This is a genomic window from Wolbachia endosymbiont (group B) of Villa cingulata, from assembly GCF_964028285.1.
GTDB lineage: Bacteria > Pseudomonadota > Alphaproteobacteria > Rickettsiales > Anaplasmataceae > Wolbachia.
Map to the genome: position 1 here is coordinate 1 of NZ_OZ034766.1, position 115343 is coordinate 115343.

Sequence of the window (115343 nt, forward strand, 5' to 3'; positions counted from 1 at the left end):
TGAAAAGAAGTAAAGCAAAAATAGCAAGAATCATCAGCCAGAACGAGTCAGATGAAAAAGTTCCTATTTGGTTAATGCGTCAGGCTGGTAGGTCTCTTCCTGAGTATCGGAAGGCAGTGGAAAACATGAATAATTTCATGGGGATATGTTATAGCACAGATTTGGTAACAGAGTTAACGTTACAACCAATAAGAAGGTTCGACATGGATGCAGCGATAATTTTTTCTGATATCTTGATAATAGCTGACATTTTAGGCTGTAATGTAAATTTTATTCGAGGTGTGGGTCCAATAATAAGACCTATAGAAAGTGCTAAAGAATTGAAGAGTCCACAAGGAATTGAATCTAACACATTACCAATCCTAAATGCTATAAAAGAAGTAAGAAGCCAGTTGCCAGAAGAAAAATCGCTTATAGGCTTTGCTGGAGGGCCGTGGACGGTAGGTTCGTACATCATAGAGGGCGGTGGTAGTAAAACTTTTTCCAAGGTGCTAAATTTCTGTCCATTGGCACTAGAGGAAATAATAAAAAAAATAACGAAAGCGACAATTATTTATCTGATCAAACAGATAGAGTTTGGAGCAGATGTTATTCAGTTATTTGACAGCAATGCTGGCGTATTGAAGGAAAAACTGTTTGAAAGATACATCATCAAGCCAACAAAGGAAATTGTTTCGGCAATAAAGAGTAGATTTCCCAATTTTCCAATAATAGGTTTTCCGCGCTCTGCTGAAAATCTTTATACAGATTACTGCGAACAAACAGGCGTATCTGCAGTAAGTATAGATTATAATGTTCCAATAGAATGGGCGAAAGAAAATCTAAAAATTCCTCTGCAAGGGAACCTTAATCCTAGTCTTTTGGCCTACAATAAGTCAGAAGCAATTGAAGAAGCAAAGCGTATAATAGATTGTTTTAGAGGGTTACCTTTTATATTTAATCTTGGACATGGAGTGCTTCCTGATACTCCGGTTGAAAATATTGCTGCATTAGTGGACCTAGTAAGAAACTACTAAAACTCTTGTATGAAAAGCCTTTATGAGGGTGGAATGAAAACCTTACTTGACAAACCTCATTCTCTTCCTTACTATAACGATAAGAGTATTCATCCTTGTTTTTGGGCTCAACGACAAAATTCAGTAAAAAAACTTAAATATTTATTGGCAAATTACAAAAAATTATAGCGGCCGCATGTCTTTTTTATTTTTTCTACATCCAGCTAAATCGCGCTTGTTAGCGCATTATCAATTTACATTATTAAAACTCGCTATACAGGGATTTATTTGCCTTTTTCAATTTATTAAGCTTTTTGTGTGCCGTAGAGACACAAGGAATGTTCAGGAAAGAGCAAACTAAGTGCGAAAGCTGTACAATAGATGAGGGTGGACCCCTCGGAGCCGGTTTACAAGAGCAGGCTTCAAACAACCATAAGCTGCTTTGGTAAAGAGCCAAGGTAGTGAGCGTTATGGAAAAGGCGTAATTATGCGTCATGTGTGAAATAGAGAGGTTTACGTACAGTTCTGCGAGAGACTGGTGGGGAAGCTCCGCCGGTCTACTCTCCAATATATATTTAAGAATACAAAAATACCAACCTTTATGTAAAATAATAAAACTTCTAGCTTTTTTGTTGTGTAGAGTTTATCATTTTTATTTAACTTTAGTGAGATTATGCCAGACCTTGCAAAGAGGATGTCTCTGATAAAACCGTCGCCTACAATTGCTGTGACCGATAAGGCAAACAGATTAAAAAGCGAAGGAAAGAAAATTTGCGTTTTAGCTGCGGGAGAGCCGGATTTTGACACTCCAGATCATATAAAAAAGGCAGCTATTCAATCGATAAATGAAGGCAAAACTAAATATACTGCTGTTGATGGAACTCATGAGCTTAAAGAGGCGATAATCAATAAGTTAAAAAGGGATAACAATCTAGAATATACACTGAACCAAATTTGTGTCGGCGCAGGCGCTAAGCAGGTATTATTCAACTTATTTATGGCAACAATTGACCCTGGAGATGAGGCTATAATACCAGCTCCTTATTGGGTTTCGTATGTTGATATGGTAAATCTTTTTGGCGGACTGCCAGTTATTGTAGAGTGCAAACAAAACTTTAAGCTTACACCGGAGTTACTGGAAAGCAATATAACTGAGAAAACTAAATGGTTAATTCTTAATTCACCGAACAATCCAGCAGGAATTGTCTATACATATGATGAATTGAAAAGCATAGCGAGAGTATTGCTTAAACATCCACATGTGAATGTTGTGACAGATGATATTTATGAGCACATAATATACGACGAAAAGTTTTTTACCATTGCTAAGATTGAGCCAAAACTTTATGACAGAGTTTTTGTGGTCAATGGAGTATCAAAAGCCTATGCAATGACTGGCTGGAGAATAGGTTATATTGCAGGTAGGAGTGATATAGTAAAAGCTATTTCTACACTGCAGTCTCAAAGTACTTCTAACCCAAATTCAATAGCACAAGCAGCAGCAGTTGAAGCGTTAAACGGTGATCATAGTTTTTTGAAAGAAAGAACAAAAATCTTTAGGGACCGTAGAGATTTTGTAGTAAAAAAGCTAAATTCTGCTTCAGGCTTGTCAGCATCTATTCCACAAGGTGCATTCTATTTGTTTGTCTCATGTGAAAGTTTATTGGGTAAGAGTACGAAAAGTGGTAAAGTAATAAATAGTGATCTTGATTTTGCCGAATATTTATTAGAAGATCATTTAGTTGCTGTTGTTCCAGGAATTGCATTTGGTCTGAAAAATTTTATCAGAATTTCTTATGCAACCTCTCAGGAACAATTAGAAATTGGATGTGATAGTATTACTAAAGCATGCGAAATGCTAAGTTAACTTTTTAATATTCCTATATATAATATTTCAGTAAGATAGAGTTGATTTATGGCTTGGGTGTATTTGCTATTAGCTGGTTTGGTTGAAATAATATGGACCACAGCACTGAAATATAGCAATGGCTTTACTCGTGTTATACCTGTAGTAATTATTTTAGTTAGCGGTTCTGTGAGTCTTTACTGGCTATCGTTAGCAATGAAGTCTATTCCTCTTGGAACATCTTATGCAGTTTGGACTGGTATAGGCTCTATAGGTGCAGCGATAATAGGAATAATGTTTTTTAATGACCCAGTAAATTTTGGGCGTTTATTTTCCCTTGCTTTGGTAGTGCTGGGTATCATAGGATTAAAAGTATTTTCCAATTAGGAAAAGTTAAGTACGTCTATTTTACCATCTCAGGACTTTCTACTAAAGTTGCTTTGGATTTTTCAGTTCTCGAAGAGGGCATTCCTATTGATTTAGAAAGTACCTTTCTAATGTTCAATATTTCATTTTTCTCATTTTGTTGAGTTAAGTTAATGTCGTTTATTTTATTCACTAAATCTTTTCCTTCCTTTAAAATTTTTAAATCGCTTTCGTTGATATGATGTTCATTTTTAAATTCTGCAACGATTTCTTTCTTCTTTGGATGAGTATTCAGAAATTCTAATATCTGGTGTTTAGCAACAGCTTGAATAAATTTCTTATCGTGAAATATTGAATTGTTATGTAGTTCTTCTAGGCTTTTATCATATTGTTTTGCTTCGTTTACAGTAAGTTTTATTATTTCTTCTGCGCTACTTAAAAGTTCCCTGTATAACTTGTCGTATCTATTGCCTGTGTGTGCGGCAAATGTTTGTTCAATGTATTTTGTTATGTAGTTTTGTAGCGTATTGTCTATTGTACCTATGTTCATTCACTCACCTTGCTTTTATGTTATATTTTACACGCGAAAAGGTTAATATTAAGTTAACTTAGACGTCTCTAAAGCCAAGTTTTACTAAAAATTATATTATTTAAAATATAATTGTTATCACGAAATAAAAGCGTAAGTAAAATGAATTTTGTAACAAAACTAAAACTTATAGTAAAAAAAATAAAGCTTAAGATGAACAAGGGTAAAATTATAAAAATCCTTATCATCTGTGGTATAATTTTTTTCATATACCTTATCCATGAACCAGTTATAGATATGCTAAAAGGTCTCTTTTAAGAAAGATACTCGGATTAGAGTAGCTATTTACAAAAGTGTTGCTCCTTGCTGATAAAATACCTATAATCCTCTTTTTTAGGTAATATTAGCATTGCAGAGAAACTTTTTCATATGGTTGCTAGCATCACTATTCTATGCATACCAGTATATATTGCGCGTAATTCCAAATATAATCGCGCCTGAATTAATAACAAAATTTAACATAAGTATTACAGATGTTGGTCAATTTGGTGGGCTGTATTATATAGGTTATACGCTTGCTCATATACCTGTTGGTCTTGCCCTTGATAGATTTGGGCCAAAGTTTGTTTTGCCTGCATGTATTGTCTTAACGTTTGCTGGGACATTACCACTAATATGCTTTGATGAGTGGTATTACTCAATACTTGGTAGAATGATTGTTGGAGTTGGCTCATCTGCTTCGGCAATTGGGCTCTTTAAAGTTGCAAGTATGTATTTCTTACAAGAAAAATCAGCAAGGATGGCTAGTTTATCTATAATAATAGGGTTACTGGGAGCTATTTATGGTGGATTACCTCTAGACTTTTTGCTCAATAAATTTGGTTGGAATTATGTTATATATACTTTCTCAGCGTTTGGTTGTTTGCTTGCTCTGTTGTTGCTTTTAATAACGCCAAAAAGTAACATAGAGGAGAGTAGAAATGACAACATACTTCAAGATTTAAAGACTGTACTTTTCAATAAACATATCATTCTAATCAGCTTTTTTGGTGGCTTAATGGTTGGACCATTAGAAGGTTTTGCTGATGGTTGGGCAAAAGCGTTCTTATGTGAAGCATATCAAATGACCGGTGATCTGGCATCTTCGCTTTCTTCCCTTATGTTTATAGGTATGGGAGCTGGATCATTCTTTTTAGCTTATTTACTGGAAAAATACCCAGACAAACATTACGAGGCAATTATTGCCTGTTCTTTTGCAATGATTGCTAGCTTTATCTTGCTTTTTATACAAGCTGGAGGTTTATATATTGCACTACCTGCACTTCTTGTTATCGGCTTTGCGTCTGGTTATCAGGTAATTACTATTTACAAAGCAATAAGTTATGTGAACAATAACTTGGTAGGCTTGGCCACAGCCATATCAAACATGATAGTTATGGTTTTTGGCTATTTTTTTCATACAGGAATTGCAAAAATAATAGATTTATGTTGGAATGGAATGGTAGTACAAGGAAATCCTGTGTATGGTACTGAGTTACTAGTAAAAGCAATATCAATTATTCCTATATGTTTGCTTTTAGCTGTTTTTGGATTTATGTGGTTAAAGAAAAGTTCTTATGACAAGTGTTTCAGAAAGAATTTGTGACTCTAAAAGTAGTCTGAAGTCTTTTGATGATGAAGTTTATCAATCTATAGAGAAAGAACTGCGGCGACAAAAATCACAGTTGCAACTGATTGCATCAGAAAATTTTGCGAGTAAAGCAGTGATGGAAGCACAAGGTTCTTTTCTGACTAATAAATATGCAGAAGGTTATCCTGGTAAGAGATATTATTGTGGTTGTGAGTATGTGGATGAAATTGAAAGTCTAGCTATGGAGAGGCTCTGTAAGCTGTTTGGTGTTAAATTTGCAAATGTTCAACCTCATTCTGGTTCTCAGGCAAATCAAGCAGTGTTTGCTTCGCTGCTTACTCCGGGCGATACTATACTTGGATTGTCACTGAATTGTGGTGGACATTTAACTCATGGTGCAGCACCAAACCTTTCTGGTAAGTGGTTTAAGTCGATTCAGTATACAGTTAATAGAGATACTTATCTACTCGATATGGACGAGGTAGAAAAGCTAGCGCTGGAGCATAAACCGAAGCTAATCATTGCTGGTGCTTCTGCTTATCCAAGAGAAATAGATTTCGAGCGCTTTCGCAAAATTGCGAATAAAGTTGGTGCATATCTGCTTGCAGATATTGCTCACTATTCAGGACTTATTGCTGCAGGTTGTTACCCATCACCTGCTGAATATGCGCATGTTATGACTTCTACAACTCACAAAACTCTACGTGGTCCTCGTGGCGGAGTGGTAATGACAAATGATGAAGCATTACATAAAAAAATTAGGTCTGCGGTTTTTCCAGGGTTGCAAGGTGGGCCGCTTATGCATGTGATAGCTGCAAAAGCTGTTGCATTTAAGGAGGCATTAACGCCAGAGTTTAAAACTTATAGTAAAAAAGTTGTAGAAAATGCAAAAGTGTTAGCTCAAGCGCTGCAAGAACATGGAATAAACATTATAACTGGTGGCACTGACTCTCATATTGTACTAGTTGATTTAAGATCACAGAAGTTGACGGGAAAAGACGTTGTAAATAGCCTTGAGAGAGCTGGCATTACCTGCAATAAAAACTCTGTGCCATTTGACACGGAAAAGCCAACCATTACTTCAGGGCTACGTTTTGGTACCGCTGCTGAGACAACGCGTGGACTTGAGAGAGAAGATTTTAAAGAGATAGCTGATCTAATAAATGAAATAATTCAGGGATTGATCAATGGAAATAGTCCTGATATTGAAAGAGCAGTAAAAAATAAAGTTGAAAAGATTTGTAGTAATTTTCCTATTTATTAATTTATTTAGCATTCAAATTTCCTTTCTTTACTTTGGATTAAACTATTGTATAGTGATTTTATAGCTCTTTAATTTTATGATAAATGTACTTAGCATAGAGAGTTGTGATTTTCACAATAAAAATGTTCTGCTCAGGGTTGACTTCAATGTTCCTATAAAAAATGAAAGAATTTGTGATGCCACTCGTATTTTAAGAGCGCTACCTACCATTCAGTATTTGGCAAATGCGGGTGCAAAAGTTATTATTATCTCACATTTTGGGCGTCCAAAAGCCAAAGACAGTAACTTATCGCTAAAAAACGTAGCTGAAGCTTTATCGCAGCTGCTAAGCAAAGAAGTGAAATTTATTGATGATTGTATTGGTGAGAGAGTACAAAGAGTAATAAATGCGATGAGTGGAGGAGATGTAATATTGCTAGAGAATCTGAGGTTTTATAAAGAAGAAGAGCAGAATGACTCAAATTTTGCTAAACAATTAGCATCTCTAGCAGATATATATGTAAATGATGCATTTTCTTGCTCTCATAGAGCTCACACTTCTATTTCACGTATTACGGAATTTTTACCTTCTTATTCAGGATTTTGCTTGCAAGATGAGCTAAAATATCTTGAGCAAGCCATATCGTTTGATGCTAAACCTATTACTGCGATAGTTGGTGGAGCTAAAATATCCACTAAAATAAAAATGCTTATAAAACTAGCAGAAAAGGTTGATTACCTTATTCTGGGCGGCGCAATTGCTAATAATTTTTTGTTATTTAATAAAGTTAATATAGGCAAGTCTTTTTTTCAAAATGGCGTTGATGATCTTCTGCACGATATTGTTAAGACGGCAAATAAAAACAATTGCAAAATAGTTGCGCCAGAAGATGTTTTGGTTGCAGTAAATTCTGATTATAGCACTGGCGTTTTAAGAAAAACTGAATCCATTTTGGACGGTGATATAATTTTAGATATCGGACCTCAAACTTTAAGCACAATAAGCGGTATAATAGCAAGCAGTAAAACTCTTCTGTGGAACGGACCTATTGGTGTTTTTGAACGTTCAGCTTTTGCAAATGGTACAGTAGAGGTGATGAGAGTAGTAAGTAATTTGACACACGAAGGAAAATTAACCAGTGTAATAGGAGGAGGAGATAGCCTATCTGCAGTAAATGCTGCAGGTCTTACTGATAAAGATTTTACATATATTTCAACTGGTGGGGGAGCGTTTTTAAGTTGGCTAAGTGGTGATGAGATGCCAGGACTGCGGTCGACATTAGATTAAAACTTTTTTAAGTTGTTACTTATACCCTAGCTTTTTTATGAATGTGATTATGTCGAAAATAGCTAAGTTAATCTTGTGCTTGATAATACCAGCAATCGGATTTGTTTTTTACATTAAGGAGCATTATCTCAACGATACAAATTCACAAATTAGCTTTGAGCCGTTTTTCAAAACAGATTCTTCAGGTCCAGACTACGCTCCACCACTTCCAGAGTTGACTGATTTTGATAGAGGAGTGTTAAGGGTTTGTGGAGATTGGGGAACACAGCCTGATGAAGAAGATTTCAGAATTTTGCTTGATTGTCCGCAGCATCAAGAAGTGGTGAAAAAGATATACGATAAGCTTGATCATCAGGTGATTACACCTAGTGCAGACTTGGAGTTATTTAAAGATGAATTGACTAAGATTTGGTTTACAAATAGTGGAGTTGAAAAAGGAACCGTAGGATTTGGGCATATTTTCTGTGGTGAACCAGATAGATTGGGGCTTGGTGGTATGCATTTTGTAGGTAGATATGTTGAGGCTCAAGAAAATAAGTGGGCGGGTGCGATTTGGGATAATGAATCTCTGTGCAATAAATTAGATATTAAGCCACCTGTTTACACATTTGGAATGAAATATCTAGGTAAGGATGGAGAAGTGAAAGTTAAGTGCCCAAATGGGTACGCGTATAACCTTCATGCTGATGATAGTGCGCCGTAGAAACACGGAAAGTGTTGAAGCTGTGCAGTAGATGAGGGAGGGCCCCTCGGAGCCGGTTTGCAAGAGCAGGCTTCAAACAGCCATAAGCTGCTTTGGTAAAGAGCTAAGGTAGTGAGCGTTATGGAAAAGGCACAATTATGTGTCATGTATGAAATAGAGAGACGAACGCAAGTGAACCACTGATGAAGTGTCGAAAGCGTAGAGACGACGTCAAAACCAGGGGGTAGTCGTTAACCTGGGATGAATCTACTGGGAGCTTGTGACCTTACCCAGAAAAAGTAGACAGAAAGTTAAGACGTTTTTGCTATGAGAATGATGAATCAAAAAGCTCAGGAATGCAATAGTTAATAGTAGAATGTCTACGCTGTTTATTATAAAAAATTTCTATATATTCAAATATTGCGGTTTTAGCTTGTTGTGCAGAGTGTTGTGAAGTATCAATGAGTAACTCTCTCTTAAGTGAACTAAAAAAGCTCTCTGAAACAGCATTATCATAACAACAACCTTTGTGACTCATACTAGAAGTAATATTTTTTGTACTTAGTAAAAATTGATAATTTTTAGAGGTGTATTGCGATCCTTGATCGCTATGAAATAGTAGATTTTTAGCAGATTTGCGCCTACCAATAGCCATGAATAACGCATCTATAACTAATTGCCTATTTACTGCATTACTCATTGACCAGCCAATCACCATGCGTGAATATAAATCTATTATTGCTGCCAAATATAACCATCCTTCATTAGTTTTTATGTACGTAATATCAGTTACCCATATCTTGTTAGGTTGATCAGCGATGAAATTCTGATTTAATATGTTAGGAGTTATAACTCTATTGTCTATTTGTGGTTTTTTACTTTTAAACTTTCGTCTAAGCTTAGCTTGAATGCCATTTTTCTGCATAACATTTTGCACTGTTTTGATGTTATAATTTTTACCTAAAGCCTTTAATTCAGCGTGAATTTTAGGAGCTCCGTATCTGCATTGTGATGCTCGATATACCTTCTGAATATCTTGTATGAGCTCTTCTCTTATTGATTTTTTGTTGTTTTTTTCCTTAGTAATCCATTTATAATAACCACAAGCAGATACGTTCAAAAATCTGCATGATTCCCGTATTTTATAGCATTTTTTATGTTCTTTTATAAAAGAATATTTTACTCTTTTTGGTTTGCAAAATATCCCAGGGCTTTTTTTAAAATGTCTCTTTCCCTCGTTACTCTTGCCAGCTCTTTCTTTAAATCAAACTTTTCTTTGTCACAATGAGCTACTTTCCCTTTTCCTGGAAACGCATCTACTCCAGACATTCTATCATTGTATGTTTTTACCCATCTGCTTAATGAATCACCGCTAATACCCAAATCTCTTGCTATTTTTGCTGATGATTGACCTGTTTCTTTTACTAGTCTTATAGCTTCAATTTTGAATTCTGCTGTATATTCTTTTCTTTTTGTCATACCACACCTCTTTGAAAAAACGTTTTATTTTACTTCAAAAACGTCTTAACTTTCTGTCTACTTTTTCTGGGTAAGGTCAGGGGCTAAGTTATTTAGTTTTAATTATTTATCAACCGAAAGGGAGGAGTTAATGAATGAAACAAAGTCTTTTGATATACCGAAGCAACTTATTTGGAGAGCTTATAAACAAGTATCGAAAAATAAAGGTGCAGCAGGTGTAGATGAGGTCTCGATAACAAAGTTTGAAGAAAATCTAAAGGATAATCTATACAAATTATGGAATCGGATGTCATCCGGAAGTTATTTTCCAGAGCCGGTAAAAGCTGTTGCGATACCAAAAGATACAGGAGGGCAAAGAATTTTATGTGTGCCTTCAGTATTCGACAGGATAGCGCAAACAGCAGCTACAATGTATCTTGAGCCGTTAGTAGAACCGAAATTTCACGAAGATTCATATGGTTATAGACCAAATAAGTCTGCGCTGGATGCGGTATACACAGCACGGAAGAGATGTTGGAAAAATGATTGGACGGTAGATCTTGATATATCTGGGTTTTTCGACAATCTGGACCACGATTTAGCACTGCAGGCTATCAAGAAACACACAGACTGCAAATGGGTCATACTGTATGTTGAGAGGTGGATGAAAGCCCCCATTCAGCAAGCAGATGGCAGTAGGGTAACAAGGGATAAAGGAGTTCCGCAAGGAGGTTCAATAAGCCCAATCATTTCAAGCATATTTATGCACCATGCGTTTGATATGTGGATGAAACAAAATTATCCAACAGTACCATTTGAAAGATATGTAGATGATGCGATAGTGCACTGCAGAACTAAAAGACAGGCAGGATTTATGAAAGTAATGATTGAAGAAAGATTGGCTAAGTGTAAATTGAAGTTACATCCTGAAAAGACACAGATTGTGTACAGTAAGGATGATGATAGAAAAGAACAATTTCCTAAACAAAGCTTTGATTTTCTAGGTTATACTTTTAGACCTAGAGTAGCAAAGAATAAGATGAGGAATTATTTCATCTCATTTCTACCTGCAATTAGTAACAAAGCCAAGAAGAAGATCAAGAAAACCATAAAGTCATGGAGAATACATCGGATTACATGGACCACACTAGAGGAAATATCGAAGAAAATAGATCCAATAGTCAGAGGCTGGTTTCAGTACTATGGCAGGTTTTATAAATCAGAGATGTATCCATCTCTCAGGAATATAGAGAGATACCTCATAAGATGGGTCAGGACAAAATATAAGAAACTTCGTGATCACGGAAGACTAGCAAAGCAATTTTTAGGAAAAGTGAGAAAGAGGTCTCCAAGTATTTTCTATCATTGGACACTTGGGTTAGGATCAAAAGGCTAAATAATGGGAGCTGTATAAGCCGAGAGGTTTCCGTGCAGTTCTGCGAGAGACTGGTGGGGAAGTTCCGCCGGTCTACTCTCCTTATGAAGACCTAGCAGTTTATGACGGTGTCATTCCAGCGCGTGGCGCTGGAATCTGTTCTTATTACCTGAGTCTTCTGGGTCCCAGTACTCAGATGACAAGAAAAGGGAGTATTGGTTTCAGCATTAGCCATGCATCTGGATCCCAGTATCAAGTATAGCACTTCTCGCAATAGTCCGAATAGGATAAGATATGTGCTTATGGCTATGGTAGAGCAGTAGCATATTATGATCTGTTCGGATTATTGTAAAAAGAGCTATACTGGGATGACAAGAGAAAGAGGACACTGGGATGACACTATAGGACTGGAATGACATTATGAAGACCTCTAGCAGTTTATGACGGTGTCATTCCAGTCTGGAATCCATCTTTTTTGTAATTTTATTGAAAATATCGTATAGCTATTTGTTCACAATTAATTCTTCTGGATCCCAGTGCTCGGATGATAAGAAAAGAAACACTGGTTTCAATATTTGCATGCATCTGAATAGATACAGATGGCTAAAATATTGAAGAAAGCATACGCGTCAAGTTAAGAGCAAGTTTTACCCTAGCCTTCTTTGACTTGTCAAGAAAGGTCTTTTTTCCCCAGATCCTATTATCACATGCTGAAATGACATCGAAGGATGCTCTTGCTTCTTCATGTAATTATGCAAAAAGTCCTTTGAATTTTTGCAGCTTGAAAAATCTTTATAAAATTTACTTTCTTTAAATGCTTTAATCTTCTCTTCATTATTTAATGAGCCATATTTAGAAAAATATTCATCTGTAATGTGAATATATAAACTAATCAACTCAGGAAAAGTGTAATCAGTTTTGTTGGAAGACTTTAAACACGTAATTGGCAATTTATGTATATCTTTATCAGCTTTTTTAGAATCAATACATTTATCATTTTTTCTTAATATTATATGCTGCTTAAAAAAGCCTTCATATTCCTCAAAATCTTCAAATATTTCTTTTTTTGATAATCTTTCCTTCTACCGCTTTGATCTATTTTTTCTATTTCTGTTGCAAGTTGCGCTGGCTGTTTTATCGTTTTATCTCCCTCTCGATTAAAGTACATTGTATAAGGAGTAATTGAATTTACGATTTTATATGTCTTCCAGTGGCAGCCAAGAATCTTTAGTACCAATTTGATTATCGGAGCAAGAAAAATTTTTAATTTTGCTATGAATCCAAAATAATAAAGAGAAGCTTGTTTAAGTGAACTTGCAGCATTGCTAACGATGCATCTTAAATGTATATCCTTATACTTAAAATTTTTATGAACCTCTGCAGCCACATGTCCACCTAGGCAGTCTCCAAACAATATGATATCATCTGGCTTTATACCTTTTTCCAATAAGTTAGTTACAACTGCTACACCAGATTTAACTCTATTGCTACGTATCAATGAGTTATTTTTACTTAAACCAAGTCCAGGATAATTAAAGAGATGTACAGTAATTCCTTGCTCTGTAGCCCAATTCCAATTTTGGAAATAATCTTTACCAGGGCTTAACGCTCTATTTCCACCAATAAAGTATATCAGATGTTTTTCACCTCGATTATTGTTTTGATTTTTACCAAGAAGCGTCATTGTCTCTATTGTCATCCCGTTTTGAGTTTTTATAAATTCTCTTTCAGTTTGCTCTCTTATTTCTTTCATATTTTAACTCTCACTATGCTGATTTAATTATACAACAAAATCTTAAAAAAATCAACAAACCTTAATTTATGAACAATATAAACCTTCTCAAATTCATTGAATTATGCTTTCAAACGGTAGTGCCGGGGTGTGAGTATAATGATTATCAATATATAAAAGTCATAGCAGACAGGCTTGAAGCAGCAAGCACTGGTGAAGCAAGAAGAATAATATTCAATATGCCGCCGCGTTCAATGAAGTCCATTTGTGTAAGTGTTGCATGGCCCGCATGGATACTTGGAAATCAGCCAACTGCAAGAATAATAGTTGCAAGTTATTCTCGGTTGCTTAGCGAAAAGCACTCACTCGATACCAGGTGCATAATGCAATCTGATTGGTATAGAAAGCTATTTCCGAAAGTAGAATTATGCAAAGATCAAAACACTAAATATAAATTTCAAACAGTGCAAAGAGGATGTAGGATTGCAACATCAGTTGGGGGAACATTAACCGGTGAAGGTGGAGATTTCATTATCGTGGATGATCCACTAAGTCCCGCACAAGCTTTGAGCGAAACATTTAGAAAGCGTGCTTCAAACTAGTTTGATCAGGCTTTAGTAACCAGGCTCAACGACAGAAAAAAAGGAGTTATCGTTCTTGTGATGCACAGACTCCATTTAGAAGATTTAACTGGTCACCTCCTCTGTAAACCAAGAAACATATGGCATCATGTCTGTTTACCAATAATAGCTGAAGATAAGGAGATTATTTATTCAGTTAATAATCATATTCCAGAGCATGAACAGGAAATATACTCAAGAAAAGAAGGTCAATTGTTGTATTCCCTAACTGAAGGAAAAGAAGAAATTGAGATGATAAAAGCTGAACTTGGGAGTTATGTTTTTGCTGCTCAATACCAACAAAACCCTCTACCACTTTCAAGTGCTATAATTAAACGAGAGTGGTTGAAGCGCTATAAAAATTTTCCTGATAGCCTCTTGCATGTAACACAAAGTTGGGATACTGCAATTTCAACAAACAATACAAGTGACTTTAGTGTCTGCACTACCTGGACAAAAGTAGATAATACATTCTATTTACTCGATGTATATCGCGCAAAACTTGAATATCCAAAACTTAAAGAGAAAGTTCTATCGCTGGCTGCAAGGTGGAAGCCACACGCAATTTTAATCGAAGCAAAAGCAAGCGGTCAGCAATTGGTTCAGGAGCTCGGGAAAAACAGTGATTTACCTATTATTCAAATAGTACCACATGATGACAAATTAACTCGATTTCACCGAATTGTCCCAATTATAGAATCTGAGCGGGTTTTTCTCCCTAACCAAGCAGTATGGCTTAGCGACTTTGAGTATGAGATTTTAATGTTTCCAGAAACCCGTCACGACGATCAAGTAGACAGTACCGTGCAATATCTTCAGTGGGTGAGAAATAATATTGCTAGAGTGGTAGCTATACGTTCATTGTAGCTTGAAAAGGTTCCTCGGAATTGTGTATAATCTTTTTAACTGAGCTTATTTAACTTATCCATTTTCTGAATGATATTTTAGGGTTTATTGAAATAAATACTACACAAAAATTCTATCTCTGGGTGCTTAGATGAATATCTTTATATTAGACGAAAATCCTGTAACTGCAGCACAAATGTTATGCGATAAGCACATAGTAAAAATGCCGCTAGAAACTGCTCAATTGCTTAGCAGTGTTTTTTCAATAGCATTAAAAGAGCCAAATCCTTTAGTCAGCATTACAAACCAGAATATAGAAGTTCCATATAAACTTACTCACAAAAACCATCCTTGTTCTTTATGGGCTAGACAATCAAAAGGAAACTTTGATTGGTTAATAAAACATGGAAAAGAATTGTGTATAGAATATAGCTTGCGATACAAAAGAACGCATAAATCCGCAGAAGTTATAGATTGGTGCGATAATAACAAGGATTTGCTAATATTTCGATCAGCTGATATACAAGCTTTTACACAAGCGTTACCTGATCGATATAAATGTAGTAACCCAATAGAAGCATATAGAGAATATTACCTAAAAGAAAAGATGAGATTTGCTAAGTGGGAAAAAGGTAGAGAAGCACCAGATTGGTTGCTAGACAAAATGCTATAGGTTATAAAATTATCCAAACCGATCATAAAAAAGGTAGAATTGAAGTTGCAAAAGCAATGCTGGCTGATAATGTTGATGTTTATCAAGTTTATTGATCTTTCTATTTGTGAGATTAAAGAATTCAGTAAACTGTTATTCCCAGTATATGGTAGGCTACTTGCACTATAGAGTGTCATGTACACATCTGTACTAACAAGCAGAGGTAAATCTAAGTCAGTTTAGATATAACATTTACTTTAAAAAACTTTATTTTACGCTGATATTCTAGCGCTCTTCTGTGGTATTTTGTTGGGGTATAACTTGCAAAACTATCTTCCTTATAGGTTAAAAAATTACACTGCTTTATATGTAACTCTATCCACTCTGCATAATCCTGATGATCAGTTGCAATAAATATTTCCCCTGTGACAAGTATTTTTTTTGCTAATAAATTTAAAAATTCCGTATTAATTAACCGTCTTTTGTTGTGACTTCTTTTTGGCCATGGATCTGGAAAGAGAATAAAGAATTTTTCAACACTGTGGTCAGGAAAATTAACAATTAATTCTCTTGCATCTTCTGTCCATATTAAAATATTTTTTATGCTGTGTGCTTCTATGCTTTTTAGCAAGGAAGAGACCCCCTTTAAATAAGGCTCACATCCTATAAATAATAGATCAGATTCATTGAATGCCTGATGGAGCATATTTTCACCATTACCGAAACCTATTTCTACCCGTATTCTTTTTTGTAAGTCTACGATCTTTTTTATAGATTCCTTGCTGTTTTTAATAGAATACTTCTCCAAAACATTCAACTTCAACCTAGATCTTCTGGAAAATGACCTAATCCAATTATTATTCCTAGATAACATATCTTACATAACTTAATCTTTTATAGCTTAAACAATTCTCGAAATGAATTAATGAGAATTTACTTGTTACTAATTATTAATATTATATAATATATAAGTTCTAATGAAGTTAAAATTAAAAGGTATGGAAAGTACAGTTGCTATCAAGAAGCTATCATCAAATAGGTTCATAGAAGAGATATTTCAAGATCAATTTGATAATCAAGACAATGACTTTTGTGAAGATTCTTTTGCTAACAAAATCAAAGAAGGAGATGTGGTAGAAGGTATAATCACAAGAAGAAATTCTAATGACATTGTGGTTGATGTTGGTTTAAAGTCAGATGGAAGAATTCTGATTAAGGAGCTCAGTTGTAATGATGATATCACTGTTGGCTCGAAAATTAGAGTTTATGTTGAAAGAATTGAAGATTACCATGGTAATGTTGTTCTTAGTCGTGAGAAAGCAATCAGAGACGAAAAATGGAATAAATTGGAAGAAAGCGCAGTTACAAAAGATGAAGTAACAGGAATCATTAAACGCTCAATTAAATGCGGTTTTATTGTTGATCTTGGTGATGGAATAAGTGCGTTTTTACCGCTGAGTCATGTGGATTTGAAGCAAATAAAAGATGCTAATCACCTTATTGAAACTGAACAAAAATTCATCGTTCTTAAAATGGATAAGAAGCAGGGGAATATTGTAGTATCAAGGAAGCTGGTATTAGAGAAATTGCATGCTGGTGAAAAAATTAAGTTTTTAGAATCTTTAAATGAAGGTGATGTAGTAGAAGGCAAAATAAAAAGCATCACTCACTACGGTGCATTTGTTGGCATTCATGAATCAGATACAGTGGGAGTTATAGATGGACTGCTACATATTACAGATATCTCTTGGAGTAATGTAAGTCATCCATCTGCAATTTTTTCTTGTGGTCAGCATATAAAAACTAAAATTATAAAAATAGATAGAGAAAATGGAAAAATCTCCCTTGGTGTAAAACAATTAGGAGATAATCCTTGGCAAGATCTAGAGTCAAAATGTCCAATTAACAGCGTACACAAAGGATGTGTAACGGGTATAAAAGATTGTGGATTCATTGTTGAGATTAAACCTGGGATTGCGGGTTTGGTACACTCATCAGAAATAACTTGGAGCAAGAGTAATTTACCAATCAGTAGTTTTGTAACAATAGGACAAGAAGTGGATGTAAAAATTCTCGGTATTGACATTATTAAAAATAAGATGAGTTTAAGCACAAAAAGGTGCGTAGAGAATCCTTGGCAAGTATTTATTGATAAATATCCTCTTGGTTCTATTGTTTCTGGTAAAGTTAAAAGCAACAATGGTTCGCAAATATCTGTGACTTTTGATAATTCTGAGATATCTGAGGACGTAGAAGGAACAATTTATATGCAAAATCTAAGTTGGTCGAAAAACAATTCAGATGAGATAAAAAAGTATAATGTAGGTGATGAAATAGAAGCAAAAGTGATAAGGGCTAACGTAGATCGGACAAGAATTTATCTTGGAGTAAAGCAAATAGAGTATGATCCTCTTGAAGAACTGATAGAGAAAGTTAAAGTAGGGGATAAAATTCAGGTTACTGTAAGTAAGAGAGAGGAAAATGGTCTAATCGTTGAGGTTGAGAACAATGTAACCCTTTTAGTAGATCAAGAGCATTTACCAGAAAATAAAAAGTTTTCTATATCAGAAAAAATACAAGTTGAAGTAGTAGGTGTTGAAAAATATAATATAATATTATCTGCCAAATAACTTCTTGTGCTTCATACAAATGGCAACGAAATCTGATATAATAGCAAAAGTAGCAAAAAAACACCTTTTGTTAGATAAGGTCATTATAGCAGACATAGTTGATAGTTTCTTTCGAGTGTTTTCAAACACGTTAAAATATCATAATAGAGTTGAAATCAGGGGGTTTGGTTCTTTTTCAATTAGAAGCTATAACTTGAAAGAAGCAAGTAATTTGACGTCACAGAAGGTTGCAAAACATCAATACTTTAAAACTTATTTTCGTAGCAGTAAAAAGTTATCCCTCTTGATAAATGAATGAAAATCTATATTGTAAATTTGAAAGTTGTACAATATAGCATCATATGCAAGTAGTAGAAATAGTTATACGTAATAACACATATAAAATATCTTGCGAAAGTAAAAAGAAGGACCATTTATTACAACTTGCTAATAGCTTCAACAAGCTAGTTAGCTCCATATCTCAAAGAACTGGAGGTAAGGGCTCAGATGCATTAAATTTCTTACTTGCAGCATTGACTCTCGAAGACAAAATTTTAGAATTAACAAAGCGATTAGACGAAATAAATCAAGAATGCAAAAAGTATAGGGAGGAAAAAAGAGTAGAATATGCTGAAGTATTAGATAGGGTAAACAAGATTATTGGGTGCATAAGTGATTAAAGCAAGCAATCAAATCGACTACCTCACTACTCAAATCAGGGGGGAGAAGTTTCTTACGAGTTATGTAACAATATAATTCGCAATCATCAAGATCAACTATTTTTTCGTATTCAATTAGTTCACTGAAGGAAAATTTATCAAGATATTTCAATGCAAAATGCCCTAAAAGTATATCAGTTTCTTTACAACCCCTATGCCAACTCCTATACATCAGTTTTCTTCTTAATAAGGAGATATCTATCATTGTCATTAAACTTTTTTTTTAATTTAAAGACTAAACTAAATACTTGTCAAGCAAGGCGCATTTTAATATACTCAACGTTTGATTAAGACTTAAAACATAGGTGGAATTAATTTCTCATCAACTTAGCGCTGGAATATATTATTTTTTATCGTTTTCTTTAATAATTTCTATCATAGTATTCGTGCATGAATGTGGGCATTATATTGTCGCTAAAGCATGCAAGGTTAAAGTTGAATCTTTTTCTATAGGCTTTGGTCCTGAAATTTTTGGTTTTAACGACAAGTCTGGAACTAGATGGAAATTAAGTGCCTTTCCATTGGGTGGCTACGTTAAAATGTTAGGGGATACTAATGCAGCAAGCGTTCCTGTTGATCAACAAAAATTAACTGAAGAAGAAAAATTATACTCATTCCATATAAAACCTCGATATCAAAAAGCAGCAATAGTTTTTGCAGGGCCTTTTGCAAACATGATATTTACCGTTATAGCTTTCACAATATTTTTCAGCGTGGCAGGTTATTATCGTACTCCACCAGTAATTGGTAATGTAATTGAAGAAAGTGCAGCAAAGCAAGCTGGCCTATTACCAGGTGACACTATTACACAGATCAATGAGTACAAAATAAAATACTTTGAAGATATTTCACGCGTGATAATGTCCAACCCTGAAACAAGAATAGAAATTAAGTATAGCAGAAATAACGAAGAGTACAGAACTATTCTAACTCCGTTTACAGTTGAGGATAGAGATGTCTTTGGTAACATAATAGAAAGAAAAACTATAGGAATTACCCCAATTAATATGATAGGATTAAAACAGTCATCTTTTCTTGGAGCTGCTAGCCTATCAGTGAATGAAACCTACCACACTATGTGTTTAACAATCAAAGCACTCTTTCAAATTGTTGTTGGTAAAAGGAGTATAAATGAAATAGGTGGGCCAATAAAAATTGCAAAATATTCAGGGCAATCAGCTAAAAAGGGACTTATGATGGTTCTATATTTTATGGCAATTATTTCAGCTAATTTAGCTGCAATTAACTTGCTGCCAATACCACTACTAGATGGTGGGCATTTATTTCATTATATTATAGAAGCAGTTATACGTAGAGATTTGAGTTTGAAATATCAAAAATATGCAGTCACTTTTGGTGCTACCATACTGTTTTTGTTGATGGCAGTTGCAATCACAAATGATATTAGGCATCTTTTTTAAGATACATATGAAAAAGTTATTTCACATACTAATAATAATACTTATTTCTTTTCCCACTCTACTTGTTGCTCTAGAAAATAAAGAAAAAGTACAGATAAAAAATATTAAGTATATTGGCAATGAGCGAGTAAGTGATCAAACAATAAGGTTTTATACAAAATTAGAACCAGGTAGTCATATAAATGATGATGATGTAGATTCAGTTATAAAAGATTTATACAAAACAAAGTTATTTGCTAGTATTAACGCCTATATCGATGATGAAAAAAACTTAGTAGTAAAAATTCATGAGAATCCATTGATTAACAAAGTAATATTGAAAGGCAATAAGTTATTTAACAGTAAAGAGTTGCTAAATAACGTTATCCAGTCAAAATCACTAACTATTTTCACTGAAACAAAATTACAAAACGATTTAATAAATCTAGCTACTCTTTATAGGAACAGTGGTAAAATTGGTGTTAAAATTGCATATGAGCTAGATAAGCTTGGTAGCAATAGGATAAACCTAATTTTTAAGATAAAAGAAGGAAGAACGTCTAAAATTAAGGGTTTACGATTCATAGGTAATAAAAACTTTTCAGCAAATGAGCTAGAGCAAGTTATCAAAAGGCATAGCAATGATATATTTAGTAAGTTATTTAGAGCCATTTTTAAAAGCGGAACTCATTATTCACCTCAATATCTACTGATTAATACAGAACTGCTTGATCGCTTCTATTCATCTAAGGGATATATTCAAAATAATATCCAACCAATTGTTGAGGTTGATAATAACAACCAAATAGAGTTAACTTTTTTGATTGATGAAAAGCAGCAATACTTATTTGGAAATAACGAAGTTGATATTGAAACTGAGATTCAGGATTTAAGTTTAAGGGAAGAAATATTAGAATTTATCAAAGAGGAAAATAATCAAATATTTAATAGAGTTAAAATTAACAATACAGCAGAAAAAATAAGTAAACATTTAAACGAAAAAGGATATATATTTGCAAAAGTTAATCCAGAATATAAACAACGTAACAATATTATAGATGTAACTTATAAATTGCTACCGGGTAAAAAGATTTATATAAACCAAATTACTATTGATGGTAATGACCGCACTTTAGATAAAGTAATTAGAAGAAAACTCAGCATGGCAGAAGGTGACGCATATAACACATCTGAGATTCAAAAATCACGTAGAAAATTGATATACAGTGACTTTTTTGAAACAGTAAAAATAAATAGTTATACAGTGGATGAAAATGCAGTAAATCTTGATTTAAATGTCAAAGAAAAAAGAACTGCCTCGTTATCTTTAACAGGTGGTATGTCTCTTCCTGGTGGAGTATTTGTTAAAACCGATTTCACAGATCGTAATTTATTTGGTAGTGGTAAAGAGGTATCTTTTGCTCTTGAAAAAAGTCAATATGTTCTTTCTACTAGTATAGACGCTGTTGAAAATAATTTTAACGACTCTGATACTTCACTAGGCATGAGTATTTTTTATGAAAAACAAGACAAACCAAACACTACTTTCGATACTTGCAACTGGGGAGGAGTAGCAAAAATATCATATAAAATCTCAGAAAATCTAACCAATTCCTTTCAATATTCTTATAAGTATAATCACATACACATGGACAATAAGGGTGGAAAAGATGAGGATATATCTAATATAATAAGAGATCAAAAAGGTGAGTATCAGATCTCATCAGTGGGATACACGTTAGCGTACAATAAATTGGATAACCTATATACTCCAAAGGAGGGGTACTTGTTGCGCTTAAATCAGGATATTTCAGGATTGGGAGGAAATGTAAATTTCCTAAAATCTGAATTCTTATCTTTTTATACACACCCTATATTAAGCAAAATTGATGATGATATAACACTGCGCTTTAAAGTAGCAGCAGGTCATATTTTCTCTTATACCGATAAAGAGCTAAACATTGGCCAGCACTTTTTTAAAGGTGGTAATGAAATTAGAGGATTTGACCTCTCTGGTATTGGGCCAAGAGCAAAAGATAAAAATGATAGCTCATTGGGAGGCAAAACTTATTTTAATTTAACACAGCAAGTAGATTTTCCATTACCTAAATTATACGACTACACTGGTATCAAAGGCTCACTATTTGTTGACTATGCAACACTTTTTGGTTTAGATGAAAAAAAGGGATATAGTGGAGAATATTACGATAGTAAGCTTATAAGAGTATCACCAGGTTTTGGCTTTTCAATGCCTTCTCCTTTTGGTAGGCTGAGATTAGATTTTGGGTTTCCTTTAGTAAAGGAAGCTTATGACATAATACCATCGACAAACGTTAAAATTTCTATTGAAGCGGGGATTTAAATGAAATATATACAGTTATTTACATCAGTTATTGCCTTAATTATTTCCTTATTTGTGGGGTATAAGTTTGTAGGGTATCAACCTCAGAGCGCGATTAATACAAAGGCTGCCATTATTGATAGTGACAAAGTTATCAATGAATCTCTGGCTCTGCAAAATATACAACAACAAATAAAGGAGCAGAATTCTAGATTACAGCAAGAATTTGAAAATGAGTTAGAAAAATTTAAGCCATCGAAAGAAGAATTTGACCTTTTGTCAGAAGAAGCAAAAAAAGAAAAGACGGAACAATTTAGTAAGCATACTGTAAGCGTTAGGGATAATTACGCCAAGAAAATGTCACATTTAGAAGAAAATTATAGAGAAGCAGTAGAAAGTGTCTTTAACAAGATAAAAGAAGTTGCTAAAAGAACGGCAGAAAAAAACAATATAGATTTAGTACTATTTATTTCAAAAAAGAATCAAGTTTTATACTCCATGGATGAAGTCGATTTATCGGATGTGGTATTAAAAAATGTAAACAAGGAAATACCTGAATTTGCTTTGCAAAGCATTGAGTAGGCTTATGCAATGTAATATCAATGATATTATAAAAATACTACCACATTCTTATCCTTTTCTCTTAGTAGATAGGGTTATAGAATGCGAACCTGGTAAAAGTATAAAAGCAATCAAAAATGTGACTTTCAACGAGCAATTTTTTATTGGTCATTTTCCTGGCCATCCGATAATGCCAGGAGTTTTGATAATTGAGTCTTTAGCTCAGGCATCTGCTATATGTGTTCTCGGTAAAAAAACAGTAGAAAATAAAGTTGTATACTTTATGTCCATTGAAAACGCAAAATTCAGAAAGCCAGTCACTCCAGGAGATACCTTAATTCTTCAATCTAACTTTGAAGGTTTGCGTTTAGGTGTATACAAATTTAAGTGTGTTGCATCTGTTGGAAAAGAAGAGGTTGCAGGAGCAACAATCTTAGCAAAACTGCAAGATAAATAAAATCTTCATCTATAAGAAACAGTATGTACACTGTATAGTATAAAGATGCAACTGAATTTCAAAATCTCATTTTCAAACTTATACACTCGTAGTGAATTAATAAAGTTAGATAAGGCGTTTTTGGATTACACAAAATCGTGCGATGAAAGCTTGTTTTATTCATTAGTTGAAGCAAGAGAAAAAGCAGCTTCTTCTTCGATGTCATCCCAGTGTTCATCCCAGTGCTTGACACTGGGATCCAGAAAACAAGAAGGATGGATTCCAGCTTGGATGAAAGATGGTTGTAATAGCCAGTTAATAATGGATCTCTCACATTTACTTGATGAATTTATTGCAAAATTTTTCAATATTGAAAAAGAAGTAGAAGAGTTAAAGGAAAAACACAATGACTTTGCTGTAATATACAGATGCAAAAGATTATTTGTTCAGCGTTATGCATTGAAGAAATACACTGATGTAGCAAATATTGATTATATCACTAACAAATTAAATAGTTTCATTACTTTACCGACAACAGAAAAAAACTTTTCTGAGCAGGTAATGAGTTGGCTTAAAAATAAAGAGGATCACAAAGAAGAAATAGAACTTGCGGCACAATATGCAGTGTGGAGAGTGAAAAATAAACAGAGTATATTATTCAGTATTCATAAAAAAATCGACCACGAAAACCTCATACCATTTTCTAAAAAAGAAGTAGACAAAGTTGAAGTGCTGTATTCAAATGAAGTAAAAAGACGATACGGGTTTGACTTAACAAACGAGAAGGCTAGTTTAAATAAAGCACTAGATAATGCTCACTACTGCATATTTTGTCATATGCAAAATAAGGACAGTTGTTCAAAGGGGCTAATTAATAACAACAATACCTTTAAACAGTTCCCACTCAAGGTTGAGCTGCACGGTTGCCCACTAGAGCAGAAAATATCAGAAATGAATTTAGCAAAAAGCGAAGGGTACAGCATAGCAAGTCTTGCAATTGTGATGATAGATAACCCATTATGTGCGGCTACTGGACACAGAATATGCAATGACTGCATGAATTCGTGCATATATCAAAAACAAGAACCCGTAAATGTGCCAGCAATTGAAACAAGGATTCTAGATGATGTGCTTAGTTTACCGTATGGATTTGAAATATATTCTCTGCTTAGCCGTTGGAATCCTTTAAATTTTCAGCGTCCATTGCCAAAAGGAAACACTGGAAAAAACGTCCTAGTTGTAGGCCTTGGTCCTGCGGGTTTTAATTTAGCTCATCATTTATTAAACGATGGGCATAACGTTATCGCCATTGATGGACTAAAGATTGAACCTTTGATCGATAATTTACAGCTAATTAAAGATTTTGAACACGAAAAATTGAGTGAACGCACGGCAGATGGGTTTGGTGGAGTGTCAGAATACGGCATTACTTCTAGGTGGGATAAAAATTACTTAAAGATTATTAGATTACTGCTGGAAAGACGTGAGAATTTTGCACTTTATGGAGGCATTCGTTTTGGCAGCACGATAACTGTTGATGACGCATTTAACTTGGGTTTTGATCACATTGCCTTGGCACTTGGCTCTGGTAAGCCACGAATGATCAAAATAAAAAACATACTAGCCCGTGGAGTGCGCATGGCATCTGACTTTCTTATGTCGTTACAACTGACTGGCGCTCTTAAATTTGATTCTATAGCAAATCTGCAAGTTCGTATGCCGATAGTTGTCATAGGTGCAGGACTCACTGCAATTGATACTGCTACTGAAGTTTTAGCTTACTATCCGATTCAAGTAGAAAAATTTCTTCTTCGTTATGAAATATTGGTTGATAAGTATGGAAAGAAATATGTCGAAAAAGATTGGAAAGAAGAGGAATATGAACTTGCAAATGAGCTGATATCGCATGCACAATTGATCCGAAAAGAGCAAGAATCAGCAAAAAAAGAGAATAGAGAAGCAAAAATATTGGAACTAATGCAAAGTCTAGGGGGAGTGAAAATTGTATATAGAAAAGAGCTAAAAGATTCACCAAGTTATCGATTAAATAGCGAAGAGGTGCAAAATGCACTATCAGAAGGGATTTACTTTATTGAAAACTTAGAGCCGATTGAAGTTGTAACAGATAAATATAACCACGCTGAATCAATAAAACTAATAGACACAAAATCTGATGAAATCAAGCATATAAAAGCACGTTCTATTTTTATAGCAGCAGGTACTGAGCCAAATACAGTTATTGCAACAGAAGATAAAAAGCATTTTAAATTAAGTAACGGATATTTTACTCATTTGAATTCATCGGGAAAAGAAATAGATCCTATCTTTTCTCCTAAGATGCGAGATAAAGATAGAATATTAGTATATAAGGAAGGCAATAAAACAATTAGCTTTTTTGGTGATCTTCATCCCTCGTATAGCGGCAGTGTAGTCAAAGCTATGGCAAGCGCTAAGAATGGTTACCCTATCATTTCTCAGCTTTTGAATAGAGTTAATAGCTTCATTTATGTCACTCCGGCTAGAATCTCGGAGTCATATGCACAATTGTATGAATGTTGTAATATAAGAGTAACTTTCACCAAAAAAGATGTCATTCCAGTGCCCAGACACTGGAATCCAGAAAACTTAATTTTGAATGAGTACACCAGATGGTTGTATAGTCAGAACTGGATTCCAGTGTCAGCTATTTGCACGACACCATCTGCTATGCGAATTACCTACAAATTGCAGCATTTGCACGCTAAAGCGTCACGCGCTGGAATAATATCAGAACACCTAGCTAACAAAGAATTTTTCAATAAAATCAAAGAGCAATTCACTGCAAAGGTTATAAAAGTTCAATATTTAACAAACAAAGTTGTGGAAATAGTGATCAAAGCACCACTTGCGGCAAAGAATTTTAAACCTGGACAATTCTTTAGGTTGCAAAATTTTGAAACCAATAGCAGAAAAGCCAATAATACAAACCTTGCTATGGAAGGTATAGCAGTAACCGGCACTGAAGTAGACAAAAAAAAAGGATTTATTTCCACTATTGTGCTTGAAACTGGCGGTTCCACTAATTTATGTAAATGTTTTAAAAAAGGTGAACAAATAATTCTTATGGGTCCAACTGGCAGTCCTACTGAGATTGGTTAAACCTATTTTGTACTAATTATACCATAATGTATATTATTTATTAATAAATCTATACTACAATAATGATTTTTATTAAGGTAGTATTATGACACATCAGTTAATATTCACACTTCCAAAAGAAAGCTACTCTATAGCTATAGGACCATGTTCTGCAAAAAGTAGAAAGTGTAAGGAGTTTATAGCAAAAAACGAAGACGTAGGTATGAAATTTCTTATTTCTACTAAAGATGATACTGGCAAAACAGGAAAAATGTCCCTTTGTAAAGATAATAACGTTCAAGATGAGTGTACAACATCCTACACAGTTCAATTTCCAGTAATTTATAATGATCTTTTTAATGATAGCTTGAGCTACGTAAGTGTTCTTTTGGATCATGATAAAGGACATTTAACTAGGATGCGCAATGAATTCGATAAATATAATATTGATTACACAGTTATGGACAATGATACAACACAGAATGTGTTGTCAGAGGTTTTTATATAATCTAATTTTCATTATACAGCTACTCAGAGCTCTCTTGGTTCCATTATCTCTACTCGAATGCCGTCATTACAGTGCTTGATACAGGGATCTATAGATAAACAATTTAATATTCCACTACGTGTTAGCGGAACCTATCTATATCATTATCCAAAAAACATAAAAAACTAAATTAACGAAGAATTCTTTAATAGAATCAGATATTGCGAAGAGCATAAAAGTCGAATGAGTGCATTAAAAACTGGCAGCTCCATTATATTTATGCAAATACTGAAGAGAAAGCGAGTAAATAACTCTCAACTGACAGACTTAATGAAGTTCTAGATATTAAAGTGATGCCAAACTTTATTTCAAAAAGTAAATAATTTACTAACGCTCGTGCACAAATTAAAAATAAATTATGCACGAGTGTAGCACTGTGAATTAGGAGTGCTATATTAAAGCTTACCTCACTATTAAAGCTATCGGTCAGATTAGATTAAAAACCTAATCTGACCGGTTTCTCTATAACCTTCTAAACCCTGATATAATTATATGGTAATTAGCTTAACTAGTGGTTAATATGCAAATTGATTTTATTTGTATGTTGAGGTAGCATAAACCATACTGTTTTACATCATTGTGCAACTTTATAAATTTTTATTGCTATTTCTATTGACTACATTAATAGTGATAGTCCTAATATTACCTGAAAATTTAGGTACTACACTGAATTGCTCTCATCCAGTTCTAAATTTTGATTTATCTTTTCGTATCGTACTAATATCTTTTTTATCAGTTGCATTTTTAGCTGTTCTACCAGCACAAAATTTGACTTTTTCAGAGATGCTATCTTTTGCTGCTTACACTATTAGTTCACTTTATGCAGTTTTATCTGAACATATGATATTGGTTATAATATTCTGTGAATTAATGACTGTCAGTGCATTTTTTACTATCGCAGCTGGCTGTAGAGATAGTGGACCTGCAATAAGGTACGCTTGTGTACACTTTTTCGTTGGAGTTATATTAATAGCAGGATTGGCACTTCAAAGCACTAACCTGATAATTTTGGGTTTATTGATAAACTGCGCTTGTTTTCCTTTTTCGTTTTGGATTGTTGATGCATATCCTGCTGCATCGCTACATGGCACCACATATCTCTCTTTATTTACCACTAAAGTCTCTTTTTTAGTGATGCTTTTACACACTTATAACCTATGGCAAGATTGTACTGAAATATTAGCGCTTGTAGGCGCCATCACTGCAATTTACAGCATTATATTTGCTTCTCTTGAGCAAAATATTCGCAGATTTTTATGCTATAACGTTGTAGGACAAATGGGCTTGCTGATTATTGCAGGAAGTTTGCTCAGTCCTTCGGAAAAAGCAATACCAATTTTGATACTGCATATAATCTTCTCTCTTGTTTATCAATCATTATTGTTTGTGGTCAGTAATTCGATTATCTTACAAACAAAAACAATTAGTTTTAATGGAGTGGGTAAACTGATGTCAGTGGAAGGCATGTGTGCTATAATCGCAATACTTACAATGGCTGCATTTCCTGGAACCGCTGGATTTATCAGTAAATCATATATCACAGCTGAAATTGAAATGAACACTGTTGCCTTAAAAGGGTATAAAAATTTATATAAGGTTCTAAATTTGCTGCTTTATTTAAGCGTGGGGCTAAAGTTTCTTTATTACTTATTTATTGCAAAAAGTAAGTCAAAACCTTTAGCAGAGAGGGGGGGCAAAACGACTATGATCATTTTAGCATTTATATGCGTAATCACTGGCAATCCTTACTTGCCTATTTACAATAAATCTTCGATTTTCGATTTTGTGTACAACACAAAAAATATTTTGTCGCAATTTAATTTGTTATTATGTACCACTTTATTGTTTATTCCTTTACGCAAGTTATTTTACCCGAGAATAAATTTTAAAATGGATGTTGATTGGACTTTTAGAGCTTTCATACCCTATATTGTCTTGCTGTTCAATCAGTTAGTCTCTAAAACTAGAGAAATGTTTGCCAGCATAGTGCAAAACTTGACTAATTCACTTGCTGGTTTATACTTTAATAATATTACTAAACTTAAAGAAGTGCTGGATTATAACTCAGTGAGTTTTGTTTCAGCTTCTTCTCTCTTTTTAATGAGTATTCTACTAACGCTATTATGTTTAAATCGTTAACTGAAAGTTTAAATTCTGTATTTAGTAAACTGAGAGGAAAGTCAATCATTTCTGAAGGTGATTTTAATCTTGCCATGCGTGAAATACGTATAGCTTTAATTGAAGCTGACGTTTCACTTGAAGTTGCGAAAAAATTCATCAATGACATTAAAGATAAAGTGATTGGGGAAAAAGTCATAAAAAGTGTTTCTCCAGCACAAATGATAATTAAAATTGTGCAGGATAATTTAGTTGCAGTTCTCGGATCAGAGAAAAGTGACTTAAATCTAGCAGTTAAACCCCCTGCTGTGATTATGATGGTGGGCTTACAAGGTGCAGGTAAAACAACTACCTCAGGAAAGCTTGCTTTAAAGCTAAAAAAGCAAAAGAAAAAAGTGATGCTTGCCTCTTTAGACATTTATAGGCCGGCTGCCCAGAAACAACTTGAGGTGGTGGGTAAACAAATAGACGTACAAACTTTATCTATAGTAATAAATGAGGGGCCTATTGCAATTACAAAAAGGGCACTGGCAGCAGCAAAGAACGATAATTGTGATGTATTAATACTAGACACCGCAGGCAGGCTTCATATTGACAATAATATGATGAATGAGTTGAAAGTCGTAAAGGAAATAGCTTCACCTGCAGAAGTTATTTTAGTAGCCGACGCAATGATAGGCCAGGATGCGGTCAACATTGCCAAATCATTCAATGAGGCAATAGGTGTAACCGGCATTATTCTTACCCGTGTTGATGGTGATGCACGTGGTGGTGCTGCTCTTTCTATGAAAATGATCGCCGATTGTCCAATTAAATTTATTGCTTGTGGTGAAAAATTAAGTGACCTCGATGATTTTTACCCCGATAGAATTGCAAAAAGGATACTTAGCATGGGTGATGTTGTATCATTGGTTGAAAAAGCTGCTGAGATTGTTGGTCAGGAAGAAATTGATAAGTTACAAAAGAAAGTAAAAAAGGGTAAATTCGACCTAAACGACCTAGTGGGAATGTTAAAAACTCTAAGTAAAATGGATGGCATTAGCAACATAATGAAATTCATCCCTAGTTCATTCACAAAAAAGCTAAGTAGCAGTGTGCCAGATGACAATAAAGTGAAAAAATATATAGCCATCATAAACTCAATGACCGAAAAAGAAAGGCAAAATCCAGATATTTTAAATGGCAAAAGAAGACTTAGAATTTCTAAGGGGTCCGGAACAAGTGTAACTGACGTTAATCTTCTAATTAAGCAGTATAATCAAATGAGCTCTATGGTGAATAAGTTCAGTAAAGTTGACCATAGTAAACTCAAAGAATCTGATTTGATGGATATGCTAAGCAGAAAGTAAGTCAGCAGGTAGTGGAATGAAATAAAATCATCAGTTGTAATTGCTGTTGAATAGTAAAGTATATTATTTTAGCGTGAAGTAATAAATTCAATAAATTTCTTCAGTTGGAATTGGCATGATAATAAAAATTGATACAAGTTACTTTATCTATATTTAATGCGCTATTTTATAGCTAACACACTATACCACCGTAGCACTACACTAGTAACAGACCGAAGGTTGTCGATATCTCAAGTTAGTGACCTTACCCAGAAAAAGTAGACAGAAAGTTAAGACGTTTTTGCTATGAGAATGATGAATCAAAAAGCTCAGGAATGCAATAGTTAATAGTAGAATGTCTACGCTGTTTATTATAAAAAATTTCTATATATTCAAATATTGCGGTTTTAGCTTGTTGTGCAGAGTGTTGTGAAGTATCAATGAGTAACTCTCTCTTAAGTGAACTAAAAAAGCTCTCTGAAACAGCATTATCATAACAACAACCTTTGTGACTCATACTAGAAGTAATATTTTTTGTACTTAGTAAAAATTGATAATTTTTAGAGGTGTATTGCGATCCTTGATCGCTATGAAATAGTAGATTTTTAGCAGATTTGCGCCTACCAATAGCCATGAATAACGCATCTATAACTAATTGCCTATTTACTGCATTACTCATTGACCAGCCAATCACCATGCGTGAATATAAATCTATTATTGCTGCCAAATATAACCATCCTTCATTAGTTTTTATGTACGTAATATCAGTTACCCATATCTTGTTAGGTTGATCAGCGATAAAATTCTGATTTAATATGTTAGGAGTTATAACTCTATTGTCTATTTGTGGTTTTTTACTTTTAAACTTTCGTCTAAGCTTAGCTTGAATGCCATTTTTCTGCATAACATTTTGCACTGTTTTGATGTTATAATTTTTACCTAAAGCCTTTAATTCAGCGTGAATTTTAGGAGCTCCGTATCTGCATTGTGATGCTCGATATACCTTCTGAATATCTTGTATGAGCTCTTCTCTTATTGATTTTTTGTTGTTTTTTTCCTTAGTAATCCATTTATAATAACCACAAGCAGATACGTTCAAAAATCTGCATGATTCCCGTATTTTATAGCATTTTTTATGTTCTTTTATAAAAGAATATTTTACTCTTTTTGGTTTGCAAAATATCCCAGGGCTTTTTTTAAAATGTCTCTTTCCCTCGTTACTCTTGCCAGCTCTTTCTTTAAATCAAACTTTTCTTTGTCACAATGAGCTACTTTCCCTTTTCCTGGAAACGCATCTACTCCAGACATTCTATCATTGTATGTTTTTACCCATCTGCTTAATGAATCACCGCTAATACCCAAATCTCTTGCTATTTTTGCTGATGATTGACCTGTTTCTTTTACTAGTCTTATAGCTTCAATTTTGAATTCTGCTGTATATTCTTTTCTTTTTGTCATACCACACCTCTTTGAAAAAACGTTTTATTTTACTTCAAAAACGTCTTAACTTTCTGTCTACTTTTTCTGGGTAAGGTCAGTATATCGAGCATCACAATGCAGATACGGAGCTCCTAAAATTCACGCTGAATTAAAGGCTTTAGGTAAAAATTATAACATCAAAACAGTGCAAAATGTTATGCAGAAAAATGGCATTCAAGCTAAGCTTAGACGAAAGTTTAAAAGTAAAAAACCACAAATAGACAATAGAGTTATAACTCCTAACATATTAAATCAGAATTTCATCGCTGATCAACCTAACAAGATATGGGTAACTGATATTACGTACATAAAAACTAATGAAGGATGGTTATATTTGGCAGCAATAATAGATTTATATTCACGCATGGTGATTGGCTGGTCAATGAGTAATGCAGTAAATAGGCAATTAGTTATAGATGCGTTATTCATGGCTATTGGTAGGCGCAAATCTGCTAAAAATCTACTATTTCATAGCGATCAAGGATCGCAATACACCTCTAAAAATTATCAATTTTTACTAAGTACAAAAAATATTACTTCTAGTATGAGTCACAAAGGTTGTTGTTATGATAATGCTGTTTCAGAGAGCTTTTTTAGTTCACTTAAGAGAGAGTTACTCATTGATACTTCACAACACTCTGCACAACAAGCTAAAACCGCAATATTTGAATATATAGAAATTTTTTATAATAAACAGCGTAGACATTCTACTATTAACTATTGCATTCCTGAGCTTTTTGATTCATCATTCTCATAGCAAAAACGTCTTAACTTTCTGTCTACTTTTTCTGGGTAAGGTCAATATTTTGAGAATGCTGAGACTCACTAACATTCTGTGCACTTGCACTTGTTACACCTGTTGATGGATTAATTGTTATAACTTCTCTTTCAATTCCTTGTAAGTTTGAAGCCAATGAGACCAATTTTGCTAGAGTCATGTCATTATATTTATCCATCTTCTTATTCTCATAATAGCCAATTTTTATTTTTACAGCTTTGTTTTCCTCGAAGTCCTCAGGACTTATATTATCACTTAAATCAGTACAAAATACGTTACCATTTCCACTAATATTTAAAGCAATACTGCAATCTCTATCACCCACTTTCCAGTTAAATTTAATTATACAAGACTCATTTAGTATTTGATAAAGCCTTACACCATCATCACTTTGTAAAACACGCACCAACCTTTTATCTTCTGGAGATACCAATGTAAAAGCTCCAATTTTTGGATTACTATCCTTTAAGGCTTTACCAGGAAATGAGTTATCAAATTCTAACTCACCTCTGCCTTCTTTTAACGATACCCATGCAGTAAATGATTTATCTTCTTTTCCTCTCAACCTCACATCTATAGAATCATTACCTTATATTCAGCAATTCCTTTTCGAATTACACTCAGAAATTTCTTAGTTTCTTCATCATTGTCACTCAAAAAAAGCTCCTTATTTGCATGTGACCGGGATGGATCATTGAGATTCTCCAATGCTTTAGCTAAAGTTATATAGTGATATATACGTGTCCTGTTGTTATAAGGTGTCCCTAATTTATAAATTTTAGGAGTTAATTGAGCAACTTGATCGAAATTCATTATTAAGGTTTCATTTTCATTATGCATAGCGCCTCCAATTCTACATAATAAACTTAAGATAAAATATCCTAATTTTAGGATAGGTATATAATCTATCAAGTCAATAGTTAAATTAAAAAATTTTGATTATAATTTACTATGTATAAAATACGCTCTTAAACTATGCTGAAAATAGTCATAATAGGCCTTCCAAATGCAGGCAAGTCAACTCTATTTAATAGGCTAGTAAGAAGAAAAGCAGCGGTGGTTAGTGACATTCCAGGAGTAACGAGAGATAGGCGTGAAGGAATTGGAAGAATTAGTGATTTAGAGTTTAAAGTTATAGATACAGGAGGATGGAATGACCAAACCAGTTTTTCACTACAAGTTATTGAACAAATAGAGTTTTCTTTATTAAGCGCAGATGTAATTTTTTTTCTTGTTGATGCAAAAGTGCAAAACGAGCAGAACAAAGAGTTTGCAAAGTGGCTGAAGAGAAAAACGAACAAACCTGTAATACTAATAGCAAACAAATGTGAAAGTCATAAATCGGAAAATGTTGATTATTTGCAGTTCTTCAACTTCATAGGTCCGGTGTACATCTCAGCCGAACATAATCTTGGTATGATTGATCTTTATGATGTATTAGCTGGTGTTATTGAAGATTTTAACAAAAAAACTGAGCTGCCTGAAAGTGAGTCCATTAGACTGAGGATTGCAATCATCGGTCGCCCAAACGTTGGAAAATCAACTTTTTTAAACAGTTTACTTGCAGAAAATAGACTAATAGTAAGTTCAAAACCTGGTACCACGCGTGACTCTGTGGATATTTCATACGACCATAATGGGAAATTAATCACTCTCATCGATACTGCGGGAATCCGCAGAAAGGCAAATGTTGTTGATAACTTAGAATCAAGATTTGTTGAAAAAAGTATAGAGTCAATAAAGCGCTCTCATGTAGTGATTTTAATGCTAGATTCCTTGCTTGGCGTTGAGCAGCAGGATTTATCAATTGCTGAAGCTGCAATTAAAGGGGGGAAGGGAATTATCATTGTTTTAAATAAGTGGGATTTAATAGGTAAGGATGACAGAAGTAAGTTAATAAAATTTGTCAAACAACAGGAAGTGACTCGGTTATTTTTGGAAGTGCCAACTGTAACAATTTCTGCATTGAAAGGTATGCGCTGTGGTGATGTGATAGATAAGTGTCTTGAAGTGAGTGAATCCTTAAACAAGAAGATCAGCACTGCAAAACTGAATAATTGGCTAATAGATGCTGTGGAAAAACATTCTCACCCACTTATAAAAGGTAGAGCAATTAAAATGAAGTATATTGCTCAAATTGGCACCAAACCTCCAGCTTTTTCTTTGGTATGCAACGTCCCGGAAAGTGTTGATGAGAGTTATAAACGTTATTTGACTAATGGTCTTAGAAAAAACTTCTTTGTTGAAGGCGTACCAGTCAGATTACTTTTGAAAAAGAACAAAAATCCCTATGTAAAGTAGGTAATCTTGTTTTATTAACAATATAGTTTTTATCTTATTAATATTATTAATAAGTAAGTAGTTGAATAAAGTAATGCAAATTCTCATTATGAATGGAACAAGTAAGAAGCATTGCGGAGTTGTTTAACCGTATAATTGAAAATAGAACTTTTGAATGTGTACTAAACCGCAATTCATCGAAGAAAATAGCTCTTTTCATAATGGATAACAATAGTTTCATTGAGATTTTTCTTAAAATAATTTTTCTTCTCTTTCAAATTTTAGGTCATTCAGTTAAGTGCCTTCTTTGAAATGCAACATATTTTTGCTACAGCTGTTATACTATGCTTTTTTGCTGCAACTACAGCATTTAGTTTTTTTGTAATATATTTCTTACTTTCTTCAGCATGGCTCTTTTCCATTATTACTTATCCTTGTTTCTTTAGCTGGAATTGATATAATATTACTTTACCTAATAAAATTACTATGCTGAATACTATTATGTACAATGGTCAATACTTACAGTCTGGATCTCCACATACTTTCACGGTTGATACACCCTTAGTGTTTCAGTGGCTTCCCCGAAAATATGGATATCTAATCCCAGAAAAATACGTAGAGAGATTGAGCGAATGGGCAAAGAGGGAAAGTACACGTGTAGTGAAATTAGTAATAAATGGATCTGGTTTTACTCCTATGCAACGTAAAGAGTTGGAAAATAAAATATCAAGCAGAGAATTTAACCCAAATAAAAATATAGAACTTATAGACTTTAATGAGCTGGATTTAGGGGAATATGAGTTTAGCTTTCATTTACAAAAAATGTGGCAAATTGAAAAATCTAAATGTCCTTTATACAAGGTGTCTCAATATTTTAGAGATCTATACTCTATTCCAGAAGATGAAAGATTATCTTTTGGTGTTGAGATAGACAGCATGCGTATATTTATGTTGTTGGCACTGAAGTCTCCTATGATCTATCTTGATTTTGATATCTTACCTACAGAAGACAAGAAAATTTGTGAGATTCATGCTAAACAGGGCTTTCTACTTGCTGAAAATGAAGGAACAGGCCACAGCTACAGCGGTATGATAAATATTGAGAACGCTATCATTGCTGTAAGTGATGCTGGTAGAATAAAGATTACGGAAATTTATAATGAAGTTAAGAGAAGATTTAAAACATGTTATCCTACGCTTAGATCAGCACCATCTTATGTTTACACAATTACAGATGGTATAATACTTAACAGTCTTTCTCATGAATACTTATTTGACAAAAAATCAGTTATAGAAGAAATATTCGGCTTCAAAACCAATGGAGGAGAAGTTGATATTCAATATGACAATAGCTGGACGAAAAACAAGGATGAATTGTATACCAAAGAAGAAATTGCAAAAATAGATAGTGATACTAGAGTTGCAACTGATATGAAAGGGCTGATTACTGAACCAATATACAACGGCGAGCATATGTATAGGGTGTCAAAGTAGTAACATAGTACTTAGTGTTCTATCGTTACATGAAATGTTGTCAAACAAGAGTTGACTCTTCACAGATATTGTAGTAATTCATTAACTATGTCAGATGTAAATAACAGTTCTATAATTTTTCTCTTATCAAGCGCTGTCGCTTTAATTTTTGCATATGTGCTAGAGTATTTTTTCAATATGATACCGTGTAAGTTATGTATATACGAGCGAGTAGTTTACTATGTTACAGGGCTACTTGCAGTTGCGTACATGTTCAAAGACAACAAAATCCTAATCTATGCGATGTTTTGCAGCTATCTCATTGGTGCAATAATATCTTTTTATCATGTAGGTCTTGAACTCCACTTATTTCATGATGTTTTAGGCTGTACAGAGCAAGCAAGTGGTAACGTTAGCATAGAAGAGCTAAGAAATAATCTATTAAACCCTAACTACTCTCCGTCTTGTGACAGACCTCATTATATTTTTGGTGTTTCGTTAGCAACATGGAATCTTATTTATCTTATAGTAGCTCTATTCTTATCAGGTAAAATGTATTGTGGAGAAAGAAATAAGGTACAACAGTAACTGGTATAGACGCTGTACTTGTGCGTTACTTGGTGCTGTCCGTAATTTAAAAATTTGGCAAGTCACACCCACTGATTCTTGCACAGCTGTACGAACATTATGGTTCAGCATGCCAGTGTCCTCTTTCTTGTCATCCGAGTAGCTGACACTGGAAGTGCGGCTATCATCCAAATAACCTTTTGTTGTTATTCAAGCAGCCTATTTCTTGTCATCCTAGTGCCCAGATACTGGGACTAAGTTTGTCCATAATCTCACCAAAAACGTTGTGTTTTAGCATAATTTTGTGCTCAATATGCTTATTTGTAGTAAAGATTTCTGGATTCCAGCAGGCTTTGTTGCATCACTCTTCGGATAGTAGGTAACGTGGAATAAATTCATGAAGCTATCTCAAATTTAGCCATGCCTATATCAGTAAATTTGTTAAGCAAATAACACTTGAGTAGCAGTTCTCTCTCACGATTAACCTCAGATTTGTTTCTAAAACTAAACCCAAATGTTTGCTTCAGTCGCGAGAAAAAACTTTCTATATAAGATCTCTTCCCATAATTTATCTCTTTTTTCCACCTCTTCATACCATCTTCATCATATGACTTTATGAGCTTGATTGTAGAATTTCTCTCATCCATATAATCCAACTTTGGATGCTCTACTGCATTATTTTGCGGAGGAATCCTTGTCTTTATGTCAAGCTCATCGCACAGTTTGTATAACTTCTTTCGATTATATGCCCTGTCTGCATATAGTGTGCTTATATTATATTTAACATCAATCCTTGCAATAAGATCACATGCTCCATAGTGGTCAGAATAAACTCCGCCACTGTATTTTGCTGCTATAACTTTTTTGCTACCTATCTCTAGCATTACATGCAGTTTTCTTGTTTGCTCATAGCGGCGATACTTTCTATCTGTACCATTTGCCTTGCTATGACCTGGAATATTATTGTAGATGCTTATTCCAGTACTATCTATGGCAATCTCAATATCTTCTGTATTATTTTTATCATGTCTTCGATCATTAATTTTGATGTTAAGTTTTTTAAGCCTTCTTGAGGCCTGGGAATAGCTAATAACTTGCAAGTTTTTCCTTACTTGCTCAAGGTACCCTGCTATAAATCCCGCTGTTTGTCTCAGACCTATTCTAAATAAACAAGTTATTATGTGAACCAGAATCACGACCTTATCGCTATAAATATAGTTGCCACCAGCCATTTTTGGACCTTTTTCGTACCAATTTTCTATGGCATCATTGACGTAATAAAAAATATTTCCCCTCTCTTGGAGAAATTTGTTATATTCATGGCAGTTACTGACTCTCATTTTTTGTGGCATATTTTTCTTTAGTAGGTTAAATGCTTGTCTTATAGTGAATTTTGTCAGTAACTGCCAGTTCTTTTTATTTGACCTATGCAACAAAGCCATTCCAGCGTCACGCGCTAGAATGACAAGACTTATCGTCATGCCGCCGCATACCGTCACGGTATCTCTAGATACCTGCTAACAAGCAGCGGGGTGACGGTCGTCAGGCTAGCCTGTCATCCGAGTAGCTGACACTGATCCCTTTATGATGTTGTAATCCCAGTGCTTGACACTGTGATCCAGGGAATTTGATTGGATATTAAGTTTATGAGCATAAAAGCAGCTAATTTTATGTTAAAACACAACATTTTTGATGAGGCTGTATTAAGAGATGGATCCCAGTATCAGCTACTTACATAACACCTCTCTAAAATTACTTTAGCTACAAATATTAAAAAATTTACCAAGCAAAAAAAAGGCAAAAAAGTCCCCGTGTAACGAGTTTTGACCCTATAATAATTTAAATTGGCATTGTAATAATGTGCTAACGCTTAAAATAAGCGCGATTTGGCTGAATGTAGAAAAAATTTAAAAGACATGCAGCCGCTATAATTTTTGTGTAATTTGCCAATAAATATTTGAGTTTTTTTTACTGAATTTTGTAATTGAGCCTGCAGGTCAAAAACAAGGATAAATACTCTTAGTATCATAGTAAAGGGAATGACGAAATTTGTAAAGTAGTTTTTACTCAAATGACGCCCAGGCAAAAACTATATGGTTATGCAAAAAATCTATTTTTAAAACTGTTAATATAACATAGAAAAAACCTCACCTTCATTAATAATAGATTACTTACCAATTGGGTAGTCACCAGTGAAGCAAGCATCACAATATTGCGGTGTAGCGTTGTTACGTTTTTCTTCTTTAACAGCCCTGTATAGTCCATCAATACTCAAGAAGGCTAGGCTATTTACTCCTATAATTTCCTTAATTTCCTCTACAGATTTATTTGCAGCAATTAAATCTTTGCACTCTGGCGTATCTATTCCATAAAAACAAGAATGCTTAATTGGTGGGCTTGAAATTTTGAGGTGAATCTCTTTTACTTCCGCATCCTTTAGCATAACTATTATATTTCTGAGCGTACTACCACGCACTATACTATCATCTATTAAAATTATGTTTTTGCCTTTCAAAGTGTGCTTATTAGCATTGAATTTTAATTTTATTCTAACTTTACGTACTTCAGCGGTGGGTTGTATAAAAGTTCTTCCTATGTAATGATTACGAATTATCCCCAGTTCCATAGGTAATCCTGAATGCTTTGCATATCCAATAGCTGCAGGTATTCCAGAATCAGGTATTGGTACAACCATATCTACATTGTTTTTTGGTGGGCTCTCTTCTGCAAGTATTCTTCCTATTTCTTTTCTTATATCATATATGGACCTCTTCTCCATTATGCTGTCTGGTCTCGAGAAGTAAACGTATTCAAAAATACAAAAACTTGATTTTTGCTGTGGGAAAGGAAACATTGAGGCTAGCTTACTATCCGAACTGATGGTAACTAATTCGCCTGGTTCTATTTCTCTAATAAACTCTGCATTTATTATATCAAGAGCACAAGTTTCAGATGCAAGAACGTAAGAACCGTTTAACTTTCCTAAAACAAGAGGCCTGATTCCAGATGGATCACGTACTCCAATAACTACTTCTTGATTGATTGCCACAAAAGAATAAGCACCTTGTATTTGCTTTAATGCATATATAAAACTCTCTAAAAAGCTATCTTTTTCACTGCTTGCTGTCAGATGCACTACTACTTCTGTATCAATATCTGACTGAAAAACGCACTCTTGTTTAATTAATTGTTCGCGTATCGGAGAAATATTAATTAAATTACCATTATGTGCTATGGCAAAATCCCCAAATTTGCCACTTTTGCCAAACATGGGTTGCACTCCAAATTTACTACCACTTGTTGAGTATCGAACATGACCTATTGCACAATCCCCAGGTAAGGATTTCTTTATTTCATCTATATCATCAAATACACTGCTCACTTGGCCTTGAAAGTGATAAGAGTGCAGCTTATCGTTGTTACTGGTTACTACGCCAAAAGACTCTTGACCTCTATGCTGCAAAGCGTGGAGAGCAAGTATAGAGTTAAAAGCAGCACTTTGATTGTAACTTATGCCAAATACCCCACACTCCTCATGTACTTCATCAAGCATGAAAAATATTAAATAAAGCCTGATTGTACTTTAGTAGAGGCAAAGTACAAGAATTTTATTTGTTAATCCCTTTCAAATTTGAAGCTTGCTACGGTAGTTTTGATGTATACCAGAAAGTAGGTTATATGCAATTAACCAATTTTGAGATTTTTGACAATTTTTTAGCACTGAAGAGAAAAAGATATTTTTATTGACTTATCTATGTATTGAAGTAATCACTAAAAAGTTTTAGTGGTTATGGTATATAATATGTCTAAGAAAGTAGGTAAACAAGGTGAAAGTAATCTTATTTTAGAGCCTGAACAGTTCTCTAACAGCTTCTTCAATAGTCAACAGAGTAGTTCATCAAATCCAAAATTACCGACTATAAGTCGTAAAGATAGGCATATGGATTTAACCAAGAAAAGGTACGCAAAAAACAAAGATGTTGCAGAATATCTAAGGAGTTATGACTTTATTAAAAGAGCAGAGGAATTGTCAATAATTTATCTTTTTGAGCGAGACCCATCTTCTACGAAATTGCAAATACCATTGACTACAGATGAACAAATTCTAGTTAAAAAATTTTGTGATGAGATGATAAAAGGTATAACAGAACACGATGAGCAAGAAAGCGTTTTAAAGTACATGGAACGCATAATAGAGGATTATTTAAATCAAGGAATAAGATTAAACTCATATTACGGTAAGGATAATAAGACTGTAACAAATTTTATATTTGAAAAAATGGAAGAATTAATTAATCGCTTTCATGCAAATCCACACAATTCAACTACAAAAAATATCATACAAAAGATCACTCGTAATTTAGTGTTAAAAGGTGGGGTAGAAAAAGGATTATCTTTTTATAGCGATATTGAAGGCGGATATTACGGCTCTAATTATTTAAATGATCTTAACGAACAATGTAAGAGTAAGAAAAAAATGCTAGAGGGTCTAGCATATGAAGGTATTGTGAAAGAAAATAACAAGCAAATTGATAAATATGATCTTGAAGTAGAAGTAGATAATAAATATTTTTATATTAAGTATCCACAAGGTAGTATTGTTGAAACTGCAAGAACTTTAAATAATGAAAAAGCTAAGGATTTAGAAGTTGGCATATTTCAGATTGAGGAAAGTATAGTAAAAGTTGAAATTACACAAGATGGAAAAAGAAATTACACAGATATCTTAAAAGGTGGTATTGAAATATTTTTTACTACTAAAATAGGAGATGGTATGAATAAGTATTGCTTGGTTGGAAGCAAGAGAAGATAATGACTTCTCAGAGTGGATAGGTGGAAGGTTGGATATTTTTCTGAAGCACTTTCTGCTCAGGGAGTAGAAAGAAGACTTCGTAGGGGAGATTAACTGCCCCTGCCACCGAAAATCATCGTGAGGCTCACAAAATGTGATGACCTCGTATAGGAGTTTGGAACAACCGGCAATATTCTACTCTGATATATTGAAATATGCAATTGGAGGAAAAAATATGCGTCACATTGGAGTTGATTTACATACCAATAGTTTTACTGTTTGTTCCTTACAGGAAGGGAAACCTGAGCATATTCAAACGTTTCGCTTAAAAGACTTGGATAATTTCACCAAAGATCTTCAAGAAACAGATGAAGTAGCCATAGAAGCAACAGGTAACAGCTGTTTCTTTTATGATGCAGTTTCACCTTACGTTAAACGCATAGTAATAATTGCTCCTGGGCAGTTTGAAGTTGTTCGTCGCTCTGTGAACAAAACAGATAAGCATGATGCACGAGCTATTGCTTTCTTTCTCAGCAAAGATATGTTGCCTGAGGCAAGGTGCAAAAACAAACAATGCCAGCAGTTAGCTTCTCTTCTTCAAATGAGAGATCAGTTAGTAAAGTCACGGGTATCTTTAATCAATAAAGTTCATGGTCTTTTTAATTACCATGGAATAAAAATTAAAAAAGAAGTACTTACAACTAAAGTAGGATTTGAACGTGCTACTCAAAAGCATAATTGGGATCCTTTAGAAAAAGTTGAAATTGAAGTGATTAGCTATCATTTAGAAGCTATCCGAGAAAGCCTTAAAAAGCTTGAAAAGGAAATTATAGCTTTCGCTAAACAACTTCCTGGGTTCAGCAATCTTATCAGCATAAAGGGAATAGGTCCAATTTCTGCAGCTGTTTTTATTGTAACAATTGGAGACATTAATGATTTCCGTAGACCTGAGAAACTTACTGCATATTTTGGAGTTGTGCCAAGAGTTTCTCAATCTAATCAGCAATGTACAATTGGAAGAATTACCAAACGAGGGTCAAAAATAGCGCGTACTTCTTTAGTTCAATGTACTTGGATTGCTGTACGTTACAGTCCTTACTTGAAAAGCTTTTATGAACATATAAAAAAGAAGCGTGGTTCTGCTAAGGCTATAACTGCTACTGCTAGGAAATTTCTTATAACTATTTTCTACACTCTTAAAAATAACTGGGTTTTTAAAGATTTTACAAAATTTGAAATTTTTACTGGACAATAATCATAGGAGATTAGTATTTATCTACGGAAAGATAGTAACAAAATGGTAGTAGAAATTGATGAGAAAAGCAAAATAAGATTTAGCAAGTTAGAAAACAAATCAAGCTTTGGAGGGAATTGTCTTATACAGGGGAAAAGTGTTTTAGAAGTTATGGGCAAGAGTTTTGAAAATATTCCTGAGGAGTTAACTCAGACTATTAAAAACGTTCCATCTACTAGTCTTATGCAAACATGTTTACAACAACAAGAAAACTCTAATAGGGAATTAAATTAATGTATTTTTAGGATAATAATTAAGAAATTAATTATAAACATTCATACGCATTCGATTGGAGTAGAGGATATGGGGCAGCAATTAGCACAAGAACTAAAGGCAAATGTGGTTGGTTGTCAAATAGTGATTGATTAAATCAATTTAGAGAGATAAATAGCAGCTTTGCAGCTTGTTTTTATGAACAAAGATAAAACGTTGTAGCCAAGTGCGCTTTCGGCATTGTGCTGAATTGCAATATCTCTGTGTTCTAACTCCTCATCACGAAACTTACTTATGGTTTCTCTTAATTCCCCATCTTCTAAATGTAAGACTTGCTCCTTGTAGTGCTCTCCGATCACTTCTTCAACTGCAGCAGTGCAAGCCATAGCGGCTTTTTTACCCATCATAGCAGTTACAACACCAAGTGACACCCCTAAAGCACGCCAAATTGGCAACAAAACAGTAGGACGAACTCTTTGCTCCTTGATTTTCGCATTAAAATAGTGGAAATGTTTTTTTTCCTGCTCCTCCATTTCAATTATTTTGTCAATTATAGAAGATTTTTTAAGAATAAATTTTTGACCAGAATAAATACAAATGGCTCCATATTCGCCAGCATGATTTACTCTAATTGCTTGTTCTAAAAAATTTCCTTTCAATTTTTTTATATTGCTTTCCAATGTCTCCTCCATTTATTTCTGCATTAGTACTACTATAAACCAACATATTATAGAGTAAATAAAATTCCATGCGTGCATTGCACCAACATTGTGATTATAGGAACTCAAGCAGCTATAGCAACGGCAAGAGTTACTTGACGGACTCCGCCATTCTCCTTAAAATAAGGGTGAAGATATATTATTTATCTTCAGTCTGTGCAGATAAAGCGACAAAAAGCTCAATATACTTGATGTTTAATTTTTTGCACTATGTGCACTCCATGTCTTTATAAAACTTTTACCCACATAAGCTAAAATGCGCTTATCAAAGGATTTAACACAATGAAAAACGCCAATTAAAAAAATAGGTAGTAGCTGATAGATTTTCTTTTGCCTTTTTCTCTGTTTAGTAGATTTTTCAATATTTAATTCAATTAGCCGGTACTAAGATGATAACGAGTAGTAAGCTAAACATCCGTGTAGTTATTGGTATTATCAAGATATTCCCTAATCTTCTTCAAATCTTCCCAAGCTAAGCGTTTTTGTGCTGGTTGACGAAGTAGATAGGCTGGATGAAATATAGCGGCTGTAGTAATTGAATGAGATAAATATTGGTTAGTATAAGTATGAAATCTGCCACGCAAGTTCGATATAGTCCTTGTGTTATCAAGAAGGCTATAACATGCAATTCCTCCGACAAAAATCAGAATTTGCGGTAAAATAAGAGCAATGTGCTTCTCAACAAATGGTCTGCACATATCAAGCTCTAGGTCAGTTGGTTTTCTATTACCTGGTGGACGCCAAAACACCGCGTTGCTTATATACACCTTAGTGCGGTCCAGACTAATTGCACCGAGCATCTTATCGAGCAGCATTCCGCTTGCACCACAAAATGGTATGCCTTTCAGGTCTTCATTTGCTCCTGGTGCTTCACCAATAAGCATGATTTTTGCATTCGGATTACCATCAGAAAAAACAGTATTAGTTGCAGTTTTTTTTATTTCACAACCCTCAAATGACTTAACTGCACTTCTTAGTTCATCTACACTACTACATTGACTTGCAAGCTTCCTTGCTTCAATGATCCAGTCACTTGGGAACATGGTTTGTTGTTCTTTTTTCTGCTCGATGACAGAAGATTGTGCAGCTCTCTCATTTTCCATTTTTTTTTCCTCTTCACTTTCAGTTAGTGTGCAATCAACTCCCACTTCATGATAGAACTTCAACAATTCTAGATCTTCATTGCTCATAGTGCCTCTTAACCTTTTGTGCTTTTTTCATAGCCAAATCATACTTCAACCTAGATAAATGTCTAATGTATAATATACCATTTAAGTGATCCAATTCATGCTGAATACACCTTGCAAGCCAACCACTAGCTTTTAGCGTCTGTTCTTCGTTATTTAAGTTTTTATATTTTACAGTTAAATATTTTGGACGCTTGATTTCATGGCTTTGCTCCGGAATTGAAAGACATCCTTCACTCATAATGACTTGTTCATTAGATAATTCCTTAATTTCAGGGTTAATCATACAAAACTTGCCAACTGAGTCATACCCTGCTAGCTCATCTCCAGCCTTTTCTGGCTGAACGTCCATGACAAAAATTCTCTTCAGCACTCCAACTTGTACTGCAGCAAGACCAAGACCTTCTGCATCGTACATAGTTTCGAACATGTCGTTTACTAATTCTTTAATTTTATCGGTTATATCTATTACTTCACTGGCGCGTGTAGTTAATCTTTCGTCAGGGGCAATTACAATTGGTAACTTAGACATAAAAATTGTAATTCTGTGTTTTATTTTTCTTTTTGTCTAGGTATATTAAAATGTTGCTACATTTATGATAGAAATATAAATTCATTCAGGGAAGCTACAATTTAAATGGAATCGCATCATAAGGTCAACTAATGTACTCTGCAGTAATAACAAAACCAAAGCAGAATGTTTTTGCTGTTTTAGACGTAGGTACAACAAAAATTATCTGCCTCATCGTTAAGATCAATAGCAATTTCAGCTATAAAATAATAGGAACGGGTTATAAAAGTGCAGAAGGTATAAGTGGCGGATCAATAACTGACGCAAAGCATGCAAGTTACTCTATTTCATCAACTGTAGGTTTAGCTGAACAAGTATCAGAAGAGACTATAGACCAGATATATGTGAATGTAGCCGGATGTGGAATCTCATCTTTTTACGTACATAACGAAATAATTGCAGCTAATCACGAAATTTCAGACCGAGACATAAAACGTGTAGTCTTTCAGACATTTGAGAAATATATCGAAGAAAATGTCATCATTCACAATATACCACTGAAATATCACTTAGATGATATGACTGACATAAAGGAAGTCAGTGGATTATATGGAAAAAGATTATCTGCTGATGTTAATGTTGTCACTGCTTCGCGTCCAGCGCTTACCAATATCGAAAATTGTATAACTAATAATAGTGGGATAAGTATGGCTGGTTGTGTTGCTTCTGCATATTCTGCAGGCCTTGCCTGTCTAAGTAAAGATGAAAAAGAGCTAGGAACTGCCGTTGTTGACATAGGAGGTGGATGCACTGCAATTGGAATTTTTAAGAGAGGAAAACTTGTGTACACAAGCAGCATTCCAATTGGTGGCATTCACATTACCCGAGATATAGCTTATGGACTATGCACAAGTATAGAGCATGCTGAACGCATAAAAATACTATACGGTAGCACTATTGTAACTTCAATAGATGAGAATGAATGTATTGCAGTGCAAAGTAATGAAAGCGATGAACCAACTCAAGTGTTTAAGTCTGAACTTGTTAACATCATAAGACCAAGGATTGAGGAAATACTTGAGCTGATAAGAGAACAATTTCAAGAACAGAAAGATCCAATTAATAAAGTAGTGATCACAGGTGGAACCAGTCAACTCACAAGCATGAAAGAAATTGCAAGCTATATATTCAATAAACAAGTCCGTATCGGATGCCCTGAATCTTGTAGCGGTCTCGATGGCGAATACGACAAAAATCCTGTATTTTCTGCTGCTTTAGGCTCTATAAAGCTAATAGTTGACACCTTTTATAGAAATAATTCTGGAATGCTTGGTCACGATGGCAAAATAAGTAAGTTATACCATTGGGTTAAATCAAAAGTCACAGTCTAGATTTTTGTCTTTATCTCTTAATATACAAATGGCTTGATCTAGGAGCTTATTTTTATAGTATTATTACACTGATGTATCCGTAAGAGAAGCAGAAAATTACAATAAAAACGTAAGAAACATGAACATAACTATACATTCACAAGAAGATTTTGACTTTATGCGTAAAGCTGGCAGGCTTGCAGCTGAAACCCTTGATTTTATTGCACCATACGTCAAAGTAGGCGTAACAACTAATGAATTAAATGATCTATGTCATGATTTTATAATCAATGCAGGTGCAATTCCAGCACCACTGAATTATAAGGGATATCCGAAATCAATTTGTACTTCGAAAAATGCTGTTGTATGTCATGGTATTCCTGATGATAAACCTCTTAAAGATGGAGATATTTTAAATATTGACGTTACAGTGATTTTAAATGGCTGGTATGGTGATACAAGTCGCATGTTTTGGACTGGTAAACCCTCAATAAAAGCAAAGCGTTTGTGTAATGCTGCCTACAATGCGCTAATGGAAGCGATAAAACAAGTTAAGCCCGGCAATAAGTTAAATGAAATAGGATTTGCTATAGAAAAATATATTGAAGATTTTGGATATTCTATCGTACGCAATTATTGTGGACATGGCATAGGAAAGGTTTTTCATGCTCCACCAAATGTTGTACATTTTTATGATGAAGGTGAGGATCTTATCTTAAAAGAAGGCATGTTTTTTACGGTAGAACCAATGATCAATGCTGGAAAACATGAAACTCTGCTCAGCAAGCTAGATGGCTGGACAGTGACAACACGTGATCTTTCACTTTCTGCACAGTTTGAGCATACGCTTGGAGTCACAAAAGATGGAGTTGAAATATTTACACTATCACCTAAAAATTGGCATTTTCCACCTTATGATTAGATTTTTTAAACACTTGGTTTTTGAAAAAATCTAACTCTTAACTTGTGATATAGCAACTAACCCAATTAGTGCACAGAAAATCATGTAAAAACTTGCTAAAGTTCCTTGTCCTGTAACTTTGATAATAGTTGTGCATATAAATGGTGCAAGACCACCAAAAAATCCCGAAGCTATATTTCTTGATAAACCAAATCCACTGTACCGTACCTTTATTGGGAATAATTCGCACATAAACGCGCTAACAGGACCAAGAGAAGCAGCTATTGGGATTATAAAAAGAACGTGCGCCATTATGGTGAGCAAATTATTACCACTTAGTATCATTGAAAAAACTGGATAACTTACTACTATAAAAGTCACAAATGCAAATTTCATGACTCTTTCTCTCCCTACCTTATCAGAAAGTATTGCAAATAGTATAGTCAATCCTCCAAGTGCAACCTGATTCAATATTTCTACTGCGTGATTAAAGTGAGTGTTTATTGTTGATGCAAGTAGATTAAAAAACACTAAATATATGTAAAGAGATGCATTCTCAACTATGTCAACTCCAATTGATATTAGAAAAGGTTTTTTATAGCCATTTAACAGTTCTTTTAACGGTAATTCATGTGGCTTTTCCTGCTTTTTATATTCTGGGCTTTCATCGAGTATATATCTCATATATATACTGATTAATCCTATTACAAAACTGAAAATAAAAGGCAATCTCCATCCCCAAGATTCAAAATCGGATACTTTTTTGCATATAAGCACCACTATAAGACTTAATATTGAGCCAAGAATTGCGCTCAATACTTCAATACTGCCAAAGAATCCTCTTTTATTTTTAGGAGCATGCTCTATTAAAAATGGAGCATTTCCTGCCTCTCCTCCAAGAGATATACCCTGCAATAATCTTAAACATACCACCAGTACTGATGCGAGTACCCCAATGTTCTGATACCCTGGAACAAATGCAATAAGTACGGTTGATAGAGTCATCAATATGATAGAGAGAAATAGAGCAATCCTTCTTCCATATTTATCGCCAATGTGGCCAAATATAGCAGCACCAATTGGTCTTATTAAGAAACCCACTGCAAACACTCCAAAAGCTTTAAGTATGCTGACTAATTTGTCGTCTGATGGAAAAAACACATCTCCGATTATGCTTATTAGATGGCTGAAAAGCATGTGATCATACCACAACAAAGTGTTACAAATTAAACTTGATAGTATTACTTTTGTTATTTGTTGCACGAAATCTTCCGTAATTTGTTTGATATTATAGTAATATTACTTACTTTTTCAAACGTGAATTATGTAAATGTTATATTAATAATATTATCTTATTAAATTTTTATATCGTTGATTATATTTAAATATTCTTATACTATACCTATATATTTCCATATATTTTTTGGCGAGAAAGTTATTTTAATTTAAGTGCACAAAGTCTCTTGATATGACACATATTCCAGTTTTGTTAAAAGAGATGATACTGCAATTGTCACCACACAGTGGTGGTATATATGTGGATGCCACGTTTGGAGCTGGAGGATATAGCAAAGCAATATTGGAATCCGCTGATTGCAAAGTGTATGCAATTGATAGGGATGAAACAGTTACCAAATTTTATGATGATCTGAACGTTAAATACCCTGATAGAATAAATCTATTTATTGAGAAATTTAGTAATATTAAAAATTTATTAGATAGTAATAATATTAAAGGTATCAATGGAATAGTTTTCGACGTTGGAGTTTCATCTATGCAGCTTGATAATGGAGATAGAGGATTCTCATTTCTACGTGATGGCCCACTTAACATGAGAATGGATAACTATTCTCATATGAATGCTTCGACGTTTGTTAACGCTTTACGTGAAGAAGAGATTGCGAACACTATATATAATTATGGGGGTGAGCGTCATTCTCGTAAAATCGCAAGAGCGATAGTAAATGCGCGGAAGAAGAAAATTATCAAAACTACATTTGAACTTGCGGATATTGTACGTTCTGTAGTGTTTCGTGGAAAAAGCAAGATTGACCCTGCAACTAGAACATTTCAGGCAATCAGAATATGGGTAAATGATGAGCTAGGAGAGCTTGAAAAGGGTATTAAAGCTGCATCTGAGATTTTAAGTGAAAACGGCAAATTAATTGTAGTTACCTTTCATTCTCTAGAAGATCGTATAGTTAAAACCCTTTTTAAAGATTTGTGTGAACCAGGACCTACCAAGACATTCTCCCTTTTAAACAAAAAAGTGATTAAAGCAAGTGCGGAAGAAATAAATGCAAATCCGCGTGCGCGTTCAGCAAAATTAAGAGCTATACAGAGGTTGTCATGAGAACCTTCTGTATTATTTCAATAACTATGTTTTTATTATAGGGTTATTTAAGGTAAAATTACATGTCCACTCACTAAATAAATAGCTAACACAAATAAAACGTGAAATTAATTTAGTGCAAAGCAACATAAAAGTTCTTCAAGCAGAATGAAGTTATTTGAGTAATCCAAAAGGGGCTTGTAAAGCTTATGGAGAAATATATAAAAAAATAACTCTTTGATACTAGCTAGCCAGGTTCAACTCTCTAAATAGCCGCAGTGCGTTAGCACAATTTAAAACCTAGAGTAACAATTAGAACCTATCTTGAAAGGGAAATTTGAAATATTAACGTAAAAAATTGCTTCCATATATTTTAAATCTGATTATAATTACAGTTAGAGATATTTTAAGAGCTCAAAATCTATCTTTGTCTGCAGACTTTTCAGTCAAATTTTTAATCAAAAAGCGTAGCGTATCTTCTTCAGAACATGTAAGTGTGCTTAATTTCTGTCATATGTGCGCTGCACTTTTTTCTAATCTTTTTTACACAGGAGGATTTTATGTCCAGAATTCCAGATACTTGACCTTTACTTTAGCTAAAAACCAATAGGCGCCTATGGCTAATTAAAATAAAAATTTTTCTAATATATAGAAGAATTACAAAATCACTGTTACTGAAAATGGGGCAAGAAAACTGCTAATGTCAAAGAATTTTAGGTAAACATTATTTGCTTGACGTATGAGCGTGCTCTCCTTACTTCAAGAACTCTTTAATATATGCTTAACCACTTAAGTCCTTTCAAGATATGTTCTTAAATTTAGGCTTTTAGATAAACACACTACGATAAAACTTAAGATTTTGGCAGTCTTTTAACATCTTTTGGCATTTCAATTGTGTACTTTGTGTTGTGTTTCTTTGCGTAAGATACTGCTTTTTCAAGAGAATCAAACTTTAATACAATCTGTTTTTGGGGATCTTTTGATCCAAACCACCCCATCAAAGGTTCAATATAGTAAGAACAAGGCTCAATTTTTAGGTGCCAGAATTTTGTATTACCTAAACCAGATTGTGTTGCAGTTTTTGTTGGCTTATAAATCTTAAAAACTACTTGATCGTCAATACTCATAGTCCTTACTACGTAATCTTAAGTATATATCTAAATAAATTTTTCCACAAAGAATTAGTGTGAAAGAATGAAGTTTGAAATAAATATTTTTATGTTATATTATTAAATTATATAAAAAGGATTAGCTGAATAGGAGTAATCGATGGCACAGCAAGAAATGGTAACAATTAATGCAGAGTTACGTGATGTAAAAAAAAAGAAAGCGATGCAGGCTCTGAGGGAGAAGGGAAGTATACCTGCAGTTATATATGGTAAAGGGCATGATAACGTAAATTTGACATTGTCTGCAAAGGAATTTATTAAACAATATAAATCAGGTGCTCTTTCTGCACATTTAATAGAACTAGATATTTCAGGGAAAAAAGAATATGCTCTTGTTCGTGATATTCAATGGCATGTAGTAAAGGATACTGTGCAACATGTTGATTTTCAGTTTGTTGATAAAGGTAGTGAAATTAAAATAGATATACCTTTATCATTCATCAATGAAAGTAAATCACCAGGAATCAAATTAGGTGGAGTGCTTAATGTTTTGTGTCGTTCTATTACTGTCAAATGCTCTCCTGAGAAAATACCTCAAGTCATAGAAATTGATTTGTCTGGCAAAATGATTGGTCAGTCTATACATATCAATGATGTAAAATTGCCAGAAGGTGTTAAATTTGTAGCTCATGAGGAAGAAAATTTCACCATTGTAACAATCTCTGCTGCTGATAGTGATGTTGAAGAGCCTCAAACAAAAACAGAGGAATAGTGCATTTAATAGCTGGGCTTGGTAATCCTGGTAGTAAATATGAATTAACTTACCATAATATTGGCTTCATAGTTATTGATGCAATTTGCAAGTATTGGAATTTTCAGTCATTTTCTAAGAAAGTCGATTATTTGATAACCTCCAGCATGATTAATAATAATAAAGTCATATTGATAAAACCTTATTCATTTATGAATAATTCAGGTATTCCTATTGCAAAAATAAAAAATTTTTACAAATTATCGCTAGATAATATTATTGTCTTACATGATGATGCTGACTTGAAATTTGGAAGAATAAAAGTAAAAAAGGGCGGTAGCTCAGCCGGACACAATGGACTTAAGTCTATAGATAGCTTTATTGGTAACGATTATTGGCGTTTGAGATTTGGAGTAGGTAGGCCTGAAAATCGGAAAAGCTTAGCAGATTATGTATTATCAAAATTTGAAAATTTTGATAACGCTATCCTCTTAGTGGAAAAAATAGCAAAGAATATACACCTAATGCTGCAAGGAGATAACGCAGCTTTCATCAACTCGGTTGAGAGTGAAACTTTAGTATAGCAAACGAATACTGCCCAATACAAACTAATTTAGATTAGAATACTGATTCTTCTAGAAGTTGTTCGCGTTCCTCTTCTATTGCAATAGAATTATCATGATTTTTAAATAAATCTCTGATTTTTGTTTCTATTTCATTTGCAATTTCTTTGTTTGCCTTGAGGTAACTTTTTACATTTTCTCTTCCTTGGCCAAGACGCGTATTGTTATATGAATAATAAGCACCTGCCTTTTCAAGCACACCAAGCTTTGCTCCTATATCTATTATTTCTCCAAATTTTGATATGCCTTCATTGTACATTATATCGAATTTTGCTTCTCTAAATGGAGGAGCAACTTTATTTTTTACAACTTTAACTCTCGTTTCATTACCCGTAATATTCTCCTTATCCTTTATCGCACCAACTTTTCTTATATCAAGTCTTATAGAAGTATAGAATTTTAACGCATTCCCACCAGTGGTAGTTTCAGGATTTCCATATACTACTCCTATTTTCATACGAATTTGGTTAATAAATATCAATATACAGTTTGCTTTTGAAACTGCAGAGGTGAGCTTTCGTAGCCCATGACTTAGAAGTCTTGCTTGTAGTCCCATGTGCTGGTCGCCCATATCTCCTTCAATTTCAGCTCTTGGAGTTAGTGCTGCAACAGAGTCAATAACTATTACATCAACTGCACCAGAACATACTAAATACTCAACGATATGTAACGCTTGTTCCCCAGTGTCTGGTTGTGAAATCACTAAATCATCGGTGTTTACTCCAAGTTTACGAGCATATATAACATCCAGTGCGTGCTCCGCATCGATAAATGCACATAAACCTCCTTTTTTCTGTGCTTCAGCAATTACATGCAAAGCAAGGGTAGTTTTACCAGAACTCTCAGGGACAAATATCTCAATTATACGTCCTTTTGGCAATCCCCCAACACCCAGAGCTGAATCAAGTGCAATCGACCCTGTAGATATCGTGTCTATTTTTTCTACAGGGTTTTGCTTTAGCTTCATTATTGCACCTTTACCGAATGCTTTTTCAATTTGACTTATTGCATTATCTAGTGCTTTTTGCTTATCATTATTTCTTTCTTCTGGATTATGTGCCATGGATCATTTATTAACTTGTATAGTCTCCATGGTAATTGAACGCAACCAATCTGCCAAGGGTTTTTTAATAACGAAGAACGTTAGTTACCTAAAATTAGATAGATAGACTTTGTAGTGCGATACAAAATAACGATAGAATACAATGGTAGTGGTCTCTCTGGCTGGCAAAAGCAACAACACTCTGCTAACTCAATTCAGGAAACCATAGAAAACGCTATATTTAATTTCAGTGGCGAGAGAGTCTCTTTGCATTGTGGTGGCAGAACTGACACAGGGGTTCATGCTTTAGGGCAAGTTGCTCATTTCAATATGGAAAGGCAATTTGAGCTTTACAGAATAAGAAATGGAATAAACTATCACTTAAAAGCGATTCCTATAGTTGTGCTTAGTGCAGAAGCTGTAGATGATGCATTTCATGCACGATTTTCAGCAAAAAAAAGATATTATGAATATAGAATAATTAATCGCTACGCTCCTGCAGCTCTGGAAATCGGTTATGTGTGGCAAGTATTTAACCCACTTGACGTAAACATCATGCGTGAAGCTGCTAGACACCTGCTTGGAAAACATAATCTTTCAAGCTTCCGCTCAAAAGATTGTCAAGCTACAAATCCGGTCAGAACAATCGATGATATTGATATAGTACAAAATGGAAGTCACATATACATCAAAATATCTGCGATTTCCTTTTTGCATAACCAAGTGAGGATTATTGTTGGCACTTTAGTTGAATTTGGAAAAAATAGAACTAATCCACAAGAAATGTTAAATATATTAAGTCAATGCAAAAGAAACGCCGCTGGGGTCACTGCTCCGCCTCACGGCTTATACTTAGTAAAGATAGATTACTAGCTTAAGTCCTCATTGGCATCACTATGTATAGTGCACTTGGATCATCTTCATCAGTGATAATTGTAGCGCTATTACCATCTGATAAGCTAAATTTACACTTGTTTTCTATACAGGATAAAACATCAAGCAAATAACGAGAATTAAATCCTACTTCCATAAGAGCTCCATCGTAATCCACTTCTATAGACTCAGTTGCATCACTACACTCTTGAGAGTTTGAATGCAGAGTTAATAAATTCTTTTGCAATGAAAATTTAATGGATTTTATTTTATCGGACACAACAACAGAAACCCGATCTATAACGCTAGCAAGCTTACTACTCTCAACAATCATTTGTTTATCTTGAGACGTTGGAATGACAGCTTTGTAATCTGGAAAAGTCCCATCTATCAATTTTGATATTAGAATATACTCACCACATGTAAATTTGATTTTTCTATCTGAAAGTTTTATATTAATCTCATTACAATCACACAATACTTTCAATAATTCCATGATAGTTTTACGTGGAATGATCACCCCAAATTCGCCGTTGATATCTTCAGGTTTAGGCCTTTTTATACATGATAAACGGTGGCCATCAGTTGCAACGCAGTACAGAAATTGCTCATCTGTATGCAGATATATCCCGTTTAAATTATACCTTGTATCATCCAGCGACACAGCAAACTTCGTTTTAGTCAATAAGTCTACCAAATCTGCACTTAGTAGAGTGAAATCGTATTGATGATCACCTTCTTCCAGAACAGGGAAGTTATTTGAAACTACGTTCGGTAAAGAAAAATTTGCATTTCCACAGGATATCAATAATTTTCCTTGATTATTCATTTCGAAATAGACATCCAAATTAGTTGGCAATTTCTTCACTATGTCATGTAAAGTATGTGCTGAGATTTTCACTTCTCCTTCTGCTGATACATTTGCAGTAAGTGAGGCAAATATTGAAATGTCAAGATCGGTAGCCTTTAGTTTTATGCTGCCATGTTGTGCTTTGATATTTATACACGCTAAAACGTCTATCGCGTTGCGCCTTTCAACCACCCCGCTCACTCTGGATAGTGTATTTAAAAGACTTGCTCGGCCAACGCTAAAACGCATTTGCTCACATACAACTTGCTCTTTACCTGCAACCTCTAACATACTAATTCTCAAAAGTATATTTTAAATGATATCCACATTCTATGTAAAGTGCTATTTATCTTTTTATCTGAGAGATAAAAACAGCCTATCTTATACTTTAGTAATCAATAATTTACTTTGTATGGCATAAGTCGTGCATTTTTTGGTAAGCTTTTTGAAACCCAAGCAAGGAATAAGTATCATCAACATTTGCTGTTTTTACTTTTCCATTAACTACCATTGATAACCCCTGCTTCATTTTTAGAATCAAATCTTGGTCCATTTTTGTATCATCTGTCCACGCAAGACTTCCCTGTATTATTGGCAATTGATATTTAATTTTTTTATCGATATTGAGAACTACAGGCTCATTATTATACTGAAAGCCAGAAGTGACGCTCACCTCATCTGCTTTTTTATCAACGTAACTGACCATTACATACGGCTTGCGATCGGCTGTATAATGTTCACTTTTTTTCTTAGGATGAGATACAATATAACACACTTTTTCACCATCTTCCAATGCAGTATACACAAACCAGTCTTTATATTTTTCGCTTAGTTGTACATTACTAACCGATGCAAGAGTGTCTATTGAAAGAAATATTAGAAATACGAAAAGACTACGCATGTAAACCGAATTTCAAACTCTCTGATTTTATATGTTGTTTTACCTTACTCATCGCTTGCTCAGCCAGCTGTCTTATTCTTTCTCTTGAAACACAATATTTTTTGCTAAGCTCATCCAAAGTCTGAGTATTCTCAGACAAATATCTGCTAATGAAAATGTCTCTTGATCTTTCATTAAGACTTGCTAATGCGTTGCTTAAGATTGTTTCTTTTAATGCCTTTTCTTCATGATTCTGGTAAGCTAATTCTTGATTGACTAAATTACACGGAATCATATCTTGTAACTCCTTTTTAGAGTCTTCACCTATTTTTATACAATTATTTAACGACTGATCCTTACAAGCCAGACGATAGCTCATCTGTACAACATCTTTTTCAGATACAGAAAGCTCATTTGATATTGCTTTTATTTCTTCTTTACTCAAAGTTTCTCTGTTTGTGTATTGTAAAATTCTTTTTTTTATTTTACGTAAACTAAAAAACAATCTCCTTTGTGCTTGCGTTGTACCTATTTTTACAAGTGACCAAGATTTTAATATAAAGTCTTTCATTGAAGCTTCAATCCACCATACTGCATAAGTTGAAAAACGAAATCCCAAGTCAGGATTGAACTTTTTCACTGCATGCATTAAACCCATATTTCCTTCCATGACCAGGTCCATCAACAATAGACCGTAATTCTTAAATTTCATTGCAATTTTTACTACCAAATTCAAATGGCTAGTAATCAACCTGTGAGCAGAAGAAATATCCTGGTATTCTTGCCAATTTTTTGCTAATCGCACTTCCTCTTCTTGGGAAAGCATAGGAAATTTTCGCACTTCAGCAATATATTGCATGAGATTAGTGCTACTATTAACACATAAATTTGCTACTGGGGTCAACATAATAACTTAAATTAAAACTCTATACATATAATATATTGATTTTCAGTGAAAAATTCAAGCTTTAATTAAAAAAGCACAATTTTACATCTAATTGAGATCTTAGTAGCAATACACTTCAGTATCAGCTACCTGATTAACATTGCTAGCGTGTAACGATAAACGCTATAGTTTAAATAAACAATGTGTCATTCCAGTGTTCAAACACTGGAATATTCACATGTTTTTTTCTAAATCCCAGCACCACAAGCTGGGACAACAAGAAAAAACTGATACAAAACAATAAGAGTAGACTAGAAATTAAATGCTACTCCAGCTTCTGCACCAACAGTGCTGTAAAGAACTGTATGTCCTCCTTTGTCTTCCCCACCAGTGCTTTTATCGAAATTAGCACCATAAGAACCGAAATAACGAGCTCCAGCATAAAGTTTGACTTCTGGAGTTACATCATAACTGACACCAGCTTTTACTTGACCAGCAAAACCAAATTTACTTTTTTGATCATTCACAGCGGTTTTTAGAGGAGTGCTAATATACGCTGCACCAGCACCAATACCAACATATGGAGTTATAGGCATATCTTCCATTACTATATCGTAATAAACATTAACTAGCCCCGAAATTGCTGTTAAATTTTCTGCAATAGCATCTGTTGGCGTAAGTGTTGCACCATCAACATTATTTTTGCGTAGTTGTGAATAAATTCCTTCAACATCAACTCTGATGTCATCCATTTTATAACCAAATGCACCACTACCAGCTATAAAAGATGCTTTAAAAGGACTGTAAGCATCACTGCCTTTTTTATAGTCAATACCATCAATTTTTGTACAAAGAGGTAAAATTTCACCGTTGTATTGCAAACGAACGTAGTAGCTAGTTTCTTCATCACTTATTGGACCAATAGGATCTGATGAAAAAGCAGAGTTTGACAAGCTTAGCAACGTCACTAAAGCAGCTGCTGAAAAAAAATTTTTATAATGCATAATTGCCCTCGTTAAAAAAATTAAAATTCCACTCTAGCAGTCTAAATAACAACTAAAGTTAAGTCAAGTGCTATCTTAATAACACAAAATATTCTATATCTTAACTTCTTTTCAGAAGAATACAAATGCTTTATTAATAAATAAACGGAATTATATGATTTTTTTCGCTCTTGGCCTTCACTTCACTAGTCTTTTTATTTTTTTTTACCACTATGACTTGCTTCACGTCCATACAGTAATACAAACATGCTAAATCAAGAAATAGTAATATTAGAAATAATAAAAGAAAAATGCTTGGTTATTACATCAAGGGAAACTTCAGTAGTAAATTTAAAAAGGAAGTTTAAATCCAGGTGGTAACCCCATCATACCTGCAAGATCAGAGGTTGCATTTGCCATATCTTCTTCTGCTTTTTTAATTGCATCATTAAACGCTGCGGTCACTAAATCTTCTACTATGTCTTTTTCTTCATTTCTAATAAGCTCTAAGTCTATGTTTACCTTTTTAGCTTTATAGCTACCTATTTTTATAACTTCCACTAATATAGAAACTTTGCCACCACCAGAAATACCTTCAAACTTTTTTCCAATATACTTTTCTTGAGCTTCCGCAAGCTTTTTTTGCATTTCTTGCGCTTGCTTCATTATTTGACTGAAATCCACAACTTACTCCTTATTCTCTACATTAACCACCTTTGCACCTTTAAACGTATTTAATACATCCTTAACTGCAGGTGCATAATTTAAATTGCTCACTTCTCTATTCATATAACTCATATCAACTATAATAACCCACTCCTGATTAGTAGCTTGATTTAAGTAATTTTTCAAATCATTACAAAAATTACTATTCAAGTTAGATACAGCTTTTAATTTTAAATACCCAAGTTTACAATCTATTAACTGTAGATTACTACACAGTTGTTTGTAAAGATAAATTTGGTTACCCTGCCTTAATAATTGCAAAACCTTGTCAAAATCATAATTTTGTTGCTGTTTATTTCCTATATTATGCGTATTTCCCTGCTGTATACTCTGCGAAAGAACTTTCTTGATCACCTGTTCCGGAGAAGGTAAATTAGAAAGATAACAAAGGCTAATTAAAATCATTTCAGCAGCAACCTCATTGCATGTTGAAACCTTTATATCTTGAATACCCTTAAGCAACACCTTCCACAATCTCGAAAAAAATATTAAAGATTTCTTTGCACTCAAATCTTTTACTCTGCTCTTCTCACATTCTGTATCAATCTCTTTTGTAATTAAAAAACGGCATATTAACTGGATTGTTTGCAGTAGATCTTCAAAAATATTGAGTGGATCTGCTGTCTTTATCGCGTTGTCAAATACTGACAACGCCTTCTGTAAATCACTGTCTAATACTGCTTCCAGTAGATCAAATATAACGTTTCTATCTACTAGACCAAGTATGTCTGTAACACTTTGAGTGGATATTGTACCATCTTTGCTATATAGCACTGCTTGATTCATCAAAAATAAAGCGTTACGCATTGAATTGCTACAGTGGTGCGCAATTAATTCCGATGCTTCTTTTTCAATAAAATAATTTTCTTTTTGTGCAATATCATTTAAACGCTCCATTATCTTAGCTGAAGGAATGTTATGTAAATCAAACCTTTGACAACGTGCAATAACAGTTATTGGTATCTTTTTTATTTCTGTAGTTGCTAGAATAAACTTTACGCTAGATGGTGGTTCTTCTAGAGTTTTAAGTAATGCATTAAATGCATTACTGGATAACATGTGTACTTCATCTATAATGTAAACTTTAAACTTAGAACTTATTGGTAAATAGCAAATATCTCCCAAGATCGCTCTAACATCCTCAACACTAGTGTGACTTGCCGCATCGATTTCAACTACATCTGGATGGCTTGAATTTTTTATTGCCAGACAACTTGTACATGATCCACAAGGTTCAAAAGTTGGCCCCAATGAGCAGTTCAAACATAAAGCTATTATTCTTGCAGTGGTGGTTTTACCAATTCCACTGCTACCAGAAAGCAGTATAGATTGTGGAATTTTGTTGAGAGTAAAAGCATTTTCTAGTATACGCACCAATATATCTTGACCTACTAAATCTTTAAAGCTACTAGGACGATATTTTAATGCTATGTTCATAGCCTAGAATAAAACAAATAGTACAAATAGGTATGCAACCCAAAAAGATTCTGATATGGTTGCTTCATTTCTGACCTGACCAAGTTACAGAATTTTTGCCTGCATACCTTATAAAAGGTTATACTTTTTTTTTTTTTTAGCAAGGTATATTCTATATTAGTCTTATAATTTATATGTTAGACCTTTTGCGACATTACTTTGGAGTAAACAGCTGTTACCTAAAATACTCTTCTTCTGTCATCCCAGTGCCCAGACACTGGGATCCAGAAAACTTAATTTTAAATGAATACATTAGGCTGTTGTATAATAAGAACTGGATTCAAGTGTCAATCACTGAAATGACACCCTTCCGGTGGGGATTGCTCTCAAACTACAATGTTCGTACAGTTGTGCTGGGATCCAAGTATAAAAATATTTGGAAATTATACAATGGACAATGGATTCTAGGAGTATATGTTAAAAGTAATGTCCGTAATGAAATAAGCTGGATTCCAATGTCACGTACTGGAATGACAACATATAGGTATTGGAATAACAAAAGAGGAATATTATGATTTTATATCATTTTCCTCTTTGTCCGTTTTCACGAAAAGTTAGAGCTCTTCTCAAGGAAAAAAAGCTGAGTTGTGATTTGGTATATGAAAATCCATGGGAAAAGCGGAATGAATTCATGGAGATCAATCCAATCGGACAAGTACCAGTATTAATAGATAATAACTTTGTAATAGCGGATAGTAATGCCATTTGTGAATATATAGAAGAGACTTACAATAGCGACGTCAAATTACTTGGTTCATCCACTATTATTAAGTCTAAAATACGCGCTTTAATCAATTGGTTCGATAGCAAATTTTACAATGAAGTTACTAAGTATATTATGAATGAAAAAGTAATTACTAACCGCAGCCCTGACTCTAGATTTCTTCATGCAGCTCAGCATAACCTGCCTTGCCATATGGAATACATCGAACACTTAATTAACCAGAACGTTTGGCTTGCAACCGATAAGTTCACTTTAGCCGATATTACTTTAGCATCACATATTTCTATAATAGACTACGTAAATAGTTTCCCATGGGAAAAAAGTAAGATTTTAAAAGAATGGTACTCCATTGTTAAATCAAGGCCTTGTTTTCGCGAAATATTATTAGAGAGAGTTTTTGGCTTAACTCCCCCTAGACATTACGCTGACCTTGATTTTTAACTTGCGTTAGTTTTAAAGCTACAGTCATTCCTTCGTCAGTAGGAATCAATATGGAGAAATATCTTTTTTCATCTGACAATCTATCATTAAACTCTCTCATAGCATGCCATGACTTTTCTGATACTTCTTTTGGAGGAGATTTTAAAAATACTGTATCAAATAATAGAGTGTTATCTGCAACGATTAGCCCATCTTGTTTAATGTATGACTCTGCCCAATCTAAATACTTAGGATAACTACTTTTGTCAGCATCGATGAATATCATGTCAAATGGTGCCTTTGCTGATAATTCATTAATTTTTTCCAGTGCATCACCTTCTATTAGAGTAATTTTATCACTTAGATTAAAAGCACTAAAATTTTTTTTTGCTATTCTTGAGTGTTGAGGATTATTTTCTATTGTATATATATGACCATCTTTCGGTAAAGCTTTTACCATACAAATTGACGAATAACCATATAACGTGCCAATTTCAACTATGCTTTTAACTTTATGGATTTTGATAAATAAATTTAATAATTTTCCTTCTTCAGGAGTGATTTGAATACGTTGTTTCTTATCAAGAGTACAATGTTCTTCTATTTTTTTATACTCTTTTGCAAATAAGCTTCTTATGTACAACGATTTTCTGCTAAAGTTATGACGCATTAAGTTTTATAATATAAACTAAGGAGGTTTAATCTATATAAGATTTATAAAGATAACAATAGAGTTAAGAATAATAAAATTTTTTATTTTAAGTTGTTATTTTATAAAGTAAAATTTTAAGTGACAAAGATTATTATATATTTTACTATGGTTAACTAGTATAACAATCAATTGTTATACTAGAATTAAGGGATCGTTTATTTACATCTCTCTTAAAATGTAATTTTTATAATCAATTAGAGGGGTTATATGTCTTATAACATTGCTAACGAAGTTGAAACGTTAAGCAAGAAATCTAATAATAATGAAGGAGTGAAATTACTGCACAATCCAGCTTATCGCGAGAAGTACAAAGAACGCTTTAACGAAGCTCAGAAAAAAGTTATGGATATGGTCCAATTTTATGATGGAACGATAGTATTAATAGAGAATAAAATTGCTATGTATTATTATGCTTGGCACAGTAAAAAAAGAGAGTTTGAGCGTAAAAAGCAACAAACAGTATCAAAAAATACTGTTTCAGCATAGGGTTTTTATATGGTAAGCTAAAGTGTTATTACTTCACTATAGCTTTTCCATATAACTCATCTATTACATTAGTGAAGTATTCCAGCTCTCTATATCCTTCATGTTTGATTTTACCATTCTCTACGTATGATTTGTCATCGTTAAGCTTGATGATGAATACAGGAGTAGCTGTGATATCAAGCTTATTAATTGCAAGTGATTTATCATTTATAATTTTGTCCATCATCTTTTTATCATTAATGCATTGGTTAAATACATCTTGCTTCAAATTGCTTAGTGCAGCAATTTTTTGTAGTATAGTTAAATCACTAAAATTAGAGTAGTTCCACGATTCTATTGCATTAAACACAGCTTTGTTAAAATTAAAATAGTCTTCTTCTTTTTCATAACAATAACTTAGCATTGCAGCTTTTAATCCTCTGTAATCTAGAGGAAAATGACGGAATATGTATAACATCTTACCTGTATCTATGTACTTCTCTTTGATTTTAGGAAAAACTTTCTTATGAAAAAGAGAACAGTGATAACAAGTGAGCGAGGCGTATTCTATCATTAAAATTGGTGCTTTTCGACCTCCTAATAATTTATCATCAGGCAATAGCGACAGTAGTTCTTTTGGTGTTATTTCATCAGTTTTTTGAGTGTTGGGTAAGTTTTGTTCAATAGCTGCATAAGAACTAACACTTATAAAAATTAGTAAAAACAATAATCTAAAGATCATTACAATAGAAACACTTAACTTATTAAAAAAATAATGCATTTATATGAATAATGTCAAGATAACTTTTTCTCGGGAACGCTTTCTACTCTATCTTTGAATGCAGCAATTATTCTGCTTTGTGTGTATTTATACACTGAGTTTAATAAAGTGGAAAACAAGTTGGATTTAAATTCAAACTCTATATAGAACTCTACCATAGTTTTACTTTCGTTCATAGAAGTGAATTTCCACTCGTTGTATAAATGTTTAAATATTCCATTTGACGACACAGCTTTTATCCAACCTTCATTTATTCCATTTGGAGCAAGGGAGGTCACTTCTGATGTGTAACTTCCTTTAATACCATGAAAAGCTGCGAGGAGATCCACAGTCATTTGGCTATCAGTTTTTTCTTTTATATGAACAGCTTTGCACCAAGGAACAAAATCAGGATACTTCTCAACGTCAATTACAACTTGAAACACCCTATGAGATGAACAGAAAAAGACACCTTGTTCTTTATATTGGTGTAACATAAACCTGAATAATGGAAAAGGGATCCGTATCTACCGTCAGTCTTAGTAGATTCCTGAGACCTAAAGTTAAGGTGGGCATCACGTACTAATTTCAATGAAATTAACAGAGGCAATTCCCTTGATCAGAAATTATCGCTCGGGAAATTTAACTTAACTCATAACGCATAGCACAGAACCCTAAATTAATTATAGATTATTTATATAGAGTATGTCTATAGATATATTAAAGCTAGCGATTATTATTTTGCCTTTGTTAAATTTTGCATTTTTAGTATCATAGCTAATAAATATATCTTATGAATGTTATTAAGCTCTTAACCATTTTTATTTTAATATCCTCAAGTGCTTACGCGAGTTGTATAGGTCACAAAACTTTTGTGCTTGCCATGAAGCAGCAAGTAGATAATACGTTTATGAAAGGGAATAGAAAAAATTTAGAACATATACACGAAAAGCTTCGGAAGATCATTCAGAATAATGTTAACCTCAAAGAAATATCTCGATTTGTAATAGGGAAATATTGGAATTTATCTACTCAGAAAGAAAAAGAAGAGTTTCTAAAAGAATATGAAGTATATCTCGCGCGTTTGTGCGCTAAAATTTTGTATAAATACATAAATAATAGTGAAATGATCATAATGAGTACAAAAGCAGTTGACGATGAAACTTGTCTGATAGGAACAAGATTTTCTTATGGTGATGAGGAATTTACAAATATTGACTTTAAAGTTACTAAAAGTGACAGTTCTTTCTTAATAAACGATGTTGTAATGAGTGGAATAAGTATTGCTATTAATCAACGTTCTCAATTTAGTGAAAAGATCGACACGAATGGCATGGCAAGTGTAATAGATGAATTAAAACGTAACAATAATTTATGATATACATGCCTCATTGGCCTAAGCCGATTGGCAGTAGGCCAAAGGATTTTTCTCTTGATCGCATAAAAAGTCTTCTAAATAAACTGGGTAATCCCGAGAAAAAAATACCGCCAATAATTCACATAGCTGGCACTAATGGCAAAGGATCAACACTATCATTTATAAGATATATAATGCAAGCAGCAGGGTATAAAGTTCATACGTACACTTCTCCACATTTAGTGAATTTTAATGAGAGAATAGTTGTTGCAGGCACTGATGTCGATGATAGTGAATTACACAACTCACTGGAAGAATGCCGTATAGCAGTTGCGGAACAACCTATCACTCTATTTGAGGCCACAACAATTGCAGCTTTCTTAGCTTTTGCTCGTCATAAAGCGGATATTACTTTAGTTGAGGTGGGTATGGGTGGAAGGCTTGATGCAACAAATGTTATAGATAATCCGATCCTAACGATCATCACTTCCATTGCACTTGACCATACAGAATATCTTGGTCCTACCGTAGAAACCATAGCAGGTGAAAAGGCTGGAATAATGAAACCTAATGTTCCTTGCGTAATAGCACCACAAGAAAAATCTATAACGAACACATTAGAACATCATGCAATAAATAAGAAATCTCCTCTGTATAGAGGAGGACTTGAATGGAATTGCGAAAAACAGAATAACAGGATGGTCTTTCAATCGACTATTCAATCAATAGAATTTTCTTTGCCATCTTTAAAAGGAGATCATCAAATAATCAATGCAGGAAACGCAATTGCAGCATGTAGCATTTTGAGTGGGAAGTATGGATTTAATATTGGAGAAGAGGACATTGCTTCAGGTTTACAGAGCACTTATTGGCCTGCGCGGCTAGAGTCTATAAAAGAAGGTAATTTAATTTCTTTATTACCAAAAGATTGGCAATTATTTCTAGATGGTGCACACAACAATGATGGTGCCAGAGTGTTAGCTAGGTGGATAAAAGACAATTTTGCTGAAGGTGTTTATATGATCTTTGGTGTCACTCGCAATAGAAATGTGGCAGAGTTCTTAGAGCACTTAAAGCCATACATCAAACTACTATGCGCCGTTTGTGTTAAATCTGAACCTAAAGCAACAAGTACAGATTTAATCAGAGAAGGAGCTAATAATATAGGAGTAAATGCTATTGAATGTGAATCAATCAGAGATGCTATATCAAATCACATACTAAAAGCTTCTATACAAAACGTCAAAACCATACTAGTCTGTGGCTCGCTATTTTTAGCCAGAGATTTGAGTATGGAGAATAATCAACCTACTTGATGAGCCGAGACGTTAAAAGCACCATCAGGGTTTACAATGCTGCTTGGCTTTTCGGTTGATGCTCCTATAGGTACATTTTGTTCATCACCTATTCCTTCAGTTTTTACAAGATTTACAACTTTTCTCTCGTAGATTTCACTTGCTAAGTGTAGTAATAAACTACAATCTAGTACTGCAGCAAATCCAATGAGTATTTTACTGTCTACGCAACTAGATTGATACTGTAACACCAAACCTGCTATTAATAAAATAGGAGGAAGATAACTTGAAAATTGGGAAGTAAGAATTAGATATTTAAATGCTTTACTTTTGAACATTTCATCTTGTAGCTCTTCTTGATCTAAATTTTCACCTTGTTCCCGTTGAGAATTTTGCAAATCCACAGCTTCTTTAACTACAGAAGCTATCAAATAAACAGATAAGAAAAAAGTTGTAACAAATGTTATTAGGCTCGCACTAAACAAAATGCCAGGTGCATCAGTAAAATTAGCAGCCTTATATAGCTTCAACCCCAAGTAAATATACGACACTAATGACGAGACGGACAGTAGGAATCTTACCAAATTAAAAACAAAATAATACTTTGTACGCTTATCATTCTGACCTTGCTGAATTGACTGTAAACACCTTTTCCATTCCTCAGGAATGATTAATCCCTGATTCTTTCCACTTAGTGGTTTAATATATTGCAAAAGTGCTGCTTTATTTCTGTTAAAGGCCTGCATTTTTTCATCGCTACCTCCTGGTTTATCTGGGTGACACTTTCTTGATAACCTTCTATAATTTTTTGCTATTATATTAGATATTTCTAAGAAGTTACGACCTTCTACTTCTTGTACTTGAATGCCTATCTCTTTAAATAAACTTTCATTATAATTATATTCTCTTTTTCTTAACTTATACCCCATATCCCCACCTAATAAATTAACTAACTATTAATACTTTATAATATATAAATTTCCAAATCATGTCAATTATTTCATTCATGCTTATTGTATGAATTATTTCTTTCACGACTACCATGATAAGTGTATGAAAGTTATCATTTAGTGCATAATAGTGCTTCAATGTTTAGGGTTACAGTTTTCATTGGTCATTTGAGTAACTCAAATCCGGTTAATGCCAGTTCTATCTATCTTGTCACTTAAGTAGCCTCTATTTCAGCACAGGAATCTACTTTATAGTGATGTCATTCAAGTATCTGACATTGATTCCTTTATGATGCTGTCATCCCAGTGCTAGACACTGGGATCTAGTTAAATTTACGAGTATAAAAGTAATGTTAAAATACAATGTTTCCGATGATTATGAAAAAGCTGGATTCCAGCGTAACACGCTGGAATGACACCTTTTTTAAATTACTTTAGCAATAAATATCAAGAAATTTACCAAGCAAAAAAAAAGGCAAAAAAAAACCCTGTAGTGAGTTTTGACCCTATAATAATGTAAATTAGCATTGTAATAATGTGCTAACGCTTATTTTAAGCGCGATTTGGCTGAATGTAGAAAAAATTTAAAAGACATACAGCCGCTATAATTTTTATGTAATTTGCCAATAAATATCTGAGTTTTTTACTGAATTTTGTTGTTAAATCTGCAGAGATTAAAAACAAGGATAAATACTCTCACTATCATAGTAAGGGGGATGGCGTAATTTGTCAAGTTAAATAAGCTAACTTATTAACATGTGATAATTAGGCAGCTATTGCAGATTGAATGTTCAAATGATCACTAACTTTGAGGTTTTGGTTTCATCTATTTGCGGCTGACTAATCACAGTTCGAATGAAATTGGTTGCCATAAAGGTACAACCTAGAATAAAAAAAGCAACGGAAATAAAGGGGATAATAGGAAATTCAAGAGGTAATATAGATGTAATTCCTCCTATTAAAAATGAAACGTTAGATGTAATGTCGAGGCAGATCTTCATTAATTTATCTTGCCAAGAGGTATCGAGTTGCTTATTAAGGCCACACTGCCTAAAATGATCAGTTAATGACCATATATTTAAAGCAAGCGAAAGTGCACTTAGCATAGTGCTGACAATAGTACAGTACAAGCTTAAGGAAGAAATATTTAGGGCTAATGCTGCTGTATACCCCATCAAAGAAGCAATAGATAGTGCAGCAACCAAGCGTTTTGAATAAGTTCGTATTTTTTTTCCTGTAAATAAGCCTCTCTTTCTCATAACTCATGAACCTAGCAGTAAATGCATATTATCTCATAACATTAATTGACTTGAAAATCAATACAGAGTGCCCGGGAGAAGACTTGAACTTCCACAACTTGAAAAGTTACTAGCACCTGAAGCTAGCGCGTCTACCAATTCCGCCACCCGGGCTTTTTGTGATTTACTATGTTAAAATAAAATAATATACTCAAATAGTTTTTAGCTCAAAGGTAATGCCAAATCTAGATCAAATATTTTTTGCTCAGAACAATGTTAATATTAATAATGTATATAAAATAGTCAACAACGCTTTGAGCAATAGTGATGGTGGTGAGCTATTTTTAGAGTTTTGCCAATCAGAATCCCTAATTTTTGATGATAATATATTAAAACATATGGATTTAAATATCAGAAGAGGATTTGGTCTAAGGTCTTTTTGTGAAGATAGTACGTCTTTTGTTTGCTCTTCTGAGATTAGCGAAAAAGAAATTAGTAAAGCTGCTTCTATGGTAAAAAGTTCAGCATCTTTAAGCAAAACAAATTCAGTAAACTTAAATGAGGAGGCAAAAAGCCTGTATTCAACGATTAATCCCATAAATGAAATGGATCTGAGCTCAAAAATTAAACTACTCAATGAGATTAATGAGTATGTAAGGTCGAAGAATAACTGCGTGAAGCAGGTAAAAATAACTCTAAATGGAGAATGGCAAGTTGTACAAATAATAAAAGATGATCACAGGTTAAGCGATATTAGGCCTTTGGTACGTTTTAATGTACTAGTCATCGTAGAGAAAAATGGCCGAGCTGAGAGAGGTTCTGCAGGGCACGGTGGAAGAGACTCTTATAGTAAATTTGTTTCTGAGAAGAAGTGGAAAGAAGTTGCAAACCAAGCGTTAGAGCAAGCGCTAGTAAATCTTGAGGCAATTCCAGCTCCGGCTGGAGAGATGACAGTTGTTTTAGGTTCAGGTTGGCCAGGAATATTATTGCATGAAGCTGTAGGTCATGGACTTGAAGGTGATTTTAACCGTAAAGGAATCTCGGCATTTTCAAATTCTATGGGTAAACAAGTGGCAGCCAGTAACATTACTGTAATTGATGATGGAACTCTACCTAATTTGCGTGGTTCTATTAGCATAGACGATGAGGGTACTTTACCTGGCTATAATGTGCTTATAGAAGATGGAATTCTAAAAGGATATATGCAAGATCATATGAACGCTAAACTTATGGGTGTAAATCCAACTGGTAATGGTAGAAGAGAAAGTTACAAAGAAGTTACTATGCCACGCATGACAAACACCTATATGTTGCCAGGAAAATATACACCAGAAGAAATAATATCCAGTGTAAAGAGAGGCCTATATGCAGTAAATTTTGGTGGTGGACAAGTTGATATAACATCAGGAAAATTTGTTTTCTCATCTTCGGAAGCTTACCTAATAAAAAATGGTAAAATTACACAACCAGTCAAAGGAGCAACGCTAATTGGTGATGGGCCAACAGTGCTAAAAAAAGTATCAATGATTGGTAATGATCTAAAGTTAGATCCTGGTATTGGTACGTGCTCAAAAGACGGGCAAAATGTGCCTGTTGGAGTTGGTCAACCAACACTCAAGGTCGATGCAATAACTGTTGGTGGAACTGAATATGTAGATAAGGGCTAAGCGAACTCAGCTCATGCTGTACAATTGTACAAATATTGTAACCATTATTCAAGTAGCTCATATAGATGCAAAAACTACTTAACAAATCTCTTTGCCTTCCTTGCCATAACGTGTATAACAATCTCACAAAAAATAATATCATAGAATTCAATAGGTGATCTTTAAAAAATCCTTAAGGAAAGTAAAATACTGTTTAAATAGGCCGATATAGATGGTTTTACGATATAATAAAATTATTATAAACAAGAACTTATAAACTCTAGCAAATGAATTTGTGAGTTTAGTGGTGCTAGGAATACCTGGCTCTTTTATGTGGATTGACATTCTCAATAACCTGCTCTAGAGATAGATTATATAATTTTGACAAGGTTCTTGGCATGTGATATTTTTCTCGAATATAGGGAATGGTATAAATGACTTTATATCTATATCCAGCTCTAGGGGAAGATCTTCAATGTTTACGTCCATCCCTGATAAAGGATATTCTATGTCCATGTGCAGCTTTGGGAGATAGTTCTACTTTGAAGATTTCTTTCACTTTTACTATTGCGACTCCCGATTCCACTGAAATCACTCTTTCCCTTAATTCATATTGACATGGTGACTTCATTTATTCCCTCACTTTCAGCTTTTTCTTGCTTTACCATATCTCTTCCCCTCTTGTCTCTATCTTTATGTATTAAGCTATATAACTCAAAATCTTGATAAAATGCAGAAAAGTTTTTTTAATTTCAGCTCCATCCTCGAAGAGTTAGAAAATAACTTTAAGCAAGTTAGTCAGAATTTTTCTGACGCAAAGGAACAAGTTTTAAATTTAGCTGTCAACTCTGAAGATTTGGCAGGCAAGTTTCTTAATTATCACCCGAATATGTGCATAGTATAAAATTAGCTTGATAGACTTCAAGAGCTTTGCCTATGAAGTCAGTGTGCTTCTTGAAATGCAATATACTTTTATTACTTTAATTATGAAAATCTGTTAAGCCTTCTTGCCAATTACTACAATATTTTCACTTGGAAAAAAGTAGTCAGGTATAGCCATGTTTTCTGGTGCAGGACCGCCAATTACTCGGCCTGATGTGTCATAATATGAACCGTGACAAGGACAGAACCAACCGTTGCCGTCTTTTGTAGCGTGATCAACTGGTACACATCCAAGATGGGTGCATATTCCAATCATAATTAACCATTCATCTTTCCCTTTGTATACTCTTTTTTCATCTGATTCAGGATCTCTCAAATTTTCTACATTTATGGCTCTTGCAGCCTCAATCTCTTGTTTTGTGCGCTTGCGGATAAATACTGGCTTACCTTGCCATTTTACCTTTTTTCCTTGTCCTTCTTGAATATCAGATAGATTAACCTCAACCGTAGACATCGCTAAAACCTCAGCAGAAGGATTCATAGACTTAACCAATGGCCAAAGACCGCTTGCAGCTCCTATACCTGCCATGGCACACGTAGTTAATGTGATAAAATCTCTTCTACTCCTATTTTTGGCAAAATCTTTGACAAGAGATGTTTTTTTACTCTTCTCATTCGTCAATGATTTTTTATTTTTAGTTAACTTCTTATCCATCAATCTCTACTTGAACATAGACATATATTTTAATTTAAATACTATAGATTAATCAATAGAAATTTGCACTATTTGCTTAACCTTTGCTATATAGTTAAGAAGAAACAGAGTTTTCAATTTCGGAAATACTATCTTCAGTGGAATCAGGATCCTCAATTTTCGCTACTGACACCACCTTTTCTCTACTCTCTGTTTTAAACAGAGTGACTCCTTGAGTGCTACGTCCTGCAATTCTGATATCATTTACTGAAATACGAATTAACTTTCCTTTATCTGTAATAAGCATGATATTATCACCCTGTTCAACTGGAAAGCTAGCAACAACATTACCGTTTCTATCGGTAGTAAGGATATTTGTAATACCAACACCACCTCTATTTGTTACCCTATACTCATACGCAGAAGTTCTTTTACCAAAGCCATTTTCGGTAATAGTTAATATAAACTCCTCATTCACTGCAAGTTTTAAGAATAATTCGTTATCTATTCCTAAATCATTCAAAGTCTTTTCCAATTTAGAATCAATGGAGTTATTAATCGCAGCCCCCAGTCTTTTTGCAAGTGGAACTTTTAAGTAAAGTTCTTTTGTTTCTGTTGCTACACCTATCCCATTTAATATGGTCATGGATATCACGCTGTCATTCTTTGCAAGTTTGATACCTCTTACGCCATCTGAATTGCGACTTTTAAATTGACGCACATCACTTACAACAAATCTGATACTTTTGCCGAATCTTGTTGAAAGAAAAACATGATCAATTTCATTGCATACTTTAACTGATATTAACTTATCTCCTTCATCGAGCTTGATTGCTATTTTTCCATTGCTTGGAATATAGTGAAAATCCGCTAAAGAATTGCGCCTTATGTTCCCATGAGCAGTAGCAAAAACTATGTTTTGATTTTCGTCATTTTCACTTGGTAATGGCATTATATTAGTTATAGTTTCACCATCGCTAAGCGGGAATATATTAACAAGTGCTCTTCCACGTGCAGTTGGCTCTGCAAGAGGTAACTTATAAACTTTTAATCTATAAACTCGGCCAATATTAGAAAAGAATAAAAGGCTAGTATGGGTATTCCCAACAAATAATTTTGTGGTTACATCCTCTTCTTTTAATCCTTGTCCTAGCTTTCCTTTTCCACCACGACGCTGAGTTCTATAATGAGAAAGCTTCACACGCTTAATATAACCATTCATAGTTACGGTTATCACCATATCCTCTTGTGGAATTAGATCTTCAGCTTCAATGTCCGTATCTGATTCCTCTATTGAAGTTTTTCGCGGCACAGCAAATCTGTTCTTTATTTCTTGTAGATTGTTTTTTATTTCTTTCATCAACTTCTCTCCTGAGCCAAGAAAAGCGATATATTCTTTTATCAGGTTGATCATTGAACTTAGCTCAGCTTCTAATTTGTCTTTTTCAAGGCCTGTTAAACGTTGCAATTTCATGTCAAGAATAGCTTTCGTTTGCAGCTCAGTTAATCTATACACTCCGTCTTTCAAAAAGCTCATGCTGTCTGAGATTAATCCAATAATTGTGTTTATCTCAGCTGAAGTTTTCCATTCTTTATTTAAAAGTTCTCTACTTGCTTCCGCAGGATCTTTTGCACCACGGATGATTTTTATCACTTCATCTATGCTCAAGACCGCAATGTAGAGCCCTATATATATATGAGCTTTTTCCCTCGTTTTTCTTAGACGAAATTCTGTTCTCCTGATTAATACTTCTTTTCTAAAATCAACAAAAGCAGCTATGATTTCTTTTAATGACATCAAAGCAGGCCTGTTATTGTTGAGGACTAAAGTGTTAACACTAAAACTACTTCTTAGTGGAGTTAGTCCCAATATTTGATTAAGTATAAAACTTGCTTCAGCATTTCTTCTGAGGTCAATTACTACCCTAATACCAGACTTATCAGACTCATCCCTAATTTCTGTTATGCCATCAATTCTTTTTTCTTTTACAAGCTCACCTATCTTCTCAATTAATTTTACTTTATTTACCTGGTAAGGTATTTCATCAATCACTATTGCTTGCCTATCTTGTGGCAGGTCTTCCATGTGAGTCTTGCCTTGCACAACAATTGATCCACGACCCGTTGCAAATGCTGATCTTATTCCAGACCTTCCAAGAATCGTTCCCCCAGTTGGAAAATCCGGCCCTGGCATCACTTCAAGTAACTCATCCAAAGTAACTTCAGGATTATCTATATATAACATACAAGCATCTATTATTTCTCCAAGGTTGTGAGAAGGAATATTGGTTGCCATACCAACTGCAACACCGCTTGCACCATTTACCAATAGATTCGGAAATTCTGCAGGCAGTACAACAGGCTCTGTTTCATTTCCATCATAGTTTGGCCTAAAATCAACTGTATCTTCGTCAATATCATTTAGTAAAAAATGCGACACTCTGTGGAGCCTTGCTTCTGTATATCGCATTGAAGCTGGCGGATCTCCATCTATCGAACCAAAGTTACCTTGCCCATCAATCAGTGGTAAAAGAAGAGAAAAATCTTGAGCCATCCTGACCAAGGAGTCATAGATAGCCATGTCACCATGTGGGTGATATTTTCCCATTACATCCCCGACTATACGAGCTGCTTTTTTATACGGTTTACCGGCATCGAACCCAGCCCTCGACATTGCGTATAATATGCGCCTATGAACAGGTTTAAATCCATCTCGCACATCAGGTATAGCTCGACTTATGATCACACTCATTGCGTAGGAGAGATAAGAATCCTCTAGCTCTTTCACTATTGAAACTGGTACTATGTTGTCTTGCATTTTCTATACTTTGATTGAAATAATTGTAATATTAATATTCAACTAGGCTAATGGGCAATGACAGACTTGAACTGCCGACCTCCTCGGTGTAAACGAGATGCTCTACCAGCTGAGCTAATTGCCCCTCTAGATATAATTCTATAGTTCAATGTTGTTGTTGTAAACAAAAATAGCGATACAAGCAACTCTTATGGAATCGCTGGGTGCGCACTATGGAGTTGTATAAATTTTAGTCTTGCTGCTACCTTGTATAAAGGTATTCTTTCACTTGCATTTTTTGACATGTTCAACAACTTTGAATAACATGCTGTGGCATTTTTAAAATCTGAGAGCTTATCTAGAATAACAGCTAAATTATAGGTATAAAAAATATTGTTTTGATCTAAAGAAATTGCTGCTTTCATATATTCTTTAGCTTTTACGTAATCCCCTTTTTTCATATAGATCAAACCTAAATTTGCTGATAAAGGGGCGCTATTTCTGAGTGTATCATACAATTTCAACATTTCACTCAATGCTAAATTAGGATCATATTGTGAGATTATCGTCAGAAAATTCTTTAATACATAAGGGTTGCTAGGATATTCTTTTAACAGTCTTGTGTAAATCTCTACAGCTTTTTTAAATTCTTTGTTAGCGTAATAGATATTCCCTAGTCCAATTAAAGCACTTTCATGATAAGGAAATCTTGCGATAATCTGATTGAGGAGAGAAGTAGCTGTTTCACTATCTCCTAACTCAAAGGAATCTTTTGCTTTTTTTAAAATAGAGTATATGTCAAAATTCTTGCCAGAATTCTGCGAAATTTTGATATTAAATTTGTCACTTTTTCTCTCGAGAACATCAAGATCTTTATATTTTTTATCAGCTTTTATATGCTTGACAACACTATCAAAGACCTTCTGTATCTCCAAATTTTCACTAGCATAGGTAACAGAAGACCTCCATAAAATCACAACGCAAATTAACATGCAGACAAACATAGATCCTAGTGTTGTGGCATTGGCTGCAGCGCGTAACCAGTAAATCTTATTTCTTTGAACCATACGCAACACATTACAAATTCATAAATGCTAAATTACTTATCTAATATAATAATAAAGATATTATTAATTGGCAGATACTATTTAGAATGAGTTAAAAGAGCACTTTGACCTTACCCAGAAAAAGTAGACAGAAAGTTAAGACGTTTTTGAAGTAAAATAAAACGTTTTTTCAAAGAGGTGTGGTATGACAAAAAGAAAAGAATATACAGCAGAATTCAAAATTGAAGCTATAAGACTAGTAAAAGAAACAGGTCAATCATCAGCAAAAATAGCAAGAGATTTGGGTATTAGCGGTGATTCATTAAGCAGATGGGTAAAAACATACAATGATAGAATGTCTGGAGTAGATGCGTTTCCAGGAAAAGGGAAAGTAGCTCATTGTGACAAAGAAAAGTTTGATTTAAAGAAAGAGCTGGCAAGAGTAACGAGGGAAAGAGACATTTTAAAAAAAGCCCTGGGATATTTTGCAAACCAAAAAGAGTAAAATATTCTTTTATAAAAGAACATAAAAAATGCTATAAAATACGGGAATCATGCAGATTTTTGAACGTATCTGCTTGTGGTTATTATAAATGGATTACTAAGGAAAAAAACAACAAAAAATCAATAAGAGAAGAGCTCATACAAGATATTCAGAAGGTATATCGAGCATCACAATGCAGATACGGAGCTCCTAAAATTCACGCTGAATTAAAGGCTTTAGGTAAAAATTATAACATCAAAACAGTGCAAAATGTTATGCAGAAAAATGGCATTCAAGCTAAGCTTAGACGAAAGTTTAAAAGTAAAAAACCACAAATAGACAATAGAGTTATAACTCCTAACATATTAAATCAGAATTTCATCGCTGATCAACCTAACAAGATATGGGTAACTGATATTACGTACATAAAAACTAATGAAGGATGGTTATATTTGGCAGCAATAATAGATTTATATTCACGCATGGTGATTGGCTGGTCAATGAGTAATGCAGTAAATAGGCAATTAGTTATAGATGCGTTATTCATGGCTATTGGTAGGCGCAAATCTGCTAAAAATCTACTATTTCATAGCGATCAAGGATCGCAATACACCTCTAAAAATTATCAATTTTTACTAAGTACAAAAAATATTACTTCTAGTATGAGTCACAAAGGTTGTTGTTATGATAATGCTGTTTCAGAGAGCTTTTTTAGTTCACTTAAGAGAGAGTTACTCATTGATACTTCACAACACTCTGCACAACAAGCTAAAACCGCAATATTTGAATATATAGAAATTTTTTATAATAAACAGCGTAGACATTCTACTATTAACTATTGCATTCCTGAGCTTTTTGATTCATCATTCTCATAGCAAAAACGTCTTAACTTTCTGTCTACTTTTTCTGGGTAAGGTCACCCCTTCACTCCATTTCCATTACAGAAACTTCTTCGCTACTACGAGCTAATCCGCCCCTGTTTTTCGCATCGGTACTCTCATCCTCAGAGATCAGCTCTTTGGACTTCTCCCTTTTCATCGAAACGACAGGTTCCCGTAGTTCCATGCAATAGCCTAAAATAGATTCACGCCACTTTTATGCCGGACGCCACCTACCCAGTAAACAAGCTCCCAGTAGATTCATCCCAGGTTAACGACTACCCCCTGGTTTTGACGTCGTCTCTACGCTTTCGACACTTCATCAGTGGTTCACTTGCGTTCGTCTCTCTATTTCATACATGACACATAATTGTGCCTTTTCCATAACGCTCACTACCTTAGCTCTTTACCAAAGCAGCTTATGGCTGTTTGAAGCCTGCTCTTGCAAACCGGCTCCGAGGGGCCCTCCCTCATCTACTGCACAGCTTCAACACTTTCCGTGTTTCTACGGCGCACAGCCATCTCAAGTTATAGTTAAGCCTATATTCAGTGAATTACTTTCACAAGTGCAATTGATTTTAGTGTTATACTGTTCTAACAGTAAAGAAGTCATATAGATAATAATGTCTTTTGTATCCAAACGAATATCATTTTTTTTTGTTAATTTGCTCACTAATAATGTACTTATTGATTTATGTTCATTTACTACTTTTATAGTGAGTAGTGTTTTATCTTCTGTTTTAGTCAGTAAAATAGACACTAATTCAATTTGTGCCACTGCACTGATTATAGTTATCACCATATTGGAAATTATCTTATTTATTTTTTCAATTAAGTTTTCTGTAGGACATTCACTTACTCTCCACTGAAGCTTTACTTTTTTTTTAATAAATAATTTTCTATATTGGATTTAGTCTTAACAAAGCTGCAATTATCTGATGAATGAGAATACGCTTGCTTCATAACTTTATATTTATATATTAAATCATCGGAGCTTTCTTTAAGCAATGACAATGCTTCGTTTTGCATATTAGGGTTGTTTTCTTCAAGCTCTTCCAATCCACCCACTATTCCTTGCATAGAACTAGCAAAATCATGAAGAATTCGTCCTGATAGGCATTCTGTTATCAACATTATGTTTTTATTCATTGGATAAAAGTATAAATGATCTAAGTTAACCCTATATTGGTAGGCACGTAGTAGTCAATTTAAGAGAAAGTTTCGTTGCGCTTTTTGTGTCAAAGCATTAATGTAGTATTAATAATTATAAGATTTATGAAGGCGTTATGAATACTTATGCTAAATCTGGAATAGACCTTAAACTATATAACGAACTAATAAAAAAAGTTAAACCTATTATTGAAAAGACTAAAGGAGAAGAAGTAATTAGTGAAGTAGGATCATTTTCCGCATTGTTTGACTTTTCTTCGCTGAGTAAGAAATACGACCATCCAGTACTTGTTTCCTCAACTGATGGAGTGGGCACAAAACTATTAATAGCTCAAGAGGTGAATAAACATGATACTATAGGTATAGACTTAGTTGCAATGTGTGTAAATGATTTACTTGCACAAGGAGCAACACCTTTATTTTTCCTTGATTACTTTGCAACAGGCGTTTTAAACAAAAACGTTTTATTGTCTGTAATCCAGAGCATTGCAGAAGGGTGCAAGGAATCTAAAATAGCATTAGTTGGTGGAGAAACTGCAGAAATGCCTGGAATGTATGGTAACAATCACTATGACCTTGCAGGGTTTGTGGTTGGTGTTGTTGATCGAAAGCAAATTCTTCCAAACTGTAGTATAATGAAAGCAGGTGACTGTGTAGTTGGTTTAGAATCAAATGGAATTCACTCAAATGGATTTTCTTTGGTGCGCCATATTTTTAAAAGCTTAGGTATAAATTATAATGATATATCTCCATGGAATAATAAATCTTGGGGTGAAATATTACTTAAGCCAACAAAGATATATGTTGATTCTTTGTTGCCTATTATGCCAAAGGTAAAAGGCATTGCGCATATAACAGGTGGCGGGTTAATAGACAATATTCCAAGAATTCTCTCAGGAAATTTATTTGTAGACATAAATATTAATTCTTGGAAATGGCCAGATATATTTTTATGGCTGAAAGAAGAAGGCAAAATAGAAAAGAGAGAAATGTTAAAAACATTTAATTGCGGCATAGGTATAGTACTGATTGTAGATCCCGATAATATGAAGGATGTGGAAAGCCATTTCCAAAAGCGTGGAGAAAAAATTGAGATTATTGGAAAACTTGATGAAGCATGTCAGCCTCCACTTGATAGAGTAGTATTTAGTTAGTCTAACTTTACTGACAGTCTTTTTGCAACTTCTGAGTATGCTTCCTTTAAGTTTCCTAGATTTAAACGGAAAACATCTTTGTCTAGCTTTTTATGCGTATTTTTATCCCATAGCCTACAATTATCAGGGCTGATTTCATCGGCTAAAATGATTTTAGTGCTGTTGTTTATCAATTTGCCAAATTCTAACTTGAGATCAACTAAATATATATTTGCATTTGAAAATAGGTCGACTAAGATTTTGTTGATCTTTAAAGTTGTAGTTTTAACTTCTTCCATTTCTTTATTGGATAACCAACCAAAATATAGTATGTGATTTTCATTCACCATTGGGTCAGCTAGGTCATCATTTTTGTAAAAAAACTCGATTATAGGAGATGTAAGTGTCTCACCTTCTTTGATATTAAAACGTTTGCAAAAGCTGCCAGCTGCAATGTTTCTAACCACTATCTCAAGAGGTATTATCTTGAGTTTTTTGACTAGCTGTTCTCTTTCGTTTAGAGTGTTTATAAAGTGCGTGCTAATTCCTGCTTCTTCAAGCTTTTCCATGATAAAAGCACTAACATGATTATTAATTATTCCTTTGCCCTCAATAATTTCATATTTTTCCTTGTTGAACGCTGTAACATCATCTTTAAAGTGCTGTATGACATTTAACGAGTCTTCAGTTGCTATAATGGATTTTGCTTTACCTTCGTAAATGATTTTATTCGGTGACATGATTAATTTAGCTGTATACTATAAGATAATATCAAATTGCTGCTTAGTTTACTACAAATTTGCTAATGACGTTTAGTGTTACAGTGTTAACCATATTTCCAGAAATGTTCCCCGGGTTTTTGAACTATTCTCTTGCTGGAAGAGCGTTGGAAAAAAAAATATGGAATCTTGAAATAGTAAATATTCGTTCTTTTGCTAAAGATAAACATTCAACTGTGGATGATGTTCCATATGGAGGTGGAGCAGGGATGGTTATGCGCCCAGATGTGATTGGTAATGCAGTTGATAATGTGCTTTCTGCTCATAAAAATACTAGATTTATTTATATGACTCCATCTGGTACAAAATTTAATCAGAGCATTGCAAAGGAGCTAACAGAAATTCCTCATGTAACAATATTGTGTGGTCGATTTGAAGGTGTTGACCAAAGAGTAATTGATGTGTATACTCCTTATGAGTTAAGTATTGGAGATTATATACTTTCGGGAGGTGAGCCAGCTGCAATGGTGGTTCTTGATGCATGTATTAGGCTTCTTCCAGGTGTAGTAAATAATTTCGATAGCGTTGCTGAAGAAAGTTTTAGTTATAGTGGCGGTATGCTTGAATATCCTCAATATACTAGGCCTGAGCAGTGGAGTAGGTATAAAGTTCCTGAGGTTCTGTTGTCTGGCAATCACAGAAAAATAAGTGATTGGAGAAGGGAACAGTCATATGTCAGAACAAAGGAACGTCGACCTGAATTGTTGAATGGAGATGATAAATGACAAACTTGCTTGAAAAATTTAACGAACAACAAATACAAAGATTAGCCAAAGAGATGCCAGCTTTTTGTCCTGGCGATGATTTGAAGGTCACTTTTAAGGTAGTTGATAGTATGGGTGAGCGTATACAGATATTTGAGGGCGTATGTATATCAAAAAGAAATCGTGGATTACACTCTTCTTTTTCAGTTAGAAAGGTAAGTCATGGAGAAAGTATAGTGTCACAATTTTTTGTTTACTCTCCTGCATTAATTTCAGTACAAGTGATGAGAAAGGGAAAGGTCCGTAGAGCAAAATTATATTATCTGTGCAAGCTATTTGGGAAAGCTGCAAGGATCAAAGAACGTACTACTTATGTTAAAAAAAAATCTAAGTAGATACAATAGGGAGTGATGTCAATTGTATCATCTCAAAACCCTCTCTTATTATCCCAATGTATGACGCACAACTGTACTTTGCCTCCTGCTGTGGTGTCATCCCAATGTTTGACACTGGGATCCAGATTCTCCTTTTGGTTTGTGCTTTCATGAGAAATATAAAAATTATTTGCAGGCAAAGCCTGTTAGATCTCAGTGTCAAGCACTGGAAAAAGGGGAAAGTCTTTTCAAACCCTCATGTAAAGAAAAGTAAATGGGTATAATAAAGAAAAACTTCCTTAAGTTACTTCAATCTAAGCGCGTACATGCTCGTGTAAAAAGAAAAAATAAAAAGAACAGCATTTTATGCTTTTGCTCTTTTACAGCACTGATTGTCTCAGTTGGGTGTCCTATATGTATATTACTAAGTATATTAGTTAACTCTTATAGTGCTTTAACAGTAACGAAAATTTTATTGCCAGTTGAAATAAATGCTGATCTTACTTTAACAAATAATCCTAGTGATTTGCGGTATAAGTCCATTGGCTTACTCAACGATTCTTTACGTAAGGTGTTTAAAGAAACTGATTTTAAAGACAGTGACGAAATTTTAAGTCGTAATTCTTACAAAGAACTAGAGAAATTTTTTCGTAAGAAAGTGAAAGATAGTGGTGAATATGAGATCTGGTTTACCGCATCGAGTGTGATCAATTCACTATATAAAAATAAATGTTTGAATGATCATTATGCTAAATTACTTGATTGGTTAAAAGAGAAGGGAAGAGTAAGAAAATTTTTTAATAAGTCTCTGTTTCTTAAGTCTGATTCTCGTGAGCCTGAGAATGCAGGGATTTTAGGGGCATTTATCGGTTCATTAATGACAATTATAGTATGTTTAGCGTTGGCATTGCCAATAGGAATTATGTCAGGTATCTGTCTTTATGAATTTATGCCTAGAAATAGGCTAATAACCAGTATTGTAGAAATTAGCATGAATAACCTTGCTGCAGTGCCTTCGATAATATTTGGTGTGGTAGGACTGACTCTCTACTTGGGCATATTTGGTTTACCCCGTTCTTCACCGCTTGTTGGCGGGATGACTCTTTCATTTATGATGCTGCCTAATATTATTATTGCAACAAAAAATGCCTTTACAAACGTTCCTATTGCAATAAAAGATGCAGCGTTTGCGCTAGGTGCACCTCACATCAAGGTGATATTGGATCACTCTTTACCGATTGCGTTGCCACGGATAATACATGGTGCAGTGCTTGCAATTGCAAGGATTTTAGGCGAATCTTCCCCTTTACTTATGATAGGCATGGTAGCATTTATTGCTGATACACCTACATCCTTCTTCGATCCGGCAACTGTTTTACCTGTACAAATATACATATGGTCAAGTAGTCCTGAAATTGCATTTATTGAGCTTGCTGCCATTGCAATTATAGCTTTATTGTTAATGCTATTTGCTTTGAATTTAATAGCAAATTTTGTAAAAAGAAAGTTCGAGTTTTTTGATTCATGAAAATTACAATCCTATCTGGTTATGGCTTAAATTGCGAAAAAGAAACTGCATTTGCATTTATGGAATGCAGCAGAAAGCTTGGTATTAATAATATTGAAGTAAAAATCGTTCACATTAATGATATTATAGATAATCCAAGTGAACTGAAATTAAGCAATATACTTGCAATTCCAGGAGGTTTTTCCTATGGTGATGATACTGGCGCTGGTAATGCATTTGCTTTGCGTATAAAAAACAACTTGTTAGACGAATTTCAAAATTTCTTATCTCAGGATAAGCTTATTATAGGGATATGTAATGGTTGCCAGATATTAGTAAAATTAGTTCCAGAATTCTCTAATCTAGCTTTAACCTCTAATGATATAGGTAATTACCAATGTCGTTGGATTAGAGTGAGAGTTAATCCGCAGAGTAGTTCTGTTTGGCTACGGGGCCTGAGTGAGCTATATCTTCCTGTTGCTCATGGAGAAGGCAGGTTTTTTATGGATCAAGATATTTTAAATCAATTGATTGAAAATAATTCCGTTGCACTGCGTTACGTTGATGAAAATGGTGACTATGCAAATTTACAATTTCCTTACAATCCAAACGGATCTATATACGACCTGGCAGCTTTGTCAGACAAAAGTGGTAGAGTTTTAGCTTTAATGCCTCACCCAGAGAGAGGAATATTTTTTACTCAGCAGGATAACTGGCCTCTTGAAAAAGAAAAATGTAAACGTTCAGGAGTGGCTATGCCAAAATATGGTGATGGAATGCTCATATTTGAGAATGCACTAAAATATTTTGCGTAAGTATTACAATACGTTACATACAACAAGTTTTTAAGCCATAAAAAGTTACTTGATCAGGTCCTGTTATGACAATAAATCCTTATCTTTGATCTGCAGAGTAGCTTTCTCTAACGTTAGGGATATAATTGCTCCACTTTCCAATTGCTTTTCTCAACAAGAGTATATCTAAATCTAGTGTGTCTCCTATATTCACCTTCTTGCCAAAATTCAATTACCTTTGGGATTACGCAAAATCCCACCCAAAAGTCAGGACGAGAAACTTGTGTATTGTGAAATTCTTTCTCTTTCAATTCTATAGCCTGCTCAAAATCTTGCCAATTTTTCAGAACTCTTGATTGTTTTGAGCACCACGCGCTAATTTGACTATCACGTGCTCGAGAAGAGAAATATTCGTCAGCCTTTTTGCCGCTTAGAAGAATAACTTCTCCTTCAATTCGTACTTGTCTAGAAAATTCTGTCCAATGAAATACGAGTGCAGCTTTGGGGTTCTCAGTCAATTCTTTTCCTTTTCTACTGTTTACGTTAGTAAAGAACACAAAACCTTCTTTACTATATTCCTTTAGTAATACCACTCTTGCAGATGGAATGCAGTCTTTGCTACACGTTGCTAGCGTCATTGCAGTTGACTCTTTACACGGAGAATTAAGTACTTCTTGATACCACTTTGAGAACAAATCAAAAGGATCTTTTTCAGGTAAGAGTGTCATATGCAAAAATAAAATTTAATTCTGACATGCATTGCAAAAATAAGTGCTACGACCATTTTGTCGTATAAGTGTTATGATATTGTTGCAGATTCTGCAAGGTTTTTGCACTTTACCATATACGTAAAAGTTATTTTGAAAGTATCCAGCAGATCCAGATGGTTGTGCATAATCTTTCAGTGTTGAACCACCAGCAGCAATTGCATCACTCAGAGTATTTTTTATTTCGATAGCAAGTTTTTCGCACTCTATATATGTTAAATCTTGTGCTAGCCTAAGTGGTGATATGCGAGCTCTAAATAAGCTCTCAGAAGCATATATGTTACCTACGCCAACTATTAGCTTATTATTCATTAATACTGATTTGATATTTGCTTTTCTGTTCTTTAGCAACTTCTGTAAATAATGTCCGTCAAATTCATCTGTGAGGGGTTCTATTCCTAGGTTATTAAAAAAATTTAGTTCTTGCTCTCTGTTTAAAACAATCACTAATCCAAACCTTCTTGGGTCATTAAAGATTAGTGAAGTGTTGTCAGAAAATAAGAATATCACATGATCATGTTTGTTCTGTGCTTGATTGTCTTCAGCATATATAAGCTTTCCGCTCATGCCAAGGTGTATGATTACAGCCATACTAGCATCTATATTCGAGATTATATATTTACCTCTACGCTTGATATCATTTATAACTTTGCCCTTTAGCAAATCATCAATATTCTTCGTTATCGGTACACGCAAATTACAATTATTGACTGTCACATTGCTTATTTTCTTATTTTTGATTTTATCAAATAAGAAGTTAGAGATTACTTCCACTTCTGGGAGTTCTGGCATCTTGTCTACTCTGTTGCTGTTTTTTTCTTTTTAGAATATTTTGCTTTAAAGCTTTTGCCAATCTTTTTCTCTCTTCTTCTTTTTCCTTATTTTTTTTCATGTTATTCATTATCATAATACGTGAACTTGCCGTTGTAGCTCAGGTGGTAGAGTACGTCATTGGTAATGACGAGGTCCCAAGTTCGAATCTTGGTAACGGCACACTGAATTATATTCATGTTATTGTAGACGTAAAGTAATTAATAAGGTTTAAGGTAGGAGCAAGAAATGGTAGAAAATGTAGTTATAGATTTATCGCACTGGAAGCAGGATATAGATTTTAAGTTAGCGAAAGAAGATGGAATATTAGGAGTTATGCACAAAGCTACACAAGGGCTGAAATATGTAGATCCAACATATGAAGAAAGGAGAAAAGTAGCTGAAGAAGAAGGATTGCTTTGGGGAGCATATCATTTTGGAGTAGGAGAAAAAGGAAAAGATCAAGCAGAGCATTTTTTGGAAAAAATTGGAGATGCTTCCCAAGTGCTGCTTGCTCTAGATATTGAAGAAAATGGGGGAAACAATATAACGCCAGAACAGGCAGAAGATTTTGTTAATCAAGTTCATAAGGCAACAGGGCGCTTACCACTAATTTATGGAAGTGCTTACTTTTTACAAGATTTTGCAACGCCAACTTTAACGAAATGTCCACTCTGGATAGCAAGATGGGGAGAAAGTCCAATTTTACCGAAAGGATGGAATGACTGGATTTTGTGGCAGTACACTGATGGTCAGACGGGACCTGAGCCGCATTCAGTAAAAGGGATCGGACCATGTGACAGAGATAAATTTAATGGAACATTGGAAGGGCTAAAAAAGTTCTGGCTAACAGGAGAATAATGCTATTAAAAATTTTAGAACAGTTATTTTGACAGGTGTGTTATGGGCTTCAAGAACATCTTTAATAAGATAATAGAATTTGTTTTGGGTAGTAAATTAAGTATAGAGCTTGATGAATATAAAAGTAATTTTTCTTTTATGGTAGATGTTCTAGTTAGCTCTCTAAAAAATGATAATAAAAGCAGCAGCGCTGCAATTGATGGAATGGTAGATCTAAAAGAAAGGAACAACGACTTATTAGACAAGCTTTTTGCTAATTGGCAAAGTAAACAAAGACAACTTTTGTATATTTGTATATCTTTGTTAGTAGTGAGTATCTTACTTATATACTCTCACTTAAAGTCTTTTTCACAATTAGCTGGCATAATTATGAGTATCTTTACTTAAAGTGTTCTAATAGACTACAAAGTTTAAAAGAACAAAGGTTGTAGAGGTTTTCTATGTTCTTATCATCATAGCACTGCTGCTATAGTAATAACACTAAGAATAACTATAAGTTTCTTTGAATGATAGTTGAAGTTTGATTGAAATTTTGAGGCTATAAAAACCGCAGGTACCAGTTGGTTTTTATTAGCTAAAGTAAAGGTCAAGTATCTGGAATTCTGAACATAAAATCCCCCTGTGAAAAAAAGATTAGAAAAAAATGTAGTAGCACATACGACAGAAATTAAGTATGTGTGTATGCACCCACATACGCTGAAGAGGATACGCTACATTTTTTTATGAGTTTAATAAAAAAAGTCTGCAGACAAAGATAAATTTTTGAGCTCTAAAAGTATCTCTAATTGTAGTTATAATCAGATTTAAAATATGTGGAAGTAATTTTTAGCTAAAGTAAGAATATATTGTAGAAAAAAGAATCCAAAAGTTAGCGTTATTGGTAATCCAAGCACTAGTCTTGGTGTAACGGCACTGTAGACCTTACAATAAAGACTGAGAGGAAAGTTACAAAGGAAGATTATCATGCTTCTTCCATATTCTTTCTACTTTCTTGTTTTTAAGTAGCTCTAATGCTTTGTGAAAGTGATGCCTTGTTTTACTTGGCACTATAATGTCATCAATGTATCCATGTGATGCAGCAAAAAATGGATTAGCAAATTTCTCTTTATATTCTTTGATTAACGTTTGCTGGTCTTTTTCATGCCTAAATATAATTTCAACTGCACTTTCAGGGCCCATTACAGCTATTTCAGCGGTTGGCCAAGCATAATTTATATCACCTTTTAAATGCTTTGAGTTCATAACAATATATGCACCACCATACGCTTTTCTAGTGATAAGGCTAATTTTCGGCACGGTCGCTTCAGCGTAAGCGTAAAGCAGTTTCGCTCCGTGTTGTATTATATTATTGTATTCTTGATTTGTACCTGGCAGGAAACCTGGAACATCAATAAGTGTGATGATGGGAATGTTAAATGCGTCACAAAATCTTACAAACCTCGCAGCTTTTCTTGAAGAGTCAATATCCAAGCATCCTGCAAGGTGCATAGGTTGATTTGCAACAACACCAATAGTATTTCCTCCAATTCTGCCAAAGCCAATTATGATGTTACGAGCAAAATCGGGTTTTAGTTCAAAAAATTTCCTTTCATCACAAACTTTTTCAATAAGTTCATACATATCGTAAGCATTATTAGGATTATTAGGAACCAGAGTGTTCAAAGATTCATCAACATCATCAATTAAGTCACAGATTGTTACAGGTTTTGGCAACTCTTGATTATTTGCTGGCAAAAAGGTAAAGAATTCACGTATCTCTAGCAACATTTCAACGTCGTTATTGAATGCAAAATCTGCTACTCCTGTTTTACCTGTATGAACTTTTGCTCCACCGAGATCTTCGTGGCTTACGTTCTCGTATGTAACTTTTTTCACTACATCTGGTCCGGTTATAAACATGTATGAGCTATTTTTTACCATGAAAATAAAATCGGTTAGCGCTGGAGAGTAAACTGCACCGCCAGCACATGGGCCCATGATTAGAGAGATTTGTGGTATAACGCCTGATGCATTTACATTCCTTTGAAAAATTTCTCCGTAACCAGCAAGGGAATTTACTCCTTCTTGGATTCTGGCTCCACCAGAATCGTTTAGTCCGATAATTGGAATCCTGGCATTAATTGCCATATCCATAATTTTGCATATTTTTTTTGCATGTGATGCACCAAGTGATCCACCAAAGACAGTGAAATCCTGAGAATAAACAAAAACTTTTCTGCCATAAATAGTACCATGGCCAATTACGACTCCATCACCTAAAAAATCAGCATTTTGCATGCCAAAATTAGTTGCGTGATGCTTCACAAACTTATCATACTCTTGAAATGAATTTTCATCGAGCAATATACTCAGCCTTTCTCTAGCGGTTAGCTTTCCTTTTTCATGTTGCTTGTTAACTCTATCAGGACCTCCTCCTTTTTCGGCTTCTAATGTTTTGATCTTTAGAGTTTCTAGTATTTCAGAGTCTTGCATGTAGTAAAATAACTTTCAAATTGGTTGTAAACTTTATTGAGCTTACAAATCCTATTGATTATACACATACACCGTTGCTGCATGCAACGGTGTATGTGTACGATAATTAATGCGCTAGCAATTTCTATTTAATATGACCTTACCCAGAAAAAGTAGACAGAAAGTTAAGACGTTTTTGAAGTAAAATAAAACGTTTTTTCAAAGAGGTGTGGTATGACAAAAAGAAAAGAATATACAGCAGAATTCAAAATTGAAGCTATAAGACTAGTAAAAGAAACAGGTCAATCATCAGCAAAAATAGCAAGAGATTTGGGTATTAGCGGTGATTCATTAAGCAGATGGGTAAAAACATACAATGATAGAATGTCTGGAGTAGATGCGTTTCCAGGAAAAGGGAAAGTAGCTCATTGTGACAAAGAAAAGTTTGATTTAAAGAAAGAGCTGGCAAGAGTAACGAGGGAAAGAGACATTTTAAAAAAAGCCCTGGGATATTTTGCAAACCAAAAAGAGTAAAATATTCTTTTATAAAAGAACATAAAAAATGCTATAAAATACGGGAATCATGCAGATTTTTGAACGTATCTGCTTGTGGTTATTATAAATGGATTACTAAGGAAAAAAACAACAAAAAATCAATAAGAGAAGAGCTCATACAAGATATTCAGAAGGTATATCGAGCATCACAATGCAGATACGGAGCTCCTAAAATTCACGCTGAATTAAAGGCTTTAGGTAAAAATTATAACATCAAAACAGTGCAAAATGTTATGCAGAAAAATGGCATTCAAGCTAAGCTTAGACGAAAGTTTAAAAGTAAAAAACCACAAATAGACAATAGAGTTATAACTCCTAACATATTAAATCAGAATTTCATCGCTGATCAACCTAACAAGATATGGGTAACTGATATTACGTACATAAAAACTAATGAAGGATGGTTATATTTGGCAGCAATAATAGATTTATATTCACGCATGGTGATTGGCTGGTCAATGAGTAATGCAGTAAATAGGCAATTAGTTATAGATGCGTTATTCATGGCTATTGGTAGGCGCAAATCTGCTAAAAATCTACTATTTCATAGCGATCAAGGATCGCAATACACCTCTAAAAATTATCAATTTTTACTAAGTACAAAAAATATTACTTCTAGTATGAGTCACAAAGGTTGTTGTTATGATAATGCTGTTTCAGAGAGCTTTTTTAGTTCACTTAAGAGAGAGTTACTCATTGATACTTCACAACACTCTGCACAACAAGCTAAAACCGCAATATTTGAATATATAGAAATTTTTTATAATAAACAGCGTAGACATTCTACTATTAACTATTGCATTCCTGAGCTTTTTGATTCATCATTCTCATAGTAAAAACGTCTTAACTTTCTGTCTACTTTTTCTGGGTAAGGTCAACGTTTTCTATCTTTTTATCAGTCATATTTTACCTCTAAACCTATTAACTAACAAAAGTATAAACTAAGAGGTATTAATTTTATTATAATAATAAAGGCTCAAGAAGCATCACCGTAGGGTTTTCTATATAGTACTTAAAGGCATTTAAAAATTTTGCTCCGAGTGCTCCATCAACTGCTCTGTGGTCAACAGAGAGAGTAACTGTCATTATCTCTGCTATCTCTATTTTTTCACCTATGACAACCGGCTGTTTTTTAGATTCACCAACAGCCATAATGCAAGATTGCGGTGGATTGATTATAGCGCTGAAAGTTTTTATACTAAACATGCCTAAGTTGGAGATAGTAAATCCTCCTCCTTGAAATTCTTCAGGCTTTAGTTTTCCAGATCTTGCCCTATTTACTAAATCTTTCACTTCTTTTGATATAGATAAAACACTTTTTTCATCAGCATTTTTTACTATAGGAGTAATCAGTCCATCCTCAAGCGCTACAGCAATTGAGATATCTATATTTGAGTATCTTACTATTTTAGTATCTATCCACGATGAGTTTATATCAGGAAATTTTTTCATGCTGAAAGCCACAGCTTTTATAATTAAGTCATTAATTGTTACTTTATTGTTTTCATTTGCTGAATTAACCTCATTTTTGAGCGATATTAGCTTATCAACGTGGCAGTCTACAGTTAAGTAAAAGTGTGGAATATTTTGCTTAGATTCAACTAGGCGCTGCGCTATCACTTGGCGCATATTACTTACTTCAACTGTTGTATTTTCCTCAAATCTCTCATAGCTTTTAGTTTGATCTAAAAATTCTAATACATCAGCTTTGATGATACGACCATATGGACCTGTACCTTTTAATCGCTTTATATCAACACCTTCATTTTGAGCTATTTTTTTAGCTAAGGGGCTTACTTTTATTCTATTTTCTGTTGCTCTATCCTCTTTTTTAGATCCCAGTGTCACGCACTGGGATGACATTGAAGAGCTAGATGAAATCGAAGGGTTGGATGATACTGAAAAATCGGCTTCAACCTCCTTCTCAACCTTGGTATTGATGGCAGAAGCTAGATCAAGTGCGCTTTTATCTTCCCCTTCCTCTAACATTAGAGCTATCAGTTGATTTACAGGCACGCCACTTGTTCCTTCCGACACTAAAATTTTTGCCAAAACTCCTTCATCGACAGATTCAAACTCCATTATGGCTTTATCAGTCTCAATTTCAGCGATTACATCACCTATTTCAACTTTATCTTGTTCTTTTTTACACCACTTTACAATTTTTCCTCCAGTTTTACTCATTGTTGGGGAAAGAGCGGGCATCAATATTTCTATAGGCATTTATTCTGCATTAAAAGATCTATTTAATTTTTAATTTACTCTTTACCCTATGTCAATCTAATCGTGAATCATGATACTTATATCATCCTAGTACGTGATGCTGGAATCTTGGTTGACTACTGTTATCCTACTATTTCTATTGCTTAGTCCTAGACAGAGTACAAATAGTAAGATCATCATGAAAATAGACGAATCTGTTATAATGGAAATAGAAAAATGTAGTGCTTACTATCCTCTCACAAACATATAGCTTGGGTACAGAAAAAATTTATATGAGGAGCTGGTTAAATTGATAAAAGATCAGAATTAATAGTAGTTTCCGAATCTTCTGTAGCAGGCTCTTCATGTGAAGCAGAGGACAGACTAACTTCTTTATCCTCTGTTCTCTGTATAGAACTACCACAAAAACTCCTTAACATCTCTTCAGCAGATGAATTTAAAATCTGTATAATAGACTTTTCACTTTGTTCTTTCAGCGATTGATCCATTTTAGAAATCAACTCGGAAAATTCACTACCTTCTTTTCTAGCTTCACTTTCTATCTTATTTTTTATGCTTTCTATATTACTTTGGTTAATTTCTTCTTTCGTTATGTTAAATGAATTAGCAATACCTTGATACTTAATCTCACAATCGCCACAGCCAACTATGCAAAGAGCAATAGAATCAGATATTTCACCTGCAGCCGAATTATGGATAGTGTAAGCTAAGCAATTGTCATGATATTTAATGCCAAGCTGTTGCTCTATCAATTCAGAAATTTCATTTTTTAAAGACATAAAGTACCTCCTTCTTACATTACTGTACCTTCTGATTAAAGTACAACAGCTGCTCCTAAATAGCAATCCATATATGGTTTACTTTAATAAATTATTAAAGTAAGAAGCTTTTACATCCTAAAACATAACTTAGATAAGCCAATGTAAAAAAATTTTTAAACGAGAATTATTGTATATATATATTACTTATTTGGTAAAATTATTTTGGCAAAATAGCATATAAAAGTTGAGGCTAATTATGAATATTAAAGAACGAAAGGATTTACAACAGGAGTTATTAGGAATTGTTTTCAATATACTCATAGAAAGTGAAGATAGCGCCATAGAAGCTATGGAAACAAGAGCAGTAGAGATAATTAAAAAACTAAAGGAACACATTAATGATGATATAGAGTATGGTGGTCAAAAAAAGCCAATTTTAGATTGGGTTATTGTTTGTGATTCTCAGAATAATGTCAGACTAAATAACAAGTCGCTATTAAAATTTGAGAAGGCAATCAAGGATATTGGAGGAAGAGCACCGCTAAATGAAATAAAAAGTACAATAAGGTTATTAGTAGAACAAGCACAGCTAAATCATGTTAGAATTAGAGGTGAGAGAGAAGTACCACTAAACCTTTTTGAGGAAAACATAATAATGAGAGAGCGAAGAAGGGCAAGAGAACAACAAATGCGGCCAAATTTTATTAGAGAAAGAGAAGCGCCATTGAATCTCTTTGGAAACAGGGATGAAAATGTAATAATGAGAGGACAAATGAGGTCACGCTATATTAGGCGTATTAGACGTGAAAGAGAAGTACCACTTAGTTCAAAAATAGGACAATTAATTGGTGTAGTTTCATCCATAATTGTAGGTGCTTTCATTGGTATAATGGTTGGTATGGTCATTGCTGGTTTATGTATTGAGCTTTGTGTAATCACCACTGCAGAACCGATTCTTCTCATCATGGGTGCTACCGCTGTTATAGGAGCTATTGTAGCAGGAACTGCTCCTGTATTAAAGCTAATAGAGATGTTTAAAGGTCAAGAACCTAATCTTTCTCCTAGTAGCGGTCTGGAAAGCTCTAATACTGCACATACTTATTTAAATAGGCAAAGAGTTATTTAGAAAAAAATTGGAAGAATGTTCAAAAAAGTCCATTTATAAAATACATCGGCTTAACTATGATCTTATAACTTAAGCTAATTAATTAAAAATTTTTGTTTTAGCGGTTAAATAAAGCCAGATCTTATTAGAGAGAGGATCTTCTTATCTCTTCTTTACCTTCATTTTCATTTCTAACAATTTTTTTTCCACTTAATATGTCTCTTATTTCATCTCCTGTTAAAGTTTCAAACTCCAGTAGATTTTCAGCAATGAGCTCCAAGTCTTTCCTACGCTTGGTTAAAATGTCTTTTGCTTTTTCATAGCAAGAAAATACGACTTTCTTTACTTCCTCATCTATAAGTCTTAACGTATCTTCAGAAATTGTCTCAGAATCATGTGTGATTTGTTCGCGATTATGATAGATCGGACCTATTTTGTCGCTCATTCCCCATTTTGTCACCATAGAACGTGATAAATCTGATGCTAGTTTTATATCTGAAGATGCACCGCTTGTGACTTTATCATAGCTAAAAATTAGCTCTTCTGCCACACGTCCACCCATTGCAACAGTTATATCTGCTAGCATCTTTTCTCTTGTGAGGGACACTCTATCTGTTTCTGGTAGTCTCATAACTAAACCGAGTGCTCTACCACGTGGAATAATTGTTGCTTTGTGTATAGGATCAGAAGCAGGCATATTAACTGCAACTACTGCATGACCAGCTTCATGGTAAGCAGTAAGCTTTTTTTCTTCTTCTGTAATGACTAAGGACCTTCTTTCCATGCCCATCATCACTTTATCACGTGCATACTCAAAATCATCCATGGTAACAATTTTCTTATTTCTTCTTGCAGCAATAAGCGCAGACTCATTCACTAAATTTGCTAGATCAGCCCCTGAAAAACCTGGCGTTCCCCTCGCAACTGTTTTTACGTTTACATCTGGTGCTATCGATATTTTCTTTATATGCGTATTTAATATTCTCTCACGCCCATTTATATCAGGTAAAGAAATAGTAATCTGTCGGTCAAAACGACCAGGTCTAAGTAGTGCTGGATCTAGGACGTCTGGACGGTTAGTTGCAGCAATTATTATCACACCTTCATTAGACTCGAAACCATCCATCTCAACCAGTAACTGGTTTAATGTTTGTTCCCTTTCGTCGTTACCGCCACCAAGACCGATGCCGCGATGCCTACCTACTGCATCTATTTCGTCTATGAAAATTATACAAGGAGCATTTTTCTTACCTTGATCAAACATATCCCGGACACGGCTTGCACCAACACCGACAAACATTTCAACGAAATCAGATCCAGAAATACTAAAAAACGGTACATTAGCTTCACCTGCAATTGCACGAGCAAGTAGAGTTTTACCAGTTCCAGGGGAACCAATTAAAAGGCATCCTTTTGGTATCTTCCCACCTAACACTTGAAATTTTTGCCTTTGTTTAAGAAAATCAACAATTTCAACCAACTCTTCTTTTGCTTCATCAATCCCAGCAACATCATCAAATGTCACTTTTTTTCCAGTAGTCATAAGCCTAGCTTTTGATTTGCCAAAGCTTATAGTTCTATTACCTCCTGCTTGCGTTTGTTTAAAAAGGAAAAGTAATAAACCGATAAAGATAAGGGTCGGAACCCATTGAATAAGTAATCCACCAATTATACCTATTGCAGAGTCTCCAATTGAAAAGGAGAACTTCACTTTCCTATCATGCAAACTTTTTATTAAGTCACTATATATAACACCACTTGAGTTAAAGGCTGACCCATCCCTAAACTTCCCTTCGATGCTTTGGTTTCTTATTGTAATATTTTCTATATCATTATCTTCTAGTCTAGTTAAAAATTCTGAAAAAGGTATGGTTGTTTTACTCTTACCTATACTTCCGCTAAATTGAATATAAGCAACTGAAATAAGAACAATAATCACTAACCAGATCAATAAGCCTTCTAAAAATTTTTTCATTTACATTTCTAATTAAACACTAATCAAGCTTACCAAATTTTGTTTTATCGTGCTATTAATAATGCATCGAATCTTATCATCACCGTATTTCTCCGTTATAATTTACATCAGGATAAGCAACCACCTTTCCATTTTTTTCACTGTTGGAAAAGAGTAGTAAACTTTAGAAAAATAATTACAAATTTAAAAAATCTTGCCCCACTCATTGTAATCCTTAATTAAATATCAGTTAACTTTAGCAAATTTTCCTTTATTATACTAGAAATAAAATATTTAATCTCGTCATCACTAGTGCTCTTACTATTATGTTTCATACATGGATAAGCAAACATCTTTCCATCTTTTAGCACTACAGGTAAAGAGTAAAAAATTTCAGGGCAGCAGTTGTAATCTTTTAGAAATTCAGGAATTTTTTGCGTTTTTTTTAGCGGAGCAATAGTTACTGAACACTTCTGATTGCTAAGTATTGTACAGCTAAATCTATTGTCCCATTCAATAGGGACATTTAATGTTAGGTGTACAGTAATTTCCTGTATCTTTGATGATTCTCTCATTATCAAGATGCTCCCTCCATATTTTCTTATTTTGCACCCAGAGAGTGTACAGTTAATATCACTATCTTTTTGCGATATTTTGTTAAATATTGCGATAAGGCTACGGTACCTTGGCTTATAGTGCTTGTTGACAATTGCCATTATAGAATAAAGAAGAAGCCTTAAAGCTATTTCCTCTGGCAGTTTATAAAGTTCATCTAGTTTAATTTCAATATAACCAAGATCATGAATATTAACGCAGTCATTAAGTGCAAGGCGTGTGTAGTGCATCAACGCTTTTGCAGCTCTTTTCATATGAAGGGCTGTGAGGCATATTCGCTCTGTTAAAATCTCTTGATTGTCACTTGCTTTAAGTAAGTTACGGTATAAAGTTCGTCTGTATTTTAAGTCATAATTGCTTCTATCTTCGATCCATTTTAACCGGTGAAGATTAGCGTACTTTTCTATTTCACTACGACTAAAATTTAACAACGGCCTAAATATATAAATACCATTTAAGAAAGATTTGTAATCCATTGATGATAATCCATCTACGCCACTACCTCGCTCCAATCTTAATAAGAACGTTTCTGCTTGATCATCTTTGTGATGAGCAACGAGCAAACATTTAACATTATTGTTTTTACACCACTCTGCTAGTAACTTATATCGTGCTTTTCGTGCCTGTAACTGAATATTACCTTTAATATTTTGCTTCTCCCAATTTAATATGAACGATTCCTTTGCTCCAAGTTCTTTTGCATAACTTATAACAAAATCAGCTTCTTTTTGAGACTCTGAACGTAACCCATGATTTACTGTTAATGCTATAGGAAGTGAAAGCTTGTTTTTTTTTGCCCAGTTAGTCATTAAATGCAGTAAGACTATACTATCTACACCACCTGATACTGCAACTGCGATTTGGTTATGGAAAGCAAAGCTATTAGCTATATTTTGAAATAATAACTCTAATTTCATTATGTTTCTTGATGGCCAGATAGTCTCTACGTTGTACAGCGACTTATTTGTGGTATATATAGATCCCGCTAACAAGCAGCGGAATTGCTCTCTTTTGTCATCCCAGTGTCAAGCACTGGGATCCAGGTTTTAATGCAAGAAACTACTTCTTTATTCCAGAAAATGAAAATTCCACTCTACGATTTTTAGCATGCTCTTTTTCATATTTAGAATTTCTAGAATCATCTTTTACATTAACCAAAGGCTCAGTTTCACCTTTAGAAGCAGTTTTTATTCTATTTTCTAGATAAGGTGTACAGCTGACCATAAATTTTTTAGCTGCATCCGCTCTTCTAGCTCCTAGTGCAAGATTATACTCGTGAGAACCACGATTGTCAGTATGACCAGTTAAAGTGACCTTTGCGTCAGGATTATTTTGTAACACTTCCATCACGTCAAGTAATGCATCTGCACTCACTTCACTGATACTAGATTCATCATAACCAAAGAAAACTCTTTTATCACCTATCTGCTTAACAACAGCATTCATTTTATTTGTCGTATTTACTCCTTTTTTAGGGCAAGAACTTACACCAGTAAGCAGTAAACAAAAACAACACATTATAATCAGTCTACTCCACATCACTAAACCTCCATAAATTTAAAATATAGTGCGTAATTTTAATTTTAGTACTAATAATCCCTCTATACTAGAATAGAGTCAAGGGAAATAAAATACTAAATGTTTTCTTTACAATCTTATAATTAATTTTCTGATAAGATGCTCAATTCTTAGCAATGAAGTACAGTAAAAAAATAAAAGTACAATTTTTTATTGTACTTTAAGCAAATATACTTTTAACTTTATTATTAATCTATTACGATATTAAGCAGATGTTTCAAAGCAATGAATAAAAATGAGATCTTATAAGTTTTTAGAGGAAGTATTACATAAGGTAAGGAATATCGAAAACACACTAAAACTACTAAGCAAAAGCCAATTGAATGTAGAGGACAAAGTTGAACAAATGTGTCTTCTAGAGGAAATCAGACATGAAGTTATCTCTCATGATGCAATAAAGGAATCATTAGCGAATGCTCTTAGGAATAAAAAGAGTGCTAATATTCAGCAGCTAAAGTTAATAGAGGGGATACACAAAAGCAGCAGTGCTATTCCTGTTGATTTAGTAAAATCTTTGTCCAAAGCTAAGATTGAATGCCAAAACTTATGGAGGCTAACTAATTCTGAAATTAGTAACTTAGAAAAGCTGAAAGAATGCTTTACTAACCTAATTAAGCTTACTCGTGAAGCAGCTTCTATAAAATCGCAGCAATTAAAGCGCTCAAACTATGAGTCATTGCTTGCTGACTATGACTCTAATATCACAGAAAAGAACATAAAGGAAATATTTCCTAAGCTAGGTAAATTTTTTAGTGAAAATGTAGAGAAAGTAACTCAAAAGCAGAAGAAGGATAAGGTTACTAATATACAAAAAGTTACGGTTCAGAGACAGATTGAACTTGGTTCCTTATTCTTACAGCAAATGAGTGTTACACCAAATGAGATTTCCATTTCTTATTACGATCCTATCGATTATGATGAATCTGACCTTTGTTATGGTTTATTTTTACTTTTACGGCATACTGGTTATGCAATTCATCAAAAATGTTTAGCGCAAAATTCTATAAAGAGCTCAATTACAAAACATATTATGTATGAAACTCAAGGGTTATTCATGGAAAGGATCATTGGAACATCCAGAGAATTTATTGAGTTCATTCAACCACACATAAAGGAGAAACTTTCTACAAAAGGCAAAATTAATAGTAGTGTTGAAAATTTGTATTTGATTTTCAATAAAGTAAATCTTTCATCTTTTTTGAAGAATGCGGATGAATTTAGTTTATTGGCTCACATTATGCTAAGAACTAAATTAGAACAAGATCTAATAAATGGTACGTTAGAAGTTAAAGATCTACACGATAAATGGTTGGAAGGTATGAAGCATTACAAGATTTCAGTAAAAGCTAAAAATGAGCTAGACACTTATTTTCAAGATGAGTATTGGATAAGTGGTGTTATAGGCTACTTTCCTATTAAAGTCATAGCGTTAATCGCTGCTGTGCAGTTTTTTTCTTTCATTAAGAAAAATCATTACGAATTTTTAGATTCTATAGTAAAAGGAGATTTCAGTTTACTTATCGATTGGTTCTCTAAAAATGTATATAGTGCAAATTATGGCTTTTTGAAACAGCTAAAAAAGGTAACAGGTAGGGATTTAGATATTGAGTGCTACACTAGTTACTTATCTGAAAAGTATAATTTGTCTCAATAAATGGTTTTCTTGAGTTGTGTATGAGTTTTGTTCAGAATTTAATCAGAAATTTTTTTACTTTCAAAGGTTTATTTGCTAGCGATATTGCTATAGATCTTGGTACTGCAAATACTTTAGTTTATCAGAAAAGTCAGGGGATAGTGCTTGATGAACCCTCAGTTGTAGCAAGAGTAAAAGAAAAAGGAAGTTACGTTCCTTATGCTTTTGGCAAAAAAGCTAAGATGATGCTCGGAAAAACACCTGGAGAAATAGAAGCGATAAGGCCCTTGAAAGACGGAGTTATTGCTGATTTTAAAAGCGCGGAAGAAATGTTAAAATATTTCATACGTAGCGCAAACACAAGATTCACTGTTAATAAGCCTAGTATTATCATATGTGTTCCATCTGGATCTACCCCAGTTGAAAGACGTGCTATACAAGATGCAGCAGAAAGTGCTGGTGCAAATGAAGTATTCTTAATTGAAGAACCAATGGCTGCAGCAATTGGGGCTGGACTTCCAGTTACCGAACCTGAAGGTTCTATGATTGTTGACATAGGAGGTGGTACAACTGAAGTTGCAATTATTTCTTTAGGTGGAATTGTTTATTCACGTTCTGCCAGAGTAGGTGGTGATATTATGGATGAGGCAATAAAGTCATACATTCGTGAAAATCATAAGTTATTGATTGGCGAAACAACTGCTGAAAAAATTAAGAAAAACGTCGGTTCAGCCAGTCTGCCAGTTGAAAACAACAAAGAGGGAATGATAATTAAAGGCAGGGATTTAGTGAGTGGTATGCCAAAAGAAATGCTTTTATCAGAATATCAAGTTGCAGAGAGCCTAATAGAGCCTGTACATCAGATAATTTCTGCTATTAGAACTGCACTGGAGAGTACTCCACCCGAACTTTCTTCTGATATAGTTGATAGAGGAATAATTTTATCTGGTGGAGGTGGGTTATTGCGCAACTTGAGTAAAGTTATTAGTGAAACAACAAAATTACCAGTTCGTGTTGCAGATGATCCACTTTGTTGTGTTGCCCTAGGTAGCGGAAAAGTACTTGAAAACATGGACTATTTTGGCCATGTTTTATTCAAGCAAGATTAAATTGTTTTTGAAGGCAGTTTATCGAATTGTTTTGATGGAATTATGTAATATAAATGAGATCCCAGTGTCACGCACCAAGTAATTTAAAGGCAACTTCCAGCAGGAAGGGGTGTCATCCCAGCGCTTGACACTGGAACTTGACTACAAATAAGTATGCTGTTTCGATGAAATTGTGTAATAGAAACTGGATTCCAGTGCTTGACACCAGGTTTGTGTTTATAAATTATATGCTAAAAGAATTTGAAATTGAACCTTTATTAAAAGATAAAGCTCCGCATCAAATTAAGGCTATTGTTGCAATGTCCGGGGGAGTTGATAGCTCCGTTGCTGCAGCACTGCTGTATAACCTTGGGTACGAAGTGATAGGTGTGACTCTTCAGCTATATGGCACTGATGGCAATGCTAATGCAAGAAAAGGTGCATGCTGCGCTGGACAAGATATTTATGACGCCAAACGCGTAGCTGAAAGTGTTGGCTTTCCTCATTATATTTTAAATTACGAAGAAATATTTAAAAAGGAAGTAATAGAAGATTTTGCGAATACTTACATGCGTGGGGAAACCCCCATACCATGTGTAAGATGTAACCAAACAGTCAAATTCCGTGATCTATTGCAAGTCACAAAAAATCTTGGTGCGGATGTGCTCATAACAGGACATTACGTAAGAAGATTAGAAGAAAATGGTGAGGTAAAGTTGTGCAGAAGTATTGATAAAAGTAAAGATCAAAGTTATTTTTTGTTTGCTACAACTGAGGAGCAGTTAAAGCTTTTGCGATTTCCACTAGGTGGGTTCTATAAAAGTGATATAAGAAAATTAGCAAAATATTTTAGCTTACAAATCTCTGAAAAGCCGGATAGTCAAGATATATGCTTTGTTTCCGAAAGCTATAGTAAAACAATAGCTAAATTAGCTCCACAATCTGTACAGAAAGGTAAAATAGTAGATATTCATGGAAAAGTGCTAGGTGAGCACAGCGGCATAGTAAATTTTACAGTGGGCCAGAGAAGAGGCCTCTGCATTGCACACAGTGAGCCTCTTTATGTAGTAAGAATTAATACAGAAAATAATGAAGTTGTAGTAGGCCCGATCAATGCTCTAATGCAAAAAAAGATATTGGTCAAAGAGTTAAATTGGTTAGAACAACCAAAAGAAGGCATGGAAGTAACTGTGAAGCTTAGGTCATCACATGCAGGAAGCTTAGCGACAATATATTCAACTGACGAAAAGAACAAAGCATGTGTAATTTTAAACGACGATTACTTTGGCATCAGTCCAGGTCAAGCCTGTGTAGCATATAAGGGCGAACAAGTTATCGGTGGAGGTTGGATATGCTCCTAACTTGGTGGTTTAATTTTTTAATGCAGAATGTAAACATACAATAAAATTTATTGCTGTTTTATCCTATATTCTTTATACTATAAAGATAATTATTATATTGTGGACTAGAGGGATGGTTAAAGAAGTTGAAGAATTAATAAAAATTGTTGGTAAAGGCAGTTTATTAGAGGCCTTGTTTATTTTTTTAGGCAATTTTCAACATGCTAACTTAACTGGTAAAATAGATCACAGAAACCATATTGGTTTGTCTTCATTCGTGAGAAAAAAAGAGGAATCATTAGATAAATATTTTAACTTACAATTTAGTCTACAAGGGTTGTTCTTAATTTATACTCAAGCTTATAAAATTTTAAGCGGGAGTAATAATCTGAGCACTCAAGATATCATAGATGAAATATATAAAGTTATTAAGGAGTCTGAGTTAGGTAAAGACATACACGAAATAGTAGATGGAAGAAAATTAGATTTACTTAACGTTTTGGCAAATCCAAAGAGAGAATCAATATTTAAAACAGTAGAAGATTTTGAAAATAAGGTGCTTATTGATGTTAGAAAGTTACTAAGTGAAGAAAATGCATTAAACGAATATGACAGAGAATTTACCTTAAGTAAATGCATTATTGATTTCTATTATTCTATTCATCAAGACATAAAAGTAGAAAGGGATGTAGTATTATTATTTTCTATATTTGGCGACTATCATAAACTTTCTGAACATCACAAAGAGTCTATAAAAAAGGAAAGTTTATCAATAATAGATAACGTGGTCGTTTCCAGATATATAATGGCTTTAATTGGATTACTGCAAAGTATTAATTTGAAAGGTCAAAATAGAGCCACTAAATATACGCTGGATTGTGAGAAGATAGGTAGTCTAAACAGAACATTCAATATATTGTCATCTGCAGGTATAATAATCAAGGTTTTTTATGCCTGAAAAGAGCTGGACCAACTTTGAAACAGCTGTTAAAAGAGCAAAATAGCAATAAGTTTGAAGAGAGGATAATAAACAACACACATTATTCAGCACCGCAAGAAGAGAATAAATGTAGGCCAAATTTCATACTCAGCAAGAAAAATCATAAAAACACAGTCTGTAAACTTATTTTAGGTATGTTTGTATTGTCTGTTGGATTATATGTTGCTGATTATTTCCTTATGGAGCAAAAATTATTTAATCCAATAAAAGGTGTCCTACCACAGGATAATTTTGCTAATCTAGTAATTGCTGCAGTGCTTACTATCGTAATAGTATATGTTTTATTTCAACTACTAAAATCACCTCAAGAACCGCCACATTCAGCAGTCAATGGTGCAATTATTAATGATCTTACAAATGGTCCTATACAGTCCAGGCGTTCATGAATCTCTACTTATAAATGATAAATGTAGCACTTTTAAAGTGTATGCTATATAATATCTTCTCTTGAATAATGAGGTAATCCATGGATTTAAGCAAAATAACAACAAAACCAGATGCAATAAGTGTAGTAATTGAAATAAGTGCAAATGCTGAGCCTGTAAAGTATGAATTTAATAAAGAGCTTGGGTTGTTACAAGTTGACAGATTTTTGTCTACCTCAATGACTTATCCTTGCAATTATGGGTTTATACCAAATACCTGCGCAGGTGATGGTGATCCTGTGGATGTTTTAGTGCTAACTCAAATTCCTTTAGCGCCTGGAGTTTTGATATCGGCGCGTCCAGTGGGTGCATTGCTCACTAAAGATGAAAAAGGAGAGGATGAAAAAATGTTAGCTGTACCTATCTCCAGTGTTGATAGCTATTATGACAATATAAAGAACTATTCTGACTTACCTAAAAATCTACTAGATAAAATTGCTCATTTCTTTTCTCATTATAAAGATTTAGAAAAGGGAAAAACGGTAACAGTCGGAGAATGGGCTAATGTGGAAAAAGCAAAAGAAATCATTGAAAAAAGTAGAAATTAGTTTGCGTTGATTTAGCCTGAAATTACAGTTATTCGGAAAAATATTGTTGTTTTTAATGGGTAAATATTGGTATCCGTTCAGGATAGCGGCAAGGTAGTATAACCATAGAGTAAAAGTGAGTTTACAACAAATGGTGTCATCCCAGTGCGTTACACTGGGATGGCTTTGTTGCATAGCAACTGAAAAAATCTGGTGGCTACTGACAAAATTCATTATAAAACAGCCATTTAACTGTTGAAGAAAAAATATGCCACAGAAAATGAAAGTCAGTAACCAAAACGAATATAACAAATTCCTTGAAAAAAGGGGGAATATTTTTCGTTACATCGATGAAGCTATCGAAAATTGGTATGAAAATAGTCCAAAAATGCAGGGCGGCAACTATATTTATAGTGATAAAGTTGTGATTTTGGTGCATATAATCGTTAATCTTTTTAGAATTGGCTTAAGACAAACGGTAGGGTTTGTAAAAGGATATCTGCAACAAATAGGAAAAAATTTGGCAGTTATCAGCTATTCACAAGCATCAAAAAAAACTTAATATTAAGATAAATGATTGCAGGATTGATAAAAGCAACATGGAAAATATTGAAATTATCATAGATAGTACAAATTTACAGTAACACTCCTGGCCACAGTAAGGAAAACAGTGCAGATAGAAAGTACCGAAGCTACGAGCAAGTAAGAAAGTTACATGTTATGTTAAGTGTGAATAGTAAAAAAGCTATAGCTGCAAGATACAGTAATGGCGTCTACTCTGACCACTATGGAGCTTGCTTGAAGAAGTTAATTTTCAGCACAAAATAAAAGCATTATATGCAGATAGGGCATACGATAGGCAAAAACTTTATAAATTGTGTAAGAAATACGATATAAAGACAAAAGTTCTACCAAAAAAGGATGCAGCAGAACATTCAAAAATAGATTATATGTCTGACAGAAATGCTGCTATTAGGTTAATAAAATTATATGGACAAGATGGTGTAAAAGAGTGGAAAAAGGAAGCAATTTATGGAAAAAGATCTTACATAGAAGGATTTTTCTCAAGGTTGAAGCAAGTATTTGTTTAGGAATAAATCTGAAGTAAACCGTGAAAAAGAATTACTAATTAAGTGCTATTTGCTCAACAAATTCACTGGTATTGGTATGGCTAAATTTGAAATCATTACATAAATTTGTCGTAAACCATCACTGCTTAAGGTGCTATGCAACAAAGCCATTCCAGTGTCACGCACTGGAATGACAAGAAGGAGAGTACTGGGATGACAGTGCGCCGTAGAAACACGGAAAGTGTTGAAGCTGTGCAGTAGATGAGGGAGGGCCCCTCGGAGCCGGTTTGCAAGAGCAGGCTTCAAACAGCCATAAGCTGCTTTGGTAAAGAGCTAAGGTAGTGAGCGTTATGGAAAAGGCACAATTATGTGTCATGTATGAAATAGAGAGACGAACGCAAGTGAACCACTGATGAAGTGTCGAAAGCGTAGAGACGACGTCAAAACCAGGGGGTAGTCGTTAACCTGGGATGAATCTACTGGGAGCTTGTTTACTGGGTAGGTGGCGTCCGGCATAAAAGTGGCGTGAATCTATTTTAGGCTATTGCATGGAACTACGGGAACCTGTCGTTTCGATGAAAAGGGAGAAGTCCAAAGAGCTGATCTCTGAGGATGAGAGTACCGATGCGAAAAACAGGGGCGGATTAGCTCGTAGTAGCGAAGAAGTTTCTGTAATGGAAATGGAGTGAAGGGGCTAAGTTATTTAGTTTTAATTATTTATCAACCGAAAGGGAGGAGTTAATGAATGAAACAAAGTCTTTTGATATACCGAAGCAACTTATTTGGAGAGCTTATAAACAAGTATCGAAAAATAAAGGTGCAGCAGGTGTAGATGAGGTCTCGATAACAAAGTTTGAAGAAAATCTAAAGGATAATCTATACAAATTATGGAATCGGATGTCATCCGGAAGTTATTTTCCAGAGCCGGTAAAAGCTGTTGCGATACCAAAAGATACAGGAGGGCAAAGAATTTTATGTGTGCCTTCAGTATTCGACAGGATAGCGCAAACAGCAGCTACAATGTATCTTGAGCCGTTAGTAGAACCGAAATTTCACGAAGATTCATATGGTTATAGACCAAATAAGTCTGCGCTGGATGCGGTATACACAGCACGGAAGAGATGTTGGAAAAATGATTGGACGGTAGATCTTGATATATCTGGGTTTTTCGACAATCTGGACCACGATTTAGCACTGCAGGCTATCAAGAAACACACAGACTGCAAATGGGTCATACTGTATGTTGAGAGGTGGATGAAAGCCCCCATTCAGCAAGCAGATGGCAGTAGGGTAACAAGGGATAAAGGAGTTCCGCAAGGAGGTTCAATAAGCCCAATCATTTCAAGCATATTTATGCACCATGCGTTTGATATGTGGATGAAACAAAATTATCCAACAGTACCATTTGAAAGATATGTAGATGATGCGATAGTGCACTGCAGAACTAAAAGACAGGCAGGATTTATGAAAGTAATGATTGAAGAAAGATTGGCTAAGTGTAAATTGAAGTTACATCCTGAAAAGACACAGATTGTGTACAGTAAGGATGATGATAGAAAAGAACAATTTCCTAAACAAAGCTTTGATTTTCTAGGTTATACTTTTAGACCTAGAGTAGCAAAGAATAAGATGAGGAATTATTTCATCTCATTTCTACCTGCAATTAGTAACAAAGCCAAGAAGAAGATCAAGAAAACCATAAAGTCATGGAGAATACATCGGATTACATGGACCACACTAGAGGAAATATCGAAGAAAATAGATCCAATAGTCAGAGGCTGGTTTCAGTACTATGGCAGGTTTTATAAATCAGAGATGTATCCATCTCTCAGGAATATAGAGAGATACCTCATAAGATGGGTCAGGACAAAATATAAGAAACTTCGTGATCACGGAAGACTAGCAAAGCAATTTTTAGGAAAAGTGAGAAAGAGGTCTCCAAGTATTTTCTATCATTGGACACTTGGGTTAGGATCAAAAGGCTAAATAATGGGAGCTGTATAAGCCGAGAGGTTTCCGTGCAGTTCTGCGAGAGACTGGTGGGGAAGTTCCGCCGGTCTACTCTCCGACCTGTTTCTTTTACTAGTCTTATAGCTTCAATTTTGAATTCTGCTGTATATTCTTTTCTTTTTGTCATACCACACCTCTTTGAAAAAACGTTTTATTTTACTTCAAAAACGTCTTAACTTTCTGTCTACTTTTTCTGGGTAAGGTCATAGGCTAGTTACAGCATCCACAATATCGTTTGTAAACCTGTAGCTATATACAATAAATGAACTTTTTTATATATTCGTTGTTAGTATTTTGTATTTCCTGAACAGTTCCGTGAGAAATGATCTCCCCTTCATATAATACTGCTATTTTATCAGCTATTTTAAATGCACTATGAATATCATGTGTAATCGTGATAATTGTAGGACGAAGATCTTGAGATAATTTTATTATTATATCGTTTACTACATCTGACATGATTGGGTCTAATCCTGAAGTTGGCTCATCCAATACAATAATTTCTGGATTGTGTGCAATTGCTCTTGCAAGTGCAACTCTTTTCTTCATTCCACCTGATAGTTCTACTGGAAACATTTCTGCTATGTTTTCTTCCAGTCCAACGTCATTTAACTTCTCGATTGCTAGGCGTTTTGCCTCCTTTATGCTGATATTAAAGCGTTTTTTATAATTAAAAGATATATTTTCCCACACTGTAACGTAGTCAAACAAAGCGGAATTTTGAAATAAGACTCCAAATTTATTTTTGCTTTTACTATTTATTTTAATAGACCCTGAGTCTGGTGTCAGTAATCCAATAATTATTTTTGTTAATACAGATTTACCACTTCCTGAGCCGCCAAGTATGACTAATGATTCTCCTTTCGATATATTGAAAGTTATGTTGTTTAATATCGTTCTATCATCAAAGGATAAGCTTAGATTCAATATTGATATTATGGGGCTATGCATGTATTAAAGTAATTAAGTAATTTGCTAAAATTATCAATATAGAGGATATAACAACAGTTGATGTTGTTGCAATACCTACTCCTCGTGCACCTTCCCTACAATGGTAACCGTAATAACAACTTGAAACAGAAATTATGGCGCCAAAAGCAGTCGCTTTCATTAGCCCAACAATAAAATCGTACATATTAAAGAATTGAGCTGTATATTTTATGTATATATTTAAATTGTGGTTAAATTCAAAGACTGCGGTGACATACCCTCCAAATATTCCTATTAGATCTGCACATACTGTAAGTATTGGAAATACTATAACTGACGCTAGAATTCTTGGTACAATTAAATATTTGAAAGGATTGATGTCCAAAGTTGTAAGTGCATCTATTTGTTCAGTGATGCGCATCGTGCCAATTTCTGCTGCAATTGAGGACCCAACCTTTCCTACCATTATTAAGCTGATCAAAACTGGCCCTAACTCTTTAATGATAGTAATCGTAACAAGTTTAGGTACTACTTGTTCTTGATTAATCAATATACCACTTAAGCTACTCTGTAAAACTATCACTGCTCCTATAAAAACTCCAGTGAGCCCAACAATTGGCAAAGAGAAAAAGCCTATCTCTATAATTTGTCTTGCCACATTGCTAAAATAATATGGAGGAATAAAGCAGTGGTATAGAGATTGAATAAAAAATACAAATGCGTTACCAATCCTCAACAGAAAGTTGATAAAGCATCTACCGATTATTCTAACGCTGTCTATATTAAAGGAACTCACTTTACATTTATCTTAGCTAAAATTAGTTTTACTGATTTTATTAAAATTTTTATTAACTTCGCCAGAGTATAGTCAAGATATGTCTTAAGTTCAATATACTTTGATCAAAATGCTTGAGTTTCAGTTTATAAGACTGAATTGTATAAGAAAACCTTACTTATTTCGCTATTTACTTCTTGTAAAAAACATGCTACTAATAAATTGTGTTATATAATTGAATTGGAGTAAGTTTTGGCAGTTCCGAAGAGAAAAAAGTCAAAGTCAAGGCGTAATATGCATCGTTCTCATCATGCTATTAAGCCTAAGAATATTGTGGTATGTGCAACAACTGGAGAATTCATGTTGCCTCACAACATAGCAGTTGACAATAGTTACAAAGGAAAACGTGTTTTCATTAAACAAAAGGCGGAGTAACTCATGATATGTTACCCACGGTCAACAACAACATAGTTATCGCACTTGATGCTATGGGGGGGGATTTTGCACCTCTTTCCGTAATTCAGGGTGCTAGTTTTTTCTTGGATAATCTTGTTGACCCAGGTGTTGAAGTTTTTTTTCATATTTATGGAGATCAGAAAGAAATATCTCCTTTGCTTTCAAAATACAAAAAAGTAAGCGATAACTCCGAATTTACCCATTGCTCTGATAATGTTCTTCCAAATGATAAACCCTCTTTTGCACTTAGACATCGCAAAGATTCAAGTATGAAGGCAGCTGTTGAAGCAGTGAAAAAAGGTAAAGCTTTTGGGATGGTGTCTTCAGGCAACACTGGAGCATTGATGGCTATCTCCAGATTTATTTTAGGAACATTACCCAATATCTATCGTCCTGCTATTGCATCTGTCTGTCCAACTAAGACAAAAAGCTTTGCATTGCTTGATCTTGGTGCAAATGTTGACTGTAATACTGACTCATTATTTCAATTTGCATTAATGGGGAGTATATTTGCAAAAATAGCATTAAAAGTTGAAAATCCTGAAGTTGCTTTGCTAAACATTGGTACAGAGGAAGTGAAAGGTACTGACTCAGTAAGAGGAGCTTTTGAGTTACTCAAAAATGCTCCAAGTATTAACTTCAAAGGATATATAGAGGCAAGTGAATTTTTAGATGGTAATATAGACGTAATTGTTGCTGATGGTTTTGTTGGTAATGTAATGCTCAAGACAGCTGAGGCAACTGCTGGTACTTTTATCAGTCTAATAAAACAGGAAGTATTTAATTCATGGATGACAAAAATGCTTGTCGGCATATTGTTGAAACCCAAGCTAAATAAAGCATTAGAGCGTTTTAATCCTAAAATTAGAAGTGGAGCTATGTTTTTAGGGCTAAATGGTATCATTATAAAGAGCCACGGAAATTCTGATGCTATTTCTTTTGCTCACGCTATAAAATTTGCAGTAAATGCAATCAGTGAAAATTTGAACCAGAAGATAATTAACGGGGTAAGTCATATTGAATAAAAGTTTCATATTGAGCACTGGTTCTTACCTACCAAAAAAAATTTTGAGTAATAACGAAATTGCATCGATAGTTGAAACAAACGATGAATGGATAAGGCAAAGAACAGGAATAGTTCAAAGACATATAGCAGATGAAGGAGAATTAACGTCAGATTTAGCTGTTAATGCAGCGAAAAATGCTATAGAAAAAGCGAAAATTTCAATAGATGAAATTAGTTTGATCATAGTTGCAACAACAACACCTGACAAAACTTTTCCTAGCTGTGCAACGATTATACAAAGTAAATTAAAGTGTAAAAACGCATTTGCTTTTGATGTACAGGCAGCATGCTCTGGTTTTATATATGCAGTTACAGTTGCTGATTCACTTATAAAGTCTAACGATAGAATTAAATACGCGCTTGTTATTGGTGCTGAAATAATGTCTAGGATTGTTGATTGGGAAGATAGGTCAACTTGTGTACTCTTTGGTGATGGTGCTGGTGCAGTGATAATGAAATCAGAAATGAGTAGCAGTAGCATTATATCAACAAACTTACACTCTGATGGCAATGTGGACTTATTATGTACAAACGGAGGAATATCCTCTACTCGTGATTCTGGAAAGATACTTATGAATGGAAGAGAAGTGTTTAAACATGCAGTAGAGAAATTAACAGCCTCAGTAGAGGAAACTCTAAAATGCAATAGTTTGAAGATTGCTGATATTGACTGGTTAATTCCCCATCAAGCAAACATTCGTATTATTGAAGCAGTAGTAAAGAAATTAGATTTTCCTATAGAGAAAGTGATTAATACCGTTGATAAGCATGCAAACACCTCAGCAGCATCAATTCCACTGGCCTTAGACTATGCAATACAAGAATCAAAAATAAAATCAGGAAATCTGGTACTGCTGATTTCAATAGGTGCAGGCCTGACCTGGGGTTCTGTGTTACTGCGCTATTAGACTTCCTATTACCCACGCTTCTTTTTTCTCAGTTTTATCGTTACATGCTGTACTGACAAAGTTTTGAGATATTATCACAAACATTATATTCACAAGAAATACTTGACTTCACGTGTACTAAGAAGCATTTTATATATGATGTGTGCCCGTAGCTCAGTTGGATAGAGCAACAGCCTTCTAAGCTGTGGGTCGTAGGTTCGAATCCTACCGGGCACATTCTTCTATCAATGCTTTCTATAAATTTTCAAGTATTCTGGTACCACATTTTCAATTGCTAGTGGTCTAATTTTCATTGTTCCGAGATCATCTGACTTTTCGATTGAACTACTCATCATAACTTTCACCTGATCTCGAGTAAGTATAGGGCTTGCATCTCCGGTTATAGGTTTTAACAGCACAGAAACAACTTTACTTTCTAAGAAAAAGGCTATCAATCTTGCCATTGGAAAAGGTACATTGATCAGTAGACACTTTCTGTTAGTCACATTCAGAATAAACTTTAATAAGCTTTTAAAAGAGTAAACTTTTGGTCCACCTATATTATAAATTTTTTTATCTTGCTTATTAAAGCTGATAATATGGTATACCACTTCAGCTAAGTTTGTTACACATATCGGCTGAAACTTCGTTATTCCACTACCGATTAACGGCAAAAAAGGAAGAATTGTTGCTAATCTTGCAAATTTATTGAAGAAACTATCTTCTTTACCGAATACAAGACTTGGCTTAATTATTATTGCTCCCTGAAATGCTGAAGTTACAGCTTTTTCACCTTCTAATTTACTGTGGGCGTATCTTGACAGCTTACTATTTTCTATTCCCATGGCAGAAAAATGTATCATCATGTATACACTTTTTATTTGCGCAGCTTTTGCTATTCTTTCAGCTACTCCAACATGAACGTCATAGAAATCGTATTTTCTTTTTTCATATAATATTCCTACTAAATTTATAACAACATCACACCCCTCCATACTTTCTAAAATTGATTTTTCATTAAAAAAATCTCCTTCAATTATTGATATTTGTCCTAAATTTCCACATAACTTCAGACAAGCAGCTTTTTCCTGATCACGAGTAAATATTCTTATTAAATACCCCGCCGCTGCCAAGCGTCTTACGATGTGTTTTCCTATAAATCCCGTTCCACCAAAAATAACTATACGTTTTATCACAGTTAAAACTTCCAATAACTTAACTTTAAATTAATACAATAGTTTTATTTAATATTCTATTGTGAATTCCTGCACTATAAGGTCCATTCTCATTCCATGAGAACCTTTAACTAAAATTACATCATTACCTTGAACAATATTAGCTAAATTACTTTTCAATTGGTTAGAATCATCGAAATGCATGCCTTTTATATTCTCCGGTAAAAGTTTATTCAATTCTAACATAAATTTACCAACTGTATGAACTTTATTCACATTTTGTTCTACTATAGAGTCAAGCAACTCTGTATGAAATACTATGCTTTCATTACCAAGTCCTAACATATCGCCAAGTAGTGCCACTTTTCTTACATTAGAATATGTACCTAAAGTTCTTATTGCAGCCTTCATTGAAGTAGGGTTAGCATTATAGGAGTCGTTAATCAAATGTACTAATTTTCCATTGTATTTAGCTTGATGAACATTACCTCTACCTTCTGTTACAGTAAAATTCTCAAGTGCTAGTGGTAATTTAGATAAATCAAGTTCGAGACTTTGCAAAACTGCTGTAACAACTAATGCAGAGTATGCAAAATGTTCGCCTTTTACAGGTAAATTACAGTTCATAATTTGACCACTGTTCAGTTTGATTTTTAAATTTAGACCGTTATCGTCTCTTATTAGGTCTAACAAACAAACAGTAGCACTTTCATTCTTACCAAAGCTTACTACATTTCTGTTAGCATTTGATAAGAGATAATCATAATGTTCATTATCCTTATTCAAAACCAAAGTACCATTATTTTTCATACCATGTAGAATTTCTAATTTCGCTTGCGCAATATCAAGTAGAGATGAAAAATTTTCAACATGCGCAGGTTCAATGTTGGTAATAACTGCAATATCCGGATTGCTAATCTCCGATAATTCTTTTATTTCACCAGCTCTACTCATTCCTATTTCAAGGATTAAATACTGGCATTCTTCTGGCGCTTTTAGAATCGTAAAAGGCAATCCTATATTATTATTCAAGTTACCTTCATTTACATGAGATACTCCATAATGCAACAAAACAGTGTTAAGCATATCTTTTGTAGTGGTTTTCCCAACACTACCTGTAATTGTGATAACTTTAGCATTAACAAGAATATTTCTAATGTAATATGATGCCATATTATGCAAAGCTTTTAGAGTATCTTGCACAATAATTAGAGGAAAATTTCTATATTTATCTTCGCTTACTAACGCAGCAACAGCTCCTTTTAAAAATGCTTCATGTAGAAAATCATGCCCATCAAATTTCTTTCCCTTGAGAGCAATAAATAAATCACCTTTTTTTATGCTTCTTGTATCCGTTGAAATATTTGAGCTATACACCGAATTACAAACACCCTCCCCTCTTCCGCCAGTAGCATCGATAATATTATTTGCGTTCCATTTTAACATAATTTATCTTTAAAGGTAATTTGAACAAGAAAAGCAGCAAAAATACTACATACTTTGGTAATGTACAAATAATGATTGCTATCTCTATAATTTCATCTTATAATAAATATACAAGCTTAAATATTTTCGTCTATAATTGGGTGTATTTTACTATCTGATTGTAGAAAGTGACTTGGAGGTATGTATGGCAAAAGATGAGTTAAATAAAAAGTCTATTTTGGCTAAGATAAAAGGCGTGTTCTTTCTTGTGCCTAAAGCACTTATTTATCCTATAAAGAAACCGTTTGCTTCAATTGATGAAATGAAGCATGATGCTAAAGTTTCATTAAAAAAGGCTGTGAGTGATGTACCTAAAGAAGAAGAGAAATATGACCCACCTATAAAAACCACAGAAGCTAGTAAGTACCTTGGCATACAAATAACAAAACAAGAAAAAGGTAAGGTAAGTTTTTTAGCGTCAAGAACTTTAACGGGGGATATACCTTATTTGAGTCCAGAGAAATTAGATAAAATAAGGAAAGATCTGCCAAATATAACTATTTTTAGAGAAGAAAACAAAATTGTAATTGAAGTTGATGTTGAAAAGATTATCCAAGAAATAAAAGATAAAAATCCAGGTATAGATGGAAAAGTAATGAAAAAGTACGCTCTTGAAGGAATTTATAATAAGATTGATTGTGATCTTAAAAATTTGGCAAAAATTACTGGTGGAGAGTTTAAAGTTCACACAGATCGGAAATTGCTGTATGGTATTGCAGAAAAGTTGTATAGTGGATGTGATAGTAAAAAGCAGAAGTCACAGGAAGTTGTAAGGCCGATGGATAAAGAAAAGTCATCAGAGAAAATTTCAGATAATTGGCAAAAAGCTATTAAACAAGATTTTGAAAGTTGCGAAAGCATAAGAGGTAGGGGGAAATAAATTATGGAGAGTGTTATGAAAGAAGTTAAAATAGAGGAAAGGTATCATAGCCTAACTATTCCTGGAGATATGTATCATTTACAACCAGAAGTTATTGCTGCAAGAAGGGCAAATAGAATAGAAACGTTTTCAAAAAGACACCAAATGGACTATGGGTCAGTTCTACGTGGACAAGATATACAGCTAAAAAACGTTTCAAGTCTTGAAGATGCTTCTAGCGAAGCAGCAATAAGCCCACCTTCTACACCAAATCATAAGCAAAATAGAAGAGGACCAGGAATTTAATAAAGTATGGGTAGTACAGCTTATGATGACACTAATATCTTTGCTAAGATATTAAGAGGTGAGTTGTCTTATGAGGAAATACACAAAAATGAAAATGTGCTAGCTTTTCGTGATAAGTATCCTGATGCACCAGTTCATATTCTAGTTATACCAAAAGCTCAATACGTTTCATATGATGATTTTGTTCTGAAAGCTTCCGAAGAGGAAATAGTAAGTTTTTTTAAAACTGTTAGAGAAATAGCACATAAATATAACTTAGAAAAAACAGGATATAGATTAGTTACTAATCACGGTAAAGATGGAGAGCAAGTTATACCGCACTTTCACATACATATTTTAGGTGGTAAAAGATTAGGAAAGCATGTAAATTCATAGTGTTATATGTTTTTTAAATGAGTGAATATTTAACCATATTAATTTTTATCTGTGTATCAATTGTAGTATCCTTTACTTTAGGTGTATTACCTATGTTTCTTGCAGTCAGTAACCCAGATGGTGAAAAGCTTTCTACATATGAATGTGGCTTTAATCCTTTATCAAGAGCCAGAAAAAGTTTCGACATAAAATTTTACTTAGTTGCAATATTGTTCATAATATTCGATTTAGAAATTGCTTTTCTTTTCCCTTGGGCCGTTTCTTTATCTAAAATAAGCTATTGCGGATTTTGGTCTATGATGATATTCCTTGCAATACTTACTATAGGCTTTATTTATGAGTGGTGTAAAGGTGCGTTGGAATGGGAGTAAATTTATCTAATGGCGACTGGAATCGTTACAAAAAAGAAGGTTTTCTTATCACTAAATTTGGCGATTTAATAGATTATATAATGAACTGGGCAAGGTCTGGTTCATTGTGGCCAATGACATTTGGTCTTGCATGTTGCGCAGTAGAGATGATGCACACTGCATCCAGTCGTTATGATCTTGATAGATATGGCATAATCTTTCGTGCAAGCCCAAGGCAAGCAGATGTTATGATTGTTGCTGGCACGTTAACTAATAAAATGGCAGCAGCATTGCGTAAAGTTTATGATCAAATGGCGGACCCCAAATACGTCGTTTCTATGGGAAGTTGTGCAAATGGCGGTGGCTATTATCATTATTCTTACTCAGTAGTCCGTGGTTGCGATAGAATTGTGCCAGTTGATGTATATGTTCCTGGATGCCCTCCAACTGCTGAGGCGTTACTATATGGAATGCTATGTCTACAAAATAAAATAAAACGAACTAAGAATATATAGCGTGGATAAAACTGCAAAATACATACAAAAAAAGACTAAATGTGAATGT

At 34.1% G+C, this 115343-nt stretch carries 120 protein-coding genes, 4 tRNA genes, 2 other RNA genes and 2 pseudogenes (1 of these 128 running past the window's edge); 72 read left to right on the plus strand and 56 right to left on the minus strand.

What is annotated here, in order from left to right:
* Nucleotides 1-51: 51 nt before the first annotated feature.
* The 3 genes and pseudogenes from hemE to ABWU52_RS00015 all read left to right on the plus strand — a co-directional run.
* Nucleotides 52-990, plus strand: a pseudogene (gene hemE / locus ABWU52_RS00005) (uroporphyrinogen decarboxylase); the annotation flags it as partial.
* Between the two features lie 678 nt (nucleotides 991-1668).
* Nucleotides 1669-2862: a pyridoxal phosphate-dependent aminotransferase gene (locus ABWU52_RS00010; RefSeq protein WP_353276888.1), complete on the plus strand. Its 1194-nt coding sequence runs from the start codon at nucleotides 1669-1671 to the stop codon at nucleotides 2860-2862.
* Between the two features lie 78 nt (nucleotides 2863-2940).
* Nucleotides 2941-3228, plus strand: coding sequence for a DMT family transporter (locus tag ABWU52_RS00015; RefSeq protein ID WP_052264758.1), 288 nt, complete (start codon nucleotides 2941-2943; stop codon nucleotides 3226-3228).
* 16 nt (nucleotides 3229-3244) lie between these two features.
* Here the strand turns inward: ABWU52_RS00015 and ABWU52_RS00020 are convergent, their stop codons facing one another.
* Entirely contained in the window at nucleotides 3245-3757 is a 513-nt protein-coding gene (locus tag ABWU52_RS00020) for a hypothetical protein (protein WP_353276890.1), read from the minus strand.
* A gap of 388 nt (nucleotides 3758-4145) precedes the next feature.
* On the opposite strand from ABWU52_RS00020, the gene ABWU52_RS00025 reads away from it, so the two are divergent.
* From ABWU52_RS00025 to ABWU52_RS00040, 4 genes are all read left to right on the plus strand, one after another.
* A complete protein-coding gene (locus ABWU52_RS00025; RefSeq protein ID WP_353276892.1) occupies nucleotides 4146-5381 on the plus strand; it encodes an MFS transporter in 1236 nt (411 codons plus the stop codon).
* The gene (glyA, locus tag ABWU52_RS00030) at nucleotides 5353-6630 is read left to right on the plus strand and encodes a serine hydroxymethyltransferase (protein WP_353276894.1); all 1278 of its coding nucleotides are present in this window, start codon (nucleotides 5353-5355) and stop codon (nucleotides 6628-6630) included. The genes ABWU52_RS00025 and glyA overlap by 29 nt, the downstream gene beginning before the upstream one ends.
* A gap of 79 nt (nucleotides 6631-6709) precedes the next feature.
* Complete coding sequence (locus ABWU52_RS00035; protein ID WP_353277763.1) at nucleotides 6710-7897, plus strand: phosphoglycerate kinase; 1188 nt, start codon at nucleotides 6710-6712, stop codon at nucleotides 7895-7897.
* Between the two features lie 49 nt (nucleotides 7898-7946).
* On the plus strand, nucleotides 7947-8600 hold the full coding sequence (locus ABWU52_RS00040) for an EndoU domain-containing protein (RefSeq protein ID WP_353276896.1): 654 nt from the start codon (nucleotides 7947-7949) through the stop codon (nucleotides 8598-8600).
* Between the two features lie 304 nt (nucleotides 8601-8904).
* Here the strand turns inward: ABWU52_RS00040 and ABWU52_RS00045 are convergent, their stop codons facing one another.
* Nucleotides 8905-9783 carry an IS3 family transposase gene (locus tag ABWU52_RS00045; RefSeq protein WP_353277659.1) on the minus strand — a complete coding sequence of 293 codons (879 nt, stop codon included), beginning with the start codon at nucleotides 9781-9783 and terminating at the stop codon, nucleotides 8905-8907.
* A complete protein-coding gene (locus tag ABWU52_RS00050) occupies nucleotides 9759-10058 on the minus strand; it encodes a transposase (protein ID WP_064085359.1) in 300 nt (99 codons plus the stop codon). The genes ABWU52_RS00045 and ABWU52_RS00050 overlap by 25 nt, the downstream gene beginning before the upstream one ends.
* A 130-nt stretch (nucleotides 10059-10188) precedes the next feature.
* Between ABWU52_RS00050 and ltrA (ABWU52_RS00055) the strand changes: the two genes are divergently transcribed.
* Nucleotides 10189-11433, plus strand: coding sequence for a group II intron reverse transcriptase/maturase (gene ltrA, locus ABWU52_RS00055; RefSeq protein WP_353276809.1), 1245 nt, complete (start codon nucleotides 10189-10191; stop codon nucleotides 11431-11433).
* 626 nt (nucleotides 11434-12059) lie between these two features.
* Here the strand turns inward: ltrA (ABWU52_RS00055) and ABWU52_RS00060 are convergent.
* On the minus strand, nucleotides 12060-12362 hold the full coding sequence (locus ABWU52_RS00060) for a hypothetical protein (protein WP_353276898.1): 303 nt from the start codon (nucleotides 12360-12362) through the stop codon (nucleotides 12060-12062).
* 59 nt (nucleotides 12363-12421) lie between these two features.
* Entirely contained in the window at nucleotides 12422-13165 is a 744-nt protein-coding gene (locus ABWU52_RS00065; RefSeq protein WP_353276900.1) for a hypothetical protein, read from the minus strand.
* Between the two features lie 68 nt (nucleotides 13166-13233).
* On the opposite strand from ABWU52_RS00065, the pseudogene terL reads away from it, so the two are divergent.
* Nucleotides 13234-14631: pseudogene (gene terL, locus ABWU52_RS00070) on the plus strand (phage terminase large subunit).
* Nucleotides 14632-14761: 130 nt separating this feature from the next.
* On the plus strand, nucleotides 14762-15283 hold the full coding sequence (locus ABWU52_RS00075) for a pyrimidine dimer DNA glycosylase/endonuclease V (protein WP_353276902.1): 522 nt from the start codon (nucleotides 14762-14764) through the stop codon (nucleotides 15281-15283).
* A gap of 208 nt (nucleotides 15284-15491) precedes the next feature.
* On the opposite strand, the gene trmB is transcribed toward ABWU52_RS00075, so the two are convergent.
* A complete protein-coding gene (trmB, locus tag ABWU52_RS00080) occupies nucleotides 15492-16136 on the minus strand; it encodes a tRNA (guanosine(46)-N7)-methyltransferase TrmB (protein WP_353276904.1) in 645 nt (214 codons plus the stop codon).
* Between the two features lie 103 nt (nucleotides 16137-16239).
* On the opposite strand from trmB, the gene ABWU52_RS00085 reads away from it, so the two are divergent.
* From ABWU52_RS00085 to ABWU52_RS00095, 3 genes are read left to right on the plus strand one after another with little or no spacing between them, the layout of a single operon-like run.
* Nucleotides 16240-17892, plus strand: a complete 1653-nt coding sequence (locus tag ABWU52_RS00085; RefSeq protein WP_353276906.1) for a 30S ribosomal protein S1 — start codon at nucleotides 16240-16242, stop codon at nucleotides 17890-17892.
* 19 nt (nucleotides 17893-17911) lie between these two features.
* Entirely contained in the window at nucleotides 17912-18190 is a 279-nt protein-coding gene (locus tag ABWU52_RS00090; RefSeq protein WP_010404234.1) for an HU family DNA-binding protein, read from the plus strand.
* Between the two features lie 43 nt (nucleotides 18191-18233).
* On the plus strand, nucleotides 18234-18551 hold the full coding sequence (locus ABWU52_RS00095) for a cell division protein ZapA (protein WP_214249966.1): 318 nt from the start codon (nucleotides 18234-18236) through the stop codon (nucleotides 18549-18551).
* Here the strand turns inward: ABWU52_RS00095 and ABWU52_RS00100 are convergent.
* The gene (locus tag ABWU52_RS00100) at nucleotides 18529-18795 is read right to left on the minus strand and encodes a succinate dehydrogenase assembly factor 2 (RefSeq protein ID WP_353276908.1); all 267 of its coding nucleotides are present in this window, start codon (nucleotides 18793-18795) and stop codon (nucleotides 18529-18531) included. The genes ABWU52_RS00095 and ABWU52_RS00100 overlap by 23 nt on opposite strands.
* Nucleotides 18796-18895: 100 nt before the next feature.
* Here ABWU52_RS00100 and rseP point away from each other — a divergent pair, with 100 nt between their 5' ends.
* The 8 genes from rseP to ffh all read left to right on the plus strand — a co-directional run bounded on the left by rseP (nucleotide 18896) and on the right by ffh (nucleotide 30459).
* The gene (rseP, locus tag ABWU52_RS00105; protein WP_353276910.1) at nucleotides 18896-20011 is read left to right on the plus strand and encodes an RIP metalloprotease RseP; all 1116 of its coding nucleotides are present in this window, start codon (nucleotides 18896-18898) and stop codon (nucleotides 20009-20011) included.
* 7 nt (nucleotides 20012-20018) lie between these two features.
* Complete coding sequence (gene bamA / locus ABWU52_RS00110) at nucleotides 20019-22352, plus strand: outer membrane protein assembly factor BamA (RefSeq protein WP_353276912.1); 2334 nt, start codon at nucleotides 20019-20021, stop codon at nucleotides 22350-22352.
* On the plus strand, nucleotides 22353-22913 hold the full coding sequence (locus ABWU52_RS00115) for an OmpH family outer membrane protein (RefSeq protein ID WP_211907708.1): 561 nt from the start codon (nucleotides 22353-22355) through the stop codon (nucleotides 22911-22913). It begins immediately after the preceding gene.
* Between the two features lie 4 nt (nucleotides 22914-22917).
* Nucleotides 22918-23349 carry a 3-hydroxyacyl-ACP dehydratase FabZ gene (gene fabZ / locus ABWU52_RS00120; protein WP_353276914.1) on the plus strand — a complete coding sequence of 144 codons (432 nt, stop codon included), beginning with the start codon at nucleotides 22918-22920 and terminating at the stop codon, nucleotides 23347-23349.
* Between the two features lie 45 nt (nucleotides 23350-23394).
* Nucleotides 23395-26466 carry a WPE palindromic element domain-containing protein gene (locus ABWU52_RS00125; protein WP_353276916.1) on the plus strand — a complete coding sequence of 1024 codons (3072 nt, stop codon included), beginning with the start codon at nucleotides 23395-23397 and terminating at the stop codon, nucleotides 26464-26466.
* Nucleotides 26467-26551: 85 nt separating this feature from the next.
* Nucleotides 26552-26953: a hypothetical protein gene (locus ABWU52_RS00130; RefSeq protein WP_353276917.1), complete on the plus strand. Its 402-nt coding sequence runs from the start codon at nucleotides 26552-26554 to the stop codon at nucleotides 26951-26953.
* A gap of 618 nt (nucleotides 26954-27571) precedes the next feature.
* Nucleotides 27572-29131, plus strand: a complete 1560-nt coding sequence (locus tag ABWU52_RS00135) for a proton-conducting transporter membrane subunit (protein ID WP_353276919.1) — start codon at nucleotides 27572-27574, stop codon at nucleotides 29129-29131.
* On the plus strand, nucleotides 29116-30459 hold the full coding sequence (gene ffh, locus ABWU52_RS00140) for a signal recognition particle protein (protein WP_353276921.1): 1344 nt from the start codon (nucleotides 29116-29118) through the stop codon (nucleotides 30457-30459). The genes ABWU52_RS00135 and ffh overlap by 16 nt, the downstream gene beginning before the upstream one ends.
* Nucleotides 30460-30742: 283 nt before the next feature.
* Here the strand turns inward: ffh and ABWU52_RS00145 are convergent, their stop codons facing one another.
* Nucleotides 30743-31621 carry an IS3 family transposase gene (locus ABWU52_RS00145; protein ID WP_353277659.1) on the minus strand — a complete coding sequence of 293 codons (879 nt, stop codon included), beginning with the start codon at nucleotides 31619-31621 and terminating at the stop codon, nucleotides 30743-30745.
* Nucleotides 31597-31896, minus strand: coding sequence for a transposase (locus tag ABWU52_RS00150; protein ID WP_064085359.1), 300 nt, complete (start codon nucleotides 31894-31896; stop codon nucleotides 31597-31599). The genes ABWU52_RS00145 and ABWU52_RS00150 overlap by 25 nt, the downstream gene beginning before the upstream one ends.
* 118 nt (nucleotides 31897-32014) lie before the next feature.
* On the opposite strand from ABWU52_RS00150, the gene ABWU52_RS00155 reads away from it, so the two are divergent.
* The gene (locus ABWU52_RS00155; RefSeq protein WP_353277765.1) at nucleotides 32015-32674 is read left to right on the plus strand and encodes an IS3 family transposase; all 660 of its coding nucleotides are present in this window, start codon (nucleotides 32015-32017) and stop codon (nucleotides 32672-32674) included.
* A gap of 22 nt (nucleotides 32675-32696) precedes the next feature.
* Here the strand turns inward: ABWU52_RS00155 and ABWU52_RS00160 are convergent, their stop codons facing one another.
* Together ABWU52_RS00160 and ABWU52_RS00165 are read right to left on the minus strand one after the other, a co-directional pair.
* The gene (locus ABWU52_RS00160) at nucleotides 32697-33266 is read right to left on the minus strand and encodes a hypothetical protein (protein WP_353276923.1); all 570 of its coding nucleotides are present in this window, start codon (nucleotides 33264-33266) and stop codon (nucleotides 32697-32699) included.
* Between the two features lie 2 nt (nucleotides 33267-33268).
* Entirely contained in the window at nucleotides 33269-33535 is a 267-nt protein-coding gene (locus ABWU52_RS00165; RefSeq protein ID WP_353276925.1) for a hypothetical protein, read from the minus strand.
* Nucleotides 33536-33670: 135 nt separating this feature from the next.
* Between ABWU52_RS00165 and der the strand changes: the two genes are divergently transcribed.
* On the plus strand, nucleotides 33671-34996 hold the full coding sequence (gene der, locus ABWU52_RS00170; RefSeq protein WP_064085773.1) for a ribosome biogenesis GTPase Der: 1326 nt from the start codon (nucleotides 33671-33673) through the stop codon (nucleotides 34994-34996).
* A gap of 269 nt (nucleotides 34997-35265) precedes the next feature.
* On the opposite strand, the gene ABWU52_RS00175 is transcribed toward der, so the two are convergent.
* Nucleotides 35266-35397 carry a hypothetical protein gene (locus tag ABWU52_RS00175; protein WP_353276927.1) on the minus strand — a complete coding sequence of 44 codons (132 nt, stop codon included), beginning with the start codon at nucleotides 35395-35397 and terminating at the stop codon, nucleotides 35266-35268.
* Nucleotides 35398-35476: 79 nt separating this feature from the next.
* Between ABWU52_RS00175 and ABWU52_RS00180 the strand changes: the two genes are divergently transcribed.
* On the plus strand, nucleotides 35477-36469 hold the full coding sequence (locus ABWU52_RS00180) for a hypothetical protein (RefSeq protein WP_353276929.1): 993 nt from the start codon (nucleotides 35477-35479) through the stop codon (nucleotides 36467-36469).
* 87 nt (nucleotides 36470-36556) lie between these two features.
* A complete protein-coding gene (locus ABWU52_RS00185) occupies nucleotides 36557-37036 on the plus strand; it encodes a disulfide bond formation protein B (RefSeq protein ID WP_064085878.1) in 480 nt (159 codons plus the stop codon).
* A gap of 374 nt (nucleotides 37037-37410) precedes the next feature.
* Here the strand turns inward: ABWU52_RS00185 and ABWU52_RS00190 are convergent, their stop codons facing one another.
* Entirely contained in the window at nucleotides 37411-38496 is a 1086-nt protein-coding gene (locus ABWU52_RS00190; RefSeq protein ID WP_353276931.1) for an IS5 family transposase, read from the minus strand.
* Between the two features lie 686 nt (nucleotides 38497-39182).
* Nucleotides 39183-40568 carry an amidophosphoribosyltransferase gene (gene purF / locus ABWU52_RS00195; protein WP_353276933.1) on the minus strand — a complete coding sequence of 462 codons (1386 nt, stop codon included), beginning with the start codon at nucleotides 40566-40568 and terminating at the stop codon, nucleotides 39183-39185.
* 249 nt (nucleotides 40569-40817) lie between these two features.
* On the opposite strand from purF, the gene ABWU52_RS00200 reads away from it, so the two are divergent.
* The 3 genes from ABWU52_RS00200 to ABWU52_RS00210 all read left to right on the plus strand — a co-directional run bounded on the left by ABWU52_RS00200 (nucleotide 40818) and on the right by ABWU52_RS00210 (nucleotide 43335).
* On the plus strand, nucleotides 40818-41828 hold the full coding sequence (locus ABWU52_RS00200) for a hypothetical protein (RefSeq protein WP_353276934.1): 1011 nt from the start codon (nucleotides 40818-40820) through the stop codon (nucleotides 41826-41828).
* A gap of 214 nt (nucleotides 41829-42042) precedes the next feature.
* Nucleotides 42043-43062 (plus strand): IS110 family transposase, encoded by a 1020-nt coding sequence (locus ABWU52_RS00205; RefSeq protein ID WP_353277694.1) that lies wholly within the window; start codon nucleotides 42043-42045, stop codon nucleotides 43060-43062.
* A 42-nt stretch (nucleotides 43063-43104) separates the two neighbouring features.
* A complete protein-coding gene (locus ABWU52_RS00210) occupies nucleotides 43105-43335 on the plus strand; it encodes a hypothetical protein (protein ID WP_041581332.1) in 231 nt (76 codons plus the stop codon).
* 131 nt (nucleotides 43336-43466) lie between these two features.
* Here the strand turns inward: ABWU52_RS00210 and ABWU52_RS00215 are convergent, their stop codons facing one another.
* The 3 genes from ABWU52_RS00215 to def form a co-directional block, all read right to left on the minus strand.
* The gene (locus ABWU52_RS00215) at nucleotides 43467-44006 is read right to left on the minus strand and encodes a demethoxyubiquinone hydroxylase family protein (RefSeq protein WP_410541979.1); all 540 of its coding nucleotides are present in this window, start codon (nucleotides 44004-44006) and stop codon (nucleotides 43467-43469) included.
* Between the two features lie 434 nt (nucleotides 44007-44440).
* The gene (locus ABWU52_RS00220) at nucleotides 44441-45223 is read right to left on the minus strand and encodes a uracil-DNA glycosylase family protein (protein ID WP_353276938.1); all 783 of its coding nucleotides are present in this window, start codon (nucleotides 45221-45223) and stop codon (nucleotides 44441-44443) included.
* Nucleotides 45213-45752, minus strand: coding sequence for a peptide deformylase (gene def, locus ABWU52_RS00225; protein WP_353276940.1), 540 nt, complete (start codon nucleotides 45750-45752; stop codon nucleotides 45213-45215). Before def ends, ABWU52_RS00220 begins: the two co-directional genes overlap by 11 nt.
* Before the next feature lie 131 nt (nucleotides 45753-45883).
* Between def and ftsA the strand changes: the two genes are divergently transcribed.
* Nucleotides 45884-47122, plus strand: coding sequence for a cell division protein FtsA (gene ftsA / locus ABWU52_RS00230; RefSeq protein ID WP_211907649.1), 1239 nt, complete (start codon nucleotides 45884-45886; stop codon nucleotides 47120-47122).
* A gap of 118 nt (nucleotides 47123-47240) precedes the next feature.
* The gene (map, locus tag ABWU52_RS00235; protein ID WP_010403864.1) at nucleotides 47241-48023 is read left to right on the plus strand and encodes a type I methionyl aminopeptidase; all 783 of its coding nucleotides are present in this window, start codon (nucleotides 47241-47243) and stop codon (nucleotides 48021-48023) included.
* Between the two features lie 30 nt (nucleotides 48024-48053).
* On the opposite strand, the gene ABWU52_RS00240 is transcribed toward map, so the two are convergent.
* On the minus strand, nucleotides 48054-49265 hold the full coding sequence (locus ABWU52_RS00240; RefSeq protein ID WP_012481950.1) for an MFS transporter: 1212 nt from the start codon (nucleotides 49263-49265) through the stop codon (nucleotides 48054-48056).
* A 205-nt stretch (nucleotides 49266-49470) separates the two neighbouring features.
* Between ABWU52_RS00240 and rsmH the strand changes: the two genes are divergently transcribed.
* Nucleotides 49471-50355 carry a 16S rRNA (cytosine(1402)-N(4))-methyltransferase RsmH gene (rsmH, locus tag ABWU52_RS00245; protein WP_353276942.1) on the plus strand — a complete coding sequence of 295 codons (885 nt, stop codon included), beginning with the start codon at nucleotides 49471-49473 and terminating at the stop codon, nucleotides 50353-50355.
* A gap of 830 nt (nucleotides 50356-51185) precedes the next feature.
* Here the strand turns inward: rsmH and ABWU52_RS00250 are convergent.
* Entirely contained in the window at nucleotides 51186-51461 is a 276-nt protein-coding gene (locus ABWU52_RS00250; RefSeq protein WP_353276944.1) for an NADH dehydrogenase ubiquinone Fe-S protein 4, read from the minus strand.
* 142 nt (nucleotides 51462-51603) lie between these two features.
* On the opposite strand from ABWU52_RS00250, the gene ABWU52_RS00255 reads away from it, so the two are divergent.
* Both ABWU52_RS00255 and pth read left to right on the plus strand, forming a co-directional pair.
* Complete coding sequence (locus ABWU52_RS00255) at nucleotides 51604-52215, plus strand: 50S ribosomal protein L25/general stress protein Ctc (RefSeq protein ID WP_353276946.1); 612 nt, start codon at nucleotides 51604-51606, stop codon at nucleotides 52213-52215.
* A complete protein-coding gene (gene pth, locus ABWU52_RS00260) occupies nucleotides 52215-52778 on the plus strand; it encodes an aminoacyl-tRNA hydrolase (RefSeq protein WP_353276948.1) in 564 nt (187 codons plus the stop codon). The genes ABWU52_RS00255 and pth overlap by 1 nt, the downstream gene beginning before the upstream one ends.
* A 34-nt stretch (nucleotides 52779-52812) precedes the next feature.
* On the opposite strand, the gene recA is transcribed toward pth, so the two are convergent.
* Complete coding sequence (gene recA / locus ABWU52_RS00265; protein ID WP_353276949.1) at nucleotides 52813-53880, minus strand: recombinase RecA; 1068 nt, start codon at nucleotides 53878-53880, stop codon at nucleotides 52813-52815.
* A gap of 114 nt (nucleotides 53881-53994) precedes the next feature.
* Between recA and truA the strand changes: the two genes are divergently transcribed.
* On the plus strand, nucleotides 53995-54732 hold the full coding sequence (truA, locus tag ABWU52_RS00270; RefSeq protein ID WP_353276951.1) for a tRNA pseudouridine(38-40) synthase TruA: 738 nt from the start codon (nucleotides 53995-53997) through the stop codon (nucleotides 54730-54732).
* 1 nt (nucleotide 54733) lies between these two features.
* On the opposite strand, the gene dnaN is transcribed toward truA, so the two are convergent.
* The 7 genes from dnaN to ffs all read right to left on the minus strand — a co-directional run bounded on the left by dnaN (nucleotide 54734) and on the right by ffs (nucleotide 60609).
* On the minus strand, nucleotides 54734-55873 hold the full coding sequence (gene dnaN / locus ABWU52_RS00275) for a DNA polymerase III subunit beta (RefSeq protein ID WP_353276953.1): 1140 nt from the start codon (nucleotides 55871-55873) through the stop codon (nucleotides 54734-54736).
* A gap of 112 nt (nucleotides 55874-55985) precedes the next feature.
* The gene (locus ABWU52_RS00280) at nucleotides 55986-56483 is read right to left on the minus strand and encodes an invasion associated locus B family protein (RefSeq protein WP_019078627.1); all 498 of its coding nucleotides are present in this window, start codon (nucleotides 56481-56483) and stop codon (nucleotides 55986-55988) included.
* Nucleotides 56476-57369, minus strand: coding sequence for an RNA polymerase factor sigma-32 (locus ABWU52_RS00285; RefSeq protein ID WP_353276955.1), 894 nt, complete (start codon nucleotides 57367-57369; stop codon nucleotides 56476-56478). Before ABWU52_RS00285 ends, ABWU52_RS00280 begins: the two co-directional genes overlap by 8 nt.
* A 290-nt stretch (nucleotides 57370-57659) precedes the next feature.
* Nucleotides 57660-58352 carry an acyloxyacyl hydrolase gene (locus ABWU52_RS00290; protein ID WP_353276957.1) on the minus strand — a complete coding sequence of 231 codons (693 nt, stop codon included), beginning with the start codon at nucleotides 58350-58352 and terminating at the stop codon, nucleotides 57660-57662.
* A 330-nt stretch (nucleotides 58353-58682) separates the two neighbouring features.
* Nucleotides 58683-58997 carry a YbaB/EbfC family nucleoid-associated protein gene (locus ABWU52_RS00295; RefSeq protein ID WP_353277767.1) on the minus strand — a complete coding sequence of 105 codons (315 nt, stop codon included), beginning with the start codon at nucleotides 58995-58997 and terminating at the stop codon, nucleotides 58683-58685.
* Nucleotides 58998-59018: 21 nt separating this feature from the next.
* Nucleotides 59019-60494 carry a DNA polymerase III subunit gamma/tau gene (gene dnaX / locus ABWU52_RS00300; RefSeq protein ID WP_353276959.1) on the minus strand — a complete coding sequence of 492 codons (1476 nt, stop codon included), beginning with the start codon at nucleotides 60492-60494 and terminating at the stop codon, nucleotides 59019-59021.
* 16 nt (nucleotides 60495-60510) lie between these two features.
* Nucleotides 60511-60609, minus strand: an RNA gene (gene ffs, locus ABWU52_RS00305) — signal recognition particle sRNA small type.
* A 435-nt stretch (nucleotides 60610-61044) separates the two neighbouring features.
* On the opposite strand from ffs, the gene ABWU52_RS00315 reads away from it, so the two are divergent.
* Entirely contained in the window at nucleotides 61045-61698 is a 654-nt protein-coding gene (locus tag ABWU52_RS00315; protein ID WP_353276962.1) for a glutathione S-transferase family protein, read from the plus strand.
* On the opposite strand, the gene ABWU52_RS00320 is transcribed toward ABWU52_RS00315, so the two are convergent.
* Nucleotides 61670-62347: an O-methyltransferase gene (locus ABWU52_RS00320; RefSeq protein ID WP_353276963.1), complete on the minus strand. Its 678-nt coding sequence runs from the start codon at nucleotides 62345-62347 to the stop codon at nucleotides 61670-61672. The two genes, ABWU52_RS00315 and ABWU52_RS00320, sit on opposite strands and share 29 nt — an antisense overlap.
* Before the next feature lie 249 nt (nucleotides 62348-62596).
* On the opposite strand from ABWU52_RS00320, the gene ABWU52_RS00325 reads away from it, so the two are divergent.
* Nucleotides 62597-62875, plus strand: coding sequence for a DUF2671 domain-containing protein (locus tag ABWU52_RS00325; RefSeq protein WP_353276964.1), 279 nt, complete (start codon nucleotides 62597-62599; stop codon nucleotides 62873-62875).
* A gap of 28 nt (nucleotides 62876-62903) precedes the next feature.
* Here the strand turns inward: ABWU52_RS00325 and ABWU52_RS00330 are convergent, their stop codons facing one another.
* The 3 genes from ABWU52_RS00330 to ssrS all read right to left on the minus strand — a co-directional run bounded on the left by ABWU52_RS00330 (nucleotide 62904) and on the right by ssrS (nucleotide 64290).
* Nucleotides 62904-63635, minus strand: coding sequence for a thioredoxin domain-containing protein (locus ABWU52_RS00330; protein ID WP_353276966.1), 732 nt, complete (start codon nucleotides 63633-63635; stop codon nucleotides 62904-62906).
* 14 nt (nucleotides 63636-63649) lie between these two features.
* Nucleotides 63650-64111, minus strand: coding sequence for a type II toxin-antitoxin system RatA family toxin (locus ABWU52_RS00335; RefSeq protein ID WP_353276967.1), 462 nt, complete (start codon nucleotides 64109-64111; stop codon nucleotides 63650-63652).
* 17 nt (nucleotides 64112-64128) lie between these two features.
* Nucleotides 64129-64290, minus strand: a non-coding RNA gene (ssrS, locus tag ABWU52_RS00340) — 6S RNA.
* Between the two features lie 117 nt (nucleotides 64291-64407).
* Between ssrS and ABWU52_RS00345 the strand changes: the two genes are divergently transcribed.
* Together ABWU52_RS00345 and ABWU52_RS00350 are read left to right on the plus strand one after the other, a co-directional pair.
* Nucleotides 64408-64992: a phospholipid-binding protein MlaC gene (locus tag ABWU52_RS00345; RefSeq protein ID WP_353276969.1), complete on the plus strand. Its 585-nt coding sequence runs from the start codon at nucleotides 64408-64410 to the stop codon at nucleotides 64990-64992.
* On the plus strand, nucleotides 64989-66287 hold the full coding sequence (locus ABWU52_RS00350) for a bifunctional folylpolyglutamate synthase/dihydrofolate synthase (RefSeq protein WP_353276971.1): 1299 nt from the start codon (nucleotides 64989-64991) through the stop codon (nucleotides 66285-66287). The genes ABWU52_RS00345 and ABWU52_RS00350 overlap by 4 nt, the downstream gene beginning before the upstream one ends.
* Here the strand turns inward: ABWU52_RS00350 and ABWU52_RS00355 are convergent.
* From ABWU52_RS00355 to ABWU52_RS00365, 3 genes are all read right to left on the minus strand, one after another.
* Nucleotides 66275-67195 carry a J domain-containing protein gene (locus tag ABWU52_RS00355; RefSeq protein ID WP_353276973.1) on the minus strand — a complete coding sequence of 307 codons (921 nt, stop codon included), beginning with the start codon at nucleotides 67193-67195 and terminating at the stop codon, nucleotides 66275-66277. The two genes, ABWU52_RS00350 and ABWU52_RS00355, sit on opposite strands and share 13 nt — an antisense overlap.
* Before the next feature lie 812 nt (nucleotides 67196-68007).
* A complete protein-coding gene (locus ABWU52_RS00360) occupies nucleotides 68008-68475 on the minus strand; it encodes a hypothetical protein (protein WP_410541980.1) in 468 nt (155 codons plus the stop codon).
* 68 nt (nucleotides 68476-68543) lie between these two features.
* A tRNA-Leu gene (locus ABWU52_RS00365) sits at nucleotides 68544-68628 on the minus strand.
* Nucleotides 68629-68690: 62 nt separating this feature from the next.
* Between ABWU52_RS00365 and tldD the strand changes: the two genes are divergently transcribed.
* A complete protein-coding gene (tldD, locus tag ABWU52_RS00370) occupies nucleotides 68691-70121 on the plus strand; it encodes a metalloprotease TldD (RefSeq protein ID WP_353276975.1) in 1431 nt (476 codons plus the stop codon).
* A 451-nt stretch (nucleotides 70122-70572) separates the two neighbouring features.
* Here tldD and ABWU52_RS00375 read toward each other — a convergent pair whose 3' ends face one another.
* From ABWU52_RS00375 to ABWU52_RS00395, 5 genes are all read right to left on the minus strand, one after another.
* Nucleotides 70573-70731 carry a hypothetical protein gene (locus tag ABWU52_RS00375; protein ID WP_353276976.1) on the minus strand — a complete coding sequence of 53 codons (159 nt, stop codon included), beginning with the start codon at nucleotides 70729-70731 and terminating at the stop codon, nucleotides 70573-70575.
* 366 nt (nucleotides 70732-71097) lie between these two features.
* Nucleotides 71098-71697 carry a ubiquinol-cytochrome c reductase iron-sulfur subunit gene (gene petA / locus ABWU52_RS00380; RefSeq protein WP_353276978.1) on the minus strand — a complete coding sequence of 200 codons (600 nt, stop codon included), beginning with the start codon at nucleotides 71695-71697 and terminating at the stop codon, nucleotides 71098-71100.
* 94 nt (nucleotides 71698-71791) lie between these two features.
* A complete protein-coding gene (gyrA, locus tag ABWU52_RS00385; RefSeq protein WP_353276980.1) occupies nucleotides 71792-74494 on the minus strand; it encodes a DNA topoisomerase (ATP-hydrolyzing) subunit A in 2703 nt (900 codons plus the stop codon).
* 51 nt (nucleotides 74495-74545) lie between these two features.
* Nucleotides 74546-74618, minus strand: a tRNA-Val gene (locus ABWU52_RS00390).
* A 64-nt stretch (nucleotides 74619-74682) separates the two neighbouring features.
* On the minus strand, nucleotides 74683-75549 hold the full coding sequence (locus tag ABWU52_RS00395) for a tetratricopeptide repeat protein (RefSeq protein WP_353276982.1): 867 nt from the start codon (nucleotides 75547-75549) through the stop codon (nucleotides 74683-74685).
* Nucleotides 75550-75724: 175 nt separating this feature from the next.
* On the opposite strand from ABWU52_RS00395, the gene ABWU52_RS00400 reads away from it, so the two are divergent.
* Entirely contained in the window at nucleotides 75725-76024 is a 300-nt protein-coding gene (locus ABWU52_RS00400; RefSeq protein WP_064085359.1) for a transposase, read from the plus strand.
* The gene (locus tag ABWU52_RS00405; RefSeq protein ID WP_353277659.1) at nucleotides 76000-76878 is read left to right on the plus strand and encodes an IS3 family transposase; all 879 of its coding nucleotides are present in this window, start codon (nucleotides 76000-76002) and stop codon (nucleotides 76876-76878) included. Before ABWU52_RS00400 ends, ABWU52_RS00405 begins: the two co-directional genes overlap by 25 nt.
* Before the next feature lie 49 nt (nucleotides 76879-76927).
* Here the strand turns inward: ABWU52_RS00405 and ABWU52_RS00410 are convergent, their stop codons facing one another.
* The 3 genes from ABWU52_RS00410 to ABWU52_RS00420 form a co-directional block, all read right to left on the minus strand.
* Complete coding sequence (locus tag ABWU52_RS00410; RefSeq protein WP_019078704.1) at nucleotides 76928-77068, minus strand: hypothetical protein; 141 nt, start codon at nucleotides 77066-77068, stop codon at nucleotides 76928-76930.
* A 336-nt stretch (nucleotides 77069-77404) separates the two neighbouring features.
* On the minus strand, nucleotides 77405-77770 hold the full coding sequence (locus ABWU52_RS00415) for a histidine phosphotransferase family protein (protein WP_125855783.1): 366 nt from the start codon (nucleotides 77768-77770) through the stop codon (nucleotides 77405-77407).
* Complete coding sequence (locus tag ABWU52_RS00420) at nucleotides 77755-78030, minus strand: hypothetical protein (protein WP_012481935.1); 276 nt, start codon at nucleotides 78028-78030, stop codon at nucleotides 77755-77757. Before ABWU52_RS00420 ends, ABWU52_RS00415 begins: the two co-directional genes overlap by 16 nt.
* A 137-nt stretch (nucleotides 78031-78167) precedes the next feature.
* Here ABWU52_RS00420 and purM point away from each other — a divergent pair, with 137 nt between their 5' ends.
* Complete coding sequence (gene purM / locus ABWU52_RS00425) at nucleotides 78168-79205, plus strand: phosphoribosylformylglycinamidine cyclo-ligase (RefSeq protein WP_353276984.1); 1038 nt, start codon at nucleotides 78168-78170, stop codon at nucleotides 79203-79205.
* Here purM and purC read toward each other — a convergent pair.
* Complete coding sequence (gene purC / locus ABWU52_RS00430) at nucleotides 79202-79924, minus strand: phosphoribosylaminoimidazolesuccinocarboxamide synthase (protein WP_353276986.1); 723 nt, start codon at nucleotides 79922-79924, stop codon at nucleotides 79202-79204. The two genes, purM and purC, sit on opposite strands and share 4 nt — an antisense overlap.
* Before the next feature lie 65 nt (nucleotides 79925-79989).
* Between purC and trmD the strand changes: the two genes are divergently transcribed.
* From trmD to ABWU52_RS00450, 4 genes are all read left to right on the plus strand, one after another.
* The gene (trmD, locus tag ABWU52_RS00435) at nucleotides 79990-80688 is read left to right on the plus strand and encodes a tRNA (guanosine(37)-N1)-methyltransferase TrmD (RefSeq protein ID WP_353276987.1); all 699 of its coding nucleotides are present in this window, start codon (nucleotides 79990-79992) and stop codon (nucleotides 80686-80688) included.
* Complete coding sequence (gene rplS / locus ABWU52_RS00440; RefSeq protein WP_214249838.1) at nucleotides 80685-81062, plus strand: 50S ribosomal protein L19; 378 nt, start codon at nucleotides 80685-80687, stop codon at nucleotides 81060-81062. Before trmD ends, rplS begins: the two co-directional genes overlap by 4 nt.
* Nucleotides 81063-81315: 253 nt before the next feature.
* Nucleotides 81316-82569 carry a PstA family ABC transporter permease gene (locus tag ABWU52_RS00445; RefSeq protein WP_353276988.1) on the plus strand — a complete coding sequence of 418 codons (1254 nt, stop codon included), beginning with the start codon at nucleotides 81316-81318 and terminating at the stop codon, nucleotides 82567-82569.
* Complete coding sequence (locus ABWU52_RS00450) at nucleotides 82566-83363, plus strand: phosphoribosylformylglycinamidine synthase subunit PurQ (RefSeq protein ID WP_064085770.1); 798 nt, start codon at nucleotides 82566-82568, stop codon at nucleotides 83361-83363. The genes ABWU52_RS00445 and ABWU52_RS00450 overlap by 4 nt, the downstream gene beginning before the upstream one ends.
* Before the next feature lie 113 nt (nucleotides 83364-83476).
* Here the strand turns inward: ABWU52_RS00450 and pdxH are convergent, their stop codons facing one another.
* Genes pdxH through ABWU52_RS00465 form a run of 3 tightly spaced genes read right to left on the minus strand, consistent with a single transcriptional unit; the run spans nucleotide 83477 to nucleotide 85001 of the window.
* Complete coding sequence (pdxH, locus tag ABWU52_RS00455; RefSeq protein ID WP_353276989.1) at nucleotides 83477-84070, minus strand: pyridoxamine 5'-phosphate oxidase; 594 nt, start codon at nucleotides 84068-84070, stop codon at nucleotides 83477-83479.
* A 15-nt stretch (nucleotides 84071-84085) separates the two neighbouring features.
* On the minus strand, nucleotides 84086-84901 hold the full coding sequence (mutM, locus tag ABWU52_RS00460) for a bifunctional DNA-formamidopyrimidine glycosylase/DNA-(apurinic or apyrimidinic site) lyase (RefSeq protein ID WP_029237631.1): 816 nt from the start codon (nucleotides 84899-84901) through the stop codon (nucleotides 84086-84088).
* Nucleotides 84867-85001 (minus strand): hypothetical protein, encoded by a 135-nt coding sequence (locus ABWU52_RS00465; protein ID WP_255324779.1) that lies wholly within the window; start codon nucleotides 84999-85001, stop codon nucleotides 84867-84869. Before ABWU52_RS00465 ends, mutM begins: the two co-directional genes overlap by 35 nt.
* 28 nt (nucleotides 85002-85029) lie before the next feature.
* On the opposite strand from ABWU52_RS00465, the gene ABWU52_RS00470 reads away from it, so the two are divergent.
* The 3 genes from ABWU52_RS00470 (at nucleotide 85030) to ABWU52_RS00480 (ending at nucleotide 86167) form a co-directional block, all read left to right on the plus strand.
* Nucleotides 85030-85102 (plus strand) — tRNA-Thr (locus tag ABWU52_RS00470).
* 66 nt (nucleotides 85103-85168) lie between these two features.
* Nucleotides 85169-85780, plus strand: coding sequence for a glycoside hydrolase family 25 protein (locus ABWU52_RS00475; RefSeq protein WP_353276992.1), 612 nt, complete (start codon nucleotides 85169-85171; stop codon nucleotides 85778-85780).
* A gap of 42 nt (nucleotides 85781-85822) precedes the next feature.
* A complete protein-coding gene (locus tag ABWU52_RS00480; RefSeq protein WP_353276994.1) occupies nucleotides 85823-86167 on the plus strand; it encodes a hypothetical protein in 345 nt (114 codons plus the stop codon).
* Between the two features lie 558 nt (nucleotides 86168-86725).
* On the opposite strand, the gene ABWU52_RS00485 is transcribed toward ABWU52_RS00480, so the two are convergent.
* Nucleotides 86726-88252, minus strand: a complete 1527-nt coding sequence (locus tag ABWU52_RS00485; RefSeq protein ID WP_353276996.1) for an acyl-CoA carboxylase subunit beta — start codon at nucleotides 88250-88252, stop codon at nucleotides 86726-86728.
* Between the two features lie 213 nt (nucleotides 88253-88465).
* Between ABWU52_RS00485 and ABWU52_RS00490 the strand changes: the two genes are divergently transcribed.
* Complete coding sequence (locus ABWU52_RS00490) at nucleotides 88466-88765, plus strand: transposase (protein WP_064085359.1); 300 nt, start codon at nucleotides 88466-88468, stop codon at nucleotides 88763-88765.
* Entirely contained in the window at nucleotides 88741-89619 is an 879-nt protein-coding gene (locus tag ABWU52_RS00495) for an IS3 family transposase (protein WP_353277659.1), read from the plus strand. The genes ABWU52_RS00490 and ABWU52_RS00495 overlap by 25 nt, the downstream gene beginning before the upstream one ends.
* Before the next feature lie 127 nt (nucleotides 89620-89746).
* On the opposite strand, the gene ABWU52_RS00500 is transcribed toward ABWU52_RS00495, so the two are convergent.
* Together ABWU52_RS00500 and ABWU52_RS00505 are read right to left on the minus strand one after the other, a co-directional pair.
* Nucleotides 89747-91009: a pyruvate dehydrogenase complex dihydrolipoamide acetyltransferase gene (locus ABWU52_RS00500; RefSeq protein WP_353276997.1), complete on the minus strand. Its 1263-nt coding sequence runs from the start codon at nucleotides 91007-91009 to the stop codon at nucleotides 89747-89749.
* Nucleotides 91010-91293: 284 nt separating this feature from the next.
* A complete protein-coding gene (locus tag ABWU52_RS00505) occupies nucleotides 91294-91788 on the minus strand; it encodes a hypothetical protein (protein ID WP_010403296.1) in 495 nt (164 codons plus the stop codon).
* 238 nt (nucleotides 91789-92026) lie between these two features.
* On the opposite strand from ABWU52_RS00505, the gene ABWU52_RS00510 reads away from it, so the two are divergent.
* Entirely contained in the window at nucleotides 92027-92896 is an 870-nt protein-coding gene (locus tag ABWU52_RS00510) for a hypothetical protein (RefSeq protein WP_353276999.1), read from the plus strand.
* 124 nt (nucleotides 92897-93020) lie between these two features.
* On the opposite strand, the gene ftsH is transcribed toward ABWU52_RS00510, so the two are convergent.
* The 3 genes from ftsH to ABWU52_RS00530 form a co-directional block, all read right to left on the minus strand.
* Nucleotides 93021-94850: an ATP-dependent zinc metalloprotease FtsH gene (gene ftsH / locus ABWU52_RS00515; RefSeq protein WP_353277001.1), complete on the minus strand. Its 1830-nt coding sequence runs from the start codon at nucleotides 94848-94850 to the stop codon at nucleotides 93021-93023.
* A 218-nt stretch (nucleotides 94851-95068) separates the two neighbouring features.
* Entirely contained in the window at nucleotides 95069-96361 is a 1293-nt protein-coding gene (tilS, locus tag ABWU52_RS00525) for a tRNA lysidine(34) synthetase TilS (protein ID WP_353277003.1), read from the minus strand.
* A gap of 142 nt (nucleotides 96362-96503) precedes the next feature.
* Nucleotides 96504-96983, minus strand: a complete 480-nt coding sequence (locus ABWU52_RS00530; RefSeq protein ID WP_007302208.1) for an OmpA family protein — start codon at nucleotides 96981-96983, stop codon at nucleotides 96504-96506.
* Nucleotides 96984-97257: 274 nt separating this feature from the next.
* Here ABWU52_RS00530 and ABWU52_RS00535 point away from each other — a divergent pair, with 274 nt between their 5' ends.
* From ABWU52_RS00535 to ltrA (ABWU52_RS00580), 10 genes are all read left to right on the plus strand, one after another.
* On the plus strand, nucleotides 97258-98676 hold the full coding sequence (locus ABWU52_RS00535) for a carboxypeptidase (protein WP_353277005.1): 1419 nt from the start codon (nucleotides 97258-97260) through the stop codon (nucleotides 98674-98676).
* Between the two features lie 20 nt (nucleotides 98677-98696).
* A complete protein-coding gene (locus ABWU52_RS00540; protein WP_007302210.1) occupies nucleotides 98697-99764 on the plus strand; it encodes a rod shape-determining protein in 1068 nt (355 codons plus the stop codon).
* A 227-nt stretch (nucleotides 99765-99991) separates the two neighbouring features.
* On the plus strand, nucleotides 99992-101104 hold the full coding sequence (mnmA, locus tag ABWU52_RS00545) for a tRNA 2-thiouridine(34) synthase MnmA (RefSeq protein WP_353277661.1): 1113 nt from the start codon (nucleotides 99992-99994) through the stop codon (nucleotides 101102-101104).
* Nucleotides 101105-101216: 112 nt separating this feature from the next.
* A complete protein-coding gene (locus tag ABWU52_RS00550) occupies nucleotides 101217-102041 on the plus strand; it encodes a hypothetical protein (RefSeq protein WP_353277007.1) in 825 nt (274 codons plus the stop codon).
* A 17-nt stretch (nucleotides 102042-102058) separates the two neighbouring features.
* On the plus strand, nucleotides 102059-102469 hold the full coding sequence (locus tag ABWU52_RS00555) for a hypothetical protein (protein WP_353277009.1): 411 nt from the start codon (nucleotides 102059-102061) through the stop codon (nucleotides 102467-102469).
* A gap of 80 nt (nucleotides 102470-102549) precedes the next feature.
* Nucleotides 102550-103056, plus strand: a complete 507-nt coding sequence (ppa, locus tag ABWU52_RS00560; RefSeq protein WP_353277010.1) for an inorganic diphosphatase — start codon at nucleotides 102550-102552, stop codon at nucleotides 103054-103056.
* A gap of 247 nt (nucleotides 103057-103303) precedes the next feature.
* Entirely contained in the window at nucleotides 103304-103597 is a 294-nt protein-coding gene (locus tag ABWU52_RS00565) for a transposase (RefSeq protein WP_353276410.1), read from the plus strand.
* A gap of 232 nt (nucleotides 103598-103829) precedes the next feature.
* Nucleotides 103830-104126, plus strand: a complete 297-nt coding sequence (locus tag ABWU52_RS00570) for a transposase (RefSeq protein ID WP_246433103.1) — start codon at nucleotides 103830-103832, stop codon at nucleotides 104124-104126.
* 527 nt (nucleotides 104127-104653) lie between these two features.
* Complete coding sequence (locus ABWU52_RS00575; RefSeq protein ID WP_019078704.1) at nucleotides 104654-104794, plus strand: hypothetical protein; 141 nt, start codon at nucleotides 104654-104656, stop codon at nucleotides 104792-104794.
* A 52-nt stretch (nucleotides 104795-104846) separates the two neighbouring features.
* Complete coding sequence (gene ltrA / locus ABWU52_RS00580) at nucleotides 104847-106091, plus strand: group II intron reverse transcriptase/maturase (protein WP_353276809.1); 1245 nt, start codon at nucleotides 104847-104849, stop codon at nucleotides 106089-106091.
* A 273-nt stretch (nucleotides 106092-106364) separates the two neighbouring features.
* On the opposite strand, the gene ABWU52_RS00585 is transcribed toward ltrA (ABWU52_RS00580), so the two are convergent.
* Both ABWU52_RS00585 and ABWU52_RS00590 read right to left on the minus strand, forming a co-directional pair.
* On the minus strand, nucleotides 106365-107066 hold the full coding sequence (locus tag ABWU52_RS00585; RefSeq protein ID WP_353277012.1) for an ABC transporter ATP-binding protein: 702 nt from the start codon (nucleotides 107064-107066) through the stop codon (nucleotides 106365-106367).
* Nucleotides 107059-107841, minus strand: coding sequence for an MlaE family ABC transporter permease (locus ABWU52_RS00590; protein WP_353277013.1), 783 nt, complete (start codon nucleotides 107839-107841; stop codon nucleotides 107059-107061). Before ABWU52_RS00590 ends, ABWU52_RS00585 begins: the two co-directional genes overlap by 8 nt.
* Nucleotides 107842-108072: 231 nt before the next feature.
* Here ABWU52_RS00590 and rpmF point away from each other — a divergent pair, with 231 nt between their 5' ends.
* The 4 genes from rpmF (at nucleotide 108073) to ABWU52_RS00610 (ending at nucleotide 110466) form a co-directional block, all read left to right on the plus strand.
* Nucleotides 108073-108255, plus strand: coding sequence for a 50S ribosomal protein L32 (gene rpmF, locus ABWU52_RS00595; RefSeq protein WP_006014434.1), 183 nt, complete (start codon nucleotides 108073-108075; stop codon nucleotides 108253-108255).
* 8 nt (nucleotides 108256-108263) lie between these two features.
* Nucleotides 108264-109301: a phosphate acyltransferase PlsX gene (plsX, locus tag ABWU52_RS00600; protein ID WP_006014431.1), complete on the plus strand. Its 1038-nt coding sequence runs from the start codon at nucleotides 108264-108266 to the stop codon at nucleotides 109299-109301.
* On the plus strand, nucleotides 109294-110250 hold the full coding sequence (locus ABWU52_RS00605; protein ID WP_353277015.1) for a beta-ketoacyl-ACP synthase III: 957 nt from the start codon (nucleotides 109294-109296) through the stop codon (nucleotides 110248-110250). The genes plsX and ABWU52_RS00605 overlap by 8 nt, the downstream gene beginning before the upstream one ends.
* A gap of 142 nt (nucleotides 110251-110392) precedes the next feature.
* Nucleotides 110393-110466, plus strand: a tRNA-Arg gene (locus ABWU52_RS00610).
* A gap of 8 nt (nucleotides 110467-110474) precedes the next feature.
* On the opposite strand, the gene ABWU52_RS00615 is transcribed toward ABWU52_RS00610, so the two are convergent.
* Nucleotides 110475-111425 (minus strand): complex I NDUFA9 subunit family protein, encoded by a 951-nt coding sequence (locus ABWU52_RS00615; RefSeq protein ID WP_353277017.1) that lies wholly within the window; start codon nucleotides 111423-111425, stop codon nucleotides 110475-110477.
* A gap of 48 nt (nucleotides 111426-111473) precedes the next feature.
* The gene (locus ABWU52_RS00620) at nucleotides 111474-112850 is read right to left on the minus strand and encodes a UDP-N-acetylmuramoyl-tripeptide--D-alanyl-D-alanine ligase (protein ID WP_353277019.1); all 1377 of its coding nucleotides are present in this window, start codon (nucleotides 112848-112850) and stop codon (nucleotides 111474-111476) included.
* 184 nt (nucleotides 112851-113034) lie between these two features.
* On the opposite strand from ABWU52_RS00620, the gene ABWU52_RS00625 reads away from it, so the two are divergent.
* The 6 genes in view from ABWU52_RS00625 to ABWU52_RS00650 are tightly spaced (at most 17 nt apart) and all read left to right on the plus strand, a layout consistent with a single transcriptional unit that may run on beyond the window.
* A complete protein-coding gene (locus ABWU52_RS00625) occupies nucleotides 113035-113769 on the plus strand; it encodes a hypothetical protein (protein WP_353277021.1) in 735 nt (244 codons plus the stop codon).
* Between the two features lie 3 nt (nucleotides 113770-113772).
* Nucleotides 113773-114054 carry a hypothetical protein gene (locus ABWU52_RS00630; RefSeq protein WP_353277023.1) on the plus strand — a complete coding sequence of 94 codons (282 nt, stop codon included), beginning with the start codon at nucleotides 113773-113775 and terminating at the stop codon, nucleotides 114052-114054.
* Nucleotides 114055-114060: 6 nt separating this feature from the next.
* A complete protein-coding gene (locus tag ABWU52_RS00635) occupies nucleotides 114061-114429 on the plus strand; it encodes an HIT domain-containing protein (RefSeq protein WP_006014413.1) in 369 nt (122 codons plus the stop codon).
* A 17-nt stretch (nucleotides 114430-114446) separates the two neighbouring features.
* A complete protein-coding gene (locus tag ABWU52_RS00640) occupies nucleotides 114447-114800 on the plus strand; it encodes an NADH-quinone oxidoreductase subunit A (protein WP_064085468.1) in 354 nt (117 codons plus the stop codon).
* Complete coding sequence (locus ABWU52_RS00645) at nucleotides 114791-115294, plus strand: NuoB/complex I 20 kDa subunit family protein (protein ID WP_015588278.1); 504 nt, start codon at nucleotides 114791-114793, stop codon at nucleotides 115292-115294. Before ABWU52_RS00640 ends, ABWU52_RS00645 begins: the two co-directional genes overlap by 10 nt.
* Nucleotide 115295: 1 nt before the next feature.
* Nucleotides 115296-115343, plus strand: partial view of an NADH-quinone oxidoreductase subunit C gene (locus ABWU52_RS00650; RefSeq protein ID WP_214249946.1) — the start only. Its footprint extends 528 nt past the window's final position; 48 of the gene's 576 nt are visible here — the first part of the coding sequence; it begins with the start codon at nucleotides 115296-115298; its stop codon lies off the right edge, out of view.

Bases quoted from the DNA above. Each gene is read 5' to 3' on its own strand.
- ABWU52_RS00010 (WP_353276888.1), top strand. From the start codon at position 1,669: ATGCCAGACCTTGCAAAGAGGATGTCTCTGATAAAACCGTCGCCTACA.
- ABWU52_RS00020 (WP_353276890.1), bottom strand. From the start codon at position 3,757: ATGAACATAGGTACAATAGACAATACGCTACAAAACTACATAACAAAA.
- glyA (WP_353276894.1), top strand. From the start codon at position 5,353: ATGACAAGTGTTTCAGAAAGAATTTGTGACTCTAAAAGTAGTCTGAAG.
- ABWU52_RS00040 (WP_353276896.1), top strand. From the start codon at position 7,947: ATGTCGAAAATAGCTAAGTTAATCTTGTGCTTGATAATACCAGCAATC.
- ABWU52_RS00050 (WP_064085359.1), bottom strand. From the start codon at position 10,058: ATGACAAAAAGAAAAGAATATACAGCAGAATTCAAAATTGAAGCTATA.
- ltrA (WP_353276809.1), top strand. From the start codon at position 10,189: ATGAATGAAACAAAGTCTTTTGATATACCGAAGCAACTTATTTGGAGA.
- ABWU52_RS00065 (WP_353276900.1), bottom strand. From the start codon at position 13,165: ATGAAAGAAATAAGAGAGCAAACTGAAAGAGAATTTATAAAAACTCAA.
- ABWU52_RS00075 (WP_353276902.1), top strand. From the start codon at position 14,762: ATGAATATCTTTATATTAGACGAAAATCCTGTAACTGCAGCACAAATG.
- trmB (WP_353276904.1), bottom strand. From the start codon at position 16,136: ATGTTATCTAGGAATAATAATTGGATTAGGTCATTTTCCAGAAGATCT.
- ABWU52_RS00085 (WP_353276906.1), top strand. From the start codon at position 16,240: ATGAAGTTAAAATTAAAAGGTATGGAAAGTACAGTTGCTATCAAGAAG.
- ABWU52_RS00090 (WP_010404234.1), top strand. From the start codon at position 17,912: ATGGCAACGAAATCTGATATAATAGCAAAAGTAGCAAAAAAACACCTT.
- ABWU52_RS00095 (WP_214249966.1), top strand. From the start codon at position 18,234: ATGCAAGTAGTAGAAATAGTTATACGTAATAACACATATAAAATATCT.
- ABWU52_RS00100 (WP_353276908.1), bottom strand. From the start codon at position 18,795: ATGATAGATATCTCCTTATTAAGAAGAAAACTGATGTATAGGAGTTGG.
- bamA (WP_353276912.1), top strand. From the start codon at position 20,019: ATGAAAAAGTTATTTCACATACTAATAATAATACTTATTTCTTTTCCC.
- ABWU52_RS00115 (WP_211907708.1), top strand. From the start codon at position 22,353: ATGAAATATATACAGTTATTTACATCAGTTATTGCCTTAATTATTTCC.
- fabZ (WP_353276914.1), top strand. From the start codon at position 22,918: ATGCAATGTAATATCAATGATATTATAAAAATACTACCACATTCTTAT.
- ABWU52_RS00125 (WP_353276916.1), top strand. From the start codon at position 23,395: ATGCAACTGAATTTCAAAATCTCATTTTCAAACTTATACACTCGTAGT.
- ABWU52_RS00130 (WP_353276917.1), top strand. From the start codon at position 26,552: ATGACACATCAGTTAATATTCACACTTCCAAAAGAAAGCTACTCTATA.
- ffh (WP_353276921.1), top strand. From the start codon at position 29,116: ATGTTTAAATCGTTAACTGAAAGTTTAAATTCTGTATTTAGTAAACTG.
- ABWU52_RS00150 (WP_064085359.1), bottom strand. From the start codon at position 31,896: ATGACAAAAAGAAAAGAATATACAGCAGAATTCAAAATTGAAGCTATA.
- ABWU52_RS00165 (WP_353276925.1), bottom strand. From the start codon at position 33,535: ATGCATAATGAAAATGAAACCTTAATAATGAATTTCGATCAAGTTGCT.
- der (WP_064085773.1), top strand. From the start codon at position 33,671: ATGCTGAAAATAGTCATAATAGGCCTTCCAAATGCAGGCAAGTCAACT.
- ABWU52_RS00175 (WP_353276927.1), bottom strand. From the start codon at position 35,397: ATGGAAAAGAGCCATGCTGAAGAAAGTAAGAAATATATTACAAAAAAA.
- ABWU52_RS00180 (WP_353276929.1), top strand. From the start codon at position 35,477: ATGTACAATGGTCAATACTTACAGTCTGGATCTCCACATACTTTCACG.
- ABWU52_RS00185 (WP_064085878.1), top strand. From the start codon at position 36,557: ATGTCAGATGTAAATAACAGTTCTATAATTTTTCTCTTATCAAGCGCT.
- ABWU52_RS00190 (WP_353276931.1), bottom strand. From the start codon at position 38,496: ATGACGATAAGTCTTGTCATTCTAGCGCGTGACGCTGGAATGGCTTTG.
- purF (WP_353276933.1), bottom strand. From the start codon at position 40,568: ATGCTTGATGAAGTACATGAGGAGTGTGGGGTATTTGGCATAAGTTAC.
- ABWU52_RS00200 (WP_353276934.1), top strand. From the start codon at position 40,818: ATGTCTAAGAAAGTAGGTAAACAAGGTGAAAGTAATCTTATTTTAGAG.
- ABWU52_RS00205 (WP_353277694.1), top strand. From the start codon at position 42,043: ATGCGTCACATTGGAGTTGATTTACATACCAATAGTTTTACTGTTTGT.
- ABWU52_RS00210 (WP_041581332.1), top strand. From the start codon at position 43,105: ATGGTAGTAGAAATTGATGAGAAAAGCAAAATAAGATTTAGCAAGTTA.
- ABWU52_RS00215 (WP_410541979.1), bottom strand. From the start codon at position 44,006: ATGGAGGAGACATTGGAAAGCAATATAAAAAAATTGAAAGGAAATTTT.
- ABWU52_RS00220 (WP_353276938.1), bottom strand. From the start codon at position 45,223: ATGAGCAATGAAGATCTAGAATTGTTGAAGTTCTATCATGAAGTGGGA.
- def (WP_353276940.1), bottom strand. From the start codon at position 45,752: ATGTCTAAGTTACCAATTGTAATTGCCCCTGACGAAAGATTAACTACA.
- ftsA (WP_211907649.1), top strand. From the start codon at position 45,884: ATGTACTCTGCAGTAATAACAAAACCAAAGCAGAATGTTTTTGCTGTT.
- map (WP_010403864.1), top strand. From the start codon at position 47,241: ATGAACATAACTATACATTCACAAGAAGATTTTGACTTTATGCGTAAA.
- rsmH (WP_353276942.1), top strand. From the start codon at position 49,471: ATGACACATATTCCAGTTTTGTTAAAAGAGATGATACTGCAATTGTCA.
- ABWU52_RS00250 (WP_353276944.1), bottom strand. From the start codon at position 51,461: ATGAGTATTGACGATCAAGTAGTTTTTAAGATTTATAAGCCAACAAAA.
- ABWU52_RS00255 (WP_353276946.1), top strand. From the start codon at position 51,604: ATGGCACAGCAAGAAATGGTAACAATTAATGCAGAGTTACGTGATGTA.
- recA (WP_353276949.1), bottom strand. From the start codon at position 53,880: ATGGCACATAATCCAGAAGAAAGAAATAATGATAAGCAAAAAGCACTA.
- dnaN (WP_353276953.1), bottom strand. From the start codon at position 55,873: ATGTTAGAGGTTGCAGGTAAAGAGCAAGTTGTATGTGAGCAAATGCGT.
- ABWU52_RS00280 (WP_019078627.1), bottom strand. From the start codon at position 56,483: ATGCGTAGTCTTTTCGTATTTCTAATATTTCTTTCAATAGACACTCTT.
- ABWU52_RS00285 (WP_353276955.1), bottom strand. From the start codon at position 57,369: ATGTTGACCCCAGTAGCAAATTTATGTGTTAATAGTAGCACTAATCTC.
- ABWU52_RS00290 (WP_353276957.1), bottom strand. From the start codon at position 58,352: ATGCATTATAAAAATTTTTTTTCAGCAGCTGCTTTAGTGACGTTGCTA.
- ABWU52_RS00295 (WP_353277767.1), bottom strand. From the start codon at position 58,997: ATGAAGCAAGCGCAAGAAATGCAAAAAAAGCTTGCGGAAGCTCAAGAA.
- dnaX (WP_353276959.1), bottom strand. From the start codon at position 60,494: ATGAACATAGCATTAAAATATCGTCCTAGTAGCTTTAAAGATTTAGTA.
- ABWU52_RS00315 (WP_353276962.1), top strand. From the start codon at position 61,045: ATGATTTTATATCATTTTCCTCTTTGTCCGTTTTCACGAAAAGTTAGA.
- ABWU52_RS00320 (WP_353276963.1), bottom strand. From the start codon at position 62,347: ATGCGTCATAACTTTAGCAGAAAATCGTTGTACATAAGAAGCTTATTT.
- ABWU52_RS00325 (WP_353276964.1), top strand. From the start codon at position 62,597: ATGTCTTATAACATTGCTAACGAAGTTGAAACGTTAAGCAAGAAATCT.
- ABWU52_RS00330 (WP_353276966.1), bottom strand. From the start codon at position 63,635: ATGCATTATTTTTTTAATAAGTTAAGTGTTTCTATTGTAATGATCTTT.
- ABWU52_RS00335 (WP_353276967.1), bottom strand. From the start codon at position 64,111: ATGTTACACCAATATAAAGAACAAGGTGTCTTTTTCTGTTCATCTCAT.
- ABWU52_RS00345 (WP_353276969.1), top strand. From the start codon at position 64,408: ATGAATGTTATTAAGCTCTTAACCATTTTTATTTTAATATCCTCAAGT.
- ABWU52_RS00350 (WP_353276971.1), top strand. From the start codon at position 64,989: ATGATATACATGCCTCATTGGCCTAAGCCGATTGGCAGTAGGCCAAAG.
- ABWU52_RS00355 (WP_353276973.1), bottom strand. From the start codon at position 67,195: ATGGGGTATAAGTTAAGAAAAAGAGAATATAATTATAATGAAAGTTTA.
- ABWU52_RS00360 (WP_410541980.1), bottom strand. From the start codon at position 68,475: ATGAGAAAGAGAGGCTTATTTACAGGAAAAAAAATACGAACTTATTCA.
- tldD (WP_353276975.1), top strand. From the start codon at position 68,691: ATGCCAAATCTAGATCAAATATTTTTTGCTCAGAACAATGTTAATATT.
- ABWU52_RS00375 (WP_353276976.1), bottom strand. From the start codon at position 70,731: ATGAAGTCACCATGTCAATATGAATTAAGGGAAAGAGTGATTTCAGTG.
- petA (WP_353276978.1), bottom strand. From the start codon at position 71,697: ATGGATAAGAAGTTAACTAAAAATAAAAAATCATTGACGAATGAGAAG.
- gyrA (WP_353276980.1), bottom strand. From the start codon at position 74,494: ATGCAAGACAACATAGTACCAGTTTCAATAGTGAAAGAGCTAGAGGAT.
- ABWU52_RS00400 (WP_064085359.1), top strand. From the start codon at position 75,725: ATGACAAAAAGAAAAGAATATACAGCAGAATTCAAAATTGAAGCTATA.
- ABWU52_RS00410 (WP_019078704.1), bottom strand. From the start codon at position 77,068: ATGGAACTACGGGAACCTGTCGTTTCGATGAAAAGGGAGAAGTCCAAA.
- ABWU52_RS00420 (WP_012481935.1), bottom strand. From the start codon at position 78,030: ATGAATAAAAACATAATGTTGATAACAGAATGCCTATCAGGACGAATT.
- purM (WP_353276984.1), top strand. From the start codon at position 78,168: ATGAATACTTATGCTAAATCTGGAATAGACCTTAAACTATATAACGAA.
- purC (WP_353276986.1), bottom strand. From the start codon at position 79,924: ATGTCACCGAATAAAATCATTTACGAAGGTAAAGCAAAATCCATTATA.
- trmD (WP_353276987.1), top strand. From the start codon at position 79,990: ATGACGTTTAGTGTTACAGTGTTAACCATATTTCCAGAAATGTTCCCC.
- rplS (WP_214249838.1), top strand. From the start codon at position 80,685: ATGACAAACTTGCTTGAAAAATTTAACGAACAACAAATACAAAGATTA.
- ABWU52_RS00445 (WP_353276988.1), top strand. From the start codon at position 81,316: ATGGGTATAATAAAGAAAAACTTCCTTAAGTTACTTCAATCTAAGCGC.
- ABWU52_RS00450 (WP_064085770.1), top strand. From the start codon at position 82,566: ATGAAAATTACAATCCTATCTGGTTATGGCTTAAATTGCGAAAAAGAA.
- pdxH (WP_353276989.1), bottom strand. From the start codon at position 84,070: ATGACACTCTTACCTGAAAAAGATCCTTTTGATTTGTTCTCAAAGTGG.
- mutM (WP_029237631.1), bottom strand. From the start codon at position 84,901: ATGCCAGAACTCCCAGAAGTGGAAGTAATCTCTAACTTCTTATTTGAT.
- ABWU52_RS00465 (WP_255324779.1), bottom strand. From the start codon at position 85,001: ATGAAAAAAAATAAGGAAAAAGAAGAAGAGAGAAAAAGATTGGCAAAA.
- ABWU52_RS00475 (WP_353276992.1), top strand. From the start codon at position 85,169: ATGGTAGAAAATGTAGTTATAGATTTATCGCACTGGAAGCAGGATATA.
- ABWU52_RS00480 (WP_353276994.1), top strand. From the start codon at position 85,823: ATGGGCTTCAAGAACATCTTTAATAAGATAATAGAATTTGTTTTGGGT.
- ABWU52_RS00485 (WP_353276996.1), bottom strand. From the start codon at position 88,252: ATGCAAGACTCTGAAATACTAGAAACTCTAAAGATCAAAACATTAGAA.
- ABWU52_RS00490 (WP_064085359.1), top strand. From the start codon at position 88,466: ATGACAAAAAGAAAAGAATATACAGCAGAATTCAAAATTGAAGCTATA.
- ABWU52_RS00500 (WP_353276997.1), bottom strand. From the start codon at position 91,009: ATGCCTATAGAAATATTGATGCCCGCTCTTTCCCCAACAATGAGTAAA.
- ABWU52_RS00505 (WP_010403296.1), bottom strand. From the start codon at position 91,788: ATGTCTTTAAAAAATGAAATTTCTGAATTGATAGAGCAACAGCTTGGC.
- ABWU52_RS00510 (WP_353276999.1), top strand. From the start codon at position 92,027: ATGAATATTAAAGAACGAAAGGATTTACAACAGGAGTTATTAGGAATT.
- ftsH (WP_353277001.1), bottom strand. From the start codon at position 94,850: ATGAAAAAATTTTTAGAAGGCTTATTGATCTGGTTAGTGATTATTGTT.
- tilS (WP_353277003.1), bottom strand. From the start codon at position 96,361: ATGAAATTAGAGTTATTATTTCAAAATATAGCTAATAGCTTTGCTTTC.
- ABWU52_RS00530 (WP_007302208.1), bottom strand. From the start codon at position 96,983: ATGTGGAGTAGACTGATTATAATGTGTTGTTTTTGTTTACTGCTTACT.
- ABWU52_RS00535 (WP_353277005.1), top strand. From the start codon at position 97,258: ATGAGATCTTATAAGTTTTTAGAGGAAGTATTACATAAGGTAAGGAAT.
- ABWU52_RS00540 (WP_007302210.1), top strand. From the start codon at position 98,697: ATGAGTTTTGTTCAGAATTTAATCAGAAATTTTTTTACTTTCAAAGGT.
- mnmA (WP_353277661.1), top strand. From the start codon at position 99,992: ATGCTAAAAGAATTTGAAATTGAACCTTTATTAAAAGATAAAGCTCCG.
- ABWU52_RS00550 (WP_353277007.1), top strand. From the start codon at position 101,217: ATGGTTAAAGAAGTTGAAGAATTAATAAAAATTGTTGGTAAAGGCAGT.
- ppa (WP_353277010.1), top strand. From the start codon at position 102,550: ATGGATTTAAGCAAAATAACAACAAAACCAGATGCAATAAGTGTAGTA.
- ABWU52_RS00565 (WP_353276410.1), top strand. From the start codon at position 103,304: ATGCCACAGAAAATGAAAGTCAGTAACCAAAACGAATATAACAAATTC.
- ABWU52_RS00575 (WP_019078704.1), top strand. From the start codon at position 104,654: ATGGAACTACGGGAACCTGTCGTTTCGATGAAAAGGGAGAAGTCCAAA.
- ltrA (WP_353276809.1), top strand. From the start codon at position 104,847: ATGAATGAAACAAAGTCTTTTGATATACCGAAGCAACTTATTTGGAGA.
- ABWU52_RS00585 (WP_353277012.1), bottom strand. From the start codon at position 107,066: ATGCATAGCCCCATAATATCAATATTGAATCTAAGCTTATCCTTTGAT.
- plsX (WP_006014431.1), top strand. From the start codon at position 108,264: ATGTTACCCACGGTCAACAACAACATAGTTATCGCACTTGATGCTATG.
- ABWU52_RS00620 (WP_353277019.1), bottom strand. From the start codon at position 112,850: ATGTTAAAATGGAACGCAAATAATATTATCGATGCTACTGGCGGAAGA.
- ABWU52_RS00625 (WP_353277021.1), top strand. From the start codon at position 113,035: ATGGCAAAAGATGAGTTAAATAAAAAGTCTATTTTGGCTAAGATAAAA.
- ABWU52_RS00630 (WP_353277023.1), top strand. From the start codon at position 113,773: ATGGAGAGTGTTATGAAAGAAGTTAAAATAGAGGAAAGGTATCATAGC.
- ABWU52_RS00635 (WP_006014413.1), top strand. From the start codon at position 114,061: ATGGGTAGTACAGCTTATGATGACACTAATATCTTTGCTAAGATATTA.
- ABWU52_RS00640 (WP_064085468.1), top strand. From the start codon at position 114,447: ATGAGTGAATATTTAACCATATTAATTTTTATCTGTGTATCAATTGTA.
- ABWU52_RS00645 (WP_015588278.1), top strand. From the start codon at position 114,791: ATGGGAGTAAATTTATCTAATGGCGACTGGAATCGTTACAAAAAAGAA.